Origin of the sequence: Pseudoxanthomonas sp. GW2 (genome assembly GCF_000283075.1) — a bacterium.
Taxonomy (GTDB): domain Bacteria; phylum Pseudomonadota; class Gammaproteobacteria; order Xanthomonadales; family Xanthomonadaceae; genus Pseudoxanthomonas.
The window spans coordinates 1-108,702 of the sequence record NZ_ALIP01000022.1; the positions used below are offsets into that span (position 1 = coordinate 1).

A 108,702-nucleotide genomic window follows, 5' to 3' on the forward strand; every position below is an offset into this window, starting at 1 on the left:
AGGCCCGGCCCAGCGCGGGTCATCCCCGCGTGCGCGGGGAACACTGGGTCATCTCCAGCGACCAGACCGCAACCGACGGGTCATCCCCGCGTGCGCGGGGAACACGCTCGAACTGCTCGCCCGCGAACCTGCCGGACCGGGTCATCCCCGCGTGCGCGGGGAACACTGGCGCCCAGGCGACGGCTTGGGCGGCGCAGCTGGGTCATCCCCGCGTGCGCGGGGAACACTGTCTCGCCGGAGGTTGGTGCTGGGGACTTGTCGGGTCATCCCCGCGTGCGCGGGGAACACATGCGCTGATACGGGTAGCGATCAGGGAAGGCCGGGTCATCCCCGCGTGCGCGGGGAACACCCCTAGCGGCAGCCGGGCAGCCAATGGGCGCACGGGTCATCCCCGCGTGCGCGGGGAACACCAATACGTCGCGGTGCAGGTAGTCGAGCGCGCCGGGTCATCCCCGCGTGCGCGGGGAACACAAGCTCTGGGCAATTGATGCGACCGGCGCGTACGGGTCATCCCCGCGTGCGCGGGGAACACATCGACCGGAAACCGAATCTGCGTCCAGTCCTCGGGTCATCCCCGCGTGCGCGGGGAACACCTGCCCAATCGCGGGCTGTATGACCGCTGGCGCGGGTCATCCCCGCGTGCGCGGGGAACACGAATCATCGCCAGAATCGGGCAGGCTGTACAGCGGGTCATCCCCGCGTGCGCGGGGAACACAGGTGGCGGGCCATCGGGCAGCCCGTGCAAATCGGGTCATCCCCGCGTGCGCGGGGAACACAGGTGGTCGTATTCGGCCTGCGCGGCGGCGATCGGGTCATCCCCGCGTGCGCGGGGAACACGCCGGAGACATGCGACTTGGGATGCACCTGCGCGGGTCATCCCCGCGTGCGCGGGGAACACAGCAGGATGGTGCCATTGGAACCGGCGTTGAACGGGTCATCCCCGCGTGCGCGGGGAACACTACAGCTTGCGCATGGCCTCGCGGCTGTAGAACGGGTCATCCCCGCGTGCGCGGGGAACACATGTCTCCCGCCGCCGCGAGCTGGCCGCCCGACGGGTCATCCCCGCGTGCGCGGGGAACACAGCAGCGCGAGTGCCCTCTGGGGCTCGTCATCGGGTCATCCCCGCGTGCGCGGGGAACACTCGACGCGCACCCACTCCGGAGCATCCGACGGCGGGTCATCCCCGCGTGCGCGGGGAACACTTCGGCGATGCGGTGTTCCGCGCCAGCCACTACGGGTCATCCCCGCGTGCGCGGGGAACACCGCTCGTAGCTGTAGAAGCCCACGTTGCCGCACGGGTCATCCCCGCGTGCGCGGGGAACACGTGGCGGTGGCGAAGTCGTATCCGATGGTGGACGGGTCATCCCCGCGTGCGCGGGGAACACTAGGGGCGGACCGTGAACGCGCCTAGGCGGGCCGGGTCATCCCCGCGTGCGCGGGGAACACCATTCTGGCGACTACGATTTGCGCGGCCCCGACGGGTCATCCCCGCGTGCGCGGGGAACACCGGCCGCGAGATCTCGAAGTGGATGCGCAAGGCGGGTCATCCCCGCGTGCGCGGGGAACACGCAGCGGCACGGCCATCGGCCCGGATGAGGTGCGGGTCATCCCCGCGTGCGCGGGGAACACGGACAGGCATTGCGCACCAGCGTCTCCAACCTCGGGTCATCCCCGCGTGCGCGGGGAACACACTTCACGCAAATAACTGATGCACCGAAGAAAATTCGGCGGCCGCAATCCTACCAAACTGAATTGTCAAAGAGCGGCGTGTTCCGGCGGCGGATGGAAAGCCACCAGTCGCAGGCCGTCGAACTCCACGGGAACACGCCGGTTCGGGCCAAGTGTCTGGAACTCGTAGCCCGATTCGTGGCGGCTGGCCCAAGCCATGACGACGTTCCCGGCCTCGCAGCCCTCGGACAACTGTTGCCAGATCATCTCCCGGGTGCGACGCGACACATCGCCGATGTATACGCCCGCCCGCACCTCCAGGAGCCACAAGGCCAACCTGCCACGCAGGCGGGGCGGGACGTTTTCCGTGACGACGACCAGGAAGCTCATCCCTGCACCCGATGGCCGATATCCCCGATTCCCTCCGGATTGGGGATGGCCGGTGGCACCGACTCCACCGGGGCTTCAGGTGGCTGGATACCCCCCGCCGCCAACACCTCCTCGATGGTCGGAATGATGCGCCCCAAAAGCTTCTCGCTGCGGAATAGATCACGGCAGGCCAGTCGCACCTCCCGCTCCGGCTCCCTAGGCGATCGCGCGGCGATGCGGAATGCGATCGGGACCACGGTGTCGAACTTGAACAGGTCGGCGATGTCGTACACGAACGACAGCGGCTTGCCGGTGTGGATGAACCCTACCGCCGGCGCGTAGCCGGCCGCCAGTACCGCCGCCTCGGTGATGCCGTACAGGCAGGCCGTGGCCGCGGACAGGCAGCGGTTGGGGATGTCCGCGGCGCTCCATTCCTCGCGGTCGTAATTGCGGGAGCGCCAGCTCACGCCATACTTGCGCGCGAGCAACTTGTAGGTCTCGCGCACCCGCACGCCCTCGATGCCACGCAGCTGCTCGACGCTGCGCCGCAATGGCGCCGGTTCCCCGAAGCGGACTTCGTACATCTTGCGTACGACCTTGAGTCGCAATTCGTCGTCCAATGCCAACCTGGCCTGGTAGAGCAGCCGATCGGCACGGGCCCCTCCGGGTTGCCCGCTGGCGTACAGGCGCACTCCCGATTCCCCCACCCACACCAGGAGTGTCCCCACCAGGGCCGCCAGCCTCACCGCCGCGTGGGAAACACGCGTGCCCGGCTCCAGCATGATGCAGGCCACCGACCCAACCGGGATGTGGGTGCGTACGCCGTTCTTGTCCACCACGACGAAAGCACCGTCCAGCACGTCGATCTGCCCGTACTGGACGAAGATCATGGAAACCCTGTCTTTCATCGGCAGCGGTTTCAATGGTGGCAGCAATGGTGTGGTCATGGTCTGCAACCCTCCAGACGCCTGCCTCGCAGGAGACTCTTTACCGGCATGACCACGGTGGGGTCCTGCCGGCAGTGCGCCGGCAGGACCCGCTGGCCATCAGCAGGGCTTGAGAAGCAGCAGGCCCAAACCAAAGCTGCGGCCATGCCCCAGCCCCTCCAACAGCGTGGTCGTCAGCTTTTCCGGATCTTCCACGCGCAGAGTGCCCCTGAACTCGGCAACACCCAGGGTGATCCCATGCATCCCCTTCTGCATGCGCAGGATCTCGTAGCGCCCCACGTGGCAGGATTCAATGCCAAAACCGTTCCTTTCTCCCCGCCGCCGCAACCACTCCGGAAGCTCCTCGTGCACCACACGCTGGCGCTCCGCGGCCCGTCGTGCCGGGCTCACCTGCAACTGGTGCAGGCGGGACATGACATAGTCCTGGCGCTTGCCACGTCCCTCCGGCGATGCCTCCGTGCGGGTAGGGTTCAGGCGTATGTCGAAGCGATAGAGGTCTCCCTCTCTTAGCTTCGGCTCGTAGGGCTTGCACTCCATCCGCCATCCCGGGATCTCACGGGGGCGTTCCCTGCTGACAACGAGGAAACGCAACACCCCACCGTCCTCGTCGGGGAGTTGGCGGAACAGGAACGGCTGGGGCGTGTCCTCCGGGCATTCGAACATCCTCCACAGGGCCTGGTGCTGCCGGTAGGGATGCACGCGCAGATCCCGCAGGTTGTCTCCCTCGCCCCGGGGCGAGGCCAGCAATGTCACGCGACTGAACCAGCTCATGACCTAGCCTCCTGCTCCGGGCCGATGCGCCAATGCCGCCCTTCGCCAAACAGGCGGCGCGCCGTATCCAGTGGCCGATCGCGACGCACCACCAGCTGCCTGGCTCCCGTCAGTTCACCCGGGTTGATCCCTTCATCCACCCGGTGGAAATAGCTGTCCTTGCGGCTGCGCAGCCAACCCGCTACGCCAAAGCCATCGAAGCGAGAAAGGCTGGTGCCAACACGCTCCTCGTAGCCCGACAGCGCAAGCGCCCACGTATCCGCCTGCAGCAGCTGGGGCACGATGGGCCACGCCGGAGGACAGCTCTTGCGGCCAAGATACAGCGTGAAACGGGGACGCCTGAGGGCCCGGCCGAGCGCATCCAGGCGTTCGGCCGATCCGCATGCCACGCCGATGGTGGCGGCGTAATCCGAGTAGTAGTAGCGGTCGGACAGCACCGTGTTCAGGTCGTCCTTCGGCACCGACAGTTCGTCGCGTCGCGTGCGGCAAGGACGCCCCTTCAGCGCCGCTTGGCCAGGTGCCTGTGCAGTGTGGTAGTCACGCGCCAGGCTTGCTCCCGGGTTGACCCGCGCCGCGATGTACAGGCCTTCGCCCAGCGCATGCTGGGCGGCGACATCATCGCGTTCGACGCCCTGGGCCGCAGCCAGCAGGCCAAGTACCGCCGAGCGCGAGGGAAGCAGCTCAGTGTCACGCACCTGTCCAGGGGCGGTTCCGCCAAAACTGGCCAATGGCGCTGCAAGCTCGAACAGCAGCCAATGCATGGTGGTCACTCCCCTGCATCCCCGCCGCCTTCATCCAGGCCAAGGGCGACGAAGTCGATGAACTGCCGGAACCGCGGCCGCGCATCCGTCTCCACGCCCTGATCCAGTTCCGAGGCGACGGCGTCGGTGGCATTGAAATGCAGGCGAAGGCCATCGAAGCCGTACACCTCGTCGAACTTCTTCACCAGGCCGCGCATGCGCTCGACGGCCCGCGCCATCATGTCCACCTCCGAAGCCTCGACCGGCTTGAGGAAGGCTGCCGTCAGCTGGCGCGGGGCTTCATCGCCCAGCTCGGCCAGTCCGAAGCTCGCCCTGGCATTGCTGGCGAAGCTCTTCTGCTTGCCCGTCGGCGCCACCGACGCGACCGCCTCGGCCAGCGCACGCAGGGCACGTGCCGCCAGCTCCGTGTTCCCACCCAGGTTCTTCACCAGCAGGTCGCGGTCCACGCATACGTACTCGTAGAACACGCCAGAACCGAAGCCGAGATCGCCGAGATGGCCGGAGCCGGTGTCCTCGTCCTTGTTGAGGTCATCCACCGCGGAGAAGAAGTCGTCTTCCGGCACGGCCCGATGCACCGTGATCGCATGGGCCACCTGGGCAGCGGCCTCGACACTGAACTGGGGCCGGTCCGAGGTTTCCGCCCTGCGCGACTTGTCCGCCGTCAGCATGCGCCCGAAGAGCGCGATGTCCACGGTGGCATTGCCCTTCCTCAGCAGGGCAAGCTGGTCCGACGAAGGCGCCTGCTTCGACTGGGCCAGGGTGCGGGCCAGGGCGATGATGGCCTCGCGCTCCTCGTGCGAAAGGAACACCAGGGTCTCGACCTCGTTGTTTTCGCCCTTCTTGCCCTTGCCGCGCTTGCCCTTGCCGGCGGGCTCCTCACCGCCATCCGCTGTCTGGTCGGCTTCCTCGCCCTCCTTGAGCTTGCCAAAGGCCTGGGCGATGAGCTTGGACCACTCGAATGCATTCTTTTCGTCCAGCCCGGCCTTGAGCATCTCCTCCATCGCGAGCTGGCCGATCTTCTTGGTGCGGATACCCAGGTGGCCTGCCAGCGCCGACTGGAACACGTCACTGGTGCGCCAGGCGCGCTTCAGGCTCTGTGAGGAAACCCGCAGCCGGGGCACGTTGCCGAACACGGCAGTCTTGGGCATGCCCAGGTCGTCGCGGTTCAGGTTGGAGGGACCAAAGGCGGTGAGCACATGCAGTTGCAGGAAGCGGTATTTCATGGGTCTGTCCTTGATTCAGTCATTGGTCTCAGGCTGCATCGGCAGTCGGTCCGGCTGGCTCCCGCTCGGCGACAGCTGCGTCGCCGGAGAAATAGGCGCGGGCGAAGATCCGCCGCCCCTGTTCGCCATGCAGTTCCAGCCAGGCTTCCACCACCGCAAGGGGATGTACGGGGCTGTCCAGCAGGGCGATGGCGCGACGCATGTGCAACAGACGCTCGTCGCTGCCTGCCGCACGCAGCAGACGCTGGAACCTAAGCTCCGATAGGAGGCGCCTTTCTCCCGTCCGCTGCCCCAGGAGCCGCGGCAGGAGCCACCTGTCAGGCAGGGACCCCAATCCTTCGCCCCTTGGCCAAAGCGCCACCCTGGGTTGCGCCAGGAGCACCATGGCACCATCGGCCACGCAGTCTTCCGGCCTCCACTTTCCCATGCAGGCCTTCAGTGCCCGGACAAAGTCCTCCGTCTCCTCGTAGCCTGCCGCATCGCTGCAGCAGGCCGCCCGACGCAATGACGAGCGCAGACGGCCATTCCTTGCTATGGCCCGGCTGGCTGTCAGCACCGCGTAGGCCAAACGTTCGCGATCCCTCATGCTGCCTTCTCCTTCCTCCTGGTTCCGGTCGCCCGGCCGGCCTTCGCAGCCGGGGTTACGAGTCCAAGCTTCTTGGCTAGTCCTCCGTGGACTGCCTGGGACAGGCTTCGGTGCGCCAGGGCCACACGTTCAAGCGCCTGCACGCTCGCTTCCGCCGCATCTCCACGTTCGGCATGCTGCTGGAATAGCTGCAGGGCCACGCCCGCCAGTTGCCTCTGCCAGCGACGACGCATGTCCTGGTGGCATTGCATCCGCTGTTGTTCGGACACCCCATCCATCGCGGCAAGTTCGCCCACCATTTGGTGGAACGCCTCTTCGGTCCTGCTGAACAGCTCGCGCTCGGCGACGCTGGTGTCGCCGCTGCCGGACGCCCCCCATGCAAGCCGCAGTTGCCTGGAGAGCTCGCGACGAACATGGTCCACCCCGTCCAGCCATGCACGGACTTCATGCAACACGACCGCCTTGCGCTCTTCGTCCAGGTCCAGGTGGCGGAACCGTACCTCGTGCCAGGCCAGGCACTTCATGTTGTCCATCGCAAAGCCCGAGGCCCACACCGGATCCACAGGCAGCTGGGCGCGCAGCTCCATGCCCAACCGCTCCGTCCTCAAGGCGCGCGGCATGCGGATCTGTCCACTGTCCTCGCACGTCAGGAGCCAGTCGGCATAGGTGAATCCTGTCTCGCGTACATGTGCAGGCAGGAAGCCACCTGCCTTCTCCATGTAGTAGGGGGACAGCGGATGCTGGAACAGCTCGCTGCGGTAGTTGGCACCGTAGTTGCGCGTTTCCATGCCTGTGGCGCAGGGACCACGCTGCCCGGTCAGGGTGCAGACACCATCCGGCTCGAAATGCAGGCGGATGCGGCGCGGCGTGGCGAAGTAGCACAACAGCGCCTGTTCGATGTCACTCGGCGGTTGCTCCGCCAGGCAGGTGTGCACATCGCGTCCGCCCTCACTGGTGAGGCAGGGCGCCATCCAGGGGAAGACCACCTCCAGGCGCGGCTCGCCACCTTCCAGCACCAGCGTGTTGATCCACAGCTTGCGCCACAGCGGCGTCGCCCGTCCGCCCAGCTTCGCAGGCCACAGCAGCATCGAAACCGGGCCGCCACCCCGTACCGATGTCCGGTGCCCCTGGCCTCCTGCGGGGGCATTGATCTGCAGGGTCAGCAACGCCTGCGCGACGACCGGAAGCGACATGGTCGTACCTTCGCTGCGCTTGACGAACAGGTCGGTGTTGTCACGCAACGTCTTGCCGCCCGGCGCTTCTAGGAGCAGCGCGGACAGATCGCCTGCTTCGTCAGGCTCGAAGTCCATGTCCTGCATGAAGCGTCGCGGGCCGCTGTCGAACTGGAAGCAGTGCACGATCTCACGCAGCCGCTCCAGTTCAGGCCGCTCCTGTCCCTGGGCGATGCGGCGCCATTCCGCCTCGTCGTCTGGCGCCAGCCACTGCATAAGCCCGACCAGGAACTGGGCAAGGGCAACGTTGAAATCCGGCCGTATTGCATCCAGCTCCAGGGGCGGGTCGTCCTCGTCCAATAGCTGCAGCGGCGAGATCAGGCGCGACTTCCCACTGGCGCCACGAACCGGGATCCAAGGGTCCGTTATCAGGTTCACGTATCAGCTCCTCTTCAAGGCAATTGAGCAGAGGAGCTGGGCGGGTTACATTCCCGCCCAGCTGGTTGTGTACAGCAAGCAGCGACCACGCCCACCGGCCGGACTGTTTGGCGACCGTCGGCCGGTGGGCTTTTTTGCCTTGGGGCTCCGTGGGGGCCGCTATGCCCACGGAGCCGCGGTTGGTGGCGGAATAAGAATCCTGATGAAGTGCATGGTGGCTTGTTGTTAGCTTGGCTCGCGGCGATGGAAGCTGCCCCAAGTTTTTATATTTGTCAAGCCCAAGTTCCCCGAGTTATTTCGGGGATGGCCCGTGCATGGTGGCTTGATGCCTTCATGGGCTTTTCCGTTCCCCGCGGTCTTGCGGGGATTACCGTGACAGGCGCTGTAACCCGCGCCTGTCGCAATAGCTGAGACTTAGCGGCGGACTGCCCGCCAAGGTGCATGACCAGGTGCCATTCCCGTCCTCCACCAGCGGCAGGATCAGGCGGTAGCGCAGGGCCGGCACCTTGTTCCGGAGCTCTTCCGCCATGCCCGCCAGGCGCCCGTCAAGGCAGACGGCCGCTTCCATTTTGGGCAGCCAATGGCCCGGCAGGCGGGTCGTGCTCAGCGCCCAGACGTCCTCGTCTTCCCCGCAACGACCGGTGGCCCATGCCTCCAGGCCCTGGGGCGTGACCCGGACCAGCACGGCCTCGATGCTGTCGCCCAGTCGGCTGCCGATACGCTCCTCGCCCTGCCATCTGGAACCACCGTAGCCTTCTGACAGCGCGACGGCGTTCTGTGCGGCCTGCGTCCCCTGGGCAATGACCTTGCCCAAGTCGCGGTCCTCGGCCGTCTGCAGGGCATCCGGAATCGGTGCCGCGTCGTCGCCATAGACCGCCTCCACCAGGGTGCGGAACTGGTCCGGCAGCTCGATGCGGTCCCCGATTGCACGGGCGCTACGGTGGATGCGCCCGTGCGCGGCATAGACATACGCTGCTCCGCGGGAGAAACGGGAGTACCAGTCGGCGTCGGGCTCAACATCACGGTCGGGACCAAAGACCACCACGAGCCCGGGCGGGCGCCCGTCCTGCGTGCAACCGTGTTCCAGCGGGTTCCCCTGGGCATCGCGCAGATGGCGGCGGTAGCGCCCCAAACGCTGCAACATGACGTCCACCGGACACAGGTCGGTGACCATGCGGTCGGCATCGGCGTCGAGGCTTTCCTGGAAAACCTGGGTGGTCACAATAATGCGGCCCTTGCGGCTGGCCGCACCGCTGTTCCGGCCCAGGGCCGCCAGCACATCCTCCTGGATGCGCCTGCGGTCCACGGCGGCGAATCGGGCATGGAACAGGGTGCAGGCGTCGATGCCGAAACGCTCCACCAGGCGCTCCCATGCCTTGCAGGCATCGCCGACGGTATTGCGCACCCAGACCACGGCCTCTCCGGCTGTATGCCAGGCTGCGATGCGCTCCAGCACCTGACCTTCATCGGTCAGGTACTCGATATCCAGAACCCGCCTGCTGTGTGGCGCGGACGGGAACGCCAGCTCCTGTACCTGGCTGCCGAGCGAAGGCGACCAACGGGTCAACAACGGATAGTCCGTGGACTGTGCCTGCGGTGCCTTCACGGGCGCTGAGCGGCGGCGGCCCCGGCCTGGTTGCCTTTCATCGGCCTGCCAGCGACGAATCCCCGTGGAATAGGCGGACAGCAGGCGTGAACGCAAGGCGAGGGGAAGCGTGGCCGAAAGCAGGATGGCGCTCCCGCCGCTTGCGGCGTGCAGCTCCAGGGTGCGCAGCAACACCTGGGTCATGTAGGGGTCGTAACTGTGGACTTCGTCCACCACCAGCACCTTGCGGAACAGTCCCAGCAGCCGCAGGGACTGATGCCGGACCCGCAGGGCGGCCAGCAAAGCCTGATCGAGCGTCCCGACGCCGACCTGCGCGAGCAGGGCACGCTTGTTGCCCTGGGCCAGCCACTCGGACAGGCGCATGGTCGCCGAACGCCCCTCGCCCGGCACATCGTCGTCGAGCTGGGCCAGGTGCCGCAGGAAGGCGTGCGACTGGTCCCGCGCTCCGTGGGCCAGGACGAGCGTGGCACGTGCCGGATCTTCGAACCAAGCCGGCACATCCCGGGTGACGCGCTCGAACATCTGGTCGGCGGTGGCCTGGGTGGGAAGGCCGAAGAACAGCCCGTCGGCCAGCCCCCGATCGATCAGGCGCGCAGCCAGGATCAACGCCGCCTCGGTCTTGCCCGAGCCGGTCGCATCCTCCAGCACGAACAACTGCGGTTCGGCGGGGATGTCAATGTCCGCGGCAACCGCCTGGGCAGGCCGGAGTCCTTCGGCAAGGCGTGGCAACAGCACCTCCGGCGCATGGTAGGGCCGCGGCCGGACGGAAACGACGCCCGCTTCTTCCACGGCCCGGCAAGCCGACGGCAAGGCATGCCGCTGCCAGTACTCCATCAGTGAGAGTCCATGCAGCCCGGGCGCCGCGTATCCGAACCAGGTGGTGTTGGAGCCGATCCAGTCCGCCAGGACCGCCAGGCCGGCAATCCACCAGGAGGCCAGCTTGGCTCTCGCTTCATTGCAGGAAGCGGGCAGGGTGCCCGGCAGGAAGGTGCGGGCGCACCAGGCAAAGAATGCCTCGGCTGCATCGCGGCTCTGCGGCGACATCACCTCGCACAGGGCGGCCAGGGCCATTCCCCTTCCGGGCGGCAGGGTCGGGGGCGGCATGCCATGGTGGCCAAAGGCCGGGGCGAGCAACGCGCCCCAGGTGTCCGCATCCCAGCCACGCAGCTGTTCCGGAAGCCGCCCTTCCTCCGCCAGCCAGGCGTAGAACAATGCGCCGATCTCATCGTGCCGGCGGCTACCCGTCAGACGTGGAAGTGGCGGGTCGAAGCCCTGCTCGACCAGCTCCGGAACCTTGTACTGGAAGCTTTCGGCAAACTTGCCGAGGTCGTGCACGGCCAGCAGGAATACCAGTACCTGCCGTGCAGATGTGTCATCCAGACCCAGCCAGCGCGCAAGCTGGCCCAGGAGGCCAGGCTGGCAGTCGATGTAGGCTTGCCCGCACGCGGCTACATCAAGGCAGTGGAAGACCAGGGGATGGTACGCCCCCACGCTGCCCCACCTTCCCGCCTTGCCCCAGTAGGCCATCCACGATCCAGCGCGCATGCCCGGTTCCCTAAGGCTGTCGAACCACCGTATCCCAGGGGCAAACATCGGCACCGGCACACGGCTTTGTCCATCGCCGCGATGGTAGCGCCCATACCCCCGCTACTGCCCAGGGATACCATACCGAGCTGGATGGCCGAAAGCGCGCATCGGAGGGCAAAACACGCGACAATGCCGGGGTTTCGCCGCCGGGTCCTGCCGCCGCCGCGGGCGCCCCGGCGCTTCCTGTTCCGTACCGCCGTCCGCACCAGAGAGCCCCCGCAGACCATGTCGAACACGCCGAAGATCATCTACACCCTGACCGACGAAGCGCCGTTCCTGGCCACCCAGTCGCTGCTGCCCATCGTCCAGGCCTTCGCCGCCACCGCCGGCATCCAGGTCGAAACCCGGGACATCTCTCTGGCCGGCCGCATCCTGGCGCAGTTCCCGGACTACCTGGGCGAGGACCAGAAGATCGGCGACCACCTGGCCGAGCTGGGCGAGCTGGCCAAGCGCCCGGAAGCCAACATCATCAAGCTGCCGAACATCTCCGCCTCGGTGCCGCAGCTGAAGGCGGCGATCAAGGAACTGCAGGCGCAGGGCTACCCGCTGCCGGACTACCCGGACGCGCCGAAGGACGAGAAGGAAAAGGACATCCAGGCCCGCTACGACCGGGTGAAGGGCTCGGCGGTCAACCCGGTGCTGCGCGAGGGCAATTCCGACCGCCGCGCACCGGCCTCGGTCAAGAACTACGCGCGCAAGCACCCGCACCGCATGGGCGCCTGGAGCAAGGATTCGAAGTCGCACGTGGCGCACATGGCCGCCGGCGACTTCTACGGCAGCGAGCAGTCGGCCACCATCGCCGCCGACGGCGCGCTGCGCATCGAACTGGCCCAGGCCGACGGCCGCACCGTGGTGCTGAAGGAGAAGGTGGCGGTCAAGGCCGGCGAGATCGTCGACGCGGCCACCATGAGCCGCAAGGCGCTGGCCGCGTTCGTGGCCGAGCAGGTCGAGGACGCCCGCGCCAACGACGTGCTGTTCTCGGTGCACCTGAAGGCGACCATGATGAAGGTCTCCGACCCGATCATGTTCGGCGTGGTGGTCTCGGAGTTCTACAAGGACGCTCTGGCCAGGCACGCCGACGCGCTGGCCTCGGTGGGCTTCTCGCCGGAGAACGGCATCGGCGACCTGTACGCGCGCATCGCCTCGCTGCCGGAGGAGCAGCAGGCGGCGATCAAGGCCGACATCGAGGCGGTGTACGCGCGCGGCCCGGCGGTGGCCATGGTTAACTCGGACAAGGGCATCACCAACCTGCACGTGCCCTCGGACGTGATCGTCGACGCCTCGATGCCGGCGATGATCCGCGACTCCGGCCGCATGTGGAACGCGCAGGGCAAGCTGCAGGACGCCAAGGCGGTCATCCCGGACCGCTGCTACGCCGGCGTGTACCAGGCGGTGATCGACGACTGCAAGGCCAACGGCGCGTTCGACCCGACCACCATGGGCTCGGTGCCGAACGTGGGCCTGATGGCGCAGAAGGCCGAGGAGTACGGCAGCCACGACAAGACCTTCCGCATCCCGGCCGACGGCACCGTGCGCGTGCTCGACCAGGACGGCAAGCTGGTGTTCGAGCACAAGGTCGAGGCCGGCGACATCTGGCGCATGTGCCAGACCAAGGACGCGCCGATCCAGGACTGGGTCAAGCTGGCCGTGACCCGCGCGCGCCTGAGCAACACCCCGGCGGTGTTCTGGCTGGACGCCAACCGCGCCCACGACCGCGAGGTCATCGCCAAGGTCGAGAAGTACCTCAAGGACCACGACACCTCCGGCCTGGACATCCGCATCCTGGAGCCGGTGGAGGCCACGAAGTTCTCGCTGCAGCGCATCCGCCAGGGCAAGGACACCATCTCGGTGACCGGCAATGTGCTGCGCGACTACCTGACCGACCTGTTCCCGATCCTGGAGCTGGGCACCAGCGCCAAGATGCTGTCGATCGTGCCGCTGATGGCCGGCGGCGGCCTGTTCGAGACCGGTGCCGGCGGCAGCGCGCCCAAGCACGTGCAGCAGTTCCTCGAGGAGAACTACCTGCGCTGGGATTCGCTGGGCGAGTTCCTGGCCTTGGCCGCCTCGCTGGAGCACCTGGCCGAGCAGACCGGCAATGCCAAGGCCGCGGTGCTGGCCAAGGCCCTGGACCAGGCCAACGGCCTGGTGCTGGACAACAACCGCTCGCCGGCGCGCAAGGTCGGCGAGCTGGACAACCGCGGCAGCCACTTCTACCTGGCCCTGTACTGGGCGCAGGCGCTGGCCGCGCAGGACGAGGATGCGGCGCTGCAGGCGAAGTTCGCGCCGCTGGCCAAGGCCCTGGCCGAGAACGAGGCAAAGATCGTCGCTGAGCTCAACGGCGCCCAGGGCAAGCCGGTGGACATCGGCGGCTACTACCACCCCGACCTGGCCCGCACCAGCGCGGCCATGCGCCCGTCGCCGACCTTCAACGCCAGCCTCGCGGCACTGGCGGCCTGAGCGCGGCCTCCACTTCCCGCTCCACCCGACGACGCCCGGCCTCGCGCCGGGCGTCGTGCTTCGTGGCGTCCGCCGGGTACGCGGTGGCCGCGTCCAGGTCCACCACGTAGCCCTCCATCGACAGCAGCTGGCGGAACATCGCCGACAGCTCGCTTCCGTATGCGCCCGTGTTCCTCGTGCCCATGTCCGTGCTCCGGCTGGCTTGAACGTGGATCAAGCTAAGGCGATGCTGGACGGGCATGTAGCGCAAGTTCCACAAGCCAGACTTGAGGGAGGCTCAAGATGGGCCGGATTCCGCTGGACCAGGTGGAGGCCTTCGTCGCCGCCGCGCGGCTGGGCAACCTGACCCGCGCCGCCGAGCGCATGCACCTGACGGTGAGCGCGCTGAGCCACCGCATGCGCCAGCTGGAGGAACGCCTCGGCCAGCAGCTGCTGGCACGCGGCCCGCGCGGGGTGGAACTGACCCCTGAAGGACGGCGCCTGTACGAGGCGGTGGGCGGGCCGCTGGACGCGATCGCGCAGGCGCTGCAGCGCGCCAGCGCGCGCCGCCGCGGGCGCAGCATGACCATCAGCCTGATCCCCTCGATGGCCACCGCCTGGCTGGTGCCGCGCCTGCCCTCGTTCCTGGCCGCGCACCCGGCCCTGGCACTGAGCCTGCAGTCCAGCACCCACGTGGTGGACTTCGAACGCGAGCCGGTGGACCTGGCCCTGCGCCTGGGCGGCGGCAACTGGCCGGGCGTGCGCGCCGAGCTGCTGTTCGACGAGTGGCTGGTGCCGGTGGCCAGCCCCGGCCTGCTGAAGCGGCACGCGAAGGTGCCGGCGGCGCAGCGGCTGGCGCGGCTGCCGCTGCTGGGCGATCCCTCCGGGCGCTGGGAGGACTGGTTCGCCACCACCGGCGGCAGCGCGCCGGAGCGCTATACCGCGCATTTCGACGACACCGAGACCCTGCACCAGGCCGCCGCGGAGGGACTGGGCGTGGCGCTGGCGCGGCTGACCCTGGCCGAGCCGCTGCTGCGCGCCGGGCGCCTGGTCACCCTAGGCCGCAGGCGCCTGCCCGCCGGTTTCGGCCACTACCTGGTGTATCCGGAGCGCAGCCTGGCGCATCCGGCCTTCCCCACCGTGCGCGCCTGGCTGCTGCAGCAGGCCGCGGCTCCGTCCGCCCCGTGAACCGCCCCGCTACCATCCCGCCATGATCCAGGCCGAAGCCATTGCCCAGGTCGCACGCGACGCGTTCGACGACTACCACGCGCGGTTCGCCGCGATCAGCCGCCGCGCCAGGCGGCGCTTCGGGCAGCGCGACTGGGCCGGCGCCCGCGCCGACGCCGCCGAGCGCCTGGACCTGTACGACCTGTGCATCGACGAATGCCGCCGGCGCCTGGCCGCGCTGCTGGGCCTGCACGCGCACGACCGCACGCTGTGGGCGCGGGTGCGCGACCACTACGCCGCCTCGATCGAGGGCGCGATCGACACCGAGCTGTACAAGACCTTCTTCAACACCCTCGCCCGGCGCTTCTTCCGCACCCGCGGCCTGGACGCGGACATCGAGTTCGTGGCGCTGGACATCGAGCCCACCGACGCCATCACCCGCCCGGTGGCGCGGCACAGCTACGCGGTCTCGACCAGCCGCCCGGTGGACGCGTTCGTGCGCATGCTCGGCGACTACCGCTTCGACGTGCCCTATGCGCACCTGGCGCGCTGCGCGGCGGCGATCGCGGTGCGCCTGCAGGACGACCTGGCGCACTGGGGCGAGCATCCGGTGCGCTCGATCGAGTTGCTGGACACGGTGTTTTACCGCGAGCGCCGCGCCTACCTGGTGGGGCGGGTGTTCGGCGAGCACCGCTTCTCGCCCTGCGTGGTGGCCCTGGTCAACGGTGATTCCGGCATCCGCGCCGAGGCGGTGCTGACCCGCCGCGGCGACGTGGCCCAGTTGTTCGGCGTCTCGCGCAGCTACTTCCAGGCCGACCTGCCCACCGTGGGCGACGCGGTGGTGTTCCTGCGCACCCTGCTGCCGCACAAGCCGGTGGACGAGCTGTACACCGTGCTGGGCCGCGCCAAGCAGGGCAAGACCGAGCGCTACCGCAGCTTCTTCCGCTACTTCCACGCCCACCCGGCCGAACGCCTGGTGCCGGCGGAGGGCACCCCGGGCATGGTCATGGCGGTGTTCACCCTGCCTGGGCAGCCGCTGGTCTTCAAGGTGATCCGCGACCGCTTCGCCTGGCCCAAGCGGACCACGCCGGAGGAAGTGCAGGCGCAGTACGAGCGCGTGTTCCGCTTGGACCGGGTGGGCCGCCTGCTCGACGCGCAGCCGTTCCGGTACCTGCGCTTCCCGGCCGCGCGCTTCGACCCGGCCTTGCTGCGCGAGCTGCGCGAAAGCTGCGCCGCCAGCGTGGTCGAGGACGGCGACGACGTGGTGCTGAAGCTGTGCTACGTGCAGCGCCGCCTGCGCCCGCTGGACCTGTACCTGCGCGAGCAGGGCGCCGAGGCGCGGCGCGAGGCGGTGCTGGACTACGGCCAGGCGATCGTCGACCTGGCGCGCAACGACATCTTTCCCGGCGACATGCTGCTGAAGAACTTCGGCGTCTCCCGCCACCGTCGCGTCGTGTTCTACGACTACGACGAGATCCGCTCGGTCTCCGAGCTGGAGTTCCGCGACTGGCCGCAGGCGACGACCTACGAGGAACAGGTCGCGGCCGAGCCCTGGTTCCACGTCGGCCCGCAGGACGTGTTTCCCGAACGCTTCGGCCAGTTCATGGGCCTGCCCGCGCCGCTGCTGGCCGCGCTGAAATCCGCCCACCCCGGCCTGTTCCAGCCGCAGTGGTGGCGCGACCTGCAGGCGCAGCTGCGGGACGGCCAGTGGCCGGATACACCGCCGTACCCTGATTCGTTGCGCCTCGCGTAACGAATCAGGGTACGGCGCGGGATTCGGGATTGGGGATTCGTAAGAGCGCCTCCGGCATGCCGCACGGCGAACGGGGGGCCGCTCCTGCTCTTTCGGGTCACGAATCCGCAATCCCGAATCACGGCCCCAATGCTAGTCTCGCCCCGTCCCCAAGCAGGAGCACGACGCTGATGAGCATGTCCCGTTCCCGTGCCTGTGCCCTGGCCATCGCGTTCGCCCTCGGCCTGCCGGCCGCGCAGGCCGCCGCTGCCGCCGAGCCGGCGCCTGATGCGGCGCTGCAGGCGGCCATCGGCGGCAGCTGGCGCGATCCGGCCAACGTCGCCCGCGACCGCTACCGCAACCCCGGGCAGACCCTGGCGTTCTTCGGTATCCGCCCGGACATGACCGTGGTCGAGATCACCCCCGGTGGCGGCTGGTACACCGAGATCCTGGCGCCCTACCTGCGCGACCACGGCCGCTACGTGGCGGCGGTGGTCGATCCGCAGGCGGTGGACGCCGGCCCCGGCCGCGACTACCAGCAGCGCGCGCGCGCGGGCCTGGAGAAGAAGCTGGCCTCGGCGCCGCAGTACGGCAAGGCCGAGGTGGTGGCCTACGATCCCAAGGCCCCGGTGTTCGGCCCGGCCGGTTCGGCCGACCTGGTGCTGACCTTCCGCAACGTGCACAACTGGCGCATGGCCGGCCAGGCCGAAGGCATGTTCAAGGGCTTCTTCGACGTGCTCAAGCCCGGCGGCGTGCTGGGCGTGGTCGAGCACCGCGCCGCGGCCGACGTACCGGCCGACGACGGCAGCGGCTACGTCGGCCAGGCCCAGGTCATCGCCCTGGCCGAGGCCGCCGGCTTCGTGCTGGACGGCAGCAGCGAGGTCAATGCCAATCCCCGCGACACCAAGGACCACCCCAACGGCGTATGGACCCTGCCGCCGACCAACCGCCACGACGAGGCCGACCGCGGCAAGTACCAGGCGATCGGCGAAAGCGACCGCATGACCCTGCGCTTCGTCAAGCCGCCCCGGGAATGAAATGAAGGGTGGGGGCGGGGGGCCGTGGCCCGCCCTCTCAACGCCACCAGGTTCTTCATCCCCCCAGGGCGCGCTGCCATGCACCGCCGCACCTTCCTCACCACGCTGGCGGCCGGACTGGCCGCCATGCCCCTGGCGCCGGCGCTGGCCGCCGGAGGAGACGCATCCATGCACGGACTGATCGGAAAACTGCGGGCCCAGCCCGGCCAGCGCGAGGCGCTGGCGGCGATCCTGCTGGAGTCCACCACCTCCATGCCCGGCTGCCTGGCCTACGTGGTGGCCGAGGACACCGAGGACGCGGACGCGCTGTGGATCACCGAGGTCTGGGACAATGCGCAAAGCCACCAGGCCTCGCTGCAGCTGCCGGCCGTGCGCGACGCCATCGCCCGCGCGCGGCCGCTGATTGCCGGCTTCGACTCGCACTGGATCACCCGGCCGCTCGGTGGCGTCGGCCTGGCCGACTGAGGTTCCGCCGCACCCCGATGCTGATCGCCTTCAACAAGCCCTACGGGGTGCTCTGCCAGTTCACCGACCGCAGCCAGCCGCCGCGCCCGACCCTGGCCGGCTTCGGCCTGCCGAAGGACGTGTACCCCGCCGGCCGCCTGGACCACGACAGCGAGGGCCTGCTGCTGCTGACCGACGACGGCGCGCTGGCGCACCGCCTGACCGATCCGCGGCACAAGCAGCCCAAGACCTACTGGGTGCAGGTGGAAGGCGACCCGCGCGAGGAACAGCTGCAGGCGTTGCGCGCAGGCGTGGTGCTCAACGACGGCCCCACGCGCCCAGCGAAGGTGCGGCGCCTGGACCCGCCGCCGGCGCTGTGGCCCCGCGATCCGCCGGTGCGCTACCGCAAGACCGTGCCCGATGCCTGGCTGGAGCTGGTGATCACCGAGGGCCGCAACCGCCAAGTGCGGCGCATGACCGCCGCGGTCGGCCTGCCTACCCTGCGCCTGGTGCGCGTGGCGATCGGCCCGCACCGCTTGCACGGCGCCGACGGCACGCCGCTGCCACCTGGGCAATGGAGCGAAGTGGTGCGTTGAGGCGCCAGGCAACGGCGCGGCGAGCCGGGAGCCGTGGATCCGCGGTTCCCGCGAACTCCCGCACGAATCACGAATCCCGGATCACCAATCCCGAGCCAGTCACTCCGCACTGGTGATGTTGTGGGTACGGCGCGCGCTGGCGCGGGCGCGGGCATTGCCGTTGTCGCGCACCTGGTAGGCCTCGCCCTCCAGCGGGGCGCTTGCGCGCTGCTGGCGGCGCTTGCGGTACATCACGTAGGCCAGCACGCCGGCACCGACCACGGCGGCAGCGGCGGCCACGGCCACGGGATTGCGGCGGACCACGGTGGCGGCGGCACGGGTGCCGGCGCGTGCGGCGCCCAGGGCGGCACCGGCCTTGAGCCATTGCTCGGCGCCGACGCCGGCGTGGCGCAGGCCCGAACCCGCCTGGCGGCCCGCGCTGCGCAGGCCGGCGCCGGCCTGCTCGGCCAGTTCCAGCGCCCGGTCGGTGATGATGGTGAGCTTGCTCATGGCGATCCCTTCTTTCAGGAATGGGGAGACGGGGCCCAGTGTGGGCGGGCACCCGTGCAAGATACGTCAGGGCCCGCGGCCGGGCCGCGCAGGTTCCGGCCGCAACCGCTGCATGTTCATGCGACGGACAGCCGCCCGGCCCAGGCGGCCTGCGGCGCGCCGCCGCGGTTGCGGCTGGCCCGCCAGGCCAGCGACACCAGCAGGCAGTGATGGCGATGCGACCCACTCGTACACCGTGGCCTGCTGCACCGCGCCCGGTTCCAGCGTGCGTGGCGGTCGAAGCCGGACATCATGCGGAAGGCAAGCTTGCCGCCCCGGTGGCTGCCGATCGACAGCCCGCCGCTGCGCGGCACGGCCAGCGCTAGGGCCAGGGCCAGGCAAGCACCGGAGGGGCCAGCAGTAACTGGCCATGCGCCGTGCTCGCCCGGCAGCCATGCCGCGCACCGTCGTGGCTGCCGGCGACGTAGGCCTTACGTCCCCCGCGGTTTGGCCCGGTGGGTGGCAGTCGCCGACCACGGATCATCCGGCCACGGATGCTTGGGATACCGCCCCTTCATCTCCTTGCGCACTTCCGGATAGGTGTTGTCCCAGAAGCTGCGCAGGTCGCCGGTGACCTGCAGCGGCTTGCCGCCGGGGGAGAGCAGGTGCAGCAGCAGCGGCACGCGGCCGTCGGCGATGCGCGGGGTGTCGGCCAGGCCGAACAGCTCCTGCAGCTTGACCGCCAGCACCGGCGGGCGCGGCGTGCCATCCGGCTCCAGCGCGTATTCGATCGGCCGGTCCATGCCCGAGGGCACGGTAATGCGTACCGGGGCCAGGCGGTCCACCTGCTGGCGCAGGTTCCAGTCCAGCGGCGACTTGAGCGCCTCGCCCAGTTCCTGCTCGGACAGCGCGTCCAGCCGGGTCTTGCCGGCGAAGGCCGGGCGCAGCCAGGCGTCGACGCTGGCCAGCAGGGCCTCGTCGGTGAGGTCGGGCAGCCCCAGTTCCGGCATCCAGCCGCGCAGGCAGGCCACGCGCGCCTGCCACTGGCGCAGGCCTTCGGTCCACGGCAAGGCCTCCAGGCCCAGTTCGCGCACGGCGTTGGTCAGCGCCTGCGCGGCTTGTTCCGGATCCACCCGGCCGGCGGGGCGGCTGTCGAGCACGATGCGGTCGAAGCGCGATTCGCGGCGGGCGACCAGGGCGCGGCGCTCGGCATCCCAGACCGCGCCTTCCTCCTCGACGAAGCGGTCGGAAAAGTCGGCGCGCAGGCGGGCCTCGTCCACCGGCGCGGCGCGCAGCAGCAGGGCGTCGCCGCGCGGCTCGAAGCGCAGCTCGGTGGCCACCAGCCAGGGCTCGCCGCGCAGGGCGCTGTCCTCGAACAGGCGGGCCATGCGGCCGTTGGCCAGCTGGTAGCGCAGCGGATCGGCCGGATGCCGGGCGGCAATGCGGTCGGGGAAGGCATGGCCCAGCAGGTCGCCCAGCTCGTGGGCCTCGATCTCCGCCGGCGGCGTGGACTCGCAGCGCAGGCGCCGGCGCCACTGGCGGGCGGCGGCATCGATCGCCGCCAGCGCGGAACGGCTGGCATCGGCCGGCATGCGTCCACCGCGGAACGCGGCCAGCGCGCGCCAGCGTTCGGCCAGGGCGTCGCTGCGGCTGCGCAGGGGGTCGCGCGCCTCCAGCAGGGCGGCCAGGTCCGCAGCCAGGGCCTGTCCGCGCGCGCCGCGCGCGGCCAGGAGCATCGCCGCCAGTCGTGGATGGGTGCCCAGTTCCAGCATCTTCCGGCCGGCCGCGGTAATGGATCCGCCCTCCAGCGCGCCGAGCCGCTGCAGCAGCTCGCGCGCCGAGGCCAGTGCACCGGGCGGCGGCGGATCGACGAAGCGCAGCTCGTCGCTGCCCCAGGCGGCCAGTTCCAGCGCCAGCCCGGCCAGTTCGACCTGGGCCATCTCCGGCCGCCGCTGCGCCTCCAGCCGCTGCGACTGCGGCCACAGCCGCCAGGCCACGCCGGGGGCGACGCGCCCGGCACGGCCGGCGCGCTGGTCGGCCGATGCCTGGGAGATCGGGACCGCCTCCAGCCGCGAGAAGCCGCTGACCGGATCGAAGCGCGGTTCGCGCGCCAGGCCGGAGTCGATGACCACCCGCACCCCGGGCAGGGTCACCGAGGACTCGGCCACGTTGGTCGCCAGCACCACCCGGCGACGGCCGTCGGGCGCCGGCTGCAGCACGCGCGACTGCTGCTCCACCGGCAGTTCGCCATGCAGGGCCTGTACTTCCACGTCGGCCGGCAGGGAGGCGGCATCCAGTGCCGTGCCGACCCGCGCGATCTCGCGCTGCCCGGGCAGGAACACCAGCACGTCGCCCGGATGCTGGGCCAGGGCCTGCTCGACCGCGCGCCGCGCCTGCGCCTCCAGCGACTCGTCGCGGCGCGCGGGGAAGTGGCTGACCTCAACCGGAAAGGAACGGCCCTCGCTGGACAGGCGCGGCGCATCGAGGAAGCGCGCCAGGCGCTCGCCGTCCAGGGTCGCGGACATCACCACGATGCGCAGGTCCTCGCGCAGCTGCGCCTGCACGTCCAGGGCCAGGGCCAGGCCCAGGTCGGCCGACAGGTGGCGCTCGTGGAACTCGTCGAACAGCAGGGCGCCGATGCCTTCCAGCAGCGGGTCGTCCTGGATCATGCGGGTGAGGATGCCTTCGGTGACGACCTCGATCCGGGTGCGCGCGGACACCTTGTTCTCGAAGCGGATGCGGTAGCCGACCGTGCCGCCCACCTCCTCGCCCAGCTGCCGGGCCATGAACCCGGCGGCGCTGCGCGCGGCCACCCGGCGCGGCTCCAGCATCACGATCTTCCGCCCCTCCAGCCAGGGCGCAGCAAGCAGGGCCAGCGGCACCTGGGTGGTCTTGCCGGCGCCGGGCGGTGCCTCGAGGACCAGGCGTGGCTGCGCGGCAAGGCTGTCCCGGATCGCGGGCAGCAGCGGGGTGATGGGGAATTCCATGGGCCGGCGTTCGAAGCCGCGCCATGCGACGCGGCCGTGCTGGGTCTCGTTGGGAACCGGGGCGCATTATCGGCGATGCACGGGCCCGGCCGTGGTGCCCGGCTAGAATGCGGGCCCACCGCGAATCGCAAGACCGCTCCATGCACCTGATCGACATCGGCGCCAACCTGACCCACGAAAGCTTCGAGCGCGACCTGGACGCGGTGCTGCAGCGCGCGCGCGAGGCCGGGGTGGTCCAGATGGTGGTGACCGGCGCCAGCCGCGAGCACAACCCGCTGGCGCTGGAACTGGTGCGGCGCCATCCGGGCGTGCTCTACGCCACCGCCGGGGTGCATCCGCACCACGCCACCGAGTACACCGCCGAATGCGACGCCGAGCTGCGCGCGCTGCATGCGCACGCGGAGGTGGTGGCGGTCGGCGAGTGCGGGCTGGACTACTTCCGCGACTTCTCCCCGCGGCCGGCGCAGCGCAAGGCGTTCGAACAGCAGCTGCAGATCGCCGCCGACCTGGCCGCGGCCGGCAATCCCAAGCCGCTGTTCCTGCACCAGCGCGACGCCCACGCGGACTTCATGGCGGTGATGAAGCAGTTCGACGGCCGCCACGGCCCGGCGGTGGTGCACTGCTTCACCGGCACGCGCGAGGAGCTGTTCGACTACCTGGACCAGGACTGGTACATCGGCATCACCGGCTGGTTGTGCGACGAGCGCCGCGGCCAGCACCTGCGCGAGCTGGTGAAGAACATCCCGGCCAACCGCCTGATGGTGGAGACCGACGCGCCCTACCTGCTGCCGCGCACGCTCAGGCCCATGCCGAAGGACCGTCGCAACGAGCCGTCCTTCCTCCCGCACATCGTCGAGGAACTGGCGCGCGACCGCGGCGAGGATCCGGCGACCACCGCCGCCAGCAGCACCGCGGCGGCGCGCGCTTTCTTCCGCCTGCCCGGCTGAGCGCGGCCGCCCGGGCGGCCGCCCCCGCAATCTTGCGGGTCAGCCCTGCGGCGCCGCCCCGTGCATCGCCCTGATCGTGTCGCAGGTCTGCTTCAACTCCTCGGGCGAGGCATTGGCAAAGGCCTCGCGTGCCTCGTCGATGCCGGCGTCGAAGATCGCATCGAACTGCGCGGCGCCCATGTGGCCCCGCTCGACGGTGAGCTGTTCCTGCTGCTCGCGCATCCGTGCACGCTCGGCATCGTCGTACTGGAGGCCGCAGAACTCCGGCGCCACGTACAAGGCGGCGCCCGCGCGCACCATGTTGCGGTGCTGCTCGGCCCCGGGGTCGTCCAGCGACGCTGCCCCGCCGCCGGCCGCTGGTTGGGCGGCATCGGCGGAGCCCGGGTCGGGCGCGGGCTGTTCGCGGTTGCAGGCGCCGGCGGCCAGCAGGATGGCCAGCGCAAGCGCGCCGGATTTCAGCTCGAGGTTCTTCATGCAGCCTCCCAGGGCTTGGTGGTGAAGGCGGGCCGGATCGGCGGACCCGGCGGATGGAACGGGCCGCGGGCGGCACCCGCGGCGCATCGGCCGGGGGCGGGCAGGCGACAGGTGCACGATCCGGCCGGCCTCACTGGCCGCCGGCCCCGGACGGATCGGCGGGCAACAGGCCGCGGCCAAGGCTGAAGGACTGCAGTTCCAGGTTGCAGCCGCTGCCATCCAGCGACTTCGACTGCAGGGGGATGGCGCCGAGGTAATGGTCCAGCGGCATTCCGTTGCAGCCGCGCAGGTCCAGCGGAAGCAGCCCGATACCCCAGCCGGTACCACCGCTCCACATGCATACCTCCTGGCGGTCGGACTGCCAGCGCACGCAGTCCTGGCCGCCAACCTGGCCGCTTCCGTCCCTGCGCCAGCCGATCGAGGTGGCCAGGGCCTCGTCCGCGGCCAGCTGCTCTCCATCCAGCGGCAGGAAGCGCCGGTCATCCGGGTGCGCTTCGTACTCCAGCAGCTCCTCGCGCAGGCGCGGGTGGCACACCGCCTCGTGGTCCGGAAGCGCTTCGTCCATACCCACGGTCCACATGGTCTGGCGCACGCGCTGGCGCCGCGCGTCGACCATGATCTCCACCCGGCCGGTACCGAGCCGGGCGCGTTCCTCCGCCGCGAGCGGCCGTGCCGGCCAGCCGGCCTCCGCGCACGCGGCCATGCGCCCGTCGTAATCGTGCTGTTGCGGGTTGCGGCCGGCCACCAGGTGTTCCCAGGCCAGCACGACGTGCAGCGCGGGCAGCCTGGCGCGCGCATCGGCGGCAGGGTCCATGGCGGCGCTGGCCTGCGAAGCGGTGTCCACGCCTGGATCGCCACCGGCGGTCCCCCCGCAGCCGGCCACGCATGCGGACAGCAGGATGACGCCACAGCACGCGGCGCCGGGGTTCAAGTCGTCGCTCCAGGCGTCGGCGGTGGGGACATCGTTCCTCCATCGGGCCGCAGGAAGGGGACACCGATAGCAGGAAGGCCGTTAACGTTCCGCAAGCAGCGCCGCGCGGCGTGACGCCCGTCGCGGATACGCACGCCGCCGTGGGTGCATCGGCACACGGCGCAACGCCGCGCGCCGACGCAGGCTCAGCCGCCGCGCAGGCGCTGGTAGGCCTGCAGGTGCACCCACGCCGCCTGCAGCAGCGGTGCCTGCAGGCCGTGCGACCTCGCGCGGCGCCACATGTCGCCGACGATATGCGCCGCTTCCACCGGCCTGCCGCCTTCCAGGTCGCGCAGCATCGAGGCCTTCACGTCCGAACCTTCCTGCACGAGGCTGGCGCGGGCGATCCCGCGCGCCTTTTCGGGCACCGGCTGGCCTTCGGCGGCGGCCACGGCAAGGCATTCGTCGTGCAGCGCCGCCATGAGCTCCGCGCCGCCTTCGCCGGCAACGATGTCGCCCACGCTGGCGCGCACCAGGCAGGTGCCGGCGGCCAGCGCGGCGAGGAAGCTGAACTTGATCCACTGCTCCTGGCCGATATTGGTGCTGGCGCGGTACTCGATCGCGGCCTGCGCGCACAGCGCGGCAAAGGCCTCGACGCGCGCGCTGCCGCCGCCGTCGCGCTCGCCGAAGGTGATCGAGGCCGGGCGGCCCAGGTGCAGGATCGAACCGTCCCCGCCCAGGGTCGCGCTGATGAAGCACAGTCCGCCGAGCACGTTGTCGCGGCCGAAGCGCGCGTCCAGCACGGGGTAGTGCTGCAGGCCGTTGAGGATCGGCATCAGCGTCGTGCCCGCCGCCATCGCCGGGGCCACCGCCTCGATCGCGCTGTCCAGGTCGTAGGCCTTGCACGACAGCAGCACCAGGTCGAACGGCTGGCGCGCGACCGCGGCCGGCAGCTCCTCCGCGGTAAGCGTGGCCACCTGCAGGTCGGCATCGCCCAGCGGGCTGCGGATGCGCAGGCCGCGTTCGCGCAGCAGCGCGGCCCGGGCAGGGCGCACCAGGAAGGTGACGTCGGCGCCACCCTGGGCCAGGCGTCCACCGAAGTAACCGCCGGTACCGCCGGCGCCAAGCACGAGGATGCGCATGGACTCAGCTCCTCAGGCCAACTCCACGGCGCAGCAGCAGCAGCGAGACCGCCGAAAGCGCCGCCACGAAGCCCAGCATCAGCGCATAGGCCACCCACAGCGGCACGTCGGTGCTGCCGAGCAGGCCGAAGCGGAAGGCATTGACCATGTAGAAGATCGGGTTGGCGTGGGTGGCCGCCTCGGCCCAGGGCGGCAGCAGCTTGACCGAATAGAACACGCCGCCCAGGTAGGTCAGCGGGGTGAGGATGAAGGTCGGGACGATGGCGATGTCGTCGAACTTGCGCGCGTAGACCGCGTTGACGAAGCCGGCCAGGGAGAAGATGGTCGCGCCCAGCAGCACCGTGCTCAGGGTGACCAGCGGATGCGGGATGCGCACCTTGGTGAAGCACATGGCGATCAGCAGCACGATCGCGCCGACCATCAGGCCGCGCAGCACCGCGCCGGCCACGTAGCCGCCGAGGATCACCCAGTTGGGCATCGGGCTGACCAGCAGCTCCTCGACGTGGCGGCCGAACTTGGCGCCGAAGAACGAGGAGGAGATGTTGCCGTAGCTGTTCTGGATCACGCTCATCATCACCAGGCCGGGGACGATGAACTCCATGTAGCTGTAGCCGCCCATGTCGCCGATCCGCGAGCCGATCAGGCCGCCGAAGATCAGGAAGTACAGGGTCATGGTGATCGCCGGCGGCACCAGGGTCTGGCCCCAGATGCGCAGGATGCGGTTGACCTCGCGGCGGACGATGGTGCCCAGCGCCACCCAGTTGGCGGCGCGCGGCGACCTGGATGCCAGCGGCGTGCTGCTCATGCGGCCTCCTTCTGGCCGGTGAGCCGCACGAACAGCTCCTCCAGGCGGTTGCTCTTGGTGCGCATCGAGCGGATGCGGATGCCGGCCGCGTCGAACGCGGCGAACACGCGGTTGAGGTCCATGGCGCGGGGCATGTCCAGGTCCAGGGTGTGGGCGTCCAGCGCCACGAGGGTGGTGCCCTCGATCTCCGGCAGCCGGGCCGGCAGCTCGCCGTCGATGTCGAACAGGAAGCCTTCCACGTCCAGCTTGGCCAGCAGCGCGCGCATCGGCCCCTGCTCGACGATGGTGCCGCGGTCGATGATGGCGAGGTTGCGGCACAGGCTCTCCGCTTCCTCCAGGTAGTGCGTGGTGAGGATGATGGTGGTGCCGGCGGCGTTGATCTCGCGCAGCACGCGCCACATGTCGCGGCGGATCTCGATGTCCACGCCGGCGGTGGGCTCGTCCAGGATCAGCAGCCGCGGCCGGGTCATCATCGCCCGCGCGATCATCAGCCGGCGTTTCATGCCGCCGGACAGGGTGCGGCTCATCACCCGCGCCTTGTCCCACAGGTGGGCGCGGCGCAGCTCCTGCTCGGCCAGCGGGCCGGCCTCCTCGCGCGGGATGCCGTAGAACCCGGCGTAGTTGACCAGGATGTCGTACGGCTGCTCGAACAGGTTGAAGTTGATTTCCTGCGGCACCAGGCCGACCAGGCGCATGGCCTCGCTGCGGCGCGAGACCAGGTCGGTGCCGAACACCTCGACGCTACCGCTGGTCGGGTTGACCAGCGAGCTGACGATGCCGATCAGGGTCGACTTGCCGGCGCCGTTGGGGCCGAGCAGGGCGAAGAAGTCGCCCGGCGCCACGTCCAGGGAGACGCCCTTGAGCGCCTCCACGCCGTTGCCGTAGGTCTTGCGCAGTTCGCGTACGCGCAGCGCCGGAGCCGCTGCCTCGGGAGAGTGTGGGGTCATGAGGCCTTTCGCGCCTGGAAGGCGCTTGCACGGAGCTGCGGCTATTATAGGTCGCAGCCGGGAAGCCGCCCGGCACACACTGTCCCGAAACGAATACCGTGCCCGTCCAGTTCCCGCTCCGCCTCGTCGAGCGCCGCATGCTCGCGCCCACCATCGGCCACTACGTGCTGGCGCGCGACGATGGCCAACCGCTGGACTTCGTGCCCGGCCAGTTCATCCAGATCCACTTCGATTACGCCGATGGCACGCCGGCGCGGCGCAGCTACTCCCTGGCCACCATCCACGACCACGCGATGGGCCCGGGCGAGGCGGTGGAGATCGCGGTCAGCCACGTCCCCGGCGGCGCGGCCACCGCGCTGTTCGAGGCCCTGGAGATCGGCGGGCGGGTGAACGCCAGCGGGCCCTACGGTCGCTTCTGCCTGATGCCCGGCGACCGCAACGCGCGCTACCTGCTGATCGGCACCGGCACCGGCGTGACCCCGTACCGTTCGATGCTGCCGGTGCTGGCCGGGCTGATCGCCGAGCGCGGCATCGAGGTGGTGCTGCTGGCCGGCGCGCGCACGCCCGGCGAGCTGCTGTACGCCGACGACTTCCGCGCGTTCGCCGACGCGCACCCGCAGTTCCGCTACGTGCCATGCCTGTCGCGCGAGCTGCCCGGGACGGGTTCCCCGCATGCGCATGCGGACGTGCGCCACGGCTACGTGCAGCAGCAGCTGCCGGAGTTCGTCCCGGATCCGGCGCGCGACATCGCCTACCTGTGCGGCAACCCGGAGATGGTGGACGCGACCTTCGAGGCGCTGAAGGGCATGGGGTTCGGGGCGGCGCAGATCCGCCGGGAGAAGTACGTCAGCAACAAGTGATGCCGCGGGTGCCCATGTGCGGCCCTGCCGCCGGCGCCTGCACGCTGCTGTAAAGGGTACTTGACAGGCCCGGGGGACGGCCCTATCGTCCACCTGTCAAGCACGCTTTACAGGGAGTGGACATGCCCGGCAGGAAGCACATCGGCGGCATCGGATTCCCCGGCATCGGCCTGGCTTTCGTCGGCGCCGGCATCGCCGGGGCCGCTTCGAAGGAGGGCGTTGTTTCCGCCTTCGCCAGCGCACTGCGGAGCAGGGCCCCATGGACGCACTGAAACCCGCGGTTGGTTGGCTGCTCGGCGGGATCGTCGCCATCGCGCTCGGCCTGGCGGCCAAGCCGCTGCTGCCGGAGCGCATCGCCGACATCGCCTCGGTGATGCTGGTCAGCATCGGCGTCGGTTCGCTGGCCAGCGGCCTGATCCGCTGGCGCCTGCCGGCCCTGTACGAGGCGGCTCCGGCCGACCTGCGCCGGCGCTACACCCGGGAAATCCTGCTGGCGATGGCTGCGTACATGGTCATGGTGGTGGCCACCGTGTCCGTGCTCAGGGACGGTGGGCCGGAAGGCCCGCTACGGGCACTGGTCGCGCTGCTGCCGGTGCCGCCCATCGCCTTCGTGCTGCGCGCGATGGTGCGCTACATCCGCGACGCGGACGAGATGCAGCAGCGCATCGAGCTGGAAGCGGTGAGCATCGCCACGGCGCTGGTTGCGCTGCTGTACATGTCTGGCGGCTTCCTCCAGGCCGCGAAGGTCATCGATCTGCCCGCCGCGGCCGTGATGATCTGGGTGTTCCCGTTGCTGTGCGCCACCTACGGCGTGGCCAAGTTCCTGGTCATGCGCCGCTACCAGTGACCGGTACCGGGCGATGAAGAACCACCTGCGTGCGCTGCGCGAGGAACGGGGCTGGTCCCAGGGCGAACTGGCCGAGCGCCTGGAGGTGTCCCGGCAGACGGTCAACGCCCTGGAGACCGGCAAGTACGACCCCAGCCTGCCGCTGGCGTTCCGCATCGCGCGGCTGTTCGGGCGCCGGATCGAGGACGTGTTCGTCCCCGACGAGGCCTGAGCGCCGCATCCCTTCCACCCTTCGTTGAACGGGCCCATCCCATGAAGACCCGCAAGACACTGATCCCGCTCGCCGCAGCCACCGCGCTCGCGCTCGCCGGCTGCGGCGGCGGCGCCACCCCGGCCCCGCCGCAGGACGACAACCGCTACGGCGAACTGGTGTTCGAGCCGTGCACCCTGGCCGGCGGCGTGGCCGGCCGCAGCGTGCAGGCGCGTTGCACCCGCTACGAGGTGCCCGAGGACCCGGACGATGCCGGCAGCCGCCGGATCGCGCTCAACATCGCCTGGCTGCCGCCCACCGAGGACGGCGCCGATGCCGCGGACCCGGTGTTCTTCCTCGCCGGTGGCCCGGGACAGTCGGCGCTGCAGGTGTGGCCGCTGCTGGATCCGGCCTTTGCCGAGGTGCGCCGGCAGCGGCACGTCGTGCTGGTGGACCAGCGCGGCACCGGCGGTTCCAACCTCCTGCAATGCGAGCGTGGCTCGCTGGACGGGCTGGATCCGCGCGACACCGAGGCCGCCTTCGCCGCCGTGGTCGGGCTGGCGCGCGAATGCGCGGCGCAGGTCGCCGACCGCGCCGACCCGCGCTTCTACACCACCACCGCGGCGGTGGCCGACCTGGAGGCGGTGCGCCGTGCCATCGGCGCCGAGCAGGTCAACCTGGTCGGCGCGTCCTACGGCACCCGGGTGGCGCAGCACTACGCCCGCCGCCATCCGCAGCACGTGCGCAGCATCGTGCTCGACGGCGTGGCGCCCAACGACCTGGTGGTCGGCGGCGAATTCGCGCGCACCTTCGAGGACGCGCTGGCGCTGCAGGCCGGGCGCTGCCGCGAGCTGCCGGCATGCGCGGAGCGCTTCCCGCAGGATCCGCAGGCGCAGCTGCGGCAGCTGGTCGGGCGCCTGGAGCAGGCGCCGGTGGAGGTCGAGTACCGCGATCCGGCCAGCGGCGAGAGCCTCAAGGGCCGGGTCGACGCCGGCACCGTCACCGGGCTGGCCTTCATGTTCTCGTACATGCCGCAGACCGCGGCGCTGCTGCCGCTGGTGCTGGACGAGGCCGCGCACGGGCGCTACGCGCCGCTGAAGTCGCTGTCGGAGCTGATGGCGCGCGGCACCGCCCAGCAGATGGCGGTCGGCATGCAGTGGTCGGTGATCTGCGCCGAGGACGCCGACCGCCAGCACGAGGCGGCCGCCAGCGCCGAAGGCACCCTGCTGGGACCGCAGGTGGCGCGCATGTTCTTCGCCGCCTGCGAGGCCTGGCCGCACGGCACGCGCCCGGACGACTTCACCGCGCCGCTGCAGTCCGGGGTCCCGGCGCTGCTGCTGTCCGGCGAGATGGACCCGGTCACCCCGCCGCGCTACGCCGAGCGCGTGCTGCAGGGCCTGCCCAACGGCCGCCACCTGGTGCTGCAGGGCCAGGGCCACGGCACCCTGGGCCTGGGCTGCATGCCGCGCCTGCTCGGGCAGTTCATCGAAAGCGCCGACGCCAAGGCCCTGGATGCGTCCTGCCTGGCGAGCATGAGTTACGTCCCCCCTTTCACCAGCTTCAACGGATGGGAGCCCTGATGCGCCACGACCACCACCACGGAGTTCAGCGATGATCGTCGCCCGAGACCTCCACAAGAGCTTCAGGACCCGCACCGGCACGGTGCAGGCCGTGTCCGGCGTGGGCTTCGAGGCCCGCGACGGCCAGATCACCGGCCTGCTCGGCCCCAACGGCGCCGGCAAGACCACCACCCTGCGCATGCTCTACACGCTGATGCGCCCGGACCGCGGCCAGATCGAGGTCGACGGGATCGACCCGGCGCGCGACCCGATGGCGGTGCGCCGCGCCCTGGGCGTGCTGCCGGACGCGCGCGGCATCTACAAGCGCCTGACCGCGCGCGAGAACATCGCCTACTTCGCGCGCCTGCACGGCATGTCCGCCGCACGCACCGCCGAGCGCATCGCCACGCTGTCGGCGGCGCTGGACATGGACGACATCCTCGACCGCCAGACCGAGGGCTTCTCCCAGGGCCAGCGCACCAAGACCGCGATCGCCCGCGCCCTGGTGCACGACCCGCGCAACGTGATCCTGGACGAGCCGACCAATGGCCTGGACGTGATGACCACCCGCGCCATGCGCCAGTTCCTGTTCCGCCTGCGCGACGAGGGCCGCTGCGTGATCTTCTCCAGCCACATCATGCAGGAGGTGGCGGCGCTGTGTGACCGCATCGTCATCATCGCCAAGGGCCAGGTGGTCCCCGCCGGCACCGCCGACGAGCTGCGCGCGCAGACCGGCGAAGCGAGCCTGGAAGATGCTTTCGTCAAGGTGATCGGTTCCGGGGAGGGCCTGCAGGCATGAACGCGCTGACCACCATGTGGATCGTGATGTGCAAGGAACTGCGCGACATCCTGCGCGACCGCCGCACCCTGGTGCTGACCCTGGTGATGGGACCGCTGCTGTTCCCGGCGATCATGCTGGGCATGGGCGCGCTGACCGAGAAGAAGCTGCGCACCCAGAGCGAGAAGGAGCTGGAGGTGCCCACCATCGGCCTGGAGCGCGCACCGAACCTGGTGGCGTTCCTCGCCACCCAGGGCATCCGCGCGGTGCCGGCGCCGGAGGACCTGGAGCAGGCCATCCGCGAGCAGCGGGTTGAGGTGGGCATGCACATCCCCGAGGAGTTCGCCGCGGACTGGCGCGCCGGCCGCCCCGCGCTGGTGGAGGTGCTGGTGGATACCACCCAGCGCGACTCGGCCATCCCCGCCAGCCGCGTGCAGGGCGCGCTGCGCGCCTACGGCGCCCAGGTCGGCGCCTTGCGCCTGCTGGCGCGCGGCGTGGATGCCTCGGTGGCGCAGGCGCTCAACCCGGGCACCCGCGACGTGGCCACCGACGCCGCCAGGCGCGGCCGGGTGCTGGCCTTCATCCTGCCGTACTTCATGATCCTCACCGGCTTCCTCGGCGGCATGGCCCTGGTGCTGGACGCCACCGCCGGCGAACGCGAGCGGCAGTCGCTGGAACCGCTGCTGGCCACCCCGGCCGCGCGCGGGGCGATCGTCAGCGGCAAGATCGCGGCCGCCTGCATCCTCGGCCTGGCCACGCTGCTGCTGTCGCTGCTGGCGCTGAAGTCCTCCGCGCTGATGGCCACCGGCATCACCCGGCAGATGGACGTGTCGATGCTGGCGATCGCCAAGATGCTGTTCGTGCTGCTGCCGATCCTGCTGGTCGGCACCTCGCTGCTGACCCTGCTGGCGGCCTCGGCCAAGAGCCTGAAGGAGGCGCAGAGCCACATCACCTGGCTGATGCTGCTGCCGATGATCCCCAGCCTGGTGCTGATGGCCAACCCGGTGAAGACCGAGGCCTGGCAGTTCGCGGTGCCGTTCCTGGCGCAGAACCAGATGCTGCTGCGGATCATCCGCTCCGAGGCGGTGAGTCCGCGGGAGTGGGCGATCTACCTCGGCTGCAGCCTGGGCCTGGCCCTGCTGCTGTGGGGCGCGGCGGTGCTGCGCTACCGCCAGGAGAAGCTGGCGATCTCCACCTGAGGCACCGCCATCCACCGGCGGAAACGGAAAAGGCCCGGCGCTTGCCGGGCCTTTCCTTTGGCCTTGTCCCGCGCGCTTACTCGTTCGGGGTGAAGGCCAGGGTGCGGCGGGTGGTGACCGGAGCATCGATCGGCTCGTACTTCCAGCGGCGCACCGCGTTCATCGCCTCGCGGTCGAAGACGCGCGGCGGGTTGGAACGCACCACGCGCACGTCGGTGACCTCGCCGCTGGTGCCGACGGTGAACTCCACCAGCACCTCGCCGGAGGTGCCGGCGCGCAGGGCGTCGGGCGGGTAGCGCGGAGCCGGCATGCTGATCGGGCGCAGCGGACGCGGCGCCGGGGCCTGCTGGGTGGTCGCCGGGCGCGACTGCTGCTGCGCGGCGGCCTGGCGGGCGGCGGCTTCGCGCTGCTCGGCCTCGCGGCGGGCGGCGGCCTCGCGCTCGGCGGCCAGGCGCGCGGCTTCCTGCTGTTCGGCCAGCCGGCGCGCCGCCTCGGCCTCGGCGGCCTGCTGCTGGGCGATGCGCTGGCGCTCGGCGACCTGGCGCGCCTCGGCCTCGGCGCGGGCGCGGGCCGCTTCGGCCTCGCTGCGCTTGGCCACGGCCTGCTGGCCGCTGGAGATGCTCTGGCGGATGCGCGGCAGCGCCGGGTTGCCGGCATCGGCCTTCTCGATCAGCCCGACCAGGCGCTGGGCCTCGTCAAACTGCTCGCGGTTCACCGCCTGCTCGGCGGCGATCACGGTGTACGGCATAAGGTCGGTCAGCGCGCTGGCGACGGTGGCGTCGTCGGGCAGCTTGTCGCGCAGGGCCAGGTAGTACTCCATCGCGTTGTCGCCGGCCGGGGCATACATGCGGTTCTCGCGCAGGGCCCGGGTGGCCAGCTCGCGCAATTCCTCCGCGCCCATCCCCTGGACCTTGGCGGCCACCGCCGGCGCCGGCGCGGCCTCGGCCCCGGCCTGGGCGGAAGGAGCCCCGGCGCTGGCGCCGGCGGCGGTTTCTTCCTGCTTGGAACATGCACCGAGTGCGGCGGCCAGCAGCAGGCAGGCCACGAACCGCGAACCCGGCGGAATCGTCAAGGTCATCTGTACTCCCCCGTGGTGGAACCCGTTTGACTACGGAATACGGCTCCCCGTATCGCGCCGTATGTCCCCGATTGTCAACCGCGCGTCGGCCGCGCACAAGCGTTCGTCGGCCGCGCCGGCGCGCCTACTTGCCGATGCAGAAGCTGGAGAAGATGTGGCCCAGCAGTTCGTCGGCGGTGAGGCGGCCGGTGAGGCCGCCCAGCGCGTCGTGGGCCAGGCGCAGCTGTTCGGCGGCCAGCTCCAGCTGCCCGGCCTCCAGCTCCAGGGCCGCGGCGTCCACCGCCTGCAGGGTACGGCGCAGCGCCTCCAGGTGGCGGGCGCGCGCGCTGAACTCGCCCTCGGCCGCCTCCGGCGCACCGCTGGCGGCCAGCCGCCGCAGGGCCGCGTGCAACCCGTCCAGGCCCTGTCCGGTCAGCGCCGACACGTACAGCGCCCCGTCGCCGGCCGGCGGCGCCGGCAGCAGGTCGGCCTTGTTGTGGATCCACAGCTTCAGCGGCACCTCGCGCGCCACTTCCTCCAGCAGCGCGCGGTCCGGCTCCGGGTCGCGCGCGTCGAGCACCAGCAGGGCCAGGTCGGCGCGCGCGACCTCGGCGCGGGCGCGGCGCATGCCCTCGCGCTCGATCGCGTCGCCGCCCTCGCGCAGGCCGGCGGTATCGGCCAGCAGCAGTTCCAGGCCGTCGATCCGCACCACTTCGCGCAGCACGTCGCGGGTGGTGCCGGCGACGTCGGCCACGATCGCGCGGGCGTCGCCGGCCAGGGCGTTGAGCAGCGAGCTCTTGCCGGCGTTGGGCCGGCCCAGCAGCACCGCGTGCAGGCCGTCGCGCAGGCGGCGGCCGCGCTCGGCCCGCTGCAGCAGCTGCTCCAGCGCGGCGCGCAGCCGCTGCAGGCCGGCGGCCACCTGGGGCAGGCCCAGGGTCTCGATCGGCTCGTCGACGAAGTCGATCGCCGCCTCCACGTGGATCCGCAGCCGCAGCAGCTCGGCGGCGATGTCCTCGGCCTGGCGCGAGAACGCGCCTTCCAGCGAACGGCGCGCGGCGCGCGCGGCGCGCAGGTCGGAAGCGGCGATCAGGTCGGCGATGGCCTCGGCCTGGACCAGGTCGAGCTTGCCGTTGAGGAAGGCGCGCTCGCTGAACTCGCCCGGCCGCGCCTGGCGCGCGCCCAGCTCGCGGCAACGCTCGACCAGGCGCTGCAGCAGCACCGGGCTGCCATGCGCCTGCAGCTCGGCCACGTCCTCGCCGGTGAAGCTGTGCGGGCCGGGGAAGGCAAGCACGATGCCGTCGTCGATCACCGCGCCATCGGCCTCGCGGAAGAACGCGCGCAGGGCGCGGCGCGGCGCCGGCTCGCGCCCGCACAGGGCGGCGGCGATGGCCAGCGCGCGCGGCCCGGACAGGCGCACGATGCCCACGCCCCCGGCGCCGGGGGCGGTGGCGATGGCGGCGATGGTGTCGGACGCGGTCATGGCGGTCGCAAACGGGACGGGGCGTCCGCATTCTCCCGCGGCGCAGGCGGCGGACAAAGGAAACCCGCCTGGCGGCGGGTTCCCTGGAAGCTTACTTGGCGGCCTTGGGCGCCGGCTCGCCGTGGCGCTTCATCATCCACCACTGCTGCAGCAGGCCCAGCGCGCCGTTGGTCACCCAGTACAGGACCAGGCCGGCGGGGAAGAAGGCCATCATCACGCCGAACACCAGCGGCATGAACTGCATCATCTTCTGCTGCATTGGATCCATGCCGGCGGCCGGCTGCAGCTTCTGGGTGAACCACATCACCGCGACGTTGATCACCGGCAGGATGAAGAGCGGATCGCGCGCGGTCAGGTCCTGTATCCACAGGATCCACGGCGCGTGGCGCAGCTCCACCGACTCCACCAGCACCCAGTACAGCGCCAGGAACACCGGCATCTGCACCAGGATCGGCAGGCAGCCGCCCATCGGGTTGATCTTCTCCTTCTTGTACAGCTCCATCATCGCCATCTGGAACTTCTGGCGGTCCTCGCCATAGCGCTCCTTCAGCTGCTGGATGCGCGGCTGGAACTTGCGCATCTTGGCGAAGCTCTTGTACTGGGCGGCCGACAGCGGATACATCAGCGCCTTGACCACCACCACCAGGCCGATGATGGCCCAGCCCCAGTTGCCGAACAGGTCGTACAGGTGGCTCAGCACCCAGAACAGGCCTTCGCCGAGCAGGGCGAGGATGGTGAACTGGCTGTAGTCCACCGCGCGTTCCAGGCCGGGCACGCCCTGGGCGCGGATCTGCGACACAAGCTTCGGACCGACGTACAGGCGCGCCTCGGCGGTGGCGGAGCTGCCCGGGGCGACCACCAGCGGGTTGGCCACCTCGCGCACCAGCGCGCGGTCGCCCACCTTGTCCAGCGAGATCGTGCCCGCCGCCTGCTGGCCGGCCGGCAGCCAGGCGCTGAAGAAGTGGTGCTGCAGCATCGCCACCCAGCCGTTGCTGGCCTGCAGGTTGAGCTTGCCGTCCTCCAGGTAGTCCTCGTCGAACTTGCGGCGGTCGTAGCTGCCGTCGTACCAGGCGGCGCCGTTGAAGCTGAAGGACTCGGGGCTGGTGTAGCCGCGCTCGATCACCGGCGGCTTGCGCACCAGCTGGCGGTAGACCTGGCCCTGCCACGGCGCGCTGCCGGCATTGACCACCTCGTCGCGCACGGTCACCGCGTAGTCGCCGCGCGACAGCACGTAGGTGCGGCGGATCTGCACGCCGTTGTCGCCCTGCCACAGGAACGGCACCTCGACCGTGTCCGCGCCCTCGGCCAGCGCGTACTCGCGCTGCGCCTCGGCCGGGACGAAGCCGGACAGGTGGGTGGGGGCGCCGCCGCTGGCGCTGACCCAGCCGCTCTGCGCCGCATAGAAATGCGTCGGGTCGGCGTCGAACAGGCGCACCGGGGTGCCATCGCCGGTGCGGCTGCGCGGGAACTGCAGCAGGTCGGCCTGGACCACGCTGCCGCCGTCCAGCACCAGGCGCAGCACGTCGCTGCTCACGGTGACCCGCTGCGCGGACGCCGCCGCCGGGGTGGCGGCCACGGCCGGGGCCGGCGCGGTGGCGGCCGGGACCGAACCGTCGGCCGGGACCGCGGCCACCGGCTGCGGCACCGCCTCCTCGGCCACGGCGGTGGTGGGGGCGGACGCGGAGGCCGGCGGTGCGGCCTGCTCCTTGCCCCATTCCATCCACAGCAGGACGGCCACCATCAGCCAGGCGAGGATCAGGAATACGCGGGTCTGGTTCATCAGGGCAGGCAGGCTCAGCCGGAGGGAAGGTCCGGCAAGGAATCGGAGGGAGAAGCGGAAGGAGGAGGCGCCGGCATTGTGCCGCCGCGGGCCGGGCCCGGCAATGCGCCGGCCTTGCGCAGCAGGCGCTGGAACGCCTGCCGGAGCTGCCCGTTGCCGGCGCGCGCCGCGCCCGGACGGGCCACGACCACGTAATCGCCAGGCGCCAGATGCAGGCGCAGGTGGCGGAAGTCGTCGCGCAGCACGCGCTTGATCCGGTTGCGGCCGACCGCGCGCGGATCGACCTTGCGCGACACCGCCAGGCCCAGGCGCGGCTCGCCGTCGCCGGGCAACCAGTGCAGGCCGAGCAGGGCGTCGCCGAGGCGGCGGCCGCCCTCGAACACGCGGGAATACTCCACGCGCGAACGGACCCGGGCGCTGCGAGGGAATCGCGCGCGCGGGTCCGTGGTCATCTCGCGGAAGATCGCAGCGGCCCGGGGTCCGGAAGATGGGGCCGCGAGGCGAATCAGGCGCTCAGGCGCTTGCGGCCCTTGGCACGACGACGCGCCAGGACCTTGCGGCCATCGGCGGTCTTCATGCGGGCACGGAAGCCGTGGTCGCGCTTGCGCTTGAGGTTGCTGGGCTGGAAGGTGCGCTTGGTGGCCATGGCGGCACTCGATTCGGTAATGGGGCGAAAGAACCGGAAAGTGTAGGGAGCGCGGGCACTTCGGTCAAGTTCGCGTGCATGCCTCCTGCGCCGGGCCGCGCGCGCGCCTGTGGATGCCCTGTTGATAACAGTGGGAAAAGACGGGCCCGGATGGTAGGCTGGCGCGTCCCGACCCGACCCATGCGGTGGCCCGGCGACGCTTGCGGCGGCGCGGCCACCGCCCGACGAGCTTTGCCTTTCCGATGGATGCCTGGCCCCGCTGTCTGGAACGCCTCGAAGCCGAACTTCCGGCCGAGGACGTCCATACCTGGCTCAAACCCCTGCAGGCCGAGGAGCGCCCCGACAGCGTCGTCCTCTATGCCCCCAATGCCTTCATCGTCGAGCAGGTGCGCGACCGCTACCTGGCGCGCATCCGCGAGCTGGCCCAGCACTTCGCCGGGCACCTGAACGTCTCCCTGGAGATCGGCTCGCGGCCCAAGCCGGCCGAGCCGGTGCCGGCTGCCGCCGCGGTCGCCGGGCCGGCCCCGGCGCGCGCCAGCGCCCCGGCCGAGCCGTTCAACGGCAACCTGGACCCGCACTACACCTTCGAGAACTTCGTCGAGGGCCGCTCCAACCAGCTCGGCCGCGCCGCGGCCTGGCAGGCGGCGCAGAAGCCGGGCGACCGCGCGCACAACCCGCTGCTGCTGTACGGCGGCACCGGCCTGGGCAAGACCCACCTGATGTTCGCCGCCGGCAACGAGATGCGCCGCCTCAACCCGGGCGCGCGCGTGCTGTACCTGCGCTCGGAGCAGTTCTACAACGCCTTCTTCCGCTCGCTGCAGGAGAAGACCGCCGACCAGTTCAAGCGCCAGTTCCAGCAGATCGACGCGCTGCTGATCGACGACATCCAGTTCTTCGCCGGCAAGGACCGCACCCAGGAAGAGTTCTTCCACACCTTCAACGCGCTGTTCGACAGCCGGCAGCAGATCATCATGACCTGCGACCGCTACCCGCGCGAGGTGGACGGCCTGGAGCCGCGGCTGAAGTCGCGCCTGGCCTGGGGCCTGTCGGTGGCGATCGACCCGCCGGACTTCGAGACCCGCGCGGCGATCGTGCTGGCCAAGGCGCGCGAGCGCGGCACCGTGGTGCCGGACGAGGTCGCGTTCCTGCTGGCCAAGAAGATGCGCTCCAACGTGCGCGACCTGGAAGGCGCGCTCAACACCCTGGCCGCGCGCGCCAACTTCACCGGCCGCGCGATCACCGTGGAGTTCGCCCAGGAGACCCTGCGCGACCTGCTGCGCGCCCAGCAGCAGGCGATCGGCATCCCCAACATCCAGAAGACCGTGGCCGACTACTACGGGCTGCAGGTCAAGGACCTGCTGTCCAAGCGCCGCACCCGTTCGCTGGCGCGCCCGCGGCAGGTGGCCATGGCCCTGACCAAGGAACTGACCGAGCACTCGCTGCCGGAGATCGGCGACGCCTTCGCCGGCCGCGACCACACCACCGTGCTGCACGCCTGCCGCCAGATCCGGACCCTGATGGAGACCGACGGCAAGCTGCGCGAGGACTGGGACAAGCTGATCCGCAAGCTCAGCGAGTGATCCGTCCGCGGCCGGCGGCTGCGGTGGACCGAGCTGGGGTAAATTGGGCGGAAAACGGGGGCAGGCTGGGGATAACCCGGGGACAGAATCCAACCCCCAAAACCATCCACAGCTTGTCCCGGATCGCCCGGAGACTTTCCCGCAAGGTTTGTCCTCCAGGAAAAGTTTTCAAAAACAACGGGTTGCTATAGTTTTCCACAGGCTTCGGCGCCCTCCAGCACCACCGCTTTCAGATTTATTCCACATCTCTTTAAAAGCGTAGAGGCACGGAATCCCATGCGTTTCACTCTCCAGCGCGAAGCCCTGCTCAAGCCTTTGGCCCAGGTCGTCAACGTGGTCGAACGGCGGCAGACCCTGCCGGTTCTCGCCAACTTCCTGGTCCAGGTGCAGGACGGGCAGCTCTCGCTGACCGGTACCGACCTGGAGGTCGAGATGATTGCCCGTGCCGCGGTGGAAGACGCGGTGGACGGCGAGATCACGATCCCGGCGCGCAAGCTGTTCGAGATCGTGCGTGCCCTGCCGGACGGCAGTCGGGTGACCATCAGCCTCTCGGGCGAGAAGGTCACGGTGCAGGCAGGACGCAGCCGCTTCTCGCTGGCCACGCTCCCGGCCAACGACTTCCCCTCGGTCGACGAGGTCGAAGCCACCGAGCGCATCAGCGTTCCGGAGGCGGCGCTCAAGGAACTGATCGAGCGCACCGCCTTCGCCATGGCCCAGCAGGACGTGCGCTACTACCTCAATGGCCTGCTGTTCGACCTGCGCGAGCAGATCCTGCGCTGCGTGGCCACCGACGGCCACCGCCTGGCCCTGTGCGAAGCGCCGCTGGAGCAGCCGGTGGGCACCAAGCGCCAGATCATCGTCCCGCGCAAGGGCGTGACCGAGCTGCAGCGCCTGCTGGAAGGCGGCGACCGCACCCTGGAACTGGAAATCGGTCGCAGCCACATCCGGGTGAAGCGCGACGATGTCAGCTTCACCTCCAAGCTGATCGATGGCCGCTTCCCGGATTACGAGGCGGTGATTCCGATTGGCGCGGAGAAGGAGGTCAAGGTCGACCGCGAGGTCATCCGTGCCGCCCTGCAGCGCGCCGCGATCCTGTCCAACGAGAAGTACCGCGGCGTGCGCGTGGAGATCTCGCCCGGACTGCTGCGCATCAACGCGCACAATCCGGAGCAGGAAGAGGCCCAGGAAGAGGTCGAGGCGGAGACCAAGGTCGACGGCCTGGCGATCGGCTTCAACGTGAACTACCTGCTGGATGCGCTGGGCGCGCTGCGCGATGAGCACATCGTGCTGGCCCTGCGCGATGCCAACTCCTCGGCGCTGGTGCGCGAGGCCGGCAGCGACCGTTGCCGCCACGTGGTCATGCCGCTGCGCCTCTGACCGTGGAAACCGCCGTGTTCCACGTGGAACCTGTACGACGCCCGGCCGATGCCGGGCGTCTTGCATTGGGAAATCCGGTGCCATGCGGGTAACCCGGCTGCAGCTGCGCGATTTCCGCCGCTTTGGCGAGGCCGGACTGGAGCCGGGCCCCGGCCTGAATCTGGTGCTGGGCGCCAACGGCGCCGGCAAGACCACGGTGCTGGAGGCCCTGCACCTGATGGCCTATGGCCGCAGTTTCCGCGGCCGGGTGCGTGATGGCCTGGTCCGCCACGAGGCGGAGGCGCTGGAAGTATTTGTGGAATGGGAGCAGGCCGACGCGGTCGGCGTGCCCGCGCTGCGCCGCGCCGGCCTGCGCCATTCCGGCGACGCCTGGACCGGGCGCCTGGATGGCCGCGACGTGCCGCAGCTGGGCGAACTGTGCGCGGCACTGGCCGTGGTGACCTTCGATCCCGGTAGCCACGCCCTGATTTCCGGCGCCGCCGACAACCGCCGGCGTTTCATGGACTGGGGTCTGTTCCACGTGGAACACGACTTCCTCCTGCCGTGGCGGCGCTACGCCCGCGCCCTGCGCCAGCGCAATGCGCTGCTCAAGTCCGGTGGCAGCAATGCCCAGCTGGATGCCTGGGACCACGAGCTGGCCGAGGCAGGGGAGCTCCTGACCGGATTCCGCGAGGGTTACCTGGCCGCGCTGGAACCCCGGCTGCTGGATGTCGCTGCCCGGCTTTCGGCCTCGCTGCCCCTGCAAGGCCTGGAGTTCCAGCCCGGCTGGCGCCGGCACGAGCTGTCGCTGGCCGATGCGCTGCTGCTGGGGCGCGACCGCGACCGTGCCCTCGGCTACACCGGCGTCGGCCCGCATCGCGCCGACTGGCGCCTGCGGCTGGCCGGACTGCCGGGCAGGGAAGCGCTGTCACGCGGGCAGACCAAGCTGGCGGCGCTGGCCATGCTGCTGGCCCAGGCGGTGGATTTCGCGGCCCGGCGCAGGCACTGGCCGGTCATGGCCCTGGACGACCTGCCTTCGGAACTGGACCGCGACCACCAGCACCGGGTGCTGGCCTTCCTCGAGGCCCAACCCGGCGTGCAGGTGCTGGTGACGGCCACCGAACTGCCAGCCGTGCTGGCCGGGCATACCGCGCTGCCCATCCACGTGTTCCACGTGGAACGGGGCCAAATCCGGGCCGGGCAGGGCGGTCCCGGGCCGGGTGGCCCGGCCTGATATAATCGACCGTCACCCCACAGCCACCCGGTCGCCCGCAAGGCGTGCGGCCTGGCTTCCGATTGCGGCGAAGGCATGAGCGAACAGACTCCCAGCTCCACCCCAGGTACTTACGACTCCAGCAAGATCACCGTGCTGCGGGGCCTGGAGGCCGTGCGCAAGCGCCCGGGCATGTACATCGGCGACGTCCATGACGGCACCGGCCTGCACCACATGGTGTTCGAGGTGGTCGACAACTCGATCGACGAGGCCCTGGCCGGCTACGCCAACGACATCGTGGTGCGGATCCTGGAGGACGGCTCGGTGGCCGTCTCCGACAATGGCCGCGGCATTCCGGTCGACATCCACAAGGAGGAGGGGCGCTCGGCGGCGGAGGTGATCCTCACCGTGCTGCATGCCGGCGGCAAGTTCGACGACAACAGCTACAAGGTTTCCGGCGGCCTGCACGGCGTGGGCGTGTCGGTGGTCAATGCCCTGTCCGAACACCTGTGGCTGGACATCTGGCGCGACGGTTTCCACTGGCAGCAGGAATACGCCCTGGGCGAGCCGCTGTACCCGCTCAAGCAGCTGGAGCCTTCGGACAAGCGTGGCACCTGCCTGCGCTTCAAGCCGGCCCAGGAGATCTTCACCGACGTCGAGTTCCACTACGAGGTGCTGGCGCGCCGCCTGCGCGAGCTCTCGTTCCTGAACTCCGGCGTGAAGATCACCCTGGTCGACGAGCGCGGCGAGGGCCGCCAGGACGTGTTCCAGTACGAAGGCGGCATCCGCAGCTTCGTCGAGCACCTGGCCCAGCTGAAGAACCCGCTGCACCCGAACGTGATCTCGGTCAGCGGCGAGCAGAACGGCATCGTGGTGGAAGTCGCCCTGCAGTGGACCGACGCCTACCAGGAAACGATGTTCTGCTTCACCAACAACATCCCGCAGAAGGACGGCGGCACCCACCTGGCCGGCTTCCGCGCCGCGCTGACCCGCACCCTGACCAACTACATCGAGCAGAACGGCCTGGCCAAGCAGGCCAAGGTCAGCTTCTCCGGCGACGACATGCGCGAAGGCATGATCGCGGTGCTGTCGGTGAAGGTGCCCGACCCCAGCTTCTCCAGCCAGACCAAGGAGAAGCTGGTCAGCTCGGAGGTCAAGCCGGCGGTGGAAGCCGTGTTCGGCGCGCGCCTGGAGGAATTCCTGCAGGAGCACCCGCAGGAAGCCCGCGTCATCGTCGAGAAGGTGGTGGACGCCGCCCGCGCCCGCGAGGCTGCGCGCAAGGCGCGCGAACTGACCCGCCGCAAGGGCGCGCTGGACATCGCCGGCCTGCCCGGCAAGCTGGCCGACTGCCAGGAGAAGGATCCCGCGCTATCTGAACTGTTCATCGTGGAGGGTGACTCGGCGGGCGGCTCGGCCAAGCAGGGCCGCAACCGCAAGAACCAGGCCGTGCTGCCGCTGCGCGGCAAGATCCTCAACGTGGAGCGCGCGCGCTTCGACCGGATGCTCTCCAGCGCCGAGGTCGGCACCCTGATCACCGCGCTGGGCACCGGCATCGGCAAGGACGAGTACAACCCCGACAAGCTGCGCTACCACCGCATCATCATCATGACCGACGCGGACGTGGACGGCTCCCACATCCGCACCCTGCTGCTGACGTTCTTCTACCGGCAGATGCCGGAGCTGCTGGAGCGCGGCCACGTCTACATCGGCCTGCCGCCGCTGTACAAGGTCAAGCAGGGCAAGCAGGAGCTGTACCTGAAGGACGACGCGGCGCTGGACGCCTACCTGGCCAGCAGTGCGGTCGACGGCGCCGCACTGGTCCCGGCCGAGGGCGAGCCGCCGATCACCGGCGAGGCGCTGGAGAAGCTGCTGCTGGCCTATTCGGCCGCGCGCGACACCATCCAGCGCAGCGCGCACCGCTTCGACCCGCTGCTGCTGGAGGCGCTGGTCGACTTCGCGCCGCTGGACACCGAGCACCTGGCGCGCAACCCGGAAGGCGCGGCCGAACTCAAGGCGCTGGAAGCGCGCCTCAACCGCGGCAAGCTCGGCACCCCGCGCTTCGGCCTGGAGCTGCTGCCGGCGGCCGAGGACCGCCCGGCCGCGCTGCGCCTGACCCGCCGCCACATGGGCGAGGAAGTGCAGCAGGTGCTGCCGCTGTCGATCTTCGAGAGCGGCGAGCTGCGCCCGCTGCACGATGCGGCGGTGCTGCTGCACGGCCTGGTGCGCGAGGGCGCGCAGGTGATCCGCGGCAACCGCAGCCAGCCGGTGGCCAGCTTCGCCGAGGCCCAGGCCTGGCTGATGGAGGAGGCCAAGAAGGGCCGCCAGATCCAGCGCTTCAAGGGCCTGGGCGAAATGAACCCCGAGCAGCTGTGGGAGACCACGGTCAACCCGGACACCCGCCGCCTGCTGCGCGTGCGCATCGAGGACGCGGTCGCCGCCGACCAGATCTTCAGCACGCTGATGGGCGACGTGGTCGAGCCGCGCCGCGAGTTCATCGAGAACAACGCGCTGAAGGTCGCCAACCTCGATGTCTGAACCGGCCCCGGCGCCGCCGGCGCATGCCGCCGGCGCGGTCCCGACCGCGCGGCTGCCGCGGGTGCTGGGCGCGTTCGCCCTGGACCTGGTGGTGGCGGTGGGCGTGCTGCTGGCCGTGACCTTCGCGGTGATGATGGCCTGGGGCGCCTGGCGCGCCTTCTCCGCCATGCCCGCGCTTGGCGGCAGCGCCGACGCCGCCAGCCTGGCGCGCGCGGTCGGCGAACCCGGCGCGCTGGTGCAGATGCTGGCGGCGATCTTGGGCATGTCCGCGGCGGCGCTGGTGCTGTACTTCTGGCGCCGGCCGGCCACCGCGCACCAGCGCCAGTGGTCGTGGCAGGCGGCGCGCAGTCCGCGCACCTGGGTCCGTGCGCTGGGCGCCGGAGTGCTGGTGTTCGCCGGCAGCTCGCTGGCCAGCTGGCTGATCTCGCTGACCGGTGCCGAACCGGTCCCCTCGAACCTGGCCCTGGTGGACGAGGCCGCGCGGCGCTGGCCGGTGTTCCTGGTGCTGTTCGCCGTGGTCCTGGCCCCGGCCTACGAGGAGCTGCTGTTCCGCCGGGTGCTGTTCGGGCGCTTCCTGGACGGCGGCCGGCCGTGGCTGGGCGTGGTGCTCAGCAGCCTGGCGTTCGCGCTGATGCACGAGGTCCCCGGGGTGAGCGCCAACCCGCCGCTGGCGGTGGCCATGCTGCTGGCGGTGTACAGCGGCATGGGCGCGGTGTTCGCCTGGCTGTACTGGCGCAGCGGCACGCTGTGGGCGCCGATCGCCGCGCATGCGGCCAACAACGGCCTGGCGCTGCTGGTGCACGGGCTTGCCTGAGCCGCGTGCTTGACGAAAAGTTAAGCCCCCCGCGAACACACTTTCCCGTGGAACCAGCAAGGGCGGGATCACAATGAGACAGTGGATGCTTGCCGCCGCAATCGCGGTGGTCGTGGCCGCCTGCGCCACCACCACCTCGCCGACCGGCCGCAAACAGTACATGGCGTATTCGGACGCCGAGCTCAACCAGGTCGGCGCCCAGGCCTTCAACGAGATGAAGGCCAAGCAGCAGACCCTCTCCGGCGGGCAGCAGTCGGCCTACGTGCAGTGCGTGGTCCAGGCGCTGGTCGCGCAGCTGCCGGCGGAGTGGCGCTCGCTGCCGTGGGAGACCGCGGTGTTCGTCGACGACACGCCCAATGCCTTCGCCCTGCCGGGCGGCAAGGTCGGCGTGCACACCGGCATGTTCAAGGTGGCGAAGAACCAGGACCAGCTGGCGGCGGTGCTGGGCCACGAGATCGGCCACGTCTACGCCCGCCACACCAACGAGCGCGTCTCGCGCCAGGCCGCCACCTCCGGCGTGCTGGGCCTGCTCGGCGCGGTCGCCGGTGCCCGCTATGGCGACGGCGCCTCCCAGGCCATCACCCAGGGCGGCGGCACCCTGGCCCAGCTGGGCCTGCTGCTGCCGTTCTCGCGCAACCAGGAGGCCGAGTCGGACCAGATCGGCCAGCAGCTCATGGCCCAGGCCGGCTTCGACCCGGCCGAGGCGGTCAACCTGTGGCAGAACATGATCGATGCCGCCGGCAGCCGCCAGCCGGAATGGCTGTCCACCCACCCCGACCCGCAGAACCGGATTGCCAGCCTGCGCCAGCGGGCGCCGACCCTGCAGGGGACCTACCAGGCAGCACGCAACGCGGGCCGAACGCCGCGTTGCGGCTGATAACGTCTTCCTAACATCCGGAACCAGTCCTTTCCGTATTGAGGCAGGTTCTGTTAGGTTTGCCGACCGATCCGCCATCGACCACCGGTGGCACGAAAGAGGTGATCCATGAAATTCCGCAGCAAGCACGCCGTCCTGTCGCTTTTCGTCGCAGCCGCCCTCGGGGGCGTGGTGCTGGCGGAAGACGCCGCCGCGCAGTCGCGCGGCAGCAAGAAGTCGCAGGGGGCCGAGCAGCTGTACCCGCAGGCGACCCGCAAGGAGCCGGCGACCACGTCCTCGCGCAAGGCGGGCAAGAACCTGCAGAAGATGCTGGACGCGTTCAACGAAGAGGACTACGCCCAGGCCCGCAGCCTGGCCGACCAGATCCTGGCCACCGAAGGCACCAACGACTACGACCGTGCCCTGGCCGCGCAGGTCGCCGCCCAGGCGGCTTACAGCGAGGATGACAGCGCTGCCGCCAAGGCCTACCTGGAGCAGGTGCTGCAGTACAACGGCCTGGACAACAACGGCCACTACCAGTCGATGCTGATGCTGGCCCAGCTGCACCTGGCCGACGACGAGGTCGACCAGGGCCTGGCCGTGCTCGACCGCTACCTGTCCGAGACCCAGTCCTCCAAGCCGCAGGACCTGGTGCTCAAGGGCCAGGCGCTTTACCAGGCCGAGCGCTACCAGGAGGCGATCCCGGTGCTGAAGCAGGCGGTGGAGTCGCCGGAAGCCCGGGACAACTGGGTGCAGCTGCTGATGGCCTGCTATGTCGAGTCCGGCCAGCACGGCGAGGCGATCGCCCTGGCCGAGCGCCTGGTGGCCAAGAACCCGGGCGACAAGAAGGCCCAGACCAACCTGGCCACCGTCTACGCCCAGGCCGAGCGCATGGACAAGGCCGCCGAGGTGCTGGAGAAGCTGCGCGCCGCCGGCCAGCTGAGCGAGGAGCGCGAGTACCGCCAGCTCTACGTCACCTATGCCAACATGGAAGGCCGCGAGAAGGACGTGATCGCGGTGATCAACGAGGGCCTGCAGAAGGGCCTGCTGAAGCCGGACTACCAGACCTACCTGGCCCTGGCCCAGTCCTACTACTACAGCGAGCAGATCCCGCAGGCGATCGAGAACTGGCAGAAGGCGGCCCCGCTGTCCAAGGACGGCGAGACCTACCTGAACCTGGCCAGGGTCCTCTACCAGGAAGGTCGCGTGCCGGAGGCCAAGCAGGCCGCCCAGCAGGCCCTGGCCAAGGGCGTGCGCAAGCCCGAGGACGCGCGCAAGATCATCAACCTCAAATAAGTAGTCCAAAATCAGCCGCCGGGCCCTAGGCACAGGGCCTCGGTATTGGTATATGCTTGGCGGTTCATGCGGTTTTCACCGTGCATCACGGAACCGCCGGGTTCCAGCCTCACAATCGAGCCATTGGCGCAATGACTGAACAACTGGTCGTCCACAGGAACTACGAAGAAACCGAGGACAGCGGGCTAAGCTGGCCGCGCATCATCGGCATCGCGTTCGTCATCGCGCTTCATCTGGCGGCGCTGATGCTGCTGCTGATCCCGGCCGTGGCCCCCAAGGCGGAGAAGGAGAAGGAGCGCGCCATCCTGGTGACGCTGGTCGACGCCCCGCCGCCACCCCCACCGCCGCCGCCGCCGCCGCCGAAGCAGGACAAGCCGCCGCCGCCGATCAAGGAGCTGTCGCCGCCGAAGCCCTCGCCGGTGCCGCCGCCGCCGGAGGCTCCGCCGATCGACGTTCCGGAACCGCGTCCGACCGACGTGTTCCAGGAGCCGAGCCCGCCGGCGCCGCCGGCCCCGCCGACCGACATCGCGGCCAGCGTGGACATCTCGTCCAAGAACATGAACCCGCCGCGCTACCCGCCGGCCGCCGCGCGCGCCGGCATCGAGGGCGAGGTGATCCTGGTCATCGACGTCGACGCCAATGGCAATGTCACCAACGTCACGGTCGAAAAGTCCAGCCGTAACCGCGACCTCGACCGTGCCGCCATGGAGGCGGCTCGCAAGTGGCGCTTCAATCCCGCAGTCGTGGACGGCCAGAAGGCGGCCGGTCGCGTCCGGGTCCCGGTGAACTTCACCCTGGGTTGATGTCCGAACCCCGTGGCGGCCCGCCGCCACGGTAGCCGGGCCTACGTTTCCGCCTTCCTTCTACAACACCACCAAACCAAACAAAGGTAAGCGTCATGCTGCAGGAACTCTTCATCGCCGCCGCTGCCGGGGGCAACGCCTCCGCCCTGAACCAGATGGGCTTCGACCACCTGCTCCACGAGATGACCACCAAGCCCGGTGAGTTCGCTGTCTCCTGGATCGTGCTGCTCGTCCTGGTGTTCATGTCGGCGGCGTCCTGGTACTGGACCATCTTCAACGCCATCAAGAACATGCGCCTGAAGGCCGCCGCCGACCGCGTGGTCAACGCCTTCTGGGAAGCCCCGAACGCGCAGGAAGCCATCCGCGTGATGGAAGAGCAGCCGCGCAGCGAGCCGTTCTCCAAGATCGCCCTGGACGCCGCCCAGGCGGCTGCCCACCACCAGCGCACCGAAGGCGCCGGCGCCGGCCTGGGCGAGAACCTGAGCCGCTCGGAGTTCGTCGACCGCGCCCTGCGCCAGGCCGTGACCCGCGAGAGCGCCAAGCTGCAGTCGGGCATGGTGCTGCTGGCCACCGTCGGCGCGACCGCTCCGTTCGTCGGCCTGCTGGGTACCGTGTGGGGCATCTACGGCGCCCTGATCCGCATCGGCGCGACCGGTTCGGCCTCGATCGACGCCGTTGCCGGCCCGGTGGGTGAGGCGCTGATCATGACCGCGATCGGCCTGTTCGTCGCGATCCCGGCCGTGTTCGCCTTCAACTTCTTCAGCAAGATCAACAGCGCCACGATCGCCAAGTTCGACGCGTTCGCTCACGATCTGCACGACTTCTTCGCCACCGGCTCGCGCGTGCGCTGAGCCGGTACCGAAGCGTCGTTCCAGCCTAGACGGAGAGCCCCATGGCCTTCAGTACCGACAACAGCAGCGGTCCGATGAACGACATCAACGTCACGCCCCTCGTGGACGTGATGCTGGTGCTGCTCATCATCTTCATCATCACCGCGCCGCTCATGGCGCATAAGGTGAAGGTCGAGCTGCCCGAGGCCAACCTGGTCCGCTCGCACGACGAGGAGAACGATCGCCTGATGCCGATCACCATCGCGGTGACGGAGGATGGCTCGCTCTACTGGAACGACGAGCCGATCACCCGCGAGGTGATGGAGTCGAGGCTGTCCAGCGTTGCCCAGCAGACCCCGCAGCCGCCGCTGAACCTGCGCGCGGACCGCACCACCCGCACCGGCATCATCCAGGATGTCATCAAGGTGGCCCAGGGTCAGGGCATGCTCGACATCGGTTTTGTCGCCACCAAAGAGAAGGGGCAGTAACCCATGGCTTTCAGTACGGGTGGCAACAAGGGCCCAATGGCGGAGATCAACGTCACGCCGCTGATCGACGTGATGCTGGTCCTGCTGATCATCTTCATCGTGACCGCGCCGATCATGACCTACCCGATCGACGTGGCCCTGCCGCAGCGGGTGCTCAACCCGCCGCCGGTCACGCGTGAACCGCCGCCGCCGATCGACCTGCGCATCGACGCCTCCAACCAGGTGTACTGGAACAACGGCCCGGTTGCCCTGGCCAACCTCCAGCAGCTGATGGAGACCGAAGTGCAGCGCGATCCGACCAACCAGCCGGAGCTGCGCATCGATGCCAGCGGCGACTCGCAGTACGAAGTGCTGACGCGCGTGCTGGCCGCGGCCAAGAACGCGGACATGAAGAAGATCAACTTCGTGCAGTAACAGTGCCCTGGCGGCCCCGCCTCCTGCAGCGGTAGGGTCGCCGGGACCAGCACTGGGATAACGCCGCCTCCGGGCGGCGTTTTTCGTTTCACGCTGCCGCGGCGCCGGCCCCGCTCCGGTTACGGCACGGCGTGGCCCCGAGCGGTGCGCCAGACCCGTCCGCGGGCCCGGAAGGCGGGCGGCCGCTGCGCGGCAGCGCCGGACAGCAACGCAGCGTCCCCGGAGCCCGCGGCGGAAGCCGTCGGGCCGGCGCGCCGCGTCCCGGGCTGCATGCAGTACCGCCACGTGGAACCCGCAAACCGGATGGCGGCGCCCGTACCGGACCTGTTGCCCGGCAGGTCCGGTACGGGCGCACTTGCCTGTGGCCGGTCCGGCGGCGGCTGGCCGCGACCGCCGCGGGGCACTCAGCCAGTGCGGCCGAGGATCCCGAGATAGGCGCGGACGGTGGCGTCCAGGCCGGCGTAAAGCGCCTCGCCCACCAGGGCATGGCCGATGGAGACTTCCTCGATCCCCGGTACCGCGGCGAGGAACTGGCCAAGATTGGCCTGGGACAGGTCGTGCCCGGCATTGACCCCCAGCCCCGCGGCCTGGGCCCGCCGCGCGGTGTCGGCGCAGGCGGACAGTGCCGCCCGGGCATCGCCGGCGGCATGGGCCTCGGCATAGGGGCCGGTGTAGATCTCGATGCGCTGGGCACCGACCTCGGCCACGCGCTCGACCCGCGGATTGCCCGCGTCCACGAACAGGCTGACCCGGCAGCCCAGCGCCCTGAACCCGGCCACCTGGTCGGCCAGGGCCTGCAGGTCGCCTTCCAGGGCGAAGCCGTGGTCGGAGGTCAGCTGGCCGTCGCTGTCCGGGACCAGGGTGACCTGGGCCGGGCGTACCTGCCCGCACAGCGCCAGCAGGCCGGGATAGCCGGGACGCGGCGGGGCGAAGGGGTTGCCCTCGATGTTCAGTTCCACGCCGTACCCGGCGGTGGCCGCGGCCAGCGGCGGCAGGTCCTCGGCGACGATATGGCGCCGGTCGGGACGCGGATGCACGGTGATGCCGTGGGCGCCGGCGGCCAGGCAGGCGCGCGCGGCCGCCAGCACGTCCGGCTCCCGGCCGCCGCGCGAATTGCGCAGCACCGCGACCTTGTTGACGTTGACGCTCAGCCGGGTCATGGCGCCGGCGGGCTGTCGTCGCCCTGGCGCGCGGCGGCCTCGCGCCGGCGCGCCTCGGCCAGCTGGCGCAGGCGCAGCAGCTCGGCCGGATCGACCATCGCCACCTCGTCGCGGCTGCCCTGGCCGATCCGCTCGCGGTACCAGCCGACCACCCAGGCCAGCAGGAAGCCGGCCATCATCAGCAGCCACAGGGCCAACAGCCCGGCGCTATGGGTGGTCAAGGCAAGCATCAGGGCCCCCAGGGCCAGCAGCAGGTACAGCCAGTGCATCGCGATTCTCCGCAGATCGGCGCCCCCTCGTGCGCCCCGGCGCCGCCATGATGCCGCCGCCGGCGGCCGCCGGCCAGCCCGCGCATCCGCCAGCGTGGCCGCCCGTCGCCTACAGCACCGGCGACAGCAGGCGCGCGAACGCCTCCGGCAGGCGGTGCCGCCACAGGCCCATGGGGCGGTCCAGCCGGACCCGCGTGGACTGCTCCATCTCCCCTTCCAGCAGCTGCGCCAGGGCCTCGCAGGTCTGGCGGTCGCGCAGCATCATCGAGGCCTCGAAGTTGAGCCGGAAGCTGCGGTGGTCGAAGTTGGCGCTGCCGACCACGCACAGGTCGTCGTCGGTCACCAGGGCCTTGGTGTGGAGCATGCGCGGGCCGTACTCGTAGACCTTGACCCCGGCCTTGAGCAGCTCGTCGAAGTACGAGCGCGCGGCCAGGGTCACCAGCAGCGAGTCGCAGCGCCGCGGCACCAGCAGGCGCACGTCCAGCCCGCCCAGCGCGGCCGAGGTCAGGGCCATGCGCGCCGCCTCGCCCGGCACGAAGTAGGGCGTGGCCAGCCATACCCGGCGCCGCGCCTCGTGGATCGCGGCCACCTGCAGGCGGTGGATCGCTTCCCACGAGGAGTCCGGGCCGGACACCAGCAGCTGGGCGAAGATCCGGCCGCGCGGAGCCTCGGGCCAGTAGGCGGGATCACCGAACCGGGTGGGTTCGGTGCAGTCGGCGTAGATCCAGTCCTCGACGAAGGCCAGCTGCATGCTGCGCACCACTTCGCCCTCCACCCGCATGTGCAGGTCGCGGAAGGCGCGGTCGCGGACGGTCTCGTCGTGGTCGTCGGTGATGTTGATCCCGCCGATGAAGCCGACCGCGCCGTCGATCACCACGATCTTGCGGTGGTTGCGCATGTTCAGCCACGGCCGGGTGAACGGCCGGAACTTGGTCGGATGGAACCAGCAGAACTGGCCGCCGGCCTCGACCAGCGGCCTGATGTGGCGTTCGCGCAGCGGCCCGGAGCCCACCGCGTCCAGCAGCAGGCGTACCTCGACGCCGGCGCGGGCACGCTCGGCCAGCGCCTCCAGCAAGCGTCCGCCGGTCCTGTCGGGGCGGCAGATGTAGTACTCCAGGTGGATGTGGTGGCGGGCCCTGGAGATGGCCTCCAGCAGGGCGGTGTAGGTCGCGTGGCCGTCGACCAGCCAGTCTGCGCGGGTGGCGGTGGACGGCGGCAGTCCGGTGGTGGACTGGGCCACGCGCGCCAGCTCCACCGCGCTGTCGTCGGCCGGGCAGATCGCCGAGTAGTGGCCCATGCCCGAGCGCGAGCGCCCGCGCCGCAGGCGCTGCCGCTTGATCCGCTGCGGGCCGAGCAGGAAGTAGACCAGGAAGCCTATGTAGGGCAGCAGGGCCAGGGACAGCACCCAGCTGAGGGTGGCGACCGGCTCGCGCTTCTGCAGCACGACCCAGGCGACTAGCCAGGGGATGTACAGCAGCCAGGCCACGGCGAGGTAGAGGCCGAGGTTCGGAACCGAGCTGACGGCCTGCCAGGCGGCTTGGATGAGGTCGGGCATGGCGGCGATTCTAGGCGGGCCGGCGGCGACGCGGGGGTGAGGGCGTCGCAGCCGCTGAGACGCGGCCGTGGCAGGCTGGGCCCATGCACGGACCTGTCATCAAGGGGCGCGGCGCGCGCGGCTACCTGCCGGGGCGGTTCGAGGCCACCACCACCGAGGCGGTGGACGACGGCTGGGCGCCGCCGGAGGCCGACACCGAATCCGGCCCGGATCCGTCGCGCCCGCGCACCCGGGTCCAGGAGGAAACCGCGCGCAGCATCATCAGCCGCAACAATTCCCCGGACGTGGGCTTCTCGCAGTCGGTGAACCCCTACCGCGGTTGCGAGCATGGCTGCTCGTACTGCTTTGCCCGGCCCTCGCATGCCTACCTCAACCTGTCGCCGGGCCTGGATTTCGAGACGAAGATCTTCGCCAAGACCAACGCGCCGGACCTGCTGCGCCGGGAACTGGCGCGCCCCGGCTACCGCCCCATCCCGATCGCGCTGGGCATCAACACCGACGCCTACCAGCCGCTGGAACGCAGGCTGCAACTGACCCGGCAGCTGATCGAGGTGCTGCTCGAGTGCCGCCACCCGTTCACCCTGATCACCAAGAACGCGCTGGTGGAGCGCGACCTGGACCTGCTGCAGGCCGCCGCCGCGCTCGACCTGGTCCATGTGCACTTCTCGGTGACCTCGCTGGATCCGCACCTCAGCGCCCGCCTGGAACCGCGCGCCGCCGCCCCCCACGCGCGGCTGCGGGCGATGCGCCGCCTGCACGAGGCCGGGGTTCCGGTCGGAGTGATGTTCGCCCCGGCCATCCCGTGGGTGAACGACCACGAGCTGGAGCGGGTGCTGGAGGCGGCGCGCGAGGCCGGCGCCACCAGCGCCGGCTACATCCTGCTGCGGCTGCCACACGAGGTGGCGCCGCTGTTCCGCGACTGGCTGCAGGCGCACCTGCCCGACCGCGCCGAACACGTCATGAGCACGGTGCAGCAGATGCGCGGCGGGCGCGACTACGACTCCGGTTTCGGCACCCGCATGCGTGGCCAGGGCCACTACGCCGACCTGCTGGAGCAGCGTTTCGCCCTGGCCTGGCGCCGCTTCGGCTATGCGCAGGCGCGGCAACGTCCGCTGGACTGCAGCCGCTTCCAGCCGCCACGGCCGCCTTCGCCGCAGGGGGAGCTGTTCTGAAGCGGCGCGCGTGCGGTCATGGCCTGGTGACCGGGTAGGCCAGCAGGATCACCAGGTCGTCCTCCCCCGCCTGTTCGATCGCATGGGTGCTGCCGGGCCTGGTCAGCATGGCGTCGCCCGGACCCACGTCGTGCACCTTGCCGTCCAGCACGTAGCGGCCACGGCCGGCGAGCACGTAGTAGATCTCGTCCTTGTGGTGCTGGTGCAGGCCTATGCCGGCGCCCTTGTGCAGCACGCGCTTGCGCATCACGAAGGAGAGGCCGTCGGCATCGGCGAACAGCGGATAGGCGGTGGTGCTGCCGGCGCCGCCGTGCGGACCGGGCTGGGCGCGGGCCAGCGCCGCCTCGTTCACCACCTGCGAAGGACGCGGCTGGGCGGCTGCATCCTGCCGCGCGGTGGCCGGGGCGCCGCAGTCAGTGTCGCGCACCACGTGCCGTTCCAGCGCCGGATCCAGCGTCTTCCAGTCGCGCACCACCAGGCACGCGACCATCGTCGCGCCGGCCGCCGAAAAGTGGGTGTCGTCGGCGATGCCGCGTTCCGGCACGTGCTCGTAATAGGCGCGCGAGGCTTCCTCGCCGAGCGCGCGGACCCAGTCGCGGCTGCTGGCGTTGAGGTCGACCAGCGCCACCTGCTCGCGCCGGGCCAGCTCGCGCATGGCATCGGTGTAGCGGGCGTGGGTGTCCAGCAGCGAGCCGAAGCTCCAGATCCGCCGGGTCACCGGGGTGATCAGTACCGGCGTGGCACCGCGCGTGCGCGCCAGCTCCACGTAGCGCATGAGCCAGCGCGGGTATTCCTCGCGCGGTTCGGTGTAGCGGCCGGGGTCTTCCTGCTTGGCGTCGTTGTGCCCGAACTGCACCAGCAGCACGTCGCCGCGGCGCAGCTCGCGGGCGATGGCATCCAGCCGGCCTTCGGCGATGAAGCTGCGCGAGCTGCGCCCGCCGATGGCGTGGTTGCGCACCTCGAACGCACCCGGGTCCAGGAAACCCTGCAGGTGCTGGCCCCAGCCGTTGCGCGGCGCGCGCTCGGGGCCGTACCCGGCGGCGGTGGAATCGGCGGCGATGAACACCCGCCGCGGCGGGGTCGCCGCGCCCGCCAGCAGCGGCACGGCCAGCAGGAGCAGGGTGGCAATGCGGGGCAGGATGCTCATGGGGCCTCCCAGGGATGCCAGGCAGTCGGTGCCTGGAATCGGGACCTGGCCGCGGCCGCGGAGAGAGAGGGTGGACGTCGCCTCTCGCCAGGCGGCGCCCACACGACCGCGGCCAGGTCCCTTCCAAAGCCAGGGCGAAGGCGGACGGCGGCGGCCGTCCGCACCGGCTTCAGCGCGCCAGCCAGCCGCCGTCGACCGGGATCACCGCGCCGTTGACGTAGTCCGAGGCGCGGCTGGCCAGGAACACCGCCGTGCCGCCCAGGTCCGCCGGCACGCCCCAGCGGCCGGCCGGGATGCGGTCGAGGATCGCCTTGCTGCGCTCCTCGTCGGCGCGCAGCTGCGCGGTGTTGTCGGTGGCCATGTAGCCCGGGGCGATGGCGTTGATGTTGATGCCCTTGCCCGCCCACTCGTTGGCCAGCAGCCGGGTGATGCCGGCGATGCCGCTCTTGGAAGCGGTGTACGAGGCCACGCGGATGCCGCCCTGGAACGACAGCATCGAGGCGATGTTGATGATCTTGCCGCTGCCCTGGGCGATGAAGCGTCGGCCTGCGGCCTGCGACATGAAGAACGCGGACTTGATGTTGACGTTCATGACGTCGTCCCAGTCCTTCTCGCTGAAGTCCACCGCGGCGGCGCGGCGGATCAGGCCGGCGTTGTTGACCAGGATGTCCAGGCCGCCGAGGCCGGCGACGGTTTCTTCGACCAGGCGCGCGACCGGCTCGATCGAGATCAGGTTGGCTTCCAGGTTGAGGAAGCGGCGGCCCAGCGCACGCACCTTCTCGCCGGTTTCCTCGGCCGCGACGATGCCGGCGGCGGCGATGTCGGCGCCGGCTTCGGCCAGCGCCAGCGCGATGCCCTGGCCCAGGCCGGTGTTGGCGCCGGTGACCAGCGCGACCTTGCCTTCCAGACTGAACGGGTTGTTTGCCATGAGCGGTCCTCGGTTCTGGCCGGCGGCGTCATGGCCGCCGGATGCATGGGAAGCCGGGGGGTGTCCCGGCGCATCGGGAGCTGCGCCGGCGGTCCACCGGCGAGGGGCGCCGCCGGCGGGCGGCGGCGCGGGCATTACTTGAGCTGGCAGATGTCCAGCACGTGCATGTCGGTGTAGTCCAGGTTCTCGCCGCCCATCGCCCAGATGAAGGCGTAGTTGGAGGTTCCCGATCCCATGTGGATCGACCACGGCGGCGAGACCACGGCCTCGTCGTTGCGCATGACGATGTGCCGCTGCTGGTCCGGCTGGCCCATGAAGTGGTAGACGCGGTCGTCCGCGCCCAGGTCGAAGTAGAAATAGACCTCGCTGCGGCGGTCGTGCAGGTGCGGCGGCATGGTGTTCCACACGCTGCCCGGCTTGAGCACGGTCAGGCCCAGCAGCAGCTGCGAGGACTGGCAGGTGGACGGCACGATGAACTGGTAGATGGTGCGCTCGTTGCTGGTCTCCAGCGCGCCGCGGTCCAGGGCCACGGCGTCCTTGATCGACAGCTTCTTCGTCTCGAAGCGGGCGTGCGCCGGGGTCGAGGCGAGGTAGAACTTGGCCGGGCTGGATGCGTCGGCCGAGGAGAAGCTGACCTCCTCGCTGCCCATGGCCACGTACAGGCCGTCCTTCGGGCCAAGCACGTACTCGGTGCCGTCGACGGTCACCGTGCCGGTGCCGGCGCCGACGTTGATCACGCCCAGCTCGCGGCGCTCCAGGAACGGCTTGCCCGCGGCCGAGGCCGGCTCGACCTGGCGCGGCAGCGACACGGTCTTGCCAACCGGGGCGGCACCGCCGATCACGAAGCGCTCGTAATGGGTGTAGTTCAGGCGGACCTCGTCGGCGGCGAACAGCTCGCCGATCAGGTACAGGTCGCGCAGCTCGTCGTTGCTGGCGCCCTGCATCACGCCGGGATGAGTCGCGTAATAGGTCTTCTGGTACATCGGTACGGCTCCTGGCAAGCGGGGGACCGGGGGCGGTCCCTATCCATCGCGGACGATTCTAGGCCTTCTGGTAACCGGTGTCATTCTGCGCTGCGCCATTCCGCGCGGGGCGCGGGAAGGCAGGGGGAGCCGCCTCAGGGCGGCGGCTGGCAGGAGTCGCGGACGATCAGGTGCGGGCGCACGCTGGCAACCGCCAGCGGGGCGGTATCGGTGCGGATCAGGGTTCCGGCGGCGATCCGGCCGGTGTCGCGGGTATGCCGGCGGACCGAGGTCAGCGACGGCCACAGGCGCGAGGCCAGCGGGCTGTCGTCGTAGCCGACCACCGACAGGTCGCGCGGGATGCTGATGCCCGCGCGCAGTGCGACCTTGTACACGCCGGCCGCCATCTCGTCGTTGCCGCAGAAGATCGCGGTCGGGCGCTGCCTGGCCGCGAACAGCTTCTCGGCCGCGGCCACGCCGGACTCGAAGGTGTAGCTGGCCTCGATGATGCGCGCCTTCGGCACCTCCACGCCGCGCTGGGCCAGGGTGTCGAGGAAGCCGTTGGTGCGTTCGATGGCCGAGCGGTAGGTCAGCGGGCCGGTGATCAGGGCGATGTCGCGGTGGCCGAGGGTCATCAGGTAGTCGGCCGCCTCGACCGCACCCTCGCGGTCGTGGGTGACGATCATGCGGCCGTCGTTGTCCTCGAAGCCCACCGGCACGATGCGGCTGTAGCGGCAGCCCAGTTCGGCCAGCATGTCCGCGAGCTTCTGGTCCTCCGAGGCGCGCGGCACCAGCATCACCCCGTGCAGCTTCTGCTGCTGGACGAAGCGGCGCACCCCGTCGATGTAATTCGGCGTGCGGCTGTCGCAGGGGTGCACCACCAGCTCGAAGCCCGAATCGCGCAGCGCGTCCAGCGCGCCGTACTGCATGTCGACGATGTACTGCGCGGTCGGGTTGTCGTAGACCATGCCGATCAGGAACGAGCGCCGGAACGCCAGCCCGCGGGCCAGCGGGTCGGGCGTGTAGCCGACTTCCCGCATCAGCGCCTCGACCTTCTCGCGGGTGTCCTTGCGGACCAGGGGCGAGTTGTTGATGATCCGCGAAACGGTCTTCTTCGACACCCCCGCCAGGCGGGCGATGTCGTTGATGGTGGCTGCCTTGCCGGAGGGAATCCGGGAGGCCGTATCTGGGCTCTTGCGCGCGGGCATGTTCGGCTTCACGGGAATATCGGTTGGATTCTAGCCGGAGCCGCGGCCCGGCGAGGGGCGGGGCACGCCAGGCGGCCCGCGGCGGCCGGGCTTGCCGCCGTCCCGGGCGCCCGGATCAGCCCCGCAGCAGGGCCGGCAGCCACAGCGACAGCTGCGGGAAGAACGCCACCACCAGCAGCACGCCCAGCCCGGCCAGCCAGAACGGCCAGATCGAGCGCATGGCCTGGCCGACGCTGATCTTGCCGATGGCCGTGCCGATGAACAGGACCGAGCCCACCGGCGGGGTGACCAGGCCCAGGCCGCCGGTCAGCACCAGGACCAGGCCGAAGTGGATCGGGTCGATCCCGTAGGCGCGCGCCACCGGCAGGAAGATCGGGGTGCAGATCAGGATCATCGGCGCCAGGTCCATGAAGGTGCCCAGCAGCAGCAGCATGACCACGATCATCAGCAGCACCGCGTACTTGCTGTGCGCGATCGACTGCAGGAACTCCACCGCCGCCGCCGGTACCTGCAGGTAGGCCAGCAGCCAGCCGAACACGGCCGCGGTGGCGATCACGAACAGGATCACGCCGGTGCTGCGCGCCGCGTGCACCACGGTCTCGAGGAACTCCTTCAGCCGCAGCTGGCGGTACAGGACGATGGTCACCAGCAGGGCGTAGACCACGGCGATGGCCGCCGACTCGACCGCGGTGAAGATGCCGGCGCGGATGCCGACGAAGATCAGGGTCACCAGGCCCAGGCCCGGCAGCGCCGCGACCAGCCGCAGCAACACCGCGCGCCAGCCCGGGAACAGCTCCACGCCGTAGCCGCGGCGGCGCGCGACCAGGTAGCCGGTGGTCATCAGCGTGGCGGTCATCATCAGCGCCGGGACGATGCCCGCGGCGAACAGGTCGGCGATCGACAGGCCGCCGCCGGCCGCGGCCGAGAACAGGATCAGGTTGTGCGAGGGCGGCACCAGCAGCGCGACCAGCGCCGCGGTGATGCTGACGTTGACCGCGAAGTCCCGGTCGTAGCCGCGCTTGACCATCTGCGGGATCATCGTGCCGCCGACCGCGGACACGTCGGCGATGGCCGAGCCGGACACGCCGCCGAAGAACAGCGAGGACAGGATCGAGACCTGGCCCAGGCCACCACGCATGCGTCCCACCAGGGAGGCGGCCAGCGCGATCAGGCGTTCGGAAATGCCGCCGCGCATCATGATCTCGCCGGCTAAGATGAACAGCGGGATCGCGATCAGCGAGGCCGAGCCGGTGCCGGCCGACACCTGCTGGACCAGCACCACCGAGGGCAGGTCCAGGTACAGCAGGGTCGCCAGCGCCGCCGCGGCCAGCGCGAACGCCACCGGCACGCCGATCACCAGCAGCACGGCGAACACCAGGAACAGCAGGGCGATGGCCATCAGCGGTCTCCTTCCATGGCGGCGGCCTGGTGCGGCAGCAATGCCAGCGCCAGCCGGTTGAGCGCGAACAGCACCATCAGCGCGCCGCCGGCGGCCAGCGGGAGGTAGTTGATGCTTTGCGGCAGGGCCGCGCCGGCAGCCTTGATGTGCAGGCCGTCCAGCAGCAGCACCGAGGCCCACCACGCCAGCACCGCGCCGATCGTGGCCACCACCAGCTGCACCACCACGTCGATCGCGGTCCGCATGCCCGGGCGCACGTGGTCGTGCAGCAGGAAGAAGCCGAAGTGGCGGTTGGTGTGCACGCCGGTGGCCGCGCCCAGGCTCATGGCGGTGGCCAGCAGCAGCAGGGTCACCGGCTCGGTCCAGCTCGGCGAGTCGTTGAGCACGTAGCGGGCGAACACCTGCCAGCCCTGCACCACCACCAGCCCGAGCAGGGCGGCGGCGGCGATGCCGATGGCGACGGTGGCGATCAGGTCCAGGACGCGCTGGGCGCCGGTGGGCGGGACGGTCACGGGTTCGGACATCGCGGGTTCCAGGAAGGGGTTCAGGCGAGCGCGCGGATGCGCTGGTGCAGGCCGGCGATGGCCGGGTCGCGCAGGTACTGCTCGAGCAGCGGGCGCGCGGCGGCGCGGAACGCATCCATGTCGACCTCGTTTGCCTGCACGCCGGCGGCCAGCACGGCCTGGCGCGCGCGCTCCTCGGAGGCGTCCCAGTGCCGGCGCATGACGTCGACCGAGGCGCGCGCGGTTTCCAGCAGCAGGCGGCGGTCCGGCGGCGACAGCGCCTCGAAGGTCCTGCGCGACACCAGCAGGATGTCGGGCGCGTGCGAGTGCCCGGTCTCCGACCAGAAGCGCGCGGCTTCGAAGTGGCGGCTGGAGTGGAAGCTGCGCATGTTGTTCTCGGCGCCGTCGATCATGTGCGTCTCCATGCCGGAGAACGTGTCGCCGAGCGACATCGGCGTCGGGTTGGCGCCGAGCAGGCGCACCAGCTGGATGAAGATGTCCGAGGAGGCCACGCGCAGCTTGAGGCCGTGCAGGTCCCGTGGCACCACGATCGGGTGCTTGGTGTTGTAGAAGCAGCGGGCGCCGCTGTCGTAGACCGCCAGGCCGACCAGGTCGCGGCTCTCGAACCCGCGCAGCACTTCGTCGGCCACGCCGTTGTCCAGCGCGTGGCGCATGTGCTGCACCGAGTCGAACACGTACGGCAGGCACAGGGCGCGGGTCAGCGGGAACGCGTTGTTGAGCGCGCCGGAATACACGCGGGTGATGTCGATGGCGCCGAAGCGCGCCATGTCGATCGCCTCGCTCTCGCGGCCCAGCTGGCCGGAGTGGTACAGGCGGATGTCGAGGCGGCCACCGGTCCGTTCGCGCAGGGCCTGGCCGATCCAGCGCACCGCTTCCACGGTCGGGTAGTCGGACACATGCACGTCGGTGGCGGTCAGCACCCGCGCGCCCTCGCCGGCGCCGCTGGCGGCGGCCAGCAGCCGGCCCGGCGCGGCCAGCGGCAGGGCACAGGCCCAAGCCCCGGCCAGCAGTAGGCGGCGCCGGGTCAGCCCCTTCATGCCGGATCCTCGCCCGCCGAGGCCACGGCGACGCAGCGCAGCGTGGCATGGCCGTCGAACACCACCGTGCCGGTCTGGCCGACGCCGATGTCGTGGATGCCGGTTGCGTTGCCGGTGGCGATCAGCTCGCCGCGCCGCAGCGGCCGGCCGCGCCGCGCGGAGCGGGCCAGGGCGAAGGCGAAGGCCGCGCGCAGGCCACCCGGCAGGCGGCTGGCGCCGCCGCTGCCGACGGCCTGCCCGTCAATCGAGGTGTCGGCCAGCAGGCTGGCTTCGTCCAGCGTCGTCCAGTCCGGGATTTCCGGACCCAGCAGCAGCCCATTGTTGTTGCCGAAGTCGCACACGACCACGCGCGGGCCGAGCTCGTTGATCGTGGCCAGCGGGCTGCTGGCGATCTCGATGCCGGCGAACAGGGTGGACGGCAGCGCCGCGGCCTCGTCCGGGGTCCATTCCAGCTTGTCGGCGGGCGCGTCGGCGTCCAGGCGCAGCACGTACTCGGCCTCGATCGCCGCGAACCCGCCGGCGAACACCGGGACCTGCTCCGTACCACCGGTAGCAATCCAGAGGTGGCGGGCGAAGATCGGGCCCAGCAGGCGCTCGTCGCCGGACACGTCGCGGCGCTCGGGGGCGATGAAGCCGACCTTCCAGCCGACCACCCGGTCCGGCCACCGGGCGATGGCCAGGTCCTGGACCTGGTAGGCGGTCACCAGGTCGGCCGGGATCTGGCCGGGAAAGGCTGCCAGAGCGGCGCCCGATCGCCGGGCGGCGACGAAGCGGTCGGCGATGCCGGCCAGTTCGGGCTTCGGTGGCGTGGCGTCCTGGTGGCCAGTTGCAGTACTCAAGGTGTCTCCCCGGGAGCGGGCCCGTAACGTGTTGCGCCGCGGATCGACAGCGGGCGCGGAAGCTGTATATGGTAAACCGGTGTCATGTAGCAATGTGCACTGCGCCAAGGCCTTACTGCACGCTGCAACGCAACAACCGGAGGGTTCCATGCCTGTGCCAATCCGCCGCCTGCGCCGCCGCCTCGGTGCCGCCCTGGTCGCGCTGTCGCTGCTGCCGGCCGCTGCCGGCGCCGGCGCGGCGCCCCCGGCCCCCGACCGCCAGGTACCACTGTGGCCGGGCACCCCGCCCGGATCCGAAGGCCTGGACCTGCCGCAGCGGATCGTCGAACGCAGCAGCGACCCTGCCCTGCCCGACCGCTACGTCGACGGCGTCGCCCGCCCCTGGCTGGACGTGTACCGCCCGGCCCGGCCGGACGGCCGCGCCCTGCTGGTGGTGCCGGGCGGCGGCTACCAGCGCGTGGTCCTGGACAAGGAAGGCACGGCCCTGCTGCCGGCGTTCGTCGAACAGGCCGGGCTGACCCTGTTCGTCCTGCACTACCGGCTGCCGGGCGAAGGCCACGCCAACGCACGCGACGTGCCGCTGGCCGACGCGCAGCGGGCGATGCGCCTGATCCGCAGCCGCGCCGGCGAATGGGGCATCGATCCGGACAGCGTCGGGGTGATGGGCTTTTCCGCCGGTGGCCACCTGGCCGCCAGCCTGGCCACGCGCCATGGCGAACGCGTCTACGCGCCGGTCGATGGCGCCGATGCCGTCGATGCGCGCCCGGCCTACGCCGTGCTGGTCTACCCGGTCATCGACATGGGCGCGCATGCCCATCCGGGCTCGCGGCAGAAGCTGCTGGGCGAGGCGCCCGATGCGGAAGCCGTGCGCGCGTACTCGGCGCAGAACCGGGTCGACGCGCGCACGCCACCGGTGTTCCTGCTGCACGCCCAGGACGACGACGTGGTACCGGTGGAGAACAGCCTGCTGTTCGAAGCGGCGCTGCGCGAGGCCGGCATCGAACACGAAGTCCATCTCTACGCCAGTGGCGGCCACGGCTTCGGCGTGCGCGGCGCGCACGGCACCCTGGCGCTGTGGCCGAAGCTGGCGGTGGAGTGGATCCGCGCGCACGCGCCGCTGCCCGCGGCGGATGCGGACCACACCGGACCTGCACGGGAGTGAACATGGCCGGCGAGCGCAAGTCTCCTTTCCAGTCGCCGTCGCAGGCGACCCCCGCCGATCCGGCGCGGCGCCGCCTGCTGCAGGCCGCCGGCCTCGGCGCGGGCTTGGCCATGGCCGGCGTGCTGCCGGTGGCGTTCGCCGCGCAGCCGGCGTCGAGCGTGGTCGCCACCCGCGCCGGCCGCGTGCGTGGACTGCGCGAACGGGGCGTGCACGTGTTCAAGGGCATCCGCTACGGCGAGGACACCGCGCCGGTGCGCTTCCAGGCGCCGATCGCGGCGCGACCCTGGCGCGGCATCGCCGAGGCCACCGGCCACGGCGCGTCGGCCCCGCAGCGCGGCAAGGAAGGTCCGGGCAGCGAGGACTGCCTGTTCCTCAACGTATGGACGCCGGGCCTGGATGCGCGCGCGCGCCGGCCGGTGCTGGTCTACATCCATGGCGGCGGCTACGACACCGGCTCCGGCAGCGATCCGCTGTACGACGGCAGCCGCCTGTGCGAGCGCGGTGACGTGGTCGTGGTGACCGTCAACCACCGCCTCAACGCCTTCGGCTACCTCTACCTGGGCCTGCTTGGCGGGGCCGAATACGCGGCCTCCGGCAACGCCGGCCAGCTGGACCTGGTGCTGGCGCTGCAGTGGGTCCGCGACAACATCGCCGCGTTCGGCGGCGACCCGGGCAACGTCACCGTGTTCGGCCAGTCCGGCGGCGGCGCCAAGATCGCCACGCTGATGGCGATGCCGGCCGCGCGCGGCCTGTTCCACAAGGCCTGGACCATGAGCGGCCAGCAGGTCACCGCCGCCGGCCCGCGCGCGGCGACGCAGCGGGCGCAGCTGTTCCTGCGCACCGTGGGCATCGATCCGGAGGCGGGCGACGCGCTGGCGAAGCTGCGCGCATTGCCGCTGGAGCAGGTGCTCGAGGGCACGGCCGCGCGCGACTTCTCGCGCATCGAGGACACCCGCCTGTACTTCGGCCCGGTGATGGACGGCGAGGTACTGCCGCGGCATCCGTTCTGGCCGGACGCGCCGGCGCAGTCGGCGGCGATCCCGATGGTGATCGGCAACACCCGCGACGAGACCCGCGCCTTCCTCGGCGGCGACCCGAAGAACTTCGAGCTTGGCTGGGACGAACTGCCGGCGCGGCTGGAGAAGCAGCAATACGTCGACATCCGCGCCGACCTGGTGGTGGCGCACTACCGCGCGCTGTATCCGCACTACACGCCGTCGGAGGTGTTCTTCGCCGCGACCACCGCCGGGCGTTCCTGGCGCGGCGCGATCGAGGAGCTGGAGGCGCGTGCGCGCCAGCCGCAGGGCGCGGCGCCGACCTGGGCGTACCAGCTGGACTGGGGGTCGCCGCTGGATGGCGGGACGTTCCGCGCCTTCCACACCCTCGACATCCCGCTGGTGTTCGACAACATCCGCCAGCCCGGCTCGCGCACCGGCGACGGCGCCGACGCGCAGGCGGTGGCCGACGCGATGAGCGGGGCGCTGCTGGCGCTGGCCCGGCACGGCGACCCCAACCACGCCGGCATCCCGCGCTGGGAGCCGTACTCGCTGCCGCGGCGGCAGACGCTGCTGTTCGACGTGCTGCCCGCGCTGGCCGACGATCCGCGCGGCGCCGAGCGCGCGTTCTGGCAGCAGGCGCCGTTCGTGCAGCGCGGGACGATGTGAGCCGGTGGCTGCGGGCCCCTCCCGTGGCGTCCGCGCTCAGTGCGACGCGTCCGGGCAGCCGCCCCGCGCGTCGTCCGCCAGCAGCGATGCCACCGGCACCCAGCTGACCGCCACGTCCTCCTTGTTCGCCGCGTAGGCCACGAGGAGGCGGTCGTCCCACAGCACGCTCTTGGGATAGTGGTAGCCGGGTCGTTTATAGCGGCCCCCGGCGCGCAGCGCCGGCAGCTCGCCGCGGCCGCGCAGCAGGAAGGCGCTGTCGAAGCAGCGGCCATCGGCCGACAGGGTCACCGCCAGCGGGATGCGCTCGCGGTTGCCGCTGGGCGCGTTGACCAGGAAGGCGCTGCCATCGGGCAGGTTGCCGGCGCTCTGCTTGGCGCGCGAGTCCGGCATCGCGGTCGGTACCGGCGCGGTCCAGCTCGCGCCGCGGTCGCAGCTTTCGCTGGCCAGCTGGCGATAGCTGTCGCCCTGGTCGCGGAACACCATCACCGCGCACGCGTGCCCGCCCGGGCCGCTGCGCAGGAACAGGCTCGGTTCCAGTTCGCGGCTGGCGTGTCCCTCGTGCGGCAGGTTGCGCATCGCCCCGCGCCGCCAGCCGGACACGCCCAGCGGATCGTCGGTGTAGAACGGCGCGGCGACGATGCCGGGCTGCAGGTGGAACGCGGTGAGGATGCGGCCGTCGTCCAGGCGGTGCGGGTCCTGCTCGACCACCCCGGGCACGGGCGCGCCATCGGCACCGGTGACCGGCAGCGGCTCCGACCAGGTCACCCCGTCGCGGCTGAGCCTGTAGGTGGTGAAGCCGCCTTCGTGCGACTGGAAGCCGGTCGGCCAGACGTTGATGTAGGCGACCAGGGTCCCGCCATCGGCCCACCAGCCGCCGGCCGAGTGCATGGCGCCACCGGTGCCGGCTTCCATCAGCACCGCCGGCGCGCTCCAGTGTTGCCCGTCGTCGCTGTAGCTGTAGAGCACGCGCGTGTCCGGCGAATCCTCGTCGCGCGCCGAGTTCTGCCACTGCACATAGAGGCGGCCCCTGAACACCACAGGCACGGCGCCGTTGTTGAACATGCCCTGCTCCGGCGTGGCCCGGAACACGGTGGCGCTGCGCGTGCCTGCCGCCGGGCGCAGCCCCAGCTCGGGCGCGCCGGGATCGAACAGGCCCGGAGCGATGGTGTACGGAGGCGTCGTCGCTTCGCCTTCGTCCTGCGCCGCGTGGCCGCCGGCCGCGATGGCCAGCAGCAACAGCGTCGTCGCCGTCCGTGCGGGAAAACCCATCGTCGCCAGGTGTCCTGCCGTGCTCAGTAGTCGAGCGCGCGGTAGCGGAAGTCGCGGAAATGCACCTTGCCGTCGCCGGCCGCGTAGATGGCCGGCTTCAGCGCGAGGAACTGGCCGGCCACGTTGTGGTGGTAGCCGGACACTTCCATCTGCACCGGGTATTTCTCCCAGCGCCTGCCGTCGCTGCTGGTGTGGATGGTGAGGACGTGCCGGTCGTTGGTCACCCGCAGCCACAGCCGCCCGCCCTTGCCCGGCGGCAGCCCGCCGGCCGGGCGCTCCTGGCCGTAGCGGTGCATGACGAAACGCTCGCCGTTGCTGCCGACGCCCGCGTACAGGCGGTCGTTGTAGAACAGCAGGGCGCCCCCGATGGCGCCCGGCTCGATCTCCATCTCCACTTCGAACTGGTAGGCCTTGTCGCCGGCGATCACGGTCAGCGGCGAGCTGTCGGCCGGGGTGCGGCCCTTGCCCTGCACGCTCATCGCGCCGTTGCCGAAGGACAGGCGCCCGTACTCGTCCCGGGCCGGGTTGAAGAACGACCACTGGTGGCCCAGCGCCTTCCCGTCGAAGCTGTCCGACAGCGCCATCCCGTGCGTGCCGACCTTCGTGCCGCTGGGCTTGCGCAGGGGCTGGCCGAGGTCGCCGCCCCTGGCCACGAACCAGCCGTCGTCGGTCCACTCGATCGGCTCCAGCAGCGCCTGGCGGCCGAGGGTCCAGTAGCCGTTCTCGTAACCGTGGTAGATCATCCACCAGCGCCCGTCGGTGCCTTCGACCACGGTGGCGTGGCCGCGCGACCACCACGGCTCCTCGCGGCTTTGCGTGCGGACGATCGGGTTGTGCGGCGAGTTCTCCCACGGCCCGTGGATCGACCTCGAACGCGCGGTGATCACCATGTGCCCGGTCGGCGGGCCGGCGGTGCCGCCGACGGCGGTGGTCATGTAGTACCAGTCTCCGCGCTTGTGGATCTTCGGGCCTTCCTGGGCATAGGCCTCCACGTCCCATTCTTCGGGGTACCGCCAGCCGTCGTAGACGTGCTTCGGTTCGCCGACCACGCGCAGGCCGTCGTCGGACAGCTGCACGTAGTCGCCGCCGCTTAGGAACAGGTAGCGCCTGCCGTCCTCGCCGACCGCGTGGCCGGGATCGATGTACTGGCCCAGGCCCAGCTCCACCGGTTCGCTCCACGGGCCGCGGATGTCGTCGGCCCACACCACCCAGTTGCTGCGCGTGCTGCCCTCGGTGCCGCCGGTGCGCGCCGGGAAGTAGATGAAGTAGCGGCCGTCGTGCTTGACGATGTCCGGCGCCCAGATCGAGCCGACGTTCCTGGTGATCGCGTGGCCCAGCGGCACCCAGTTGACCAGGTCGCGCGAATGCCAGATCGGCAGGCCGGGATAGGCGTCGAACGAGGACAGGGTCAGGTAATAGTCGTCGCCGTCCTTCAGCACCGACGGGTCGGGCCGGTCGCCGGCGAACACCGGGTTGAGGAAGGTGCCGTCGCCCAGGTCGGCCTGGCGCTGGTTCTCGATGCCGCGCTTCCACGGGCTGGCGGGCGGCTCGGCGGCGGCGGCCGCCAGCGGCAGCAGCAGCGTGGACAGGGCGAGGGCGAGGGCGAGGGCGCGGAAGCGGCGCAGGGCCATGGCAGTCCTTCGGTTTCGGTTCGCGGGGATGGGGTGCCATGCGCGATGACACCGATGGTCAAGGCAAGCTAGCAGACCGCCGCCGTTGCGGCCATCTTGCGCCGCAGCAAGGCCAGGCGCCCGCTCACCGCTACAGTGCGAAGTGGTGCAATCGCCTGTCCTGCCTGCATGACACCGATGGCCAGCCATTCACCTCCTTCGCCTTCGCGCACCCAACGACGACCCGCCATGAACCCCGGACCCCCGCGCCTGCTCCCGCCCGCTGCTATGCTCGCCCTGCTCCTGGCCGCCGGGAGCGTGCACTCCGCGGTCGACCCGTCGATCAGCGCCCGCCCGCCGGTGACGCCGGTGCGCGCCAGCAAGATCGTGCTGGTCGGCGATTCGACCACCGCGGTGCAGGGCGGCTGGGGCCCGGCGTTCTGCGCCGACCACGTCACCTCGTTCCTGGCCTGCGTGAACCTGGCCCGTGGCGGCCGCAGCACCTACAACTACCGCGCCGAAGGTTCCTGGGACATCGCCCTGCACGAGATGCGCCCGGGCCCGTACCAGGCCGTGTACGTGCTGATCCAGTTCGGCCACAACGACCAGCCGGGCAAGCCGGGGCGCTCCACCGACCTGGAGCGCGAGTTCCCCGACAACCTGCGCCGCTACGTGGAGGAAGTGCGTGCGGCCGGCGCGGTGCCGGTGCTGCTGACGCCGCTGACCCGGCGCCAGTTCAAGGATGGCGAGCTGCTCGACGACCTCGCGCCGTGGGCGGAATCCATCCGCCGCGTCGCCCGGGAACTGGACGTGCCGCTGGTGGACCTGCACGCGCGCAGCACCGCGGCGGTGCGGGGCATGGGTCCGGTGCAGGCGATGCGCTTCGCCCAGGCACGGCCGTTGCCGGAGCAGGTCGCCGCCGCGCAGGCCGGCACCACGATCGGTGCGCCCCCGGCCGCCGCCGGTCCGGCACCGGTCATCCCGGCCGCGCAGGACAACGCCGCCGTCGAACCGATGGGCACGCCGAAGCTGGCGTTCGACTACACGCACCTGGGCGACGAAGGCGCGGCCTTCTTCGCCGCGATCGTCGCCGACGAACTGGCGCGGCAGGTGCCGGCGCTGCGCCGCCAGCTGATCCCGTGAGGCGCGCCGGCCGCCGCGCTAGACTCGGTGGCGCCTCGGGGAGGGCAGCACTGCATGAAGATCGCACCGACACCGTTGACCGCCGCGCTCGCCGGAATGTTCACCGGCGTGGTCATGCCCTGGCTGTGGCCGCGGCTGGGCGACGACACGTTGTACTGGATCGCCGCCTTCCTGCTGGTGATCGCGCTGCCGGCGCATGCCTTCGTGGTCGGCTTCGCACGCCCGCCGGGGGACAGTGGCCTGGCCCGGCGCGTGGTGGCATGGCTGGCGGCGGCGATCGCCATGGTCGCGTTGCGCCAGGCGCTGCCGCTGTAAACCGCCGGAGACCGGTCCGCGGCATCGCATGACCGGAAAAGGAAAGGGCCGGACGAGGTCCGGCCCTTTCGCGTGCACCAAGGTCGCGCCGCTCAGCGCACGGCGCGGCGGTTGTTGAGCCGGGTCACTTCCTCGGCGTCGCCTTCAAGGCCGACCCGGACGTACAGGCCCTCGGCCTTGCGCCCGCCCAGCGGCAGCGAGACGGTGGTGGTGCGTGGCCGCAGGTCCAGCGGCGCCTCCATCGCCGGCACCGCCACCCGCGCCAGTTCGCGGCCGCGGGCGTCCTCCAGCACCGCGTAACCGGCGCCGGTGGGGGCGTGGCCGAGGCTGTGCACGGTCGCTTCCACCGCGTCGCCGGACACTCGCACGTCGCCGCGGCCGATGCCCAGGTCCGCGCGCGTCGCCACCGGCGTGCCCGGCTGGACCAGCTCGAACTCCATCACCACGGTGCGCCCGGCGGGGAACACGACGTCGACGGAACCGCTCTTCTCGAACGCGAACTCGCGGGTGCTGGCCTTGCCGTCGATGCGGTCGTCGCCGTCGCCGTCGATGCCGGAGGTCATGCGCCAGGTGCCGGCTTCGACGTTCCAGCCGGTCATGCTCGCGTGCTGCGGCTTCGAACCGAGGTTGTAGGCGATCACCTTGAAGCGGTCGCGGCGCGGGTCGGGTACCAGGATCGCCACCTGCTCGGCGCCGTCGGCTTCGGCGAAGCGCCAGCTCACCGTGTGGCCCGGATAGGACTGGTTGCGCTTGAGGGCGATGCCGCCCAGGCGCGCGCGCTGCAGGAACTCGCTGGGCGCTTCCACCCGGTCCGACCACCAGTGGCCCTCGGTGTTCATGTACTCGCGCTGGGCCTTGGCGCGGATGCCCTCGGCGTGCAGCGCCTCCAGGTAGGACTTGTCGCCTGTGAGTTGCCAGGCCACCAGGCTGGGGAAGCCGGTGGCACCCTTGTCCGCGGCCTGGACCAGGGACTTGCCCCAGTCGTCCTGGCGGCCGAGCACGCCGATGAAGTTCTCGCCCAGGTTGCCCAGGCTGGCCGGACCGCTGCGCATGGCGCGGTAGTCCAGCGCGCGAAGGTAGCGCGCATCGCCGGTCCAGCGCCAGGCGGCCCAGAACAGATGCATGGTGTCGCCGCCGCCGGAACCCTTGACCAGTTCGCCGCCGCGGGTCTGGCCGGTGGCCCAGTGGATCTCGTTGGGCAGCGCCCATTGCCCGTCCTCGGCGGTGTAGGCATGGGCCAGGTAGCCGTCGGCCAGGCCCACCACCAGCTTGCGGCCGGTGGGGTCGGCGTTCCAGTCGCCGAGCAGGAAGGCCGGGTGCAGGGCAGGGAACGAGTACGGTTTCTGCCACTGCCAGTTCGGCTCGCGGTAAACCTTGCGCCCGCCGAACCAGTTGCTGGAGAACAACAGGTGGCCCTGTGGGTTGGGCAGCACGATGCGCTGGTCGAAGGCGCGCACGGTCTCCATCAGCCGCTCGAGGGTCAATGGATCGCCCCAGTTGAGGTAGAGCATGGCGCTGTTGATGTTGATGCCCTCCTCGTAGGCGTGCAGCTCGTCGGTCTCGATGGTGCTCAGGCCATCGGTGAACATGCCGTTGCGGTAGGCAGCCTCGGCCAGCGCGGTCAGGGAAGCGTTGATCTTGTCGGGCAGCACGCCCATCAGCGCCAGGCCGGGCCATTGCTGCACCAGGTCCGAATCGTCGGAGATGCCGCCGCCGAAGTCGCCGTATTCGACCTGGCGGGGGTCGATCCACCACTCGACGAAGCGGCGCACGTACTTCAGGTCCTCGACCTGGCGGAAGGCCCACAGCGGCGCGCCCTTGGGCGGCTGCGGCTGCTCGAACGGCGGCCGGCCCTGGCTGTTGTAACTGATGTAGTTCCAGTACAGCCGCCCCAGCGCGTGGTCCGGGTCCACCCGCAGCAGGTCGCTGATGTCGGCGTAGACGCGCGCGTACAGGCGTTGGCGCTTGGAGGTGGTGTGCTCCTCGACCAGGAAGCCCCAGTTGTCGCGCACCTGGTTGAAGCGGTCGGCCACGTGCTCGCGCAGTGCCTCGGCGCGGTCCTTGAACACCAGCCGGATCTCGGTCCCGTCCAGCGCGGCGGCGGAAAAGCCCGGCGCCGCCGCGGCCACGCTGATCCACAGGCTGTCGGGGGTGAGGATGCGGTCGCGCAAGTCCAGCCACAGGGTGCGCGCCTGTCCGGGCCGCACCGAGACCGACACGTCGATCATGTCGCGCGCCGGCCAGATCGGGTCCTTGACCCGGATGTTGAGCGGGATCAGCCCGTCGTGGGTGGCCGGCAGGTCCAGCGCGGGGATGTCCAGGGCGATGCCGTCCAGGCCGTCGTGCATGTTCTCCCAGCTGTAGGCCCAGCTGCGGATCAGCGGCTGCGCCGGCGGCGCGTCGCCCACGCCGGACGGGACTAGGATGTGCACGATGGGGTCCGGATCGGCCGGCAGGCTGGCCGGGTCGCGCTGGCGCGACCCGGCGCCGCGCGGCAGGGCCATCACCGTGCTGCGCTCGCCTTCCGGGTAGCGGCCGCGGATGTGGTCCAGCAGCCCCTGCACGTTGCCGTAGTCCGGCAGCACCCGGCTGTCCACCAGGTAGCGCTGCTTGACCGTGCCCTCCGGCTCGGGCGCGTCGCTGACGTGGTAGGCCCAGATCTCCTGGATCGGCGTCTCCTGCTCGGCGTTGGAGAAGCGCAGGTGGCCGCCGTGGCGCTCGCCGAAGGTGTGCACGCTGCGCACCACGCCCTGCGGCCGGGTGAACAGCGGCTCCAGCGCCCCGGCCGAGGGGCCGGCGCTGGCCTGGCCCCAGGCGGCGCCGCGGATCTCGACGCGGTTCCAGGGCTCGTCGGGCAGGGCCAGGTCCAGGTTCCAGCCGCCCTCGGCATAGGTGTTCCAGTCCGGCAGCTGGAAGTAGTCGTTGCGCCCCGGCAGGCGCGAGCGGTTGTACACGCCCGGCCAGGTGGTCTCGGGGATGCCGTCGGTGCCCTTCCACATCCACTGCTTCTTGTCGCGCACGTCGGCGAACTCGAGCTTGCGGATGGTGGTCACCGGCGCCTCCAGCGCCGGCGGGGCGGCGTGGTCCCAGCCGTGGCGGTGCAGCCAGGCGGCGCGGCGGCGCGCCGCCGGCAGGTCCTCGCCGCCGTCGCGCGGCGGTTCCTGGCCGCGCGCCAGCGCCGCCACCGCGGCCGGGCGCAGCATGCGGTCGTACACGCGGATCTCGTCGAAGTCGCTGCCGCGCAGGAAGTTGTAGCGGCTCTGCACCTGGTACGGCGCCATCACCCGCCCGGCCAGGCCCAACTGGTCCAGCGCCGCGTCGTAGTCGAAGGGCACCGGCCCGGCCTCCACCCGTGCGGCCTCCCGGCCGTCCACGTACAGGCGCACGCCGGCGGTCTCGTCCCAGGCGAAGGCCAGGTGGACCCAGTCCTGCGGGCCGGGCGTGCGCTCCATGCGGAACGAGACCCGGGTGCGCGCCAGGTTGGCATCGGTGACGAAGGCGTCGAAGCCGTGGCCGTTCCAGTCGATCCGCAGCCAGGCCATGTCCCAGCTGCTGTGGTCACCGTAGCCGACGCGGAAGATCACGAACGGCGCCTCGCCCACCGCGTAGCGCGGGCGCCAGAAGAACGCCAGCGTGCCGCGCTGCGCCTGGATGTTGCCCGGCGCGTTCCAGGCCAGCACCCCGTCGTCGGCCCATTCGATCGCCCCGCCCTGCACCCCCGTGGGCACGATCTTCACCTTGTCCTGGAAGTTGGGCACCGGATCGCCGACGGCGTGGTCGGCGACGAAGCCGGCGTCGGCCGATACCCGGAACAGCAGTCGTGCTTCCTGTGCATGGGCGAGGGCCGGCGGCAGGGCGAGGGCCAGGGCGACGGCGGTGGCGAGCAGGAGCGGACGGCTGGGTTTGTTCATGCGTTGTGCGTTTCCACGATGGATCGAAGTATCCCCGTTGCCGGGCCCGGAGGCCGCACGGGTCAACGGCCGGGCGCGGGCAGCCCGTGGCGACGACGCCACTGCGGCAGCTCGGATTCCAGCAGGCGCTGCGGCCATGTGCCATACCAGGCATAACCGGCGCGGCGTTCACGGGACAGCTGCTCGAACGGCACGATGCTGCCGTCGCGTTCCACCACCAGCGGCTGCTGCCGCTGCAGGTCGTAGAACCGCGCCCACAGGCCGGCCCCCGGCCGTGGCACCAGGCGCGCGTCGCGTCCGTCCGGACCGTCGAAGCGCTCCAGCGCCAGGCCGTCGATGCGGTGCGCCTGCAGCCAGGCCGCGCCGGCCTCGACCGCGGCGACGATGCGCGCATCCGGCCGTGGCTGGCGCATCAGCAGGCGCAGCACGCCGACCGACTCGGCCGAGGCCAGCGACGGCAGCTCGTAGCTGCGCGCACGCGCCGGCTGCAGGGTGTCGCGGTCGTACTGCGCGGCCCATATCGTCGGGCGGCCATCCAGCACGACCTGCAGCCGCAACAGGCAGTCCAGGCCGCGGGTGGCGGCCTGCGCCGCGCGGCGGGCATGGTCCGGGCCCAGCGCATCAAGCCCATCGCGGCCTTCGGCCACGTCCTGCAGCAGGCCGACCACGTGCACCATGGCGTCGTCGTTGAGCGTGACCTGGCTGCGGTAGCCGCTGTGGTCCGGATGGAACTGCGGCCAGCCGCCACCCGGGTACTGCGCGGCGAGCAGGTAATCGACGCCGCGCCGCGCCGCCTCCAGGTAGGCCGGGTTGCCGGTGTCGCGGTACGCCCGGGCCAGGTAGGCGATCTCGCTGGTGGTGGCGTTGTTGTCGATGGTGGCGTCGTCCACCCGCGCCGGATCGCGCAGCTGGCGCAGCGCCGCTTCGTCGAGCGGCTGGCGGTAGTCGACCGCGCGCCCGCGGTAATGCTTGGACCAGCCTCCGGAGGCGGTCTGCAGCCGCAGCATGTTCTCCGCGACCGGATCGCTGCGCACGGTGGCCGTGGCCGCTCCGGCCGGCAGCGCGGTCGCCAGCCCCAGGGCGAGCGCCGCCACGCGCAGGCAGCGGGCCATCCGTCGCCGAAAGCCGGCCGGCGCCCGGTCGCCATGCGGAACCATGGCGGCCGGGCGCGGCCGGAAGTTCCGGTCGCACGCGTTCAGTCGGGAGGGGCAGGGCGACCGGAGTGGCACGGCTCAAAACCTGTAGCGCAGGCCGACGTAGTACTGGCGGCCGTTGACGGTGTAGCGGTCCGGCAGCTCGAGCGAGGAGTCGACGTAGCGGCTGTCGGGGGTATCGAGCAGGTTGATCGCCTCGAAGGTCGCGGTCAGGCGCGGGTTGATGCGGTAGGACATGTTGAAGTCCACGTTCTCCACCGAGTGCTTGCCGGTGACGTCGGCGGTGGCCAGCTGGTTGCCGTCCAGGTCCCACACGTTCTCGCGGCTGAGGATCTCGCTGATGTAGCCGTCGCGGTAGCTGGTTGAAACGCGCGCGCTGAAGCGGCCGTCGTCGTAGTACAGGGTGGCGTTGTACGAATTCGGCGACAGGTTGAGCAGGTCGTTCTCGGTGACCGTGGTGACCACGGTGGCGTTGCCGTTGGACGAGGTGCTGAACCAGTACTTGATGCTGGACTCCACGTGGGTGTAGTTCAGCTGCACGCCGAACTTGCTCCAGATGCCGGGCAGGAAGGTGAAGGGCTGCTGGTAGGTCAGCTCGTAGCCCTTCAGCGGCCCGCCCGGGGTGTTGTAGTAGCTCTGCACGTTGAACAGCGTGTCCGGGCCGAAACCGGCCGGCAGCAGGTCCAGCGAGTAGCCCGTGCCGCCCCAGGTGGAGATCAGGCGGGTGCGCTGGATGTAGCTGTCGATGTCCTTGTAGAACAGCGCGCCGGACAGCAGCGCGCCCTCGGCGAAGTACCACTCCAGGCCGAGGTCGTAGTTGGTGGAGCGGTACGGGTCCAGCTTCGGGTTGCCGAGGTTGATCGAGAACACCCGGCCGTCATCGAAGTACTGGGTCGGGCCGCCGCTGACGCTGGGCGACAGGTAGGTCAGCGTCGGGCGGGCCATGGTCTTGGCCGCGCCGAAGCGCAGGACCAGCTCGTCGGTGAGGTCCCAGGCGACGTTCAGCGAGGGCAGCACGTCCTGGTAGCTGTGGTTCACGACGCTGCGCACCAGGTAGCGCTCGCCCGGCGCCGAGGTGGCGTTGGCCACGCCGAAGAAGGCCTCGCAGTTGGACGCGTTGAGCGCCGGGTCCGAAGCCGCGCACGGCGCCCAGCCGGAGGCGGTGATCTTCGTTTCCACCAGGCGCGCGCCGATGTTGCCGCGCAGCGGGCGGTCCAGCAGGTCGGTATTGAAATCCAGCTGCAGGTAGCCGGCCATGCTGCGCTCGTTGACCTCGAAGTTGTTGTTCGAGGAGCCGAAGTGGCCGACCCCCGCCAGGCGGTAATCGCCGCCCTGCAGGCCGTTGTCGCAGTTGCAGTAGATGTCCAGCAGCTCGGCGACCTTGCCGAAGTCCGGCGTCAGCCAGCTCGAAGGCGCGCCGGACAGGTTGCGGCCGAAGCCGTCCAGGGTGGTGCTGAGGTCGCCGACGCCCACCCCGTCCGGCAGGGCCTGGGCCAGGCGGCCGTAGCTGATGTGCCGGTATTCCTCCGAGCGCATGTCGTAGTCCTTGTACGCCAGGCCGGCGCGCAGGGAGAACGTCGGGTTGAGGATGAACTGCAGGTCGACCTTGGCGGTATCGAACGTGTTCTCGACTGACTGCGGGTTGAGGCGGACCTCGCTGATGTTGGCCCCGCGCGCGGTCCCGTTGCTGTTGACCGGTACCACACCGTAGCCGCGCCAGGACCAGGCCGCCGGATCGTTGAGCGCGAACGGGAAGCCCATGCGCGGCATGTCCGGGTTGCCGCGCAGGTCCAGGACGAAGCCGTCGAGGTTGGAATTGTCGAAGCTGACCAGCGAGAACACCGGACGCTCGTAGTCGGAGCTGGAGTGGCCCAGCTGCGCGTCCAGCCGCACCGCATCGTTGAAGTGGTGCTCCAGCGACAGGCTGTACTGCTGGAACCTGGTCGTCTCCTCGATGCTGGTGGCCTCGGTGCGGAAGTCGACGTTGTCGAACACGCCATAGGTCAGGCGGTTGCGGTCGTCGACCTCGGCCTCGCGCACCACGATCTGGGTCTTGCCGCCGAGGTTGGCGGCGCGGTGCAGGTTGGCGCCGAGCGAGTCCTCGCGCTGGTCCTTGGACAGTTCCGAGTACATGGCGTCGAAGCTGACGATGGTGTCGTCGCTGGCGCGCCACTGCAGGGCGCCGGTCAGGCCCAGCCGCTCGATCTCGCTGGCGGTGCGGATATAGCGCGGGTAACGCGGGATCCAGGCGTTGGTCGCGGTCTCGTAGGCGGCGATGTTCTCCGGGGTGGCCGCCGGGCGCGGCAGCCCGGTGCCGCAGTTCTCCGCGTCGATGCCGTAGCTGCCCCAGCCGTTGTTGCGGTCCTGGTTGGCCTGCGAGCCGGTGCCGGCCGGGGTCTCGTTGGGCAGCGGGTTGCGCGGGGTCTGCGGGTCGTAGCCGACCGGCGAGCAGAAGCCGTAGGTACCGTTGTTGTTGGCGTTGGACTGGTTGGAGTTGCGGTGGTTGCCGTGTTCCCAGCGCACCGGGTTGTAGCCTTCCTCGTACACGTTGCGGCGGCTGTAGGAGGCCGACAGCAGGGCGCCGAAGCGGCCGTCGTTCCAGGTGTTGGACACCAGGCCGGAGACGCGCGGGTCGACCTCGCGCGCCAGCTCGCCGTAACCGGCCTGGGCGCTGGCCGAGGCGCGGAAGCCGTCGAAGTCGAACGGGCGCGAACCGCGCAGGTCCACGGTCGAGCCCAGCGAACCCTCGTCCATCTGCGCCGACTGGGTCTTGTTGACCTTGACCTGGCTGAAGAGCTCGGAGGCGAAGGTGTTGAAGTCGAAGCCGCGGCTGCGGTTCACGCCGCCGGTGCCGGTGCCGGCGGTGGCCAGCGCCTCCAGGCCGTTGAGGCGGACCCGGGTGAAGTCCGAACCCAGGCCGCGGATGGAGATGCGCTGGCCCTCGCCGCCTTCGCGGTCGATCGACACGCCGGCGATGCGCTGCATCGATTCGGCCAGGTTCTGGTCGGGGAACTTGCCGATGTCCTCGGCGTAGATCGCGTCGACCTGCTCGGTCGAGTAGCGCTTCTCGTCCAGCGACTTCTGCAGGCTCTGGCGATAGCCGGTGACGGTGACCGCGTCGAGCTCGGTCGGATCGGGCGAAGCCTGCTGTGCGGCGAGCGGCGCGGACAGGGCAAGGCCGATGGCCGCGGCAAGCATGGTAACCGGTGTCTTTCCGAAACGGACGTACGGCGACATGGGTCCCTCCCAGGACATATGCAGTGGTGGCTTGGAACCGTCGGCGCCGTCGTCGGGAACCGCATGGCGATGCGGATGACACCGATAGTCAAACCGAAGGTAGCAGCCCCTGCACGGCCCCGCATCGTGCGCCGCAACAGCGCATGCAGGCAGGCGGGGCCTGGATGCACGCGGTGCCTGGGTCTCCCGTGGACGCCGTCGAGCGCACCGGCGGAGGCGTGCCGCGGAAGCGTCGGCCGCACGCAAAAGAAAACCGGGGCGGCAGGGCCGCCCCGGTTCCAGGGTCCAGGCGTGGATGCTCAGAACTTGTAGCGGATGCCCATCAGGTACTGGCGTCCGGTCAGGCTGTAATCCAGCGGCAGCTGCGAGGCGGCGCCGACCCAGGACTGCAGCGACGGCTCGTTGGTGAGGTTGATGCCTTCCAGGCTCAGCTCGATCTGCTCGCTGACCTTGTAGCGCAGCGAGGCGTCGACGTAGGTGATGCCGTTCTGGCCATGCACGTCGCTGGTGAAGCCCTGCTCGGTGCCCGGGACCTGGATCAGGTAGTTGTCGCGGTTGGTCGCCGAGACGCGGCCGGAGAAGGTCTGGCCTTCGTAGAACAGGGTGGCGTTCCACGAGTGCCGCGACAGGCCGGTCAGGTCGGTGCGCAGCGAAGCGGCGCCGGAGCTGGTCAGGTACTGGATCTTCGAATCGACGAAGGTGTAGTTCAGCTGCACGCCCAGGTTGGCCCAGTTGCCCGGCAGGAAGGTGAACGGCTGGATGAAGTTCGCCTCCACGCCCTTGAGCGGGCCGCCCGGGGTGTTGACCGGCACCGAGAACACGAAGTCGTCGTTCGCGCTGACGCCGAAGCCCTCGGCGACGCTGGCCGGCAGGCCGCTGGTGTAGAACGGCCGCACCTCGCGGGTGGTCTGCACGAAGCTCTCGATGTCCTTGTAGAACAGCCCCAGGCTCAGCATCGCGCTGTCCTGGAAGTACCACTCGGCCGACAGGTCGTAGGTCTCGGCGCGGATCGGGTCGAGGCCCGGGTTGCCGCCGGTGACGTTGCGCGAGCCGCCGCTGACGCTGACGGTCACGCCCGGGGTCAGGCTGCCCAGTCCCGGGCGGCTCATGACCTTGGCCGCGCCGAAGCGGACCAGCAGGTCGGGCGCGACCTCGGCGACCAGGTTCAGCGACGGCAGGGTGTCGCTGTACTCGCGCGAGACGGTCAACGGGGTGGGCGTGCCGGCGATGGTGGCGATGCCGGTCGAGGCCTGCTTGGTCTTGACGTAGCGCACGCCGAAGTTGCCCGAGAACGGGATGTTGCCCAGGTCGGTGGAGAACTCGCCCATCAGGTAGGCGCCGCGGTCCTTCTCCTCGACGCTGCGGTTGCTGGCCGCGTACGGCGACAGGGCGAAGGTGCCGTCGCCGCTGAAGATGTCGAAGTGGTCGGCGATGGCGTCGAAGTCCGGCCCCACCCACTGGCCCGGCGAACCGGACATGCCGCTCAGGCGCGCCATCTGCACCATGTCCACCGGCACGATCCGGGTGCCGTCCGAGAACGCCGGCACGATGGTCTCGGTGGCGGTGCGGCGCCACTCCATCGACTCGAAGCCGTAATCCTTGGCCAGCACGCCGCCCTTGAGGCGGAAGCCGGGGCTGATGCTCCAGTTGAAGTCGAGCTGGCCGACGTCGAAGTCGTTCTCGACCTTGTTGGCGCGCATGCGGATGGTGGACAGGGTCCAGCCTTCCGGATCGGTCGGGTCGATGCCGTAGTCGATTACCGGCGCCCACTTGTCGCCGCGGTAGTCGTAGCTGTAGCCGTCGACGTTGAGCTTGTCCATCATGATCGTCGCCTGCACGGGATTGTCGTGCCGGGACGAGGAGGTGCCGAGCTTGCCGGTCAGCTTGAAGCTGTCGCTGAACTCGTGCTCGCCGGACAGGCTGACCTGCTTGAAGACCGTATCCCACTCGTCGTAGCGGTGCTCGGCGCGCACGTCGACGTCGTCGAAGCGGCCGTACAGCAGCGCACCCGTGGCCGGGTCGATGTAGCCGTCGCGGACGATGGTCTCGGGCTTGCCGCCCTGCGAGGCCGAGCGGCTGAAGGAGATCGCCTCGATGTAGTGCTCGCGGCGGGTCGCGTCGATCTTCGAGTACAGGCCGTCCAGCGAGAACTGGGTGTTGTCGCCGGGCTTGAACTGCAGCGAGGCGGTCACGCCGGTGCGGTCCTGGTCGTGCTCCATCCAGGTGTAGCGCGGGAAGCGCGGGTGGAACACGTCGGCGGACATGGCATCGGTGAAGGTCGAGGCCGGATTGAAGCCGCCGTTGCTGGTGCCGTTGGCCCAGCGGCCGGTGCCGGTGCCCTGCTCCAGCGCCTTGCGCTTGGTGTGGGCCACCGACAGCAGGGCGCCGAACCTGCCGTCGGCCCAGGTGTTGGCGATCAGGCCGGCCACGCGCGGGGTGGCGTCGCCGGACATGTCGTTGTAGGAGGCCTGCGCGCTGGCGGCGACGGTGAAGCCGCTGTAGTCGAACGGACGCGCGGTGACCAGGTCGACCGTGGCGCCCAGCGAGCCCTCCTCGACGTCGGCCTGCGCGGTCTTGCGCACGATCATCTGCGAGAACAGGTCCGAGGCGAAGACGTTGAAGTCGAAGCCGCGGGTGCGGTTGGTGCCGCCGTTCTGGTCGGTGGAGCCGACCGTGGTCAGCGCCTCCATGCCGTTGATGCGCACGCGGGTGAAGTCCGGGCCCAGGCCGCGGACGGAGATGTTGCGGCCCTCGCCAGCGTCACGGGTGATGACCACGCCGGGAATGCGCTGCAGCGATTCGGCCAGGTTGAGGTCGGGGAACTTGCCCACGTCCTCGGCGACGATGGCGTCGACCACGCCGGCCTCGCCACGCTTGATGTCGATGGCGCGCTCGAGGCTGGCGCGATAGCCGGTCACCACGATGGTGTCCAGTTCCACCGCCTGCCCGGTCTCTTGCGCGAACACAGGTGCATGCAGCGCGAGGCCGATGGATGCGGCCAGCAAGGTAACCGGTGTCTTACGGCGGTTGCTACGAGTGTGCATATCCCCTCCCAGGGCTGACTATCTCGGAATGCGTTGTGCGTTGGACTAAGGGGCCAAGCGGCATGACACCGCTGGTCAAACGGGACGCTAACACCGCGTCCGGGCATGGGGCATCTTGCGCCGCAGCACGATCAACCTTGGTAGCGGTCACATCCGCGGATACGCCGAAACCCGCGCCAGCATTACAATGACACCGATAGCCACGATTTTCCGGCCAATGGCCGCGCCAACTGCGCCGCCGCCCATGCCACCATCCATCCCCCCGCCTCCGGGCGGTCCCCCAGCCAGAGCCAAGGAGTCGCGATGTCCGCGCGTGTCGTGTGTTTCGGTGAACTGTTGCTGCGCCTGAGCGCGCCTGGCCGCGAGAAGCTGCTGCAGAGCCCGCAGCTGGAAGTCCGGGTGGGGGGCGCGGAGGCCAACGTCGGGGTGTCGCTGGCCCGGTTCGGCCACCGCGTCGACATGGTCAGCACCGTGGCCGACAACGCCCTGGGCGAGGCCGTCGTCGGCGAGCTGCGGCGCCATGGGGTCGGCACCTCCGCCGTGCGCCACGTGCCCGGGCGCATGGGCCTGTACTTCCTGGCCCCCGGCGCCATCCACCGGCCGGCCGAGGTCCTGTACGACCGCGCCGGCTCGGCCTTCGCCCTGGCCGCGGAAGAGGCCTACGACTGGCCGGCGTTGCTGGCCGGGGCCGACTGGCTGCACCTGTCCGGCATCACCCCGGCGCTGGGCGCCAACACCGCCGCCGCCGCCCTGGCCGCGGCCCGCGCCGCGCGCGCCGCCGGGGTGAAGGTGTCGTTCGATGGCAACTTCCGGCCGAAGCTGTGGGAGGCATGGGAGGGCGATGCCCGGGCCATCCTGCGCGGGCTGATGGCCGAGGCCGACGTGCTGTTCGCCGACCACCGCGACATGGGCGTGGTGCTCGGCGGCCAGTACGCGCAGGCCGAGCCCCTGCAGCGGGTTGAAGCCGCGGCCGCCGATGCCTTCGCTGCCTTCCCGCACCTGCAGTGGCTGGCCTGCACCCTGCGCAGCCCGCGCAACGTCGACCATCACGCCCTGGCCGGCGTCCTGGTCGGCCGCTCGTCGGGCACCGCGCTGGCACCGCAGGAGGAGGTCGGCCCGATCGTGGACCGCATCGGCGGCGGCGACGCCTTCGCCGCCGGCGTGCTGCACGGCCTCGCACGCGGCTGGGAACCGGAGCGCACGATCCGCTTCGGCCTGGCCGCCGGCTGCCTCAAGCATTCGGTCCCGGGCGACTTCAACCTGGTATCGGAGGCCGACGTCGAGGCGCTGGTCGGCGAGGGCCGCTACGACGTGAAGCGCTAGCCGGAGCCGCGGTGCTGCCGGAGGGAGGCCGGCTACGGCCGCCCTCCCCGCATGCGCCTGGCCTGGAGTGCCTGGCCTGCCTGCGACCGAAACCCAAACGCTGCACATCGCCCCTGGCCGATCCTGTCGGTCGCGGCCCTGCGGGGCGCACGCCAGCGGAGCGCGCATGCTGCCGACCATCACCGCCTTCAGGAACTCGCCCGACCGTGGCCGGGGCCTGGCCCGCGACCTGCGCGTGCGCTGGGCGCTGGAGGAGGTCGGGCAGCCGTACCGGGTGCAGCTGCTGGACTTCGCCGAGCTCAAGGCGCCGACCCACCGCGCGATCCAGCCATTCGGCCAGATCCCGACCTACGAGGACGGCGAACTGGCGCTGTTCGAATCCGGTGCCATCGTCCTGCACCTGGCCGAGCGCCATGGCGTTCTGCTGCCGCAGGACCCGGGCGCGCGCATCCGGGCGATCGGCTGGATGTTCGCCGCGCTGAACACGGTGGAGCCATCGGTGTCGAACTTTCGCTGGCCTCCATCCTGGACCGCGGCAAGCCATGGCTCGCCGACCGCATGGCCGCGCTGGAGGCGCAGGCACGGCGCCGGCTGGGCGACCTCGCGTGGCGCCTGGGAGACGCACCCTGGCTGGACGGCGGATTCAGCGCCGGCGACCTGCTGATGGTGACCGTGCTGGCGCGCGCGGAGGCCCATGGCCTGCTCGAAGGCTTCCCCAACCTGGTCGCCTACCTCCAGCGTGGCCGCGCGCGGCCGGCATGGCAGCGCGCGTACAGGCCCAGCACGAGGCCTTCCTGCGCACCCGGGTGGAGCCGTCCTGAACGCGGCGTACCGCGGATGATCAGATGATCCGCAGGGTGATCGCCTTGAGCACCGCGCGGGTGCGGTCGCGGGTGCCGAGCTTGTCGAGGATGGCGGAGACGTAGTTCTTCACCGTGCCCTCGGCCAGGAACAGGCTGCGCGCGATTTCCTTGTTGGAATAGCCGCCGGCCAGCAGCCGCAGGATCGCCACCTCGCGCGGGCTGAAGCCCTCCTCAGGAGGGGTGTCGTCGCGGAAGCGGAAGCGCGCGCGCACCGGCTCGGTGGAGACCGGCGCCAGCAGGGTGCCGCCGGCGGCCACATGCCGGATCGCCTCGTGCAGTTGCTCCGGCGCGGCGTCCTTGAGCAGGAAACCCTGGGCCCCGGCCTCGCGCGCGTGCAGCAGCAGATCGGCCTCGTCGAAGGTGGTCAGCAGCAGCACCGGGGTGGGGTCGCCGCGCCCGCGCAGGGCGTGGACCATGGCGATGCCGTCCAGGCCGGGCATGCGCACGTCGCTGAGGATCACGTCCACCGGCTGCGCGGCCACCGCCTCGAGCAGGGCATGGCCGTCCTCGGCCTCCAGCGCCACCACCAGGTCCAGCCGCTCCAGCAGGGCGCGCAGGCCGGCGCGGACCAGGGCCTGGTCGTCGGCCAGGGCCAGGCGCAGCGCGGATCCGCTCATGCCGGCAGCCTCGCCTGCAGGCGCAGGCTGCCGCCCGGGGTCAGGCCGACGTCCAGCCGCCCGCCCAGCGCGGCCAGGCGTTCGCGCATGCCGGACAGGCCGTTGCCCTCGCGCACCGGGCCGCGGCACTGGCCGTCGTCGTGGATGTCGATGGCCAGCCCGCCGTCCTCGCGCTGCAGCCGGACCCGCACTGTGCCGGCGCCGGAATGGCGGGCGGCATTGGTCAGCGTCTCCTGCACCACGCGCAGCAGGGTCTCGGCCACGGCCGGATCGGCCACCCGCACGCCCGGGTCGATCTCCAGCTCCAGCCGCGGGCGCGGGAACGGCGCGGCAAGCGCGCGCAGCGCGGTGGCCAGGTCCAGGCCACGGTCGTCGCGCAGCGACTGCACCACCTGGCGGATGTCGGCCATCAGCTCCCCCGACAGCCGCTCGGCCACCGCCAGCTCGTGGCGGCCGGCCAGCTGCGGATCGGCCAGCAGCGAGCGCAGGTTGAGGCGCATCGCGGTCAGCTTGTGGCCGGCCACGTCGTGCAGCTCGCGGGCCATGCGCAGGCGCTCGGCGTCGCGCGCGCTGTCTGCCAGCAGGGCGCGGGTGGCCAGCAGGTCGGCATTGACCCGGGCCAGGGCGTCGCGCGAGCGCTCGGCCGAGGTGGCGTAGTGCACGCAGATCGCGGCCAGGGCCTGGAACCCCATGTTGATCAGGACCATCGGCTCCGGCTCCTGGAAGCCGGCGCGGCGCAGGGCGATGCAGAAGGCGATGTTGGCCACCGCCGCCGCGGCCAGGCAGGTGCGAGCCGGCCAGGCCAAAAACATGCACGCCACCCAGATCACCAGCAGTACCTGCGAGGCATTGACCCGGTAGCTGAGCCCGCCCAGCGCCAGGATCACCGGCGCCATCGCCACCAGCACCAGGTCGCGGCTGCGGCGCCAGTGCTCGGGCAGCAGCTGCAGGGCGAGGAACAGCAGCAGGAACGCGCCCAGCAGCGCCAGCGCCAGCGGCTGTTGCTCCGGCGTGGCGAAGCGCAGCGCGTAGCCCACGGTGAGGATGGTCAGCAACCCGGCCAACGGCAGCGGGCACAGCAGGGGTTCGAGCATGCGGCGCATGGGCGCATGCTCGGTCCTGCCCGGCGCCGAGGCAATGGTCCCGGCGCAGGAAGTGACTTCCGGCAGGTGGGCGGCTCAGCCGGCCTTGCGCCGCGCCGGGGCCTTCTTCGTGGCCTTCTTGGCGGTGGACTTGCGCGCGGCCTTCTTCGCCGGGGCCTTCTTGGCCGGCGAAGCCTTCTTCGCCGGCGTGCGCTTCTTGGCCTTGAGGCTCTGCTCCAGCAGGGACATGAAGTCGACCACGTTGGTGGTGGTCTCCTCCGGCGCGTCCGGCTCGTCGTCCACCTGGGTGGTGCCGCCGGCGCTCCTGATCCGCTTGCGGATGATGGCCTGCAGCCGCTCGCGGAACTCGTCGCGGTAGTCGTCCGGGGTCCACTTGCCGCTCATCGAGTCGATCAGCTGCTCGGCCATCTGCAGTTCCCTGGCGCTGATCCGGTAGTCGGAGGCCGAACCCTCCGGTAGCTTGTGCTCGGCCGGATCCACCAGTTCCTGCGGATAGCGCAGCAGCATCAGGATCAGCGCATCGCCCTGCGGCAGCACCGCGGCCAGGTATTCGCGGGTGCGGATCACCACCCGCGCGATGCCGGCGCGGCCGCTGTTGCGCAGGGTCTCGCGCAGTAGCACGTAGCCCTTCTCGGCTTTCTTGCCCGGGACCAGGATGTACGGCTTCTCGTAGTAGCGCGGGTCGATCTCGGTCGCGTCGATGAAGGTCTCCACCTCCACCGTCTCGTGGCTCTCCGGCGCGGCGGCCTTGATGTCCGATTCCTCCAGCACGACGTAGCTGCCCTTGTCGTACTCGAAGGCCTTGACCACCTCCTTCCACGGCACTTCCTCGCCGGTGTCGGCGTTGACCCGCTCGTAGCGCACCGGCTTGTGGTCGCGCGAGTCGAGCATGCGGAAGTGCAGGTCGGTGCGGCGCTCGCCGGACATCAGCGAGACCGGGACGTTGAGCAGGCCGAAGGAAAGGGTGCCGGTCCAGATCGGGCGGGCCATGGCGGAGCCTCGGGCGACGGGGACTGGAGGGTTAGCACGGGCGCCGTGGCGCGGCCGTGAGCGACGCGCACAGGCGCGCGGACGCGGCCCCTCACGCGTTCTTTAGCGGCCTGGCGCAAGCATGGGCGTTCCCGCCGGACAGACCACGAGGCAGAGCATGTCCAACCGAGACCGCAAGGACCCGCCGCCGCCCGGCAAGGAGCGGCAGCCCCCCACGCCCGCCGAGGAGCAGAAGCGCAAGCGGCACGAGGACCGCAACCAGGACGAGGCGCTGGAGGAGACCTTCCCGGCCAGCGACCCGGTATCGCCGTTCGTGCCGGCCAAGCTGCCCGAGTAGGCGCTTTCCCCGCGCGGGCCCGCGACGCAGAAGGCCCCGCATCGCGGGGCCTTCGTGCATCGGCGTGGCGGCGGGATCAGCCGCTGACCGCGGCCACCGCGCGCGCCACGTACTCCAGGTTGCCCTGGTTGAGCGCGGCCACGCAGATGCGGCCGGTGCCCACGGCGTAGATGCCGTACTCGTCGCGCAGGCGGTCCACCTGCTCGCGGCTCAGGCCCGAGTAGGAGAACATGCCGGCCTGCTGCGAGATGAAGCCGAACTCCGGCCGGCCCAGCTCGGCGAGCTTGGCCACCAGGCCTGCGCGCAGGGCGTGGATGCGCTCGCGCATCTGCGCCAACTCCTCCTCCCACAGCGCCCGCAGCTCGGGGCTGGTGAGCACGCCGGCCACCAGCGAGGCGCCGTGCGCCGATGGGCTGGAGTAGATGGTGCGGATGATGCGCTTGATCTGCGACTGCACCGCCCTGGCCTGTTCGGCGGTGGCGGCGACCACGCTCAGCGCGCCCACGCGCTCGCCGTACAGCGAGAACGACTTGGAATAGGAGCTGGCGACGATGAAGCTGTCGATGCCGGCGTCCACCAGGATGCCGATCGCGGCCGCGTCCTCGGCGATGCCCTTGTCGAAGCCCTGGTAGGCCATGTCCACGAACGGGAACAGCTGGCGCTCCTTGAGCACCTGCGCCACCTGCTTCCACTGCTCGACGGTCAGGTCGGCGCCGGTGGGGTTGTGGCAGCAGGCGTGCAGCAGCACGGTGGTGCCCGGCTGCAGCTGCTGCAGGTCGGCCAGCATGCCGGCGAAGTCCACGCCATGGGTGGCGGCGTCGAAGTAGGTGTAGTCCCTGACCTCGAAGCCGGCGGCGCTGAACACCGCGCGGTGGTTCTCCCAGCTCGGGTTGCTCAGCGCCAGGGTGGCGTGCGGCAGCACCTTGCGCAGCAGCTCGGCGCCCACGCGCAGCGCGCCGGAACCGCCCACGGTCTGGGTGGTGGCGACGCGGCCGGCGGCCAGCAGCGGCGAATCCTTGCCGAACAGCAGCTCGCGGGTGGCCTGGGTGTAGGCCGGCAGGCCGTCGATCGGCAGGTAGCCGCGCGGGCGCGCCGCCGCGGCCAGCGACTGCTCCACCTGCTGCACCGCTTTGAGCAGCGGGATCCGTCCCTGTTCGTCGTAGTAGATGCCGACGCCCAGGTTGACCTTGGTGGCACGGGTATCGGCGTTGTACGCCTCGGTCAGGCCCAGGATCGGGTCGCCGGGGACCAGTTCGACGTTCGAGAAGAAGGACACGGCTTGGCTCTGTGCGGTGGGATGGGACGGGAACGGGCGCCGCCGTGGCGCGGCGCCGCAAAAACCGCCCAATCGTAACAGGGCCCCGGCGGCGGCTCGACCGTTTCCGCCGAGACCGTCGCCGCGCTCAGCGGCGCAGTTCCATGCCCAGCAGCAGGGCGCGGCCGGGACCGGGCTCGTAGTAGCGGCCGTTGGATTCGTTCACGATCACCGACCCGGCGTATTGCCGGTCCAGCACGTTGTCCACCCGCGCGAACGCGCGCAGGCGGCTGCCGCCGGCGTCCCAGCTGCGCGCGGCCTCCAGGTGCAGCAGGCCGTGGCCGGCGGCCGACTCGCTGCCGGCGTCGTTGACCGGCACCGCATCCAGGGCCAGGCCTTCCAGTGCCGCCTCCCAGGCCTGGCCACGCCACTGCAGCCGCGCCCAGCCCTGGCGCCGGGCCACGCCGGGGATCGCGGCGCCCGCGGCCACCTGGCCGAAGCCGTCGCTGAAGCGCGCATCCAGCCAGGTCGCGGCGACCTGCAGCGACCACGCCGCCGTCAGCGGCAGGTGCGCCGACAGCTCGGCGCCTTCGCGCCGCGCCCCGCCCACGTTGCGGAAGCTGGAGCGCCCGCCGCTGTTGCTGGCCACCGCCAGCTCGTCCTCGGTATCGACCCGGAACAGCGCCGCCTCGACCGCGGTGCCGGCATCGCGGCGCCACTTCAGCCCCAGCTCGAGGTTGTCGCTGCGCGCCGGGCGCAGGTCGAAGGCCAGGCCGGCGCCGCCATCGGCGCGGTAGGAGAGCTCGTTGAAGGTCGGGGTCTCGAAACCGCGCCCGGCCGACAGGTACAGGCGCAGATCGTCGCTGGCGCTGAACACCAGGCCCGCCACCGGGGTGAAGGCGGAGTAGCGCACCGAACCGCTGTCGTCCGGATTGCCGGCGGTGACGTAGCGGTCGTTGGCCTCGAACCGCCCCTGGCTGTGGCGGGCCCCGGCCTGCAGCGCCCAGCGCGGGGCCAGCTTCCACCAGGCCTGCAGGTACTGGTCGAAGCTGCGCACGGTATTGACCTCGTCGCGGCGCAGGGCGCCGCGCACGCCCAGGCGCGGGCCGCCGTCGCCGGGCAGGAAGTTCTCGTAGCCGTGGCGGTCCTGGCGCTGGCGCTCGAAGCTGGCGCCGGCGGTGAGTTCGAAACGGCCTCCCGCGTCCCGCCAGGCCACGCGCGCGTCGGCCCCGCCGTAGGCGCCATCCAGGTCGATCACCCCGCCGGAGTGCAGCGGATTGGCCTGCGCCGCCGGCGGCACCGCCAGGTACTGCACCACGTCGCGCTGCCCGGCCCAGCTGCTGGCGCGCAGGTTCCAGCCGCCGCCCAGCGGCTGCCGCCAGTGCAGGCCCAGCTGGTCCTGGCGCACCGACTTGCGGGTGTCGTAGTCGTGCGCGACCGCGGTCGCCTGGCGCGGGTCGGCCTGCATCTGCGCACGGGTCAGGCCCAGCGGGTCCTGCGCGTCGGGGGCGTGGAAGTGGTTGCCGACCAGCTCGATCCGGCCGCCACTTTCCAGGTCGCGGTGCAGGCGCGCGTTGAGCGAGCTGCGCCTGGCCTGGCCGTGGTCACGGTAGCCGTCGCTGTCGAGGACCGCGGCGGAGACGTTGTAGCCGGTGCCGCCGGCGGTGCCGCGCAGGCGCGCGCTGCCGGCCAGGTGGCCGTAGCGGCCGGCGGTGGCGCGCAGGTCCAGGCTGGGTTCGGGCGTGCCATCGGCGCTCCACAGCTGGACCACGCCGCCGGAGGAATTGCCGTACAGCGCCGAGAACGGGCCGCGCATGACCTCGATGCGGTCGCCGGCGGCCAGGGCGAAGTGCGAGACCTGGCCCTGGCCGTCGGGCATGGTCGCGGGGATGCCGTCGGCGTACAGGCGCACGCCGCGCACGCCGAAGGTGGAGCGCGCGCCAAAGCCGCGGATCGACAGCTGGGTGTCCTGGGCGCGGTTGCCGCGGTCGCGCGCCAGCAGGCCGGGAATGCCGGACAGCACCTCGGAGACATCGCTGCGCGGCCGCGCCGAACCGGCCTGCAGGTCGACCACGTCCAGCGAGGCCGGCAGCTCGAACGCGGGCACCGAATCCAGCCGCGCGGTGACGAGCACGCCAGGCAGGTCGGCCGGCACGCCCTCCGGTTCCGGGGCGGCGGTGGCGGCAACGGGAGTGAGCGCGCCGGTGGCGCCGGCCAGGAGCAGGGTCGCGGTCTTCATCGGGGGCCAATGGCGTGCAGAAGCGGGTGGCGCAAGTCTAGGCATGGCCCCGTTAGGTGTCCGCTACGGGCGCCGCTCATGGCAATGCGCAATGTGCTTCTGCCGAACCGTAGCGAGCCGGCAGCCCCGGGATAACCGCATCTTTACCCCCCGGGAGCGGCGCGCCGTTCCAATCGAAGGCGAACGATCCACGGAGGCAGCGCCATGCGCATCACCATCATCGGCGCCGGTTTCGCCGGCAGCGTCCTGGCGACCGAACTGGCCCGCATCGCCCCCACTGGCGTGGACCTGTGCCTGGTCGGCAATGCCGACGGCTTCGGCCGCGGCGTGGCCTACGGCGAGGCCCGCCCCGAGCACCTGCTCAACGTGCGCGCCCGCGAGATGGGCGCCACCGCCGACCAGCCGGCCGAGTTCGCGCGCTGGCTCAACCTCACCCGGCGCGCGGAGGACAGCTTCCTGCCGCGGCTGGTGTACGGCGAGTACCTGTACTCGCGGCTGCAGTCGGCAGCGCAGGTGTCGCTGGCCGGCTTCAGCCAGGTGCAGCAGGAGGCGGTGGCGGTGGAGCGCGAGGGCGACGCGTTCCGGGTGCTGCTGGCCGACGGCGCCGATTTCCTCACCGACCGGGTGGTGCTGGCGGTCGGCGCGCTGCCGCCGCAGCGGCTGCAGGGCGTCGGCCCGCGGCTGCTGGTGGACCCGGCCTACATCGCCTGGCCGTGGCAGAAGAACCTGCGCGGCGAGGACGCGCTGGCGCGGGTACCGGCGCAGGCCCGGGTGCTGGTGATCGGCACCGGCCTGACCATGGCCGACACCGTGGTCACCCTGCTGCGCTGCGGCCACCAGGGCCCGATCACCGCGATCTCGCGCCGCGGCCTGCTGCCGCGCCCGCACCTGGCCGAACCCAGCCCCCCGATCGCGCTGCCGCCGACCGTGCTGCACGCGCTCAACAGCGGCGACGTGCGCCAGCTGCTGCGCGCCCTGCGCAGCCTGGCGCCGATCGTGCCGGACTGGCGCAGCCTGGTCGATGCGCTGCGCCCGTTCCTGCAGGGCTACTGGCGCGGGCTGGCGGACGTGCAGCGCGGCCGCTTCCTGCGCCACCTGCGCCCGTACTGGGAGGTGGTGCGCCACCGCCTGCCGCCCAGCGTGCACGAGGAGCTGGAACAGCTGCGCGGCGAGGGCCGCCTGGTGGTGCGTGCCGCGCGCCTGCTGCGCGCGCGCCGCGGCGAGGAAGCGGTGGAGGTGGTGCTGCGCGAGCGCGGCCAGGCGCACGCGCTGGCCGAGCAGTACGACGTGCTGGTGCGCGCCACCGGGCTGGACACCGACATCGAGCGCACCAGCCACCCGCTGGTCGGGCAGCTGCGCGACGCCGGGCTGGTCAGCCCCGATCCGTTCGGCCTGGGCCTGCGCGCCAACGAGCGCTTCGAGGCGCTGGACCGCCACGGCGCGCCGGTGCGCGGGCTGTACTGCATCGGCCCGCTGCTGCGCGGGCAGCTGTGGGAAATCATCGCCGTGCCGGAACTGCGGGTGGCCGCGCGCGAACTGGCCCAGCAGCTGCTGCGCGCGCCCGCGGCTTCGGTCCGGGTGCAGCGCGAGGGCGCCCTGCCGCGCGGCGCGCGTGCCCTGCGCGCCGGCGCGCGCTAGCGCCCGCGCCGGTTCAGACGTCGCCGTCCTCGGCCCAGCCCTCGCCGCTGCCGCGGTGCAGGACGCGGTCGCCGTCGCGCACCGCGCCGGCCGGCAGCGCCGGCAGCCCGGCCAGGCGCGCGTAGACCGGGGTGAAGTCCGGCGCGGTGGCGTCCATCAGCTGCTGGAAGCTGTCGATCACGAAATACGTCTTCTGGTAGGTGTCGATCCGGTAGCGGGTGCGCATGATCCGCTCCAGGTCGAAGCCGATCCGGTTGGGCGCGTCCGACTCCAGCGAATACTGCGACTCGCCCGCCGAGGACACGATGCCGGCGCCGTAGATGCGCAGCCCGCCGGCCTGGCGCACCAGGCCGAACTCCACCGTGTACCAGTACAGCCGGGTCAGGTTCTGCAGCGCCTCCGGGCCGATGCCGTGCGCCTTCACCCCGCCGCGGCCGTATGCCTGCATGTAGTCGGCGAACACCGGGTCCATCAGCAGCGGGACGTGGCCGAACAGGTCGTGGAACAGGTCCGGTTCGGCGATGTAGTCGATCTGCTCCGGGCGCCGGATCCACCAGGTGACCGGGAAGCGGCGGTTGGCCAGGTGCTCGAAGAAATCCAGCTCCGGCAGCAGGCCCTCGACGCCCACCAGGGTCCAGCCGGTGGTCGCGCCCAGCACCTCGTTGAGCTGGGCGAAGCGCGGGATCGCGCGCGCGTCCATGCCCATCGCGTCCTGGGCCCGCAGGAACTCGTCGCAGGCGCGGCCGACCAGCAGCCTGCGCTGGCGCTCGTAGAGCGTGCCCCAGGTGGCGTGGTCGTCGGCGCTGTAGTCGTCCCAGGGCTGCTCGACGATGGCGGTGGTGTAGACCGGGACATAGCCCTTGTCGGTCTGCAGGCGTTCGGATTCGACGCGGCGGGGCGTGGCCATGGCGGGGTCTCCGGAACTGGCGGGGCGTCCCCCAGCCTAGGACCGATCCCGCGCAACCGGGTTGCAAAGTTGCGGATATCCCGGCGCCTGGCGCAATGTTGTTGCGTCATAACCGTGGTGCAATGCAACGAATGGCCGCCACCGTCGAACTCGACCGCACCGACCTGCGCCTGCTGGCCCTGCTGCAACAGGAAGGCCGCGCCGCCAATGCCGAACTGGCGGCGCGGGTGAACCTCAGCCCCTCGGCCTGCCTGCGCCGGATCCAGCGGCTGGAGGCCTCCGGGGTGGTCACCGGCTACGGCGCGCGCCTGGACCCGCGCGCGCTGGGCCTGGGCCTGCAGGCCTTCGTCCGGGTGCAGCTGGAGAAGCACGGCACGCCCGGCATCGACCGCTTCGTCGCCCATGTGCAGGACTGGGAGGAGGTGGTGGCCTGCCATGCCCTGACCGGCGACATGGACTACCTGCTGCACGTCTACGTCGAGGACCTGGAGCACTTCTCGCGCTTCCTGCTCGACCGCCTGCTCAACAACACCGGGGTGGCCGACGTGAACTCCAGCTTCGTGCTGCGCACCGTGAAGGAATCCCGCGGCCTGCCACTGCCGCGGCGCTAAGGTGGCGGCAACCTGCCCGGCGGGAGTTGCCATGTACAAGGTCATCGGAGGCGTGCCGATCCAGCCGGTGCACCGCGCCAGCTGCCACTGCGGCGCGGTGCGGCTGGAGGTGGAACTGCCGGACGGCGTGGTCGACCCGCGCCGCTGCGACTGCTCGCTGTGCCGGCGCAAGGGCACGATCGTGGCCACCGTGCCGCTGCACCGCCTGCGCGTGGCCGCCGGCCGGGAGCACCTGCGCCTGTACCAGTTCAACACCATGACCGCGCGCCACTGGTTCTGCGGCATATGCGGCATCCACACCCACCACCAGCGGCGCTCGGACCCCAACGAGTACGGGCTCAACGTCGCCTGCCTGGAGGGCATCAATCCTTTCGACCTGGGCGAGGTGCCGACCAGCGACGGCATCAACCATCCCTCCGACCGCGCGCCCGGCTGAGCGTCCCGGGGGATGGCCGACGGCACGGGTGCGCGGCGCCTTGCAGCGTCGATAATCCCCCTGCCCCGGTCCGTGGACACACAGGCAAGGGGGACGCCATGAAACCGTTGCTGTTGACCGCCGCAGCCACCCTGCTGCTGGCTTCCTGCGCCAGCGCATGGCCGGATCGCGCCGACCCGGGCGCAATCACCGACCTGCCCCCGCGCTTCCAGGTGCTCGACGCCGCTACCGGCGCCACCTCGCCGGTGGCCGGGCCGGCCTGCCGCAGCCCGCTGCTGGATCCGCGCGACGGCACCCGCCTGCGCCTGCTGCGCTCCACCGGCGGCCTGGGCGACTACACGCCGGAAACGACGCCGCGCTACGGCCTGTCCGCGCGCCAGGCGCTGCGCATCGACTGCAATACCGGCATCGCCATCGGCGCGGTGCCCGCGCCGCGGTGACGCTGCCTTGCGGCGCGAGTTGGCTCCAGGTGCCAGGCAGCAGGTCGGGTCAGTGCGCGACTGGAAGGTTCCAGTTCTCGGCCTCCTGTCCGCAGCGCTGTTTGCGGCGCTCTGGTGGCTCAAGTTCGTAGGCACCGAAGGACAGGCGCCATCGCGGGCACTGGTGGTCAGCTTCGTGCTGGCGCTGCTGCATGGCTGGCCGGCCCTGTTTGCCTTGATGCGCAGCCCCGGGGCCGGTCCGTTCGGCCGCTCGGTGCGTGCGGCCTTGATCGTGCTGGCGCCTGTCGCCGTCGTGCTGGCGCTTGCCGCTTGCGACGTCCTGCTGCCGGCGGCGGCGTGGCCGGATACGGCCACTGGCATCTGGCTGTTCTGCCAGCTTGTTGCGGTGCCGGCGTGCTGGGCACTCGCCCGCCTGGACTTTGCACGCCGTCGCTCGTCGGCCTGACGCTTCACCCGGTCAGGTGCAGCAGGACGCGTGGCGCGCTCCCGTCGCCCGGCGGGCAGGACGACGGTAGCCAATGACGCCGGCGCGGACGGGGCGGCCGCGCCGCGTGGTGTCAGAAGCGGTTGTCGCCGTCCAGGATGCGGCCCAGCCCGCCCAGCACCGAGCCTTCGCCGCGGTTATGGCCGCCGGCCTGCGGCGCGGCCTGCAGCATGCGTCCGGCCAGGCGCGAGAACGGCAGCGACTGCAGCCAGACCTTGCCCGGTCCGGTCAGGGTGGCCAGGAACACGCCCTCGCCGCCAAACAGCATGCTCTTGATGCCGCCGACCGGGCGCACGTCCATGCTGACGCTGGCGTGGTAGCCGACCACGCAGCCGGTATCCACGTCGATGCGCTCGCCGGCGGCCAGCTCGCGCTCGACCACGCAGCCGCCGGCATGGATGAACACCCAGCCGTCGCCCTCGAGCTTCTGCATGATGAAGCCCTCGCCGCCGAACAGGCCGGTGAGGATGCGGCGCTGGAAATGCACGCCGACCTGCACGCCGCGCGCGCCGGCCAGGAAGCTGTCCTTCTGGCAGATGATGCGGCCGCCGTGCTCGTCCAGCTTCATCGCCAGCACCGTGCCCGGGTAGGGCGCGGCGAAGGCCACCTTGGCCTTGCCGCTGCCGGTGTGGGTGAACATGGTGGTGAACAGGCTCTCGCCGGTGATCACGCGCTTGCCGGCCGCCAGCAGCTTGTCCATGAAGCCGCCGCCCTGGCCGCGGTGCGAGCCGTCGCCGAAGATGGTGTCCATCTGCACCGCGGCGTCCTTGAACATCAGCGCGCCGGCCTCGGCGATGGCGCTCTCGCCCGGATCCAGCTCGATCTCGACGAACTGCATCTCCTGGCCGTGGATGCGGAACTCGATCTCGTCGGCGCGGGCGCGGCCGGCATTGCGCGGCAGCGGCGGCGGCGTGGCGGCCGGGTCGCCGGGCACGCCGTCGACCAGCTCGGCGATGTTGCGCACCGGCAGCCAGTCGCCCATGCCCTCGCGCCAGGCCAGCAGGCCGGGGTTGCGCGCGGCCTCGGCGCGCGCGCTGTCGGTGTCCATGGGGCCGAGGCGGCGGTTGCTCGCGGGGTCGTGCAGGTACCACTGGGTCATGGCGGCCTCCTGGGGGGGAATCGCGGGCCGAGTCTAGGACCGCGCGCCGGGATGCGCAGGTGCCGGATGTCAGCTCGGCACCAGGGGCCACGCCCGGTGTTCAGCCAGGGTTGGCGGCCACCTGCAGCACCGCGGCTTCGGCGGCGCAGTCGCGTTGCGGTACGCGGCCGGCGGCGCGCGCGGCAGCGAGCTCGCGGCGCGCGGCGGCCAGGTCGGCCTGGAACGCCGGCTCGGCCTGCAGCCGGGCGAAGGTGGCCATGCCCATGAAGCGGCCCTCGACCACGTCGCTGGTCCAGTGCACGTTGCACACCACCCGGCTCTCGCCGAAGGCGCGGCCGCGCGCCAGCAGGGCATCGCTGTGGCCCGGCGCGGCCTGCGCCAGCACCAGCGACCACAGCGTGCCGATCGCGGTATGCCCGGAGGGATAGGAACCACTGTGCGCCAGGCGTGCCTCGTCCTGCGGGGTGCAGGTGGGCGCGTGGTTGGCCAGGAACGGCCGCGGGCGCTTGTAGTGGTCCTTGGCCTTGCGGGTGGAGCGGGAAGCATCGGCCAGGCTGCGGCGCAGCAGGCGCCAGGTGGCCGGGGTGTGTTGCAGGTCGATCTCCACGCCCAGGGCGCAGGCGAACAGCGGCGCGGCCTGCGGGAACTGCAGCTCCGCGTCCACCGCGGCCTGGGCGAAGCGCGGGGTACCGTGCAGCGCCAGCGCCGCTTGCATGCGCGCCTGGTCCAGCGCGGCCGCTTCTCCGGACGGCGGCGGCGGCAGCAGGGCCAGGCTGTCGGGCACGGCGGCGTCGGGCAGGTAGCCGATGGCCCAGCCGGGCCGGCTTTCCGGCACGCCGTCGGCGGCCAGTGCGGGCGCGGGCGGGGTGGGGCGCGCGCTGCACGCGGCCAGCGCGGCGCCAAGCAGGACGGGAACCAGGGCCCGCCGCGAGCGGGCCGGCGCGGGGGCGGAAGCGGAAGGCATGGGAGGTCCTGCGCAGGGGAACAGGCCGCCGATTATCCGCGGCCCACCGTGGGCGCGGATGTGCGGGCGGTCATGCCGCCGGGCTCAGGGCTCCGCGGGAGGTCCGCGCCGCGGCGGCGGGAAGCGCAGCACCACGCCGCGCACCGGTGGCCGACGGTGCCACAGCACCGGCACGTCGCGCGGCGGCGGGGGTTCCAGGGTGTCGGCGTCGGTGCCGGCCTGGGGGGAGCCGGCGTCCTCCTCTTCGTCCTCCCAGCTGTAGCGCGGGCGTGGCGGCAGCGGGTCCGCGCGCCACCACAGCAGGCCGGCGAGCAGGCCTGCCAGCGCCCCGCCCAGATGCGACTGCCACGACACCCCGGGCTCGTGCGGGAGCACGGTCACCAGCATGCTGCCGTAGAACAGGAAGCCGATCATGCCGGCGGCGATCGAGGCGCGGTCGCGCCGGCGCAGGCCCAGCACGGCGACCATGAACATCAGGCCATGGGTCAGGCCGCTGGCGCCGAGGTGGCGGCTGCCCGGATCGCCCAGCAGCCAGGCGCCCAGGCCCGAGCCCAGCCACAGCAGCGGCAGTGCGCGCAGGGTGGCGCGCGGATACACCGCGCCGGCGAGGGTGCCGAGGATCAGGATCGCGCCGGCATTGGCGCCCAGGTGCTCCGGCGAGCCGTGCAGCAACGGCGCGGCGAGCAGGCCGATCCACTGGCCGATGTCGCGCGGCGCCACTGCCAGGGCGCGCACGTCCAGCCCGGGCTGGGAAACGAACACCACCAGCAGCAGGAACACGAAGGCCAGGCTGGCGTTGAAGGCGCGCAGGATCCTGCGCCGGTCGCTGCCGGCCTGGGGCATGGGTTCGGTAGGGGCGTCCATGAACCCTGCATGGCGCCTGCCTGGCGCCGAATCAACCGGGTCCGGACAAAAAGAAGGGCGCGGGAGGGCGCGCCCAAGGAGCCACTCACCCTGCCGGGAGAGAGAGAAGGCAGCACCGGGAGAGCCCGGTCGCCGGGTCCGGCGGCCACCCTGCCAGGCGCCGGACCAATGCACGGCGCAACGTTGTCACAGGCGTCGTTAACGTTTCATCTGTGACCCGTGAAGCCGGCATTGGGCGGCCGCGGTTACTGCCGCAGGTCGCGTAGCGGCGCCGGCGCCGGCTGCCCCGGGGTGGCGCGCCAGGGGTTGATGTCCAGGCCGCCGCGGCGGGTATAGCGCGCCTCCACCGACAGCCACTGCGGCCGGCAGCGGGCCAGCACGTCCAGGAAGATCTGCTCCACGCACTGCTCGTGGAAGCCGGCATGCTCGCGGTAGCCGGCCAGGTAGCGCAGCAGGCTGCCGCGGTCGATGCGCGGGCCGCGGTAGCGCAGGTGCACGCTGCCCCAGTCCGGCTGGCCGGTCACCGGGCAGTTGGACTTGAGCAGGCCCGAGTGCAGGTATTCCTCGGCCACCTCGGCCGGATCGGCGCGCAGCACTTCCGCCTGCGGCGGGCCGTAGTGGTCGATGTCCACGTCGGCATCGTCGATGCTGGCGCCTTCGGCGCCTGCCGCCATCGGCGGCAGGCCGAACTCCACCCGCACCGCGGCGCCGGCCGCCTGCGACAGGTCCGCGGCGATGCGTGCGCGCAGCGCGCCGGCATCGGCGAAGCGCTCGCCGTTGAGCGAGTTGAGGTACAGCTTGAACGACTTGGACTCGACCAGGCAGGGCGAATCGGCCGGCACCAGCACGGTCGCGGTGGCCGCCTGCGGGCGGCCGCGGCCGTCCAGCCAGCCCAGTTCGTAGGCATGCCAGCGGTCGTGGCCGGTGAATGGCAGCGCCGCGCCTGCCTGCAGGCCCAGTTCGGCGCGGGCGCCGGCGCGCGGGATCGGGAACAGCAGCGTCGGGTCGTAGCGGGTCGGGTAGGCGACCTCGCGGCCGAGGCTGGAATCGTGCGGGGTATTCATCGGCACATTCTAGGGAAGCGCGCCTGCACGGCGCTTGTCCGCCTCAGCGCGGCGCCAGCGCGATCAGGGCGATGGCGGCGATGGCCAGGGCGATGGCGGCGCGGTTGAGCCGGGAGGTGGGTTCGCCGAAGGCCAGCACGCCGACCAGGGTGCCGGCCACGACCACGCCGATGTTCATGGTCGCGAACACCGTGGCCGGGCTGTCCGGCAGCGCCTGGTGGGCGCGCACGTAGAACACGATGTTGCCGAAGTTGAGCAGCCCCAGGGCCAGGCCCGCGGCGGCGTGGCGCAGCCCCGGGCGCATGCCTTGCGCCAGCATCCGCCACAGCTGCCAGGCGGACATGCCGAAGAACGCCAGCACGAAGGCCACCAGCAGCGCGGCCGATGCCGGGGTGCCGGCCATGGCCAGGCGCTTGAGCACCACGTCGACCACGGCGAAGCCGGCCCATACCGCCAGCAGCAGGAGCCAGCCGCGACTGCCGGAGGGCGCACCGGCCGGGCGTGCCAGGATGCCCAGCACCGCCAGCAGGCCCAGGCCGAGGCCGGCCAGCTTCATCGCCCCGGCGCGCTCACCGAAGAACACGAAGGCCGCGGCCAGCGACAGCAGCAACGACAGCCGCTGGGCCACGTCGGTGCGCACGATGCCGGCGTGGCGCACCGCCGCGGCCAGCACCAGGAACAGGGTCGGCAGCAGCGCCGCCAGCACCAGCAGCGCACCCCAGGGTGCGCCAGGCTGGTGCAGGGCGGCCGCCGGCGGCTTGAGCAGCCAGGCCGACAGCAGGGCCGCGGCCAGGTAGTTCCAGGTGACCATCTGGCCCACGTCCCAGCCGCGGCGCGGCGCCAGCTTCAGCAGCACCGAGACCAGGACGCTGCAGGTCACGCTGAGCAGGAGGAAATGCATGCGCGGGGAGGCGGGCGGGAAGGCGCCATTGTCGCCGAGTGGCGGGCGCGGCAGCCACACCGGCGCCGCGCGGCCGGTCTGTATCATGTGCGCATGACCGCAAGCGCCTTCCCCGACGAGTCGACCACCCTGATGTTGCCCGGCCCGGCCGGCGCGCTGGAGGTGGCCGTGGACCTGCCCGAACCGGGCGACGCCCGCCCGCTGGTGGCGGTGGTCTGCCACCCGCTGCCGACCGAGGGCGGGACCATGCACAACAAGGTGGTGACCATGGTCGCGCGCGCGCTGCGCGAGCTGGGCGCGACCACGGTGCGCTTCAACTTCCGCGGCACCGGCGCCTCCGAGGGCGAGTTCGACCGCGGCGTCGGCGAGCGCGAGGACCTGCGCGCGGTGGTGGACTGGGTGCGCGCCGCGCGCCCGGGCCAGACGCTGTGGCTGGCCGGGTTCAGCTTCGGCTCCTACGTCAGCCTGTCCAGCGCCGCCGAGCTGGCGCCCGATGCGCTGATCTCGATCGCGCCGCCGGTGGCCGGACGCGGCTGGGACTTCTCCGGCATCCAGATCCCCGAGGTGCCGTGGCTGGTGGTGCAGGGCGACCAGGACGAGATCGTCGACCCGCAGGCGGTGTACGACTGGATCGATTCGCTGCCGCGCAAGCCGCAGCTGGTGCGCATGCCCGAGACCAGCCACTTCTTCCACCGCAAGCTGATCGACCTGCGCGGCGCCATCCAGCACGAGGTCAAGGGCTGGCTGTCGCAGGCATGAGCGCAAGCGGCGTGCGCACCCCCTCGCAGGTCTACGCCGAGGGCGCCGCGGCCGGGCGCTGGCGCGACGACCCGGCGCAGCACCCGGCCCTGCGCGAGCTGGACCGCATCCACCAGGCGCTGCTGGCGCCGCCTTCCGGCGGCCTGCTGTCGCGCCTGTTCGCGCGCCCGGCGGCGCCGGTGCGCGGCCTGTACTACTGGGGCGAGGTCGGGCGCGGCAAGACCTTCGTGGTCGACCTGTTCTACGAATCGCTGCCGTTGCCGGTGTACTCGCCGGGCACGGGCAAGCCGCAGGTCAGCAACGGCAAGTACCGCACCCACTTCCACCGCTTCATGCGCGGCGTGCACGAGCGCCTGCGCGAGCACGCCGGCGAGGCCGACCCGCTGGCGCACATCGCCCGGCGCTGGCGCGGCGCGCTGAAGGTGCTGGTGCTGGACGAGTTCTTCGTCACCGACATCGGCGACGCCATGCTGCTGGCGCGCCTGCTGGAGCGGATGTTCGCCGAGGGCGTGACCCTGGTGACCACCTCCAACACCGCGCCGGAGAACCTGTACCGCGACGGCCTGCAGCGCGCCGGCTTCCTGCCGGCGATCGCGCTGCTGCAGCAGCACTGCGTGGTGCTGCGCTCGGACGGCCAGGAGGATTACCGCCTGCGCGCGCTGACCCGTTCCCCGGTCTACCGCGCGCCGCTGGACGCGGGCGCGGAGGCCTGGCTGGCGGAGCGCTGGCGCGAGCTCAGCGGCGGCGACGCGGCGCACGGCGGCAACATCGAGATCGACGGCCGCAAGATCCCGGTGCGCGGCCGCGGCAAGAGCATCGCCTGGTTCGACTTCGCCGCGCTGTGCGACGGCCCGCGCGGCACCACCGACTACATCGAGATCGCGCGCGAGTTCAACACCGTGCTGCTGGGCGGCATCCCGCGCATGGGCGCGGTGAACGAGGACGCGGCACGGCGCTTCGTCAACCTGGTTGACGAGCTGTACGACCGCCAGGTCAACCTGGTGTGCACCGCCGACGCGGCCCCGCCGCAACTGTACGAAGGCCAGCGCCTGGGCGGCGCGTTCGAGCGCACCGCTTCGCGCCTGATCGAGATGCAGAGCGCCGAGTACCTGGCCACCCCGCACCGCGCCTGAGCCTCAGCGCGGCGCCGTGCGCAGGCGCCAGGCGCACAGCCACAGCCAGGACAGGTACAGCGCGACCACCGCTTTCTGCGAGGCCCCGCGCGGCAGCTCGCGCCACAACGCGTGCAGCCACAGCCCGGCGAAGGCCAGCAGCGCCAGCAGCAGCGCCGCCAGGGCCCGTCCGCGCCAGTGCGGATCGCGGTGCAGCGCAGCGGACTGCAGCAGCATGCCGCTGCCGACCAGCAGGAACGCGGCCATCGCCGCGATGCGGTGGACCAGCGCCTCCAGGTCGTCCACCGGGTACCCGGGTGCCGGTCCCGGCCAGGCGGCGGTGGCCGCCAGCGCCAGCGCGCCGCCGCACAGCAGCACGGGCACCAGCGCGTAGCGCGCCCACGGCTCCAGCGTGCGCCGCAGTTCCAGCGCCAGCAGCACGATGCCCAGGGCCAGGCCGTAGTACGCCGCGCGCAGCCACGCGCTCCAGGCACCGGACAGGTACAGGCTCAGCGGCGCCAGCCAGGGGTCGTATTCCGGGCGCAGCGCCTGCACCGCCACCGCGGCCAGCAGGAAGTGGGCGAGGCTGCCCAGCACCAGGGGGCTGGCCACGGACCTGGGGTCGGGGGCAGGCATGCGCATGCCGGCAGTGTCGCAAATGCGCGGGGCTGGCGCAGGCGGCGGCCCGGACGAGTCCGCCAACAGGGTACCTGTTCCGAGATATGGGGTTGCCATGATCCTGGTACCCCACTATCTTGTGTCGCGTCGGTACCCGCGCCGCGGCGCGGGTTTAAAAGGGAAGTCCGGTGGGCCGCAAGGCGAATCCGGCACTGCCCCGCAGCGGTAACCGGAAACGAACCCGCACCAACGCACTGGGCCAAGGCCTGGGAAGCGGCGGAAGTAGGCGGAGGGAAACCTCCACGTCCGGAAGTCCGAAGACCTGCCGACAGCCGCGCCAAGCACACCGCGCGGTGCCGGTCACGGAATCCCCGGAGGGGGGAAGACTGGCGAAGCAGGGTCCGCCGCAGCCGCGCTGCGTCGCGGCCGTTGCGACGCTGCCTTCGCATCCTCCGCATCCGCACCGGATCCGCGTTCCCCGAGGGAGGGACGCGGGGTGCATCACGCCACGGAGGATGCGCATGACATCCCAGGACACCCCCTCACTGGTCGCCGACGCGGCCCCGGCCACCGCGGCCATGGCCGCCACCGGCGACGCGCTTGCCGACGCCCCGGTTCCCACCCCGGCCGCCGTGCGCGCGGCCGCACCGGCCCCGCCGCCGGCAGCCACCACCTGGATCACCAAGGAGGCCGGCAACCGCCGCCTGCCATTCGACCCGGCGCGCCTGGAGCGCAGCATCGATGCCATCCACGCCGAGTTCCCGCAGCTTGAGATCGACGGCTACAAGCGCGCGGTACTGGGCTTCGTCGCGCGCAAGCAAGCGCTGTCGGCCGACGACCTGGTCGACCACCTGATCCGCGAGGCGGAGGCGCGCGTGGACCTGGCCGCGCCGGAATGGGAGTACTTCGCCGCGCGCCTGTACCTTCGCCGCCTGTACAAGCGCGCCAGCCGCAACCGCTTCTACGACGTGGCACAGAAGTACGGTTCCTATGTCGGCCTGCAGGAGAGCCTGGCCGACCGCGGCATCTATTCCAACGACATCCTGCGCGCCTATTCCAAGGAGGAGCTGGAGGAGGCCGGCCGCCTGGTCGACCCGGAGCGGGACAAGCTGTTCACCTACAACGGCCTGTACCTGCTGGCGACCCGCTACCTGGCCACCGACGCGGCGCGCAACGTCTACGAGCTGCCGCAGGAGCGCTGGCTGACCATCGCGCTGTACCTGATGCAGGACGAAAAGCCCCGTGAGCGACGCATGCAGCTGGTGGGCGAGGCGTACTGGGCGCTGTCCAACCTGTACATGACCGTGGCCACCCCGACCCTGCAGAACGCGGGCAAGGTCGGCGGCCAGCTGTCCAGCTGCTTCATCGACACCGTCGACGACAGCCTGCAGGGCATCTACGACTCCAACACCGACATCGCCCGCGTGTCCAAGGGCGGCGGCGGCGTGGGCGCATACCTGGGCTACGTGCGCGCCGCCGGCGCGCCGATCCGCGGCGTGCCCAACTCCTCCGGCGGCGTGGTGCCGTGGATCAAGCAGCTCAACAACACCGCCGTCTCGGTGGACCAGCTGGGCCAGCGCAAGGGCGCGGTGGCGGTGTACCTGGACATCTGGCACCGCGACATCGAGGCGTTCCTCGACCTGCGCCTCAACAACGGCGACCAGCGCCTGCGCGCGCACGACGTATTCACCGCGGTGTGCATCCCGGACCTGTTCATGGAGGCGGTGGAGCGGCGCGGCGACTGGTACCTGTTCGACCCGCACGAGGTGAAGCAGGCCAAGGGCTGGTACCTGCAGGACTTCTACGACGAAAAGCGCGGCGAGGGCAGCTTCCGCAGCAAGTACCAGGAGCTGGTCGAGGACGAGCGCATCGGCCGCAGGACGGTCAAGGCGATCGACCTGTTCAAGCGGATCATGGTCTCGCAGCTGGAGACCGGCAACCCGTTCATGTTCTACCGCGACGAGGTCAACCGGAAGAACCCAAACAAGCACTGCGGCATGGTGTACTCGTCCAACCTGTGCACCGAGATCCTCCAGAACCAGAGTCCGACCCGGATGATCCAGGAGGTCATCTCCGGCAACCAGATCGTGACCACCAGGCAGGCTGGCGACTTCGTGGTCTGCAACTTGTCCTCGATCAACCTGGGCCGCGCGGTGGTCCAGGCCGAGGGCCAGGGCGACCTGATCAGCGACGTGCTCGAGCGCCTGGTACCGATCCAGGTGCGCATGCTCGACAACGTCATCGACCTCAACCAGCTGCCGGTGCCGCAGGCGACCATCACCAACCGCAAGTACCGCGCGATCGGCCTGGGCACCTTCGGCTGGCACCACCTGCTTGCACTCAAGGGCATCCACTGGGATTCGAAGGAGGCCGAGGACTACAGCGACGCGCTGTACGAGCGGATCAACCGCCTGGCGATCCAGGCCAGCATGGAGCTGGCGAAGGAAAAGGGCACCTACCCGGCCTTCCCCGGCAGCGACTGGCACACCGGCGCCTACTTCCGCGAACGCGGCTACAACTCGCCCGAGTGGTTGGACCTGGCCGCTCAGGTGGCGGTCAACGGCCTGCGCAACGGCTGGCTGCTGGCGGTGGGGCCGAACATGTCCACCGCGCAGATCGCCGGCTCCAGCGCCTCGATCGACCCGGTCTACTCGGCGTTCTACTACGAGGAAAAGAAGGACTACCGGCGCCCGGTGGCCGCACCCGGCCTGTCGCTGGAAACCTGGCCCTACTACGAGAAGGGCGCGTGGAAGGTGGACCAGTTCGCCTCGGTGCGGCAGAACGCGCGCCGCCAGCGCCACGTGGACCAGGCAATCAGCTTCAACCTCTACGTGCCTTCATCGATCCGCGCTTCGGTGCTGCTGGAGCTGCACCTGGAGGCCTGGCGGCAGGGGCTGAAGACGACGTACTACGTGCGCTCGAACGATATCGACGTGGCCGAGTGCGAATGGTGCAGTAGCTGACCGCGCGTTCGCGCTAGTCAGGTTCCACGGTTCGCGCTGCGAACCGTGGGTCCCGCTCATCAGCCTCCATACCCCCGCGCCTTCGGCGCGCCCCCCTGACTCAGGGGGGCTTTCCTCCAGAACGCTGGTTGCGGTCGGCAACCAGCAGAGAGAGAACGACCATGACTACTGTTGCCGCACCGCGTACCGCTACCCGGCTGGACCGCATCCGCATCCTCGAGCCGCGCCATCCCAACCGTTCGACCGGGATCATCAACGGGACCACCTCGGGCATCCTCAACTGGAACGACATCCCCTACCCGTCGTTCTACCGCGCCTACAAGGAGCTCTCGACCAACTTCTGGATCCCGGACGAGGTCGACATGAAGGGCGATGCACGCCAGTACGGCGAGCTGTCGGCGCGCGAGAAGAACGCCTTCGACTCGATCATCGGCCTGCTGGCCACCTTGGATTCGCCGCAGACCCGCTTCATCTACAACGTGGCCGAGTACATCACCGATCCGGCGGCGCATGCCAACGCGGCGATCATCGGCCAGCAGGAAGTGATCCACAACGAGAGCTACAGCTACGTGCTGGCCTCGATCACCGACCTGGCCAACCAGAACCGCGTGTTCGAGATCGCGCGCACCCACCCGACCATCCTGCGCCGCAACGCGCCGATCATGGCCGCGTACGAGGACTTCATGCGCGAGAAGACCGCCGAGACCCTGCTGCGCGCGCTGATCCAGTCCTCGATCCTGGAAGGCATCAACTTCTATTCCGGCTTTGCCTACTTCTACAACCTGGTGCGGCAGAACCGGATGGCCGGCACCGGCAAGATCATCAGCTTCATCAACCGCGACGAGCTGGCGCACACCAAGTTCATCAGCGAGGTGATCCGCGCCATCGTCGGCGAGCACCCGGAGCTGCAGACCGACGAGCTGACCGACTACGTGCACGTCGCCTTCCGCCACGCCATCGAGCTGGAGACGCAGTGGACCGGCGAAGTGCTGGACGGGATCGACGGCATCGACGTGGACGAGATGATCCGCTACGTGAAGTACCGCGCGAACAAGATGGCCGGGATGCTGGGCATCGAGTCCCTCTACGCGGAGACCACCGACAACGTCATGCCCTGGATCCGCGCCTACGCCGACAACTTCACCCAGACCAAGACCGACTTCTTCGAGATGCGCAACGCCTCGTACAAGAAGACCAACGCGGACAACGGATTCGATGAGCTGTGAGGCGCGTGATTCGTGATTGGTCATTGGTGATTGGAAAAAGCAAGGCCATCACGCTCCTGCACGAATCACGAATCACGAATCACGAATGACCAATCACCAGTCACCAATCCCGGCCTTCATGCGCCTCCTGATCGCCTACGCCTCCCTCAGCGGCAACACCCGCGACCTCGCACGGCAGGTGCGTGGGCACTGCGAGGCGCATGGCCACGCCGTGACCTGGCTGGAGGCGGGATTGCACGCGCTGGCCGACGCGGGCGATCCGCGCCATGACCTCTACCTGCTGGGCAGCTGGACCGACAACGGCGGGCGCACGCCGGCGGAGATGAAGCAGTTCATCGCCGACCTGGTCGCGGCCGTGGGCAAGCCGGCCAACGTGGCCGTGTTTGGCACCGGCGAGACCCAGTGGGGCGAGGAGTACTACTGCGGCGCGGTGCGGCGCATCGCCCGCTTCTTCGATTCACCCTTCCCGCGCCTGGAAATCGAGCAGATGCCGCATGGGCAGCGCGATGCGCTGGCCATCGCCCGCTGGACCGACCAGGTGCTGGCCGCCACCGGAGCCGCTGCCCATGCAGATCCTGCACGCCGCCTCGCCTGAGGCCCATGCCGCCGCGCTGGCGGCCCATCCCCGCCTGCTGGTGGACTACTGGAAGGACGCCTGCCCGGGCTGCACCATGCTCGATCTTGCGCTGCGCAGGTTCGCCACCGAGCCGGCCGCGCAGGGCCTGGTGCTGCTGAAGGTGAAGCTGGAGGAGGTTGGCGAGGACTTCTTCCGCGGCCTGGGCCTGCGCCAGACCCCGACCCTGGCGCTGTTCCGCGATGGGGTGGAGACGGCGCGGCTGCCGGGCTTCCAAGGCCCCGCGCAGCTGGCCGCGGCGGTCGCGGCGTACCTGTAGCCGTCGCCTCACGCGCGCCTTTCCCTGGATCGGCGATGATCGGGCCGGGCCAACAGGGAGAACGCCGCCATGTCCGAAGCCGTCCCCGCCGAAGCGCGCCCCACCGAGGCGCGCCTGATGAACATGGTCTTCCCCGACCACACCAACCACCTGGGCACGCTGTTCGGCGGCCAGGCGCTGGCGTGGATGGACATGGCCTCCTTCATCGTCGCCTCGCGCTACGCGCGTACCACGGTGGTGACCGCGCGCTCGGAGCAGGTGGACTTCAACCAGCCGATCCACAAGGGTGACCTGGTGGAGGTGATCGCGCGCCTGGTGAAGGTGGGCCGCAGCTCGATGAACGTCGAGGTCGAGGTGATCACCGAGAACCTGCTCAGCGGCGAGCGCAAGCTGTGCACCCGCGGGCAGTTCGTGATGATCGCGCTGGATCCGCTGGGCCGGCCGACGCCGGTACCCAAGCTGCCGGCGGGCGCCGCGGCCGATTAGGCCGCCCCGGGATCGATCCCGGGATGGCGCTGTTGCCAGGCGGCCAGCGCCTGGCGGTACTCGTCCAGGGCTTCGGCGTAGAGGTCGTACACGCAGATCGGGCAGCCGCTCTCGCAGCATTCGGACGGCAGCGGCTTTTCCGGGGGCTGCGGCGGTGGATCGTCCGCCGGGAAAACAGGGTCGGGTGGCATCGCGAAAGCGTAGCCGATCACCGTGCCGCGCAGGCAGCCGACCCGGCTGCGCCGCGGACGCCTGTTATTCAGATTTTCGCCACCGATAGTGTGACGAGCTCGGCACTCCCGGCGGCGAAAGACCCTATGCAACCGCCCGGGCGGCGCTGCGCCGGGCCAAGGGATCGCTACCAATCCGCAGAGACCGTCGATCGTATTGAGGATCTTCATCAGGCCTGCTCAATCGCCGTGCAGCGGGCGCCGATAGATGGGCACACCCGGAACCGCCCGCGCGGCTCCGGGCATCCCCCGACCAGGCGCCCCGGGCGGCTCCGCCGTCCTCCAGCCGCAACAACCTCCCCCCGAGGCAGTCATGAACGAGTTCCTCCAACGCTTTACCGTCGGCAAGCGAATGTTCGCCGGCTTTGGCTTCCTGCTGGTGCTGATGGCCGCGATCGCCGTGGTTTCGGCGATGTCCCTCTCCACGCTGGAAAAGCACCTGGAAACCATCGCGGTCGAACGTGTCACCAAGACCGCGCTGGCGAACACGCTGTACGACAGCGCCAACCTGCTCAACATCGACATGCAGGCCATGATCCTCGCCGAGAGCGACGAGGAGCGCCTGGCTGCGCAGCAGCGGATCAAGGAAACGCGCGAGAACTTCGCCGCGACCTACGAAAAGCTGGATGCGATGCCGGCGCGGGAGGAAGGCAAGCGCCTGCTGGCGGCCATCAACAAGGCCCGCCAAGCCGCGGCGCCGCTGAACGACCATGTCGCCGAGCTGGCAATGGAAGGCAGCATCGCCGAGGCTACCACCTACCTCAATGGCGAGGCCGGCGCCGGCCTGAAGGGCTGGCGCGACGCGGTCAGCGCCTATGTCGAGCGTGAAGGCCGGCAGATGAAGGCGGCGCACGAGGAGGCCGTGGTGGCCGCCAACCGTGCCCGCACCGCGCTGTTCGTGGTCCTGGGCCTGGCCATCGTGTTCGGCGTGTTCCTGGCCGTGGTGTTCACCCGCAGCCTGACCGGCCCACTGGGCCGTGCCGCCGCCGCCGCGCGTGACCTGGCCGCCGGCAAGCTCGACGGCGCCCACCTGGCGGGCGGCGCCGACGAGGTCGGCGAGGTCCTGCGCGCGATCCAGGGCACCCGCGAGTCGGTGCAGACCGTGATCGAGGCGGTCAGGGAAATGGGCCGCCAGCACGACCAGGGCACGATCTCCGCGCGCCTGGATTCCAGCGTGGTCCAGGGCGATTACAGCAACCTGATGGACGTCGTGAACGCGGTGGTGAACGAGCACGTCCAGGCCGCGCTCACCGCCGGCCGCCTGGCTGGCGCCTACGCCCGTGGCGACCTGCACGACGACTTCCCGCGCGTGCCTGGCGAGAAGGCCGTGCTGATGAGCGCCATGGACGGGGTCAAGGCCAACCTGCTGGCGCTCAGCGAGGAAATCGGCACCCTCAGCGCCGCCGCGGTGCATGGCGACTTCAGCAAGCGCGGCGACGAGGACCGTTTCGAGTTCGGGTTCCGCGACATGGTCGCCAACCTCAACCGCCTGATGCACACCTCCGACACCAGCCTGCAGTCGCTGGCCCAGGTGCTGCAGGCGGTGGCCGACGGCGACCTGACCGTGCGCATGGACGGCGACTACGAGGGCGTGTTCGCGCAGATGCGCGATGCGGCCAACACCACGGTGCAGAACCTGACCAGCATCGTCGGCCGCATCCAGGAGGCTTCCGGCAGCATCAACACCGCCGCCGCCGAGATCTCCCAGGGCAACGCCGACCTGGCGCGCCGCACCGAGCAGCAGGCCGCCAACCTGGAGGAAACCGCCGC

At 70.9% G+C, this 108,702-nt stretch carries 95 protein-coding genes, 1 pseudogene, 1 CRISPR repeat array and 1 riboswitch; of the genes and pseudogenes, 45 read left to right on the plus strand and 51 right to left on the minus strand.

Translation table 11 applies throughout. The features are described 5' to 3' along the window. Positions 1-15: 15 nt before the first annotated feature. Positions 16-1,690: a CRISPR direct-repeat array (repeat unit 29 nt; unit sequence CGGGTCATCCCCGCGTGCGCGGGGAACAC). A 65-nt stretch (positions 1,691-1,755) separates the two neighbouring features. The 8 genes from cas2e to B351_RS16050 form a co-directional block, all read right to left on the minus strand. Further along, the gene (gene cas2e, locus B351_RS0101810; protein WP_019397349.1) at positions 1,756-2,058 is read right to left on the minus strand and encodes a type I-E CRISPR-associated endoribonuclease Cas2e; all 303 of its coding nucleotides are present in this window, start codon (positions 2,056-2,058) and stop codon (positions 1,756-1,758) included. Continuing rightward, a complete protein-coding gene (cas1e, locus tag B351_RS0101815) occupies positions 2,055-2,984 on the minus strand; it encodes a type I-E CRISPR-associated endonuclease Cas1e (protein WP_232207881.1) in 930 nt (309 codons plus the stop codon). Before cas1e ends, cas2e begins: the two co-directional genes overlap by 4 nt. A 99-nt stretch (positions 2,985-3,083) precedes the next feature. Continuing rightward, positions 3,084-3,755 (minus strand): type I-E CRISPR-associated protein Cas6/Cse3/CasE, encoded by a 672-nt coding sequence (gene cas6e / locus B351_RS0101820; RefSeq protein WP_019397351.1) that lies wholly within the window; start codon positions 3,753-3,755, stop codon positions 3,084-3,086. Next, positions 3,752-4,516 carry a type I-E CRISPR-associated protein Cas5/CasD gene (gene cas5e / locus B351_RS16045; RefSeq protein ID WP_125109190.1) on the minus strand — a complete coding sequence of 255 codons (765 nt, stop codon included), beginning with the start codon at positions 4,514-4,516 and terminating at the stop codon, positions 3,752-3,754. Before cas5e ends, cas6e begins: the two co-directional genes overlap by 4 nt. A 5-nt stretch (positions 4,517-4,521) precedes the next feature. Then, the gene (gene cas7e / locus B351_RS0101830; RefSeq protein ID WP_019397353.1) at positions 4,522-5,739 is read right to left on the minus strand and encodes a type I-E CRISPR-associated protein Cas7/Cse4/CasC; all 1,218 of its coding nucleotides are present in this window, start codon (positions 5,737-5,739) and stop codon (positions 4,522-4,524) included. A gap of 28 nt (positions 5,740-5,767) precedes the next feature. Further along, positions 5,768-6,325 carry a type I-E CRISPR-associated protein Cse2/CasB gene (locus B351_RS17510; protein WP_147208555.1) on the minus strand — a complete coding sequence of 186 codons (558 nt, stop codon included), beginning with the start codon at positions 6,323-6,325 and terminating at the stop codon, positions 5,768-5,770. After that, the gene (gene casA / locus B351_RS0101840; RefSeq protein WP_019397355.1) at positions 6,322-7,935 is read right to left on the minus strand and encodes a type I-E CRISPR-associated protein Cse1/CasA; all 1,614 of its coding nucleotides are present in this window, start codon (positions 7,933-7,935) and stop codon (positions 6,322-6,324) included. The genes B351_RS17510 and casA overlap by 4 nt, the downstream gene beginning before the upstream one ends. A gap of 367 nt (positions 7,936-8,302) precedes the next feature. Continuing rightward, a complete protein-coding gene (locus B351_RS16050) occupies positions 8,303-11,068 on the minus strand; it encodes a CRISPR-associated helicase/endonuclease Cas3 (protein ID WP_019397356.1) in 2,766 nt (921 codons plus the stop codon). A 285-nt stretch (positions 11,069-11,353) separates the two neighbouring features. On the opposite strand from B351_RS16050, the gene B351_RS0101850 reads away from it, so the two are divergent. Continuing rightward, a complete protein-coding gene (locus B351_RS0101850) occupies positions 11,354-13,585 on the plus strand; it encodes an NADP-dependent isocitrate dehydrogenase (RefSeq protein WP_019397357.1) in 2,232 nt (743 codons plus the stop codon). On the opposite strand, the gene B351_RS0101855 is transcribed toward B351_RS0101850, so the two are convergent. Further along, positions 13,554-13,769, minus strand: a complete 216-nt coding sequence (locus tag B351_RS0101855; protein ID WP_156810398.1) for a hypothetical protein — start codon at positions 13,767-13,769, stop codon at positions 13,554-13,556. The two genes, B351_RS0101850 and B351_RS0101855, sit on opposite strands and share 32 nt — an antisense overlap. A 98-nt stretch (positions 13,770-13,867) precedes the next feature. Between B351_RS0101855 and B351_RS0101860 the strand changes: the two genes are divergently transcribed. The 5 genes from B351_RS0101860 to B351_RS0101880 all read left to right on the plus strand — a co-directional run bounded on the left by B351_RS0101860 (position 13,868) and on the right by B351_RS0101880 (position 18,540). Next, positions 13,868-14,752, plus strand: coding sequence for a LysR substrate-binding domain-containing protein (locus tag B351_RS0101860; RefSeq protein ID WP_019397359.1), 885 nt, complete (start codon positions 13,868-13,870; stop codon positions 14,750-14,752). Between the two features lie 22 nt (positions 14,753-14,774). Continuing rightward, positions 14,775-16,484 carry a bifunctional isocitrate dehydrogenase kinase/phosphatase gene (gene aceK / locus B351_RS0101865; protein ID WP_019397360.1) on the plus strand — a complete coding sequence of 570 codons (1,710 nt, stop codon included), beginning with the start codon at positions 14,775-14,777 and terminating at the stop codon, positions 16,482-16,484. Between the two features lie 170 nt (positions 16,485-16,654). After that, positions 16,655-17,500 (plus strand): class I SAM-dependent methyltransferase, encoded by an 846-nt coding sequence (locus B351_RS0101870; RefSeq protein WP_019397361.1) that lies wholly within the window; start codon positions 16,655-16,657, stop codon positions 17,498-17,500. A gap of 78 nt (positions 17,501-17,578) precedes the next feature. Then, positions 17,579-17,965 carry a putative quinol monooxygenase gene (locus tag B351_RS0101875; protein ID WP_019397362.1) on the plus strand — a complete coding sequence of 129 codons (387 nt, stop codon included), beginning with the start codon at positions 17,579-17,581 and terminating at the stop codon, positions 17,963-17,965. A gap of 17 nt (positions 17,966-17,982) precedes the next feature. Continuing rightward, positions 17,983-18,540, plus strand: a complete 558-nt coding sequence (locus B351_RS0101880; RefSeq protein ID WP_019397363.1) for a pseudouridine synthase — start codon at positions 17,983-17,985, stop codon at positions 18,538-18,540. A 99-nt stretch (positions 18,541-18,639) separates the two neighbouring features. Here the strand turns inward: B351_RS0101880 and B351_RS0101885 are convergent, their stop codons facing one another. Beyond that, on the minus strand, positions 18,640-19,029 hold the full coding sequence (locus tag B351_RS0101885; protein WP_019397364.1) for a hypothetical protein: 390 nt from the start codon (positions 19,027-19,029) through the stop codon (positions 18,640-18,642). Positions 19,030-19,499: 470 nt separating this feature from the next. Further along, positions 19,500-21,995 (minus strand): ATP-dependent helicase HrpB, encoded by a 2,496-nt coding sequence (gene hrpB / locus B351_RS0101890; protein WP_019397365.1) that lies wholly within the window; start codon positions 21,993-21,995, stop codon positions 19,500-19,502. Between the two features lie 140 nt (positions 21,996-22,135). Between hrpB and B351_RS0101895 the strand changes: the two genes are divergently transcribed. Next, positions 22,136-22,942, plus strand: coding sequence for a TatD family hydrolase (locus tag B351_RS0101895; RefSeq protein ID WP_019397366.1), 807 nt, complete (start codon positions 22,136-22,138; stop codon positions 22,940-22,942). A 39-nt stretch (positions 22,943-22,981) separates the two neighbouring features. On the opposite strand, the gene B351_RS0101900 is transcribed toward B351_RS0101895, so the two are convergent. The 5 genes from B351_RS0101900 to B351_RS0101920 form a co-directional block, all read right to left on the minus strand. After that, on the minus strand, positions 22,982-23,416 hold the full coding sequence (locus tag B351_RS0101900) for a hypothetical protein (protein ID WP_019397367.1): 435 nt from the start codon (positions 23,414-23,416) through the stop codon (positions 22,982-22,984). Between the two features lie 130 nt (positions 23,417-23,546). Further along, entirely contained in the window at positions 23,547-24,260 is a 714-nt protein-coding gene (locus tag B351_RS0101905; protein WP_019397368.1) for a hypothetical protein, read from the minus strand. 272 nt (positions 24,261-24,532) lie between these two features. Next, positions 24,533-25,468, minus strand: coding sequence for a 2-dehydropantoate 2-reductase (gene panE, locus B351_RS0101910; RefSeq protein WP_019397369.1), 936 nt, complete (start codon positions 25,466-25,468; stop codon positions 24,533-24,535). A 4-nt stretch (positions 25,469-25,472) separates the two neighbouring features. Beyond that, positions 25,473-26,273: an ABC transporter permease gene (locus B351_RS0101915; protein WP_019397370.1), complete on the minus strand. Its 801-nt coding sequence runs from the start codon at positions 26,271-26,273 to the stop codon at positions 25,473-25,475. Then, on the minus strand, positions 26,270-27,220 hold the full coding sequence (locus B351_RS0101920; protein ID WP_019397371.1) for an ABC transporter ATP-binding protein: 951 nt from the start codon (positions 27,218-27,220) through the stop codon (positions 26,270-26,272). Before B351_RS0101920 ends, B351_RS0101915 begins: the two co-directional genes overlap by 4 nt. Positions 27,221-27,318: 98 nt before the next feature. On the opposite strand from B351_RS0101920, the gene B351_RS0101925 reads away from it, so the two are divergent. The 6 genes from B351_RS0101925 to B351_RS0101955 all read left to right on the plus strand — a co-directional run bounded on the left by B351_RS0101925 (position 27,319) and on the right by B351_RS0101955 (position 32,653). Next, a complete protein-coding gene (locus B351_RS0101925; RefSeq protein ID WP_083852373.1) occupies positions 27,319-28,080 on the plus strand; it encodes a ferredoxin--NADP reductase in 762 nt (253 codons plus the stop codon). Positions 28,081-28,339: 259 nt separating this feature from the next. Further along, entirely contained in the window at positions 28,340-28,927 is a 588-nt protein-coding gene (locus B351_RS0101935) for a hypothetical protein (RefSeq protein ID WP_019397374.1), read from the plus strand. Between the two features lie 13 nt (positions 28,928-28,940). Continuing rightward, positions 28,941-29,138 carry a helix-turn-helix transcriptional regulator gene (locus B351_RS0101940; RefSeq protein WP_019397375.1) on the plus strand — a complete coding sequence of 66 codons (198 nt, stop codon included), beginning with the start codon at positions 28,941-28,943 and terminating at the stop codon, positions 29,136-29,138. Between the two features lie 41 nt (positions 29,139-29,179). Continuing rightward, entirely contained in the window at positions 29,180-30,697 is a 1,518-nt protein-coding gene (locus tag B351_RS0101945; protein ID WP_019397376.1) for an alpha/beta hydrolase, read from the plus strand. Positions 30,698-30,728: 31 nt separating this feature from the next. After that, positions 30,729-31,475 carry an ATP-binding cassette domain-containing protein gene (locus B351_RS0101950; protein ID WP_019397377.1) on the plus strand — a complete coding sequence of 249 codons (747 nt, stop codon included), beginning with the start codon at positions 30,729-30,731 and terminating at the stop codon, positions 31,473-31,475. Then, positions 31,472-32,653 carry an ABC transporter permease gene (locus tag B351_RS0101955; RefSeq protein WP_019397378.1) on the plus strand — a complete coding sequence of 394 codons (1,182 nt, stop codon included), beginning with the start codon at positions 31,472-31,474 and terminating at the stop codon, positions 32,651-32,653. The genes B351_RS0101950 and B351_RS0101955 overlap by 4 nt, the downstream gene beginning before the upstream one ends. A 76-nt stretch (positions 32,654-32,729) precedes the next feature. Here B351_RS0101955 and B351_RS0101960 read toward each other — a convergent pair whose 3' ends face one another. The 5 genes from B351_RS0101960 to rpmH form a co-directional block, all read right to left on the minus strand. Continuing rightward, positions 32,730-33,731, minus strand: a complete 1,002-nt coding sequence (locus tag B351_RS0101960; RefSeq protein WP_019397379.1) for an energy transducer TonB — start codon at positions 33,729-33,731, stop codon at positions 32,730-32,732. Between the two features lie 124 nt (positions 33,732-33,855). Then, the gene (gene mnmE, locus B351_RS0101965; RefSeq protein ID WP_019397380.1) at positions 33,856-35,190 is read right to left on the minus strand and encodes a tRNA uridine-5-carboxymethylaminomethyl(34) synthesis GTPase MnmE; all 1,335 of its coding nucleotides are present in this window, start codon (positions 35,188-35,190) and stop codon (positions 33,856-33,858) included. A gap of 91 nt (positions 35,191-35,281) precedes the next feature. Next, positions 35,282-36,970 carry a membrane protein insertase YidC gene (gene yidC, locus B351_RS0101970; RefSeq protein ID WP_019397381.1) on the minus strand — a complete coding sequence of 563 codons (1,689 nt, stop codon included), beginning with the start codon at positions 36,968-36,970 and terminating at the stop codon, positions 35,282-35,284. A 14-nt stretch (positions 36,971-36,984) separates the two neighbouring features. Beyond that, positions 36,985-37,422 carry a ribonuclease P protein component gene (rnpA, locus tag B351_RS0101975; RefSeq protein ID WP_050992112.1) on the minus strand — a complete coding sequence of 146 codons (438 nt, stop codon included), beginning with the start codon at positions 37,420-37,422 and terminating at the stop codon, positions 36,985-36,987. A gap of 53 nt (positions 37,423-37,475) precedes the next feature. Next, positions 37,476-37,616 carry a 50S ribosomal protein L34 gene (rpmH, locus tag B351_RS0101980; protein WP_019397383.1) on the minus strand — a complete coding sequence of 47 codons (141 nt, stop codon included), beginning with the start codon at positions 37,614-37,616 and terminating at the stop codon, positions 37,476-37,478. A gap of 242 nt (positions 37,617-37,858) precedes the next feature. Here rpmH and dnaA point away from each other — a divergent pair, with 242 nt between their 5' ends. From dnaA to B351_RS0102035, 11 genes are all read left to right on the plus strand, one after another. Beyond that, the gene (gene dnaA, locus B351_RS0101985; protein ID WP_019397384.1) at positions 37,859-39,196 is read left to right on the plus strand and encodes a chromosomal replication initiator protein DnaA; all 1,338 of its coding nucleotides are present in this window, start codon (positions 37,859-37,861) and stop codon (positions 39,194-39,196) included. A gap of 276 nt (positions 39,197-39,472) precedes the next feature. Further along, positions 39,473-40,573, plus strand: coding sequence for a DNA polymerase III subunit beta (dnaN, locus tag B351_RS0101990; protein WP_019397385.1), 1,101 nt, complete (start codon positions 39,473-39,475; stop codon positions 40,571-40,573). A gap of 82 nt (positions 40,574-40,655) precedes the next feature. Continuing rightward, positions 40,656-41,786: a DNA replication/repair protein RecF gene (gene recF, locus B351_RS0101995; protein ID WP_019397386.1), complete on the plus strand. Its 1,131-nt coding sequence runs from the start codon at positions 40,656-40,658 to the stop codon at positions 41,784-41,786. Between the two features lie 75 nt (positions 41,787-41,861). Next, positions 41,862-44,300 (plus strand): DNA topoisomerase (ATP-hydrolyzing) subunit B, encoded by a 2,439-nt coding sequence (gyrB, locus tag B351_RS0102000; protein ID WP_019397387.1) that lies wholly within the window; start codon positions 41,862-41,864, stop codon positions 44,298-44,300. Continuing rightward, positions 44,293-45,114 (plus strand): CPBP family intramembrane glutamic endopeptidase, encoded by an 822-nt coding sequence (locus tag B351_RS0102005; RefSeq protein ID WP_019397388.1) that lies wholly within the window; start codon positions 44,293-44,295, stop codon positions 45,112-45,114. The genes gyrB and B351_RS0102005 overlap by 8 nt, the downstream gene beginning before the upstream one ends. 73 nt (positions 45,115-45,187) lie before the next feature. After that, positions 45,188-45,991, plus strand: coding sequence for a M48 family metallopeptidase (locus B351_RS0102010; RefSeq protein ID WP_026010244.1), 804 nt, complete (start codon positions 45,188-45,190; stop codon positions 45,989-45,991). Between the two features lie 108 nt (positions 45,992-46,099). Continuing rightward, positions 46,100-47,266, plus strand: coding sequence for a lipopolysaccharide assembly protein LapB (locus tag B351_RS0102015; RefSeq protein ID WP_019397390.1), 1,167 nt, complete (start codon positions 46,100-46,102; stop codon positions 47,264-47,266). 131 nt (positions 47,267-47,397) lie between these two features. After that, positions 47,398-48,069, plus strand: coding sequence for an energy transducer TonB (locus tag B351_RS0102020; protein WP_019397391.1), 672 nt, complete (start codon positions 47,398-47,400; stop codon positions 48,067-48,069). Between the two features lie 95 nt (positions 48,070-48,164). After that, positions 48,165-48,920, plus strand: a complete 756-nt coding sequence (gene exbB, locus B351_RS0102025; protein ID WP_019397392.1) for a TonB-system energizer ExbB — start codon at positions 48,165-48,167, stop codon at positions 48,918-48,920. Positions 48,921-48,961: 41 nt separating this feature from the next. Further along, positions 48,962-49,387, plus strand: a complete 426-nt coding sequence (locus tag B351_RS0102030) for a biopolymer transporter ExbD (RefSeq protein WP_019397393.1) — start codon at positions 48,962-48,964, stop codon at positions 49,385-49,387. A gap of 3 nt (positions 49,388-49,390) precedes the next feature. Further along, positions 49,391-49,801: a biopolymer transporter ExbD gene (locus B351_RS0102035; protein WP_026010245.1), complete on the plus strand. Its 411-nt coding sequence runs from the start codon at positions 49,391-49,393 to the stop codon at positions 49,799-49,801. 404 nt (positions 49,802-50,205) lie between these two features. On the opposite strand, the gene B351_RS0102040 is transcribed toward B351_RS0102035, so the two are convergent. The 3 genes from B351_RS0102040 to cls form a co-directional block, all read right to left on the minus strand. Beyond that, positions 50,206-50,961: a pyridoxine 5'-phosphate synthase gene (locus B351_RS0102040; RefSeq protein WP_019397395.1), complete on the minus strand. Its 756-nt coding sequence runs from the start codon at positions 50,959-50,961 to the stop codon at positions 50,206-50,208. Beyond that, positions 50,958-51,230, minus strand: a complete 273-nt coding sequence (locus tag B351_RS0102045; protein ID WP_019397396.1) for a hypothetical protein — start codon at positions 51,228-51,230, stop codon at positions 50,958-50,960. Before B351_RS0102045 ends, B351_RS0102040 begins: the two co-directional genes overlap by 4 nt. A 109-nt stretch (positions 51,231-51,339) precedes the next feature. Continuing rightward, positions 51,340-52,785: a cardiolipin synthase gene (gene cls / locus B351_RS0102055; protein WP_019397397.1), complete on the minus strand. Its 1,446-nt coding sequence runs from the start codon at positions 52,783-52,785 to the stop codon at positions 51,340-51,342. Between the two features lie 83 nt (positions 52,786-52,868). Here cls and B351_RS0102060 point away from each other — a divergent pair, with 83 nt between their 5' ends. Then, positions 52,869-53,957: a PA0069 family radical SAM protein gene (locus tag B351_RS0102060; RefSeq protein ID WP_019397398.1), complete on the plus strand. Its 1,089-nt coding sequence runs from the start codon at positions 52,869-52,871 to the stop codon at positions 53,955-53,957. 16 nt (positions 53,958-53,973) lie between these two features. Here the strand turns inward: B351_RS0102060 and B351_RS0102065 are convergent, their stop codons facing one another. The 8 genes from B351_RS0102065 to B351_RS0102100 all read right to left on the minus strand — a co-directional run bounded on the left by B351_RS0102065 (position 53,974) and on the right by B351_RS0102100 (position 62,001). Further along, positions 53,974-55,104, minus strand: a complete 1,131-nt coding sequence (locus B351_RS0102065; RefSeq protein ID WP_013533710.1) for a GDSL-type esterase/lipase family protein — start codon at positions 55,102-55,104, stop codon at positions 53,974-53,976. 169 nt (positions 55,105-55,273) lie between these two features. Next, positions 55,274-56,032 (minus strand): 2-dehydro-3-deoxy-D-gluconate 5-dehydrogenase KduD, encoded by a 759-nt coding sequence (gene kduD / locus B351_RS0102070; RefSeq protein ID WP_019397399.1) that lies wholly within the window; start codon positions 56,030-56,032, stop codon positions 55,274-55,276. Between the two features lie 134 nt (positions 56,033-56,166). Further along, positions 56,167-57,015 (minus strand): 5-dehydro-4-deoxy-D-glucuronate isomerase, encoded by an 849-nt coding sequence (gene kduI, locus B351_RS0102075; protein ID WP_013533712.1) that lies wholly within the window; start codon positions 57,013-57,015, stop codon positions 56,167-56,169. A gap of 134 nt (positions 57,016-57,149) precedes the next feature. Beyond that, positions 57,150-58,202 carry a LacI family DNA-binding transcriptional regulator gene (locus B351_RS0102080; protein ID WP_019397400.1) on the minus strand — a complete coding sequence of 351 codons (1,053 nt, stop codon included), beginning with the start codon at positions 58,200-58,202 and terminating at the stop codon, positions 57,150-57,152. 115 nt (positions 58,203-58,317) lie between these two features. Next, positions 58,318-59,601: a TRAP transporter large permease gene (locus tag B351_RS0102085; RefSeq protein ID WP_019397401.1), complete on the minus strand. Its 1,284-nt coding sequence runs from the start codon at positions 59,599-59,601 to the stop codon at positions 58,318-58,320. Continuing rightward, positions 59,601-60,125 (minus strand): TRAP transporter small permease, encoded by a 525-nt coding sequence (locus tag B351_RS0102090; protein ID WP_013533715.1) that lies wholly within the window; start codon positions 60,123-60,125, stop codon positions 59,601-59,603. The genes B351_RS0102085 and B351_RS0102090 overlap by 1 nt, the downstream gene beginning before the upstream one ends. Positions 60,126-60,145: 20 nt before the next feature. Then, positions 60,146-61,162, minus strand: coding sequence for a TRAP transporter substrate-binding protein (locus tag B351_RS0102095; RefSeq protein WP_019397402.1), 1,017 nt, complete (start codon positions 61,160-61,162; stop codon positions 60,146-60,148). Then, complete coding sequence (locus B351_RS0102100; RefSeq protein ID WP_026010247.1) at positions 61,159-62,001, minus strand: hypothetical protein; 843 nt, start codon at positions 61,999-62,001, stop codon at positions 61,159-61,161. Before B351_RS0102100 ends, B351_RS0102095 begins: the two co-directional genes overlap by 4 nt. 148 nt (positions 62,002-62,149) lie before the next feature. On the opposite strand from B351_RS0102100, the gene B351_RS16055 reads away from it, so the two are divergent. Further along, positions 62,150-63,163, plus strand: coding sequence for an alpha/beta hydrolase (locus B351_RS16055; RefSeq protein WP_039730767.1), 1,014 nt, complete (start codon positions 62,150-62,152; stop codon positions 63,161-63,163). A 2-nt stretch (positions 63,164-63,165) separates the two neighbouring features. Further along, a complete protein-coding gene (locus B351_RS0102110; RefSeq protein ID WP_050992113.1) occupies positions 63,166-64,827 on the plus strand; it encodes a carboxylesterase/lipase family protein in 1,662 nt (553 codons plus the stop codon). A 36-nt stretch (positions 64,828-64,863) separates the two neighbouring features. Here the strand turns inward: B351_RS0102110 and B351_RS0102115 are convergent, their stop codons facing one another. Together B351_RS0102115 and B351_RS0102120 are read right to left on the minus strand one after the other, a co-directional pair. Continuing rightward, positions 64,864-66,096, minus strand: coding sequence for a sialidase family protein (locus tag B351_RS0102115; RefSeq protein ID WP_039730768.1), 1,233 nt, complete (start codon positions 66,094-66,096; stop codon positions 64,864-64,866). Positions 66,097-66,119: 23 nt separating this feature from the next. Then, entirely contained in the window at positions 66,120-67,727 is a 1,608-nt protein-coding gene (locus B351_RS0102120) for a family 43 glycosylhydrolase (RefSeq protein ID WP_019397407.1), read from the minus strand. A gap of 267 nt (positions 67,728-67,994) precedes the next feature. Here B351_RS0102120 and B351_RS0102125 point away from each other — a divergent pair, with 267 nt between their 5' ends. Both B351_RS0102125 and B351_RS0102130 read left to right on the plus strand, forming a co-directional pair. After that, positions 67,995-68,849, plus strand: coding sequence for a rhamnogalacturonan acetylesterase (locus tag B351_RS0102125; RefSeq protein WP_019397408.1), 855 nt, complete (start codon positions 67,995-67,997; stop codon positions 68,847-68,849). Positions 68,850-68,903: 54 nt separating this feature from the next. Then, positions 68,904-69,164 (plus strand): hypothetical protein, encoded by a 261-nt coding sequence (locus B351_RS0102130; protein WP_026010249.1) that lies wholly within the window; start codon positions 68,904-68,906, stop codon positions 69,162-69,164. Between the two features lie 92 nt (positions 69,165-69,256). On the opposite strand, the gene B351_RS0102135 is transcribed toward B351_RS0102130, so the two are convergent. The 4 genes from B351_RS0102135 to B351_RS0102150 form a co-directional block, all read right to left on the minus strand. After that, entirely contained in the window at positions 69,257-73,075 is a 3,819-nt protein-coding gene (locus B351_RS0102135) for a LamG-like jellyroll fold domain-containing protein (RefSeq protein WP_019397410.1), read from the minus strand. A 62-nt stretch (positions 73,076-73,137) separates the two neighbouring features. Further along, positions 73,138-74,187, minus strand: coding sequence for a pectate lyase (gene pelA, locus B351_RS0102140; RefSeq protein ID WP_013533724.1), 1,050 nt, complete (start codon positions 74,185-74,187; stop codon positions 73,138-73,140). A 120-nt stretch (positions 74,188-74,307) separates the two neighbouring features. Continuing rightward, on the minus strand, positions 74,308-77,466 hold the full coding sequence (locus B351_RS0102145) for a TonB-dependent receptor (protein ID WP_050992114.1): 3,159 nt from the start codon (positions 77,464-77,466) through the stop codon (positions 74,308-74,310). Between the two features lie 299 nt (positions 77,467-77,765). Further along, entirely contained in the window at positions 77,766-80,510 is a 2,745-nt protein-coding gene (locus B351_RS0102150) for a TonB-dependent receptor (protein WP_026010250.1), read from the minus strand. Between the two features lie 303 nt (positions 80,511-80,813). On the opposite strand from B351_RS0102150, the gene B351_RS0102155 reads away from it, so the two are divergent. Beyond that, positions 80,814-81,833, plus strand: a complete 1,020-nt coding sequence (locus B351_RS0102155; RefSeq protein WP_013533727.1) for a sugar kinase — start codon at positions 80,814-80,816, stop codon at positions 81,831-81,833. A gap of 166 nt (positions 81,834-81,999) precedes the next feature. Then, a pseudogene (locus tag B351_RS16060) lies at positions 82,000-82,682 on the plus strand (glutathione S-transferase family protein). Here the strand turns inward: B351_RS16060 and B351_RS0102165 are convergent. The 3 genes from B351_RS0102165 to B351_RS0102175 form a co-directional block, all read right to left on the minus strand. Next, the gene (locus B351_RS0102165; RefSeq protein WP_019397414.1) at positions 82,675-83,313 is read right to left on the minus strand and encodes a response regulator transcription factor; all 639 of its coding nucleotides are present in this window, start codon (positions 83,311-83,313) and stop codon (positions 82,675-82,677) included. The pseudogene B351_RS16060 and the gene B351_RS0102165 sit on opposite strands and share 8 nt — an antisense overlap. Further along, complete coding sequence (locus B351_RS0102170; protein ID WP_019397415.1) at positions 83,310-84,416, minus strand: sensor histidine kinase; 1,107 nt, start codon at positions 84,414-84,416, stop codon at positions 83,310-83,312. Before B351_RS0102170 ends, B351_RS0102165 begins: the two co-directional genes overlap by 4 nt. Positions 84,417-84,491: 75 nt before the next feature. Next, a complete protein-coding gene (locus tag B351_RS0102175) occupies positions 84,492-85,406 on the minus strand; it encodes a Ku protein (RefSeq protein ID WP_019397416.1) in 915 nt (304 codons plus the stop codon). Positions 85,407-85,563: 157 nt separating this feature from the next. Here B351_RS0102175 and B351_RS0102180 point away from each other — a divergent pair, with 157 nt between their 5' ends. Beyond that, positions 85,564-85,743, plus strand: a complete 180-nt coding sequence (locus tag B351_RS0102180; RefSeq protein WP_019397417.1) for a hypothetical protein — start codon at positions 85,564-85,566, stop codon at positions 85,741-85,743. A gap of 76 nt (positions 85,744-85,819) precedes the next feature. Here the strand turns inward: B351_RS0102180 and B351_RS0102185 are convergent, their stop codons facing one another. Both B351_RS0102185 and B351_RS0102190 read right to left on the minus strand, forming a co-directional pair. Next, positions 85,820-87,019 carry an amino acid aminotransferase gene (locus tag B351_RS0102185; protein WP_019397418.1) on the minus strand — a complete coding sequence of 400 codons (1,200 nt, stop codon included), beginning with the start codon at positions 87,017-87,019 and terminating at the stop codon, positions 85,820-85,822. 127 nt (positions 87,020-87,146) lie between these two features. Next, positions 87,147-89,237 carry a TonB-dependent receptor gene (locus B351_RS0102190; protein WP_019397419.1) on the minus strand — a complete coding sequence of 697 codons (2,091 nt, stop codon included), beginning with the start codon at positions 89,235-89,237 and terminating at the stop codon, positions 87,147-87,149. A 204-nt stretch (positions 89,238-89,441) separates the two neighbouring features. Here B351_RS0102190 and B351_RS0102195 point away from each other — a divergent pair, with 204 nt between their 5' ends. Continuing rightward, positions 89,442-90,875: an FAD/NAD(P)-binding protein gene (locus B351_RS0102195; RefSeq protein WP_019397420.1), complete on the plus strand. Its 1,434-nt coding sequence runs from the start codon at positions 89,442-89,444 to the stop codon at positions 90,873-90,875. Between the two features lie 13 nt (positions 90,876-90,888). Here the strand turns inward: B351_RS0102195 and phhA are convergent, their stop codons facing one another. Further along, positions 90,889-91,782: a phenylalanine 4-monooxygenase gene (gene phhA / locus B351_RS0102200; protein ID WP_019397421.1), complete on the minus strand. Its 894-nt coding sequence runs from the start codon at positions 91,780-91,782 to the stop codon at positions 90,889-90,891. Positions 91,783-91,913: 131 nt separating this feature from the next. Between phhA and B351_RS0102205 the strand changes: the two genes are divergently transcribed. From B351_RS0102205 to B351_RS0102220, 4 genes are all read left to right on the plus strand, one after another. Continuing rightward, positions 91,914-92,393 carry an Lrp/AsnC family transcriptional regulator gene (locus B351_RS0102205; RefSeq protein WP_019397422.1) on the plus strand — a complete coding sequence of 160 codons (480 nt, stop codon included), beginning with the start codon at positions 91,914-91,916 and terminating at the stop codon, positions 92,391-92,393. 31 nt (positions 92,394-92,424) lie between these two features. Continuing rightward, the gene (locus tag B351_RS0102210) at positions 92,425-92,829 is read left to right on the plus strand and encodes a GFA family protein (protein ID WP_019397423.1); all 405 of its coding nucleotides are present in this window, start codon (positions 92,425-92,427) and stop codon (positions 92,827-92,829) included. Between the two features lie 98 nt (positions 92,830-92,927). After that, positions 92,928-93,269 (plus strand): hypothetical protein, encoded by a 342-nt coding sequence (locus tag B351_RS16065; protein WP_125109166.1) that lies wholly within the window; start codon positions 92,928-92,930, stop codon positions 93,267-93,269. Between the two features lie 52 nt (positions 93,270-93,321). Then, positions 93,322-93,714, plus strand: coding sequence for a hypothetical protein (locus tag B351_RS0102220; RefSeq protein WP_156810399.1), 393 nt, complete (start codon positions 93,322-93,324; stop codon positions 93,712-93,714). 112 nt (positions 93,715-93,826) lie between these two features. Here B351_RS0102220 and B351_RS0102225 read toward each other — a convergent pair whose 3' ends face one another. The 5 genes from B351_RS0102225 to B351_RS0102245 form a co-directional block, all read right to left on the minus strand. Continuing rightward, the gene (locus B351_RS0102225; protein WP_019397426.1) at positions 93,827-94,852 is read right to left on the minus strand and encodes a TIGR00266 family protein; all 1,026 of its coding nucleotides are present in this window, start codon (positions 94,850-94,852) and stop codon (positions 93,827-93,829) included. A 100-nt stretch (positions 94,853-94,952) separates the two neighbouring features. Beyond that, positions 94,953-95,816 carry a phosphatase PAP2 family protein gene (locus B351_RS0102230; protein WP_019397427.1) on the minus strand — a complete coding sequence of 288 codons (864 nt, stop codon included), beginning with the start codon at positions 95,814-95,816 and terminating at the stop codon, positions 94,953-94,955. A gap of 84 nt (positions 95,817-95,900) precedes the next feature. Beyond that, the gene (locus tag B351_RS0102235) at positions 95,901-96,680 is read right to left on the minus strand and encodes a rhomboid family intramembrane serine protease (RefSeq protein ID WP_039730770.1); all 780 of its coding nucleotides are present in this window, start codon (positions 96,678-96,680) and stop codon (positions 95,901-95,903) included. 245 nt (positions 96,681-96,925) lie between these two features. Continuing rightward, the gene (gene queF / locus B351_RS0102240) at positions 96,926-97,744 is read right to left on the minus strand and encodes an NADPH-dependent 7-cyano-7-deazaguanine reductase QueF (protein ID WP_019397429.1); all 819 of its coding nucleotides are present in this window, start codon (positions 97,742-97,744) and stop codon (positions 96,926-96,928) included. Positions 97,745-97,787: 43 nt separating this feature from the next. After that, the gene (locus tag B351_RS0102245; protein ID WP_026010252.1) at positions 97,788-98,645 is read right to left on the minus strand and encodes an EamA family transporter; all 858 of its coding nucleotides are present in this window, start codon (positions 98,643-98,645) and stop codon (positions 97,788-97,790) included. 93 nt (positions 98,646-98,738) lie between these two features. Between B351_RS0102245 and B351_RS0102250 the strand changes: the two genes are divergently transcribed. Both B351_RS0102250 and zapE read left to right on the plus strand, forming a co-directional pair. After that, on the plus strand, positions 98,739-99,404 hold the full coding sequence (locus tag B351_RS0102250; RefSeq protein WP_019397431.1) for an alpha/beta hydrolase: 666 nt from the start codon (positions 98,739-98,741) through the stop codon (positions 99,402-99,404). Continuing rightward, on the plus strand, positions 99,401-100,537 hold the full coding sequence (zapE, locus tag B351_RS0102255; protein ID WP_019397432.1) for a cell division protein ZapE: 1,137 nt from the start codon (positions 99,401-99,403) through the stop codon (positions 100,535-100,537). Before B351_RS0102250 ends, zapE begins: the two co-directional genes overlap by 4 nt. Before the next feature lie 3 nt (positions 100,538-100,540). On the opposite strand, the gene B351_RS0102260 is transcribed toward zapE, so the two are convergent. After that, positions 100,541-101,152 carry a DUF998 domain-containing protein gene (locus B351_RS0102260; RefSeq protein ID WP_156810400.1) on the minus strand — a complete coding sequence of 204 codons (612 nt, stop codon included), beginning with the start codon at positions 101,150-101,152 and terminating at the stop codon, positions 100,541-100,543. Positions 101,153-101,265: 113 nt separating this feature from the next. Further along, a riboswitch (cobalamin riboswitch) is annotated at positions 101,266-101,479 on the plus strand. Positions 101,480-101,655: 176 nt separating this feature from the next. On the opposite strand from B351_RS0102260, the gene B351_RS0102265 reads away from it, so the two are divergent. The 5 genes from B351_RS0102265 (at position 101,656) to B351_RS0102285 (ending at position 106,702) form a co-directional block, all read left to right on the plus strand. After that, positions 101,656-104,097 carry a ribonucleoside-diphosphate reductase subunit alpha gene (locus tag B351_RS0102265; RefSeq protein ID WP_019397434.1) on the plus strand — a complete coding sequence of 814 codons (2,442 nt, stop codon included), beginning with the start codon at positions 101,656-101,658 and terminating at the stop codon, positions 104,095-104,097. Between the two features lie 161 nt (positions 104,098-104,258). After that, positions 104,259-105,323 carry a ribonucleotide-diphosphate reductase subunit beta gene (locus B351_RS0102270; RefSeq protein WP_019397435.1) on the plus strand — a complete coding sequence of 355 codons (1,065 nt, stop codon included), beginning with the start codon at positions 104,259-104,261 and terminating at the stop codon, positions 105,321-105,323. Positions 105,324-105,441: 118 nt separating this feature from the next. Beyond that, positions 105,442-105,918 carry a flavodoxin gene (locus tag B351_RS0102275; protein ID WP_019397436.1) on the plus strand — a complete coding sequence of 159 codons (477 nt, stop codon included), beginning with the start codon at positions 105,442-105,444 and terminating at the stop codon, positions 105,916-105,918. Continuing rightward, positions 105,890-106,216: a co-chaperone YbbN gene (locus B351_RS0102280; RefSeq protein ID WP_019397437.1), complete on the plus strand. Its 327-nt coding sequence runs from the start codon at positions 105,890-105,892 to the stop codon at positions 106,214-106,216. Before B351_RS0102275 ends, B351_RS0102280 begins: the two co-directional genes overlap by 29 nt. 69 nt (positions 106,217-106,285) lie before the next feature. Next, entirely contained in the window at positions 106,286-106,702 is a 417-nt protein-coding gene (locus tag B351_RS0102285; protein ID WP_019397438.1) for an acyl-CoA thioesterase, read from the plus strand. On the opposite strand, the gene B351_RS18225 is transcribed toward B351_RS0102285, so the two are convergent. Beyond that, positions 106,699-107,103 (minus strand): oxidoreductase-like domain-containing protein, encoded by a 405-nt coding sequence (locus B351_RS18225; RefSeq protein ID WP_407059572.1) that lies wholly within the window; start codon positions 107,101-107,103, stop codon positions 106,699-106,701. The two genes, B351_RS0102285 and B351_RS18225, sit on opposite strands and share 4 nt — an antisense overlap. Positions 107,104-107,245: 142 nt before the next feature. Here B351_RS18225 and B351_RS0102295 point away from each other — a divergent pair. After that, on the plus strand, positions 107,246-108,702 hold a 1,457-nt coding region (locus tag B351_RS0102295), incomplete at its 3' end, for an MCP four helix bundle domain-containing protein (protein ID WP_026010255.1).

Excerpts from the sequence above, each read along its gene's own strand:
- cas2e (WP_019397349.1), bottom strand. The coding sequence starts at position 2,058 with ATGAGCTTCCTGGTCGTCGTCACGGAAAACGTCCCGCCCCGCCTGCGT.
- cas1e (WP_232207881.1), bottom strand. The coding sequence starts at position 2,984 with ATGACCACACCATTGCTGCCACCATTGAAACCGCTGCCGATGAAAGAC.
- cas6e (WP_019397351.1), bottom strand. The coding sequence starts at position 3,755 with ATGAGCTGGTTCAGTCGCGTGACATTGCTGGCCTCGCCCCGGGGCGAG.
- cas5e (WP_125109190.1), bottom strand. The coding sequence starts at position 4,516 with ATGCATTGGCTGCTGTTCGAGCTTGCAGCGCCATTGGCCAGTTTTGGC.
- cas7e (WP_019397353.1), bottom strand. The coding sequence starts at position 5,739 with ATGAAATACCGCTTCCTGCAACTGCATGTGCTCACCGCCTTTGGTCCC.
- B351_RS17510 (WP_147208555.1), bottom strand. The coding sequence starts at position 6,325 with ATGAGGGATCGCGAACGTTTGGCCTACGCGGTGCTGACAGCCAGCCGG.
- B351_RS16050 (WP_019397356.1), bottom strand. The coding sequence starts at position 11,068 with ATGGCCTACTGGGGCAAGGCGGGAAGGTGGGGCAGCGTGGGGGCGTAC.
- B351_RS0101850 (WP_019397357.1), top strand. The coding sequence starts at position 11,354 with ATGTCGAACACGCCGAAGATCATCTACACCCTGACCGACGAAGCGCCG.
- B351_RS0101855 (WP_156810398.1), bottom strand. The coding sequence starts at position 13,769 with ATGGGCACGAGGAACACGGGCGCATACGGAAGCGAGCTGTCGGCGATG.
- B351_RS0101860 (WP_019397359.1), top strand. The coding sequence starts at position 13,868 with ATGGGCCGGATTCCGCTGGACCAGGTGGAGGCCTTCGTCGCCGCCGCG.
- aceK (WP_019397360.1), top strand. The coding sequence starts at position 14,775 with ATGATCCAGGCCGAAGCCATTGCCCAGGTCGCACGCGACGCGTTCGAC.
- B351_RS0101870 (WP_019397361.1), top strand. The coding sequence starts at position 16,655 with ATGAGCATGTCCCGTTCCCGTGCCTGTGCCCTGGCCATCGCGTTCGCC.
- B351_RS0101875 (WP_019397362.1), top strand. The coding sequence starts at position 17,579 with ATGCACCGCCGCACCTTCCTCACCACGCTGGCGGCCGGACTGGCCGCC.
- B351_RS0101880 (WP_019397363.1), top strand. The coding sequence starts at position 17,983 with ATGCTGATCGCCTTCAACAAGCCCTACGGGGTGCTCTGCCAGTTCACC.
- B351_RS0101885 (WP_019397364.1), bottom strand. The coding sequence starts at position 19,029 with ATGAGCAAGCTCACCATCATCACCGACCGGGCGCTGGAACTGGCCGAG.
- hrpB (WP_019397365.1), bottom strand. The coding sequence starts at position 21,995 with ATGGAATTCCCCATCACCCCGCTGCTGCCCGCGATCCGGGACAGCCTT.
- B351_RS0101895 (WP_019397366.1), top strand. The coding sequence starts at position 22,136 with ATGCACCTGATCGACATCGGCGCCAACCTGACCCACGAAAGCTTCGAG.
- B351_RS0101900 (WP_019397367.1), bottom strand. The coding sequence starts at position 23,416 with ATGAAGAACCTCGAGCTGAAATCCGGCGCGCTTGCGCTGGCCATCCTG.
- panE (WP_019397369.1), bottom strand. The coding sequence starts at position 25,468 with ATGCGCATCCTCGTGCTTGGCGCCGGCGGTACCGGCGGTTACTTCGGT.
- B351_RS0101915 (WP_019397370.1), bottom strand. The coding sequence starts at position 26,273 with ATGAGCAGCACGCCGCTGGCATCCAGGTCGCCGCGCGCCGCCAACTGG.
- B351_RS0101920 (WP_019397371.1), bottom strand. The coding sequence starts at position 27,220 with ATGACCCCACACTCTCCCGAGGCAGCGGCTCCGGCGCTGCGCGTACGC.
- B351_RS0101935 (WP_019397374.1), top strand. The coding sequence starts at position 28,340 with ATGGACGCACTGAAACCCGCGGTTGGTTGGCTGCTCGGCGGGATCGTC.
- B351_RS0101940 (WP_019397375.1), top strand. The coding sequence starts at position 28,941 with ATGAAGAACCACCTGCGTGCGCTGCGCGAGGAACGGGGCTGGTCCCAG.
- B351_RS0101945 (WP_019397376.1), top strand. The coding sequence starts at position 29,180 with ATGAAGACCCGCAAGACACTGATCCCGCTCGCCGCAGCCACCGCGCTC.
- B351_RS0101950 (WP_019397377.1), top strand. The coding sequence starts at position 30,729 with ATGATCGTCGCCCGAGACCTCCACAAGAGCTTCAGGACCCGCACCGGC.
- B351_RS0101955 (WP_019397378.1), top strand. The coding sequence starts at position 31,472 with ATGAACGCGCTGACCACCATGTGGATCGTGATGTGCAAGGAACTGCGC.
- B351_RS0101960 (WP_019397379.1), bottom strand. The coding sequence starts at position 33,731 with ATGACCTTGACGATTCCGCCGGGTTCGCGGTTCGTGGCCTGCCTGCTG.
- mnmE (WP_019397380.1), bottom strand. The coding sequence starts at position 35,190 with ATGACCGCGTCCGACACCATCGCCGCCATCGCCACCGCCCCCGGCGCC.
- yidC (WP_019397381.1), bottom strand. The coding sequence starts at position 36,970 with ATGAACCAGACCCGCGTATTCCTGATCCTCGCCTGGCTGATGGTGGCC.
- rnpA (WP_050992112.1), bottom strand. The coding sequence starts at position 37,422 with ATGACCACGGACCCGCGCGCGCGATTCCCTCGCAGCGCCCGGGTCCGT.
- rpmH (WP_019397383.1), bottom strand. The coding sequence starts at position 37,616 with ATGGCCACCAAGCGCACCTTCCAGCCCAGCAACCTCAAGCGCAAGCGC.
- dnaA (WP_019397384.1), top strand. The coding sequence starts at position 37,859 with ATGGATGCCTGGCCCCGCTGTCTGGAACGCCTCGAAGCCGAACTTCCG.
- dnaN (WP_019397385.1), top strand. The coding sequence starts at position 39,473 with ATGCGTTTCACTCTCCAGCGCGAAGCCCTGCTCAAGCCTTTGGCCCAG.
- recF (WP_019397386.1), top strand. The coding sequence starts at position 40,656 with ATGCGGGTAACCCGGCTGCAGCTGCGCGATTTCCGCCGCTTTGGCGAG.
- gyrB (WP_019397387.1), top strand. The coding sequence starts at position 41,862 with ATGAGCGAACAGACTCCCAGCTCCACCCCAGGTACTTACGACTCCAGC.
- B351_RS0102005 (WP_019397388.1), top strand. The coding sequence starts at position 44,293 with ATGTCTGAACCGGCCCCGGCGCCGCCGGCGCATGCCGCCGGCGCGGTC.
- B351_RS0102010 (WP_026010244.1), top strand. The coding sequence starts at position 45,188 with ATGAGACAGTGGATGCTTGCCGCCGCAATCGCGGTGGTCGTGGCCGCC.
- B351_RS0102015 (WP_019397390.1), top strand. The coding sequence starts at position 46,100 with ATGAAATTCCGCAGCAAGCACGCCGTCCTGTCGCTTTTCGTCGCAGCC.
- B351_RS0102020 (WP_019397391.1), top strand. The coding sequence starts at position 47,398 with ATGACTGAACAACTGGTCGTCCACAGGAACTACGAAGAAACCGAGGAC.
- exbB (WP_019397392.1), top strand. The coding sequence starts at position 48,165 with ATGCTGCAGGAACTCTTCATCGCCGCCGCTGCCGGGGGCAACGCCTCC.
- B351_RS0102030 (WP_019397393.1), top strand. The coding sequence starts at position 48,962 with ATGGCCTTCAGTACCGACAACAGCAGCGGTCCGATGAACGACATCAAC.
- B351_RS0102035 (WP_026010245.1), top strand. The coding sequence starts at position 49,391 with ATGGCTTTCAGTACGGGTGGCAACAAGGGCCCAATGGCGGAGATCAAC.
- B351_RS0102040 (WP_019397395.1), bottom strand. The coding sequence starts at position 50,961 with ATGACCCGGCTGAGCGTCAACGTCAACAAGGTCGCGGTGCTGCGCAAT.
- B351_RS0102045 (WP_019397396.1), bottom strand. The coding sequence starts at position 51,230 with ATGCACTGGCTGTACCTGCTGCTGGCCCTGGGGGCCCTGATGCTTGCC.
- cls (WP_019397397.1), bottom strand. The coding sequence starts at position 52,785 with ATGCCCGACCTCATCCAAGCCGCCTGGCAGGCCGTCAGCTCGGTTCCG.
- B351_RS0102060 (WP_019397398.1), top strand. The coding sequence starts at position 52,869 with ATGCACGGACCTGTCATCAAGGGGCGCGGCGCGCGCGGCTACCTGCCG.
- B351_RS0102065 (WP_013533710.1), bottom strand. The coding sequence starts at position 55,104 with ATGAGCATCCTGCCCCGCATTGCCACCCTGCTCCTGCTGGCCGTGCCG.
- kduD (WP_019397399.1), bottom strand. The coding sequence starts at position 56,032 with ATGGCAAACAACCCGTTCAGTCTGGAAGGCAAGGTCGCGCTGGTCACC.
- kduI (WP_013533712.1), bottom strand. The coding sequence starts at position 57,015 with ATGTACCAGAAGACCTATTACGCGACTCATCCCGGCGTGATGCAGGGC.
- B351_RS0102080 (WP_019397400.1), bottom strand. The coding sequence starts at position 58,202 with ATGCCCGCGCGCAAGAGCCCAGATACGGCCTCCCGGATTCCCTCCGGC.
- B351_RS0102085 (WP_019397401.1), bottom strand. The coding sequence starts at position 59,601 with ATGGCCATCGCCCTGCTGTTCCTGGTGTTCGCCGTGCTGCTGGTGATC.
- B351_RS0102090 (WP_013533715.1), bottom strand. The coding sequence starts at position 60,125 with ATGTCCGAACCCGTGACCGTCCCGCCCACCGGCGCCCAGCGCGTCCTG.
- B351_RS0102095 (WP_019397402.1), bottom strand. The coding sequence starts at position 61,162 with ATGAAGGGGCTGACCCGGCGCCGCCTACTGCTGGCCGGGGCTTGGGCC.
- B351_RS16055 (WP_039730767.1), top strand. The coding sequence starts at position 62,150 with ATGCCTGTGCCAATCCGCCGCCTGCGCCGCCGCCTCGGTGCCGCCCTG.
- B351_RS0102110 (WP_050992113.1), top strand. The coding sequence starts at position 63,166 with ATGGCCGGCGAGCGCAAGTCTCCTTTCCAGTCGCCGTCGCAGGCGACC.
- B351_RS0102115 (WP_039730768.1), bottom strand. The coding sequence starts at position 66,096 with ATGGGTTTTCCCGCACGGACGGCGACGACGCTGTTGCTGCTGGCCATC.
- B351_RS0102120 (WP_019397407.1), bottom strand. The coding sequence starts at position 67,727 with ATGGCCCTGCGCCGCTTCCGCGCCCTCGCCCTCGCCCTCGCCCTGTCC.
- B351_RS0102125 (WP_019397408.1), top strand. The coding sequence starts at position 67,995 with ATGCTCGCCCTGCTCCTGGCCGCCGGGAGCGTGCACTCCGCGGTCGAC.
- B351_RS0102130 (WP_026010249.1), top strand. The coding sequence starts at position 68,904 with ATGAAGATCGCACCGACACCGTTGACCGCCGCGCTCGCCGGAATGTTC.
- B351_RS0102135 (WP_019397410.1), bottom strand. The coding sequence starts at position 73,075 with ATGAACAAACCCAGCCGTCCGCTCCTGCTCGCCACCGCCGTCGCCCTG.
- pelA (WP_013533724.1), bottom strand. The coding sequence starts at position 74,187 with ATGGCCCGCTGCCTGCGCGTGGCGGCGCTCGCCCTGGGGCTGGCGACC.
- B351_RS0102145 (WP_050992114.1), bottom strand. The coding sequence starts at position 77,466 with ATGTCGCCGTACGTCCGTTTCGGAAAGACACCGGTTACCATGCTTGCC.
- B351_RS0102150 (WP_026010250.1), bottom strand. The coding sequence starts at position 80,510 with ATGCACACTCGTAGCAACCGCCGTAAGACACCGGTTACCTTGCTGGCC.
- B351_RS0102155 (WP_013533727.1), top strand. The coding sequence starts at position 80,814 with ATGTCCGCGCGTGTCGTGTGTTTCGGTGAACTGTTGCTGCGCCTGAGC.
- B351_RS0102165 (WP_019397414.1), bottom strand. The coding sequence starts at position 83,313 with ATGAGCGGATCCGCGCTGCGCCTGGCCCTGGCCGACGACCAGGCCCTG.
- B351_RS0102170 (WP_019397415.1), bottom strand. The coding sequence starts at position 84,416 with ATGCGCCGCATGCTCGAACCCCTGCTGTGCCCGCTGCCGTTGGCCGGG.
- B351_RS0102175 (WP_019397416.1), bottom strand. The coding sequence starts at position 85,406 with ATGGCCCGCCCGATCTGGACCGGCACCCTTTCCTTCGGCCTGCTCAAC.
- B351_RS0102180 (WP_019397417.1), top strand. The coding sequence starts at position 85,564 with ATGTCCAACCGAGACCGCAAGGACCCGCCGCCGCCCGGCAAGGAGCGG.
- B351_RS0102190 (WP_019397419.1), bottom strand. The coding sequence starts at position 89,237 with ATGAAGACCGCGACCCTGCTCCTGGCCGGCGCCACCGGCGCGCTCACT.
- B351_RS0102195 (WP_019397420.1), top strand. The coding sequence starts at position 89,442 with ATGCGCATCACCATCATCGGCGCCGGTTTCGCCGGCAGCGTCCTGGCG.
- phhA (WP_019397421.1), bottom strand. The coding sequence starts at position 91,782 with ATGGCCACGCCCCGCCGCGTCGAATCCGAACGCCTGCAGACCGACAAG.
- B351_RS0102205 (WP_019397422.1), top strand. The coding sequence starts at position 91,914 with ATGGCCGCCACCGTCGAACTCGACCGCACCGACCTGCGCCTGCTGGCC.
- B351_RS0102210 (WP_019397423.1), top strand. The coding sequence starts at position 92,425 with ATGTACAAGGTCATCGGAGGCGTGCCGATCCAGCCGGTGCACCGCGCC.
- B351_RS16065 (WP_125109166.1), top strand. The coding sequence starts at position 92,928 with ATGAAACCGTTGCTGTTGACCGCCGCAGCCACCCTGCTGCTGGCTTCC.
- B351_RS0102225 (WP_019397426.1), bottom strand. The coding sequence starts at position 94,852 with ATGACCCAGTGGTACCTGCACGACCCCGCGAGCAACCGCCGCCTCGGC.
- B351_RS0102230 (WP_019397427.1), bottom strand. The coding sequence starts at position 95,816 with ATGCCTTCCGCTTCCGCCCCCGCGCCGGCCCGCTCGCGGCGGGCCCTG.
- B351_RS0102235 (WP_039730770.1), bottom strand. The coding sequence starts at position 96,680 with ATGGACGCCCCTACCGAACCCATGCCCCAGGCCGGCAGCGACCGGCGC.
- queF (WP_019397429.1), bottom strand. The coding sequence starts at position 97,744 with ATGAATACCCCGCACGATTCCAGCCTCGGCCGCGAGGTCGCCTACCCG.
- B351_RS0102245 (WP_026010252.1), bottom strand. The coding sequence starts at position 98,645 with ATGCATTTCCTCCTGCTCAGCGTGACCTGCAGCGTCCTGGTCTCGGTG.
- B351_RS0102250 (WP_019397431.1), top strand. The coding sequence starts at position 98,739 with ATGACCGCAAGCGCCTTCCCCGACGAGTCGACCACCCTGATGTTGCCC.
- zapE (WP_019397432.1), top strand. The coding sequence starts at position 99,401 with ATGAGCGCAAGCGGCGTGCGCACCCCCTCGCAGGTCTACGCCGAGGGC.
- B351_RS0102260 (WP_156810400.1), bottom strand. The coding sequence starts at position 101,152 with ATGCCTGCCCCCGACCCCAGGTCCGTGGCCAGCCCCCTGGTGCTGGGC.
- B351_RS0102265 (WP_019397434.1), top strand. The coding sequence starts at position 101,656 with ATGACATCCCAGGACACCCCCTCACTGGTCGCCGACGCGGCCCCGGCC.
- B351_RS0102270 (WP_019397435.1), top strand. The coding sequence starts at position 104,259 with ATGACTACTGTTGCCGCACCGCGTACCGCTACCCGGCTGGACCGCATC.
- B351_RS0102275 (WP_019397436.1), top strand. The coding sequence starts at position 105,442 with ATGCGCCTCCTGATCGCCTACGCCTCCCTCAGCGGCAACACCCGCGAC.
- B351_RS0102280 (WP_019397437.1), top strand. The coding sequence starts at position 105,890 with ATGCAGATCCTGCACGCCGCCTCGCCTGAGGCCCATGCCGCCGCGCTG.
- B351_RS0102285 (WP_019397438.1), top strand. The coding sequence starts at position 106,286 with ATGTCCGAAGCCGTCCCCGCCGAAGCGCGCCCCACCGAGGCGCGCCTG.
- B351_RS18225 (WP_407059572.1), bottom strand. The coding sequence starts at position 107,103 with ATGAAGATCCTCAATACGATCGACGGTCTCTGCGGATTGGTAGCGATC.